Genomic DNA, 91,243 nt, shown 5'->3' on the forward strand with positions numbered 1-91,243 from the left:
TCTGCTAGCAGCGCCCGCGCCCGTGCCAGTTCGCCCAGACGCATGTGCAGATACGCGAGCCCCTTCAGCGTGAACAGATAGAAACGCACGGCGGCGTCGTAGCGCACGGCATCGCGCGACGGCGGCTCGCGCCCGAAATCCGCGCCGAGCACGGATCGCGCAATCGACAGCGCATCCTCGCCCACCGCGCGCGCGTCGGCCAACCGATGGCCATAGAAGTGAAACCGGTAGAGCGCGATCAGAGGCGCCGGGTGAGCCGGGGCAACGGCGCGCGCCCGCTCCAGCAGCCCGAGCGCTTCGGCCGGCCGCTCGCGCACGCGGCCCGCTTCGGCCAGGAGTTGCGCCGCCTCGGACGCAAGGCCGCCGCCGAGCGCCGACTGCGCGAAGCGGGCGAGCGCGTCGTCCATGGCGTCGGCGGCGGGCGTCAGCGTCTGCATCGTCGCACCGGCCGGTTTCACGATGCCTGCGGCGGCAACGGTGGACGCCCGCGTCCGATCGCGCCCACGTCGATGCGCGCGACGCCCGGCTCGCTCGCGCCCGCGCTGCTGCACGCACACGGCGCCTGGTTCGGGCTCGCGAAGGTGAGGCCCGACTGGGTCGCCGTCTCGACGAAATCGATCGTCATGCCATCGAGCAACAGGCGGCTCTGCGCCGCAAGGAAAAGGTGCAGTCCATTGATTTCCAGCACCTGCTCGCCCGCCTGCGGCGCGGCCTCCGCGCTGAACGCGGCGTTGTAGCCCGAGCAGCCGCCGGGGCTCACGAACAAACGAAAGCCTGCGCCAGCAGGCAGGCCGGAAAAGCGCACGATCCGGCGCATGAACTTCTCGGCGGCCGGCGTAACGGTAAGGTTGGGCAGCATGATGCGAATCTTCTCCAGTTATGCTGTCGGGCTCGCGCCGCGTCGTTCGATACGCGGCGCGCACCGTGGATCAGGCGTGAACGATGCAGCCGTCCACCGGGCAAACGGCGATGCACTGCGGGCTATCAAAATGCCCTTCGCATTCCGTACATTTCTTCGGGTCGATCGCGAAGACGCCGCCCTTCTCGTTGATGGCGACGTTCGGGCATTCCGGCTCGCACGCCGAGCAGCCGGTGCAGGTGGACGCAATGATTTTCAGGCTCATGGGGATACTCCTCGCAATGAATGATCGTGGGGGGCGTTCAGCGCAGTCTTCAGGCCGCCGCGCCCGTGAACGCGCCCTGCCGGATCGCGGCGTCGCCGCGGTCCGCGTGCGTGATCGCACCGCTCGCGACCCGGCTGCGGTAATCGTTGAACCATGCGAGCGCGGCCTTCTCGATGAACTCGCCAACGTACTGGTCCACCGGCTCGATGCCCGCCTGCGCAAGTTCGTCGCGCGGGCACGCGCCGATCTTCGCGACCAGCACCGCATGACAGTCGTTGATCGCGCGCACGACGGACGGCAACTGCTCGTCGTCGCCATAGCCGCCCTGGCAGTACAGATCCACGCGACGATGGCCGACGAACAGCGCCTCGGTTGCACTCACCTCGAAAATCTGGAACTCCGTGACATGGCCGAAGTGCTCGTTCACGCGTCCCCCGCCCTTCGTCGCGACAGCGACCAGCACCTTCAGATCGTCGGCCATGTCGATCGCCTGCGCGGCGGCCAGCGCTTCCTGCTTCGCCGCGTGCTGCGCCTCGCGTTCGGCCTCGACGCGGCTCTGGTATTCGCGCCGGCGCTCGAGGTCGTAGACCACTTCCATCTGCTCGATTTTGTCGAGCGTGAATTCCTCGCTGCGATCCTCGCCGAGCAGCCCCACCGCATCCGCGCGGCACTGGCGGCAGTGGCGCATCAGGTTCGCGCCGCCCATGCACGCGTCCTGCACGGTTTTGAGTTCCTGCGCGCTCGGCCCGCGCTGGCCGGTCAGCCCGAAGTGCGTGCCGTGCTCCGCCTCCGAGATGAGCGGCATGATGTTGTGCAGAAACGCGCCGCGCTTTTTCACTTCGCGGTTCACCTCGATCAGGTGGTCGTCGTTGATGCCCGGAATCAGCACCGAATTGATCTTCGTGAGCACGCCGCGCGCGGTCAGCATCTCGAGGCCCTTCATCTGCCGTTCGTGCAGAATCCGCGCGGCTTCGTAGCCGGTTATGCGCCGGTGGTCCCAGAAAATCCACGGGTAGATTTTTTCGCCGACGGCCGGATCGACCATGTTGATCGTGATCGTCACGTGGTCGATGTTGTACTGGCAGATTTCGTCGACGAGATCCGGCAGCGCGAGCCCGTTGGTGGACAGGCACAGCTTGATGTCGGGCGCCTGCTCCTGAAGCATGCGGAAGGTGTCGAAGGTTTTCTTCGGATTGGCCAGCGAATCGCCAGGGCCGGCGATGCCGAGCACGGTCATCTGCGGGATCTCGCTCGCGACGGCGACCACCTTCTTCACGGCCTGCTCGGGCGTGAGCTTTTGCGACACCACGCCGGGGCGCGACTCGTTCGAGCAGTCGTACTTGCGGTTGCAGTAGTTGCACTGGATGTTGCAGGCAGGCGCGACGGCCACATGCATGCGTGCGTAATGGTGATGCGCCTCTTCCGAATAGCAGGGATGGTTCTTGACCTTCTCCCAAACCTCGGGAGGCATGTCGTCGGGACCGCCCGACGAACCGCAACTGGCCTTGCCGTCGCCGCCTTGCGAACCACAACCGCCTCCGGCAGCCGGCGCGTCGACGGCCGTCCCCAGAGGCTTGATCTGGCCGATGCCGATATAGGCAGCGGCGGCCAGCATGCTGGCACTCGCGTTATCTTGCATGGATATCTCCTCGCAACCGGACGTGACTACGTGCAGGAGATAAAAGCCAGATTCATGCCATTAGTGCAAAGCCCGTCTGGACGCGGGTTTGGGCGAATCGCGCGTGCGCTTTGTTGCGCGAGCAGACACGCAAACTCAACGAGGCCGCCGGTTTCTGTCGCGGTTGCGACAAAGCCAACATTATTTCGTCATGCTATGGAATTTGCGTAAAGACACGGACCATCGCGGCGTAGCCGGCCGCCGGTGGAGCGTGAAGGGCCGCCGAAGGAGAAGCGGCGAAAGCGACGAGCTAGAAGCGCCGAACCTCGATACCGTATTTGTGCAGCGCGTAGCCGATCTGCCGCGGCGTAATCCTGAGCAGGCGCGCGGCCTTGGCCTGAACCCAGCCGCAGCGCTCCATTGCCCAGATGAGCCGCTCGCGCTCGCCCTCCGGCTTGCCTTCGTCCCCATCGCCGGGATGAAAGCCGTCGGCGACGCTGTCGTCGGCCAGATCGTCCGGCAACGCGAACGGCAAATCGTCTTCGTGCGGCCCACCGCCCGGTATGCCCGGTATGCCAGGAATCTCGCGAATCGGAATCTCGGCGAGACGCGCCGGCCGCACGGCGTCCTCCCGCTCGATGTGATGCAGCACCCGCGTCAGGCACTGATCTTCCTGACACAGAAAGGCGAGACGGTCGATGAGGTCGCCATGCGTCATCGTTGCCGTGCGCTCGACGCAGTTCTCCAGCTCGCGCACGTTGCCGGGCCAGTAGCAGCTCGTCAACACGCGCATCGCGTCCGTGCTGAAGTGCAGCGCACGGCCATTGTCGCGGTTGAAGCGATCGAGAAAATACTCCGCCATTGCCGGAATGTCCTCGCGCCGCTCGCGAAGCGGCGGCAACTGGATGCTCACCACGTTGATGCGGTAATAGAGGTCGGCGCGGAATTCGCCTTCTTTCACCATGCGTTCGAGATTGCGATTCGTGGCGAGAATCAGCCGCACGTCGACTTTCACCGCCGACGCGCCGCCGACCCGCTCGAACTCGCGCTCCTGTAGCACGCGCAGCAGCTTCGCCTGGAACGAGGGCGAGATGTCGCCAATCTCGTCAAGAAAGAGCGTGCCGCCGTGAGCCAGTTCGAAGCGGCCCTTGCGCTGGCCCTGCGCGCCGGTGAAAGCGCCTTTTTCGTGACCGAACAGTTCGCTTTCGAGCAGCGACTCCGTCAAGGCCGCGCAGTTGACCGACACAAACGCCTGCTCGCTGCGCGGCGAAAGGCGGTGAATCGCCCGCGCGATCACTTCCTTGCCCGTGCCGCTTTCTCCGCGCAGCAGCACGGTGGTGCGCGCGGGCGCCACCTGATGAACCTGCTCGAAGATGCGCTGCATGGGCTCGGACACGCCAACCACGTGATCGAGCGGCGGCGCCGGGCGAATCGCCTTCTGCATGCGCCGGACCTCTTCCTGCATGCGATCGTGCGCGGCGCTCACGCTGCGATGAAGCAGCAGCGCCTGCGCCATCAAGGTCGAGACGATCTTCATCAGATCGAGGTCGCCCGCGAACATGCGCGTGCCGCCCGGATTGATGCAGAACACCGCGAGCACGCCGAGCGTATTGCGCTCCACCCGGATCGGCGTCGCGAGCAGCGCGACGCGTGCGTCGCCGAACTCGCCGGGCTCGCCCGCACTGCCGGTGCGGTCGAGAAACACGGGCTCGTCGCGCACGTCCGGCACGACCGCGGGCATGCCGCTCTTGAACACGCGTCCGACGATGCCCTCTCCCGGATGAAACCGGATGCGCCGATGCTCGTCGCTCGACAGGCCGGCGCTGCACATGCCCTGCAACTCGCCGTCGGATTCCGCTACCACGACGAAGGCACGCCGCCAGTCGAGCGCGTTCAGGAGATACTGCAGCGACGTGCGGAACGTCTGTGCGACATCCAGCGACGACACGAGCGTCTTGCTGACTTCATAGACCGCGTCGAGCTCACGACGGGCCTCGCCTGCACCTGACTTCTGCATGAATCCCTCCGCTCGTGCTGTGGCCCGGTCGAGGCACCACGGCGCAACAGCAGCACAAATCCCGATAAAGCAAGATTCAGCCCATACCGGGCAAGCGCCTCGTCAGATTGCAGGGCGAGCCGACAAAGCCGACAAACGCAACAAACCTGAACTGCAATCCGGTGCCGGTTACGTACAAAAAAATACACCCCGCGCCAGAAGACAACGATAGCCGGCTAAAAAAAGCCGTGGCATGGATGTTGCGAATTTTCGCCTGCCTGTTCCATCCACCGCTGCCAGGGAGCCCGCCATGCCGGATGCCACCCGTGATCCCGAATCCCGCGTTCAGCCCGTCTATCTGGACTACGCCGCCACCACGCCGGTGGACCCGCGCGTCGCGCGGCGCATGCTGCCCTATATGACACAGATCTTCGGCAACCCGGCGAGCCGCTCGCATGCGTTCGGCTGGGCCGCCGACGAAGCCGTGGAACTCGCCCGCGAGCAGGTGGCCAGCCTCGTGAACGCCGACCCGCGCGAAATCGTCTGGACTTCGGGCGCGACCGAGTCGGACAACCTCGCGCTGAAGGGCGCCGCACACTTCCACCGCTCGCGCGGCAAGCACCTCGTGACGCTCGCGACCGAACACAAGGCCGTGCTCGACACGATGCGCGAGCTCGAACGCGAAGGCTTCGAGGTGACCGTGCTGCCGGTGCTGCCGGACGGCCTCGTCGACCCGGCTGTGTTCGAGGCCGCGCTGCGGCCCGACACCGTGCTCGCGTCGGTGATGCTGGTCAACAACGAAACGGGCGCCGTGCAGGACATCGCCACGCTGGGTGCGCTGTGCCGCGCGCGCGGCGTGCTGTTGCACGTCGATGCTGCGCAGGCGGCCGGCAAAGTGCCGATCGACCTCGACGCGCTGCCGGTCGACCTGATGTCGTTCTCCGCGCACAAGATCTACGGCCCGAAAGGCATCGGCGCGCTTTACGTGCGCCGCCGCCCGCGCGTGCGCATCGACGCGCAGATGCACGGCGGCGGGCATGAGCGCGGCATGCGTTCAGGCACGCTGCCGACGCACCAGATCGTCGGCATGGGCGAGGCATTCTGGCTCGCCCGCAAGAGCATGCGCGCCGACAACGAGCGCATCCGCATGCTGCGCGACCGGCTGTGGGCGGGATTGCAGGCCATCGACGCAATCGAGGTCAACGGCGACCTCGCGCGCGGTGCACCGCATTACCTCAATGTCAGTTTCCGCTACGTCGAAGGCGAATCGCTGCTGATGGGCATGAAGGACATCGCGGTGTCTTCCGGTTCGGCCTGCACGTCCGCGAGCCTCGAACCCAGCTACGTGCTGCGCGCGATGGGACGCGACGACGCGCTCGCGCACAGTTCGATCCGTTTCTCGCCCGGGCGCTTCACGACGGCGGAGGAGATCGATTTCGCCATTGCGCAGGTGACACGCGTGGTCGAACGGCTGCGCGGCATGAGTCCGTTGTGGGACATGGCGCAGGCCGGCGTCGATCTTCATTCTGTCCAGTGGGCCGGGCACTGATGCCCAGCCCCGTCCGGCACGCTACCAGGGAGCACATCATGGCTTACAGCGACAAGGTTCTCGATCACTATGAAAATCCGCGCAACGTGGGCTCGTTCGGCAAGGACGACGACGCGGTGGGCACCGGCATGGTCGGCGCGCCCGCCTGTGGCGACGTGATGCGGTTGCAGATTCGCGTGAACGGCCTGGGCGTGATCGAGGACGCGAGGTTCAAGACCTATGGCTGCGGCTCGGCGATCGCGTCCAGTTCGCTGGTCACCGAATGGGTCAAGGGCAAGACGCTCGACGAGGCGATGACGATCCGCAATACGCAGATCGCCGAAGCTCTCGCACTGCCGCCGGTGAAAATCCATTGCTCGATCCTCGCCGAGGATGCCATCAAGGCCGCCGTGGCCGATTTCCGCGCGCGGCGCCGCGCGGCCGAGCCTGACGAAATGGCGGCGCGAGACAGCGTCGAATTCACGACCGAACAGCCGGCCTGCACGTCCGGCACGAACTGAACGCACTCACCCGAACGAGGACAAGCACGATGGAAACACTCCAGCAAGCGGCCACGGCCGCTCCCGAATCCCCGCCGTCCTTCCTGGACTTCACCGCGCGCGCGGCCGCCAAGGTCGCGTCGCTGATCGAGGAAGAAGGCAATCCCCGGCTCAAGCTCCGACTCTATGTGTCCGGCGGCGGCTGCTCGGGCTTTCAGTACGGATTCTCGTTCGACGACCAGGTCGCCGAAGACGACATGCAGATTGTCACCGACGGCGTCACGCTGCTGATCGATGCGATGAGCCAGCAGTATCTGCTGGGCGCGCGCGTCGACTACGAAGACAGCCTCGAAGGCTCGCGTTTCGTCATCCAGAACCCGAACGCCCAGAGCACCTGCGGCTGCGGCAGCTCCTTCTCCGTGTGAGGCCCGCCATGACCGTCTCTCTCACCCCGGCTGCGGCGCGGCACGTCGCGAGGTCGCTGCAAAAGCGCGGCAGCGGCGTCGGACTGCGCGTCGCGGTCAAGACGAGCGGCTGCTCGGGTTTCGCGTATGCGCTCGAATTCGTGGATACACCGAACGTCGAGGACCAGTGCTTCGAGGCGTATGGCGTGACGATCGTGGTCGATCCACGCAGCCTGCCGATACTCGACGGCACCGAACTCGATTTCGTGCGCGAAGGCCTGAATGAAGGCTTCAAGTTCCACAACCCGAACGCGAAGGCAAACTGCGGATGCGGAGAAAGCTTCGCGGTCTGAGCCTTCCGGTCCATCTGCCGGGAAGATATCGACATGGCCCTGCTACAGATCGCTGAACCCGGCCGCGCCGCCGCCCCGCATCAGCACCGGCTCGCGGCAGGCATCGACCTCGGGACGACGAACTCGCTCGTCGCCACGGTCCAGAGCGCCGTGGCGCGCGTGTTGCCGGACACGGAAGGCTCGCCGCTCGTTCCTTCCGTCGTGCGCTATCTGGCGTCAGGCGAAGCGCGCGTGGGACGCGAGGCGCAAATGCAGCAAGCCGACGATCCGGCCAACACCATCGTCTCGGTGAAGCGTTTCATGGGGCGGCGTCTTGCCGATCTGCCCGATGCCGACGCGCTGCCTTATCGCTTCGTCGACCGGCCCGGCATGGTGCACGTCGCGACGGCCGCGGGTGAGCGCTCGCCGGTGGAGGTCTCGGCCGAAATCCTGCGCGCGCTGCGCACGCGAGCCGAAGCCGCGCTCGGCGGCGAACTCGCGGGCGTGGTGATCACCGTGCCCGCCTACTTCGACGATGCGCAACGCCAGGCGACCAGGGACGCAGCGAGACTCGCCGGACTCACCGTGCTGCGGCTGATGAACGAGCCGACCGCCGCCGCCGTGGCCTACGGGCTCGACCGCGCGGCCGAAGGCACATTCGCGGTCTACGACCTGGGCGGCGGCACGTTCGACATCTCGATCCTGCGGCTCTCGAAGGGCGTCTTCGAAGTGCTCGCCACGGGTGGCGACGCGGCGCTCGGCGGAGACGATTTCGATCACGCGGTGGCGCACTGGCTGTGCAACGCACACGGCGTCGCCAGCGTTGCCGCACTCGCGCCGCGCGAGCAGCGCACACTGCTGATGGCGGCGCGCACCGCGAAGGAGGCACTGTCGCAATCGGACACGGTCGAGGTCGCGCTGACGCAGCCCGACGGCGCCACCTGGCAGCGCACGCTGTCGCGCGCGGTATTCGGCGCGCTCTGCCAGCCGCTGATCGACCGGACCATCGCTGCCACACGCCGCGCACTGCGCGACGCCAGGTTGCACAGCGCCGATATCGACGGCGTGGTGCTGGTCGGCGGTTCAACCCGCATGCCGCTCGCGCGCGACGCGGTGCGCGGCTTGTTCGGCTGCGAGCCGCTCGCGGACATCGATCCCGACCAGGTCGTCGCACTCGGCGCGGCCAGGCAGGCGGACGTCCTCGCGGGAAACGGCAACGGCGACGGCTGGCTGCTGCTCGATGTCTGTCCGCTGTCGCTCGGGCTCGAAACGATGGGCGGTCTCGTCGAGAAGATCATTCCGCGCAACTCGACGCTGCCCGTCGCCCGCGCGCAGGAATTCACGACGTACAAGGACGGACAGACCGCAATGTCGATCCACGTCGTTCAGGGCGAGCGCGAATCGGTCGCGGACTGTCGCTCGCTCGCGCGTTTCGAATTGCGCGGCATTCCCGCCGCGGTCGCGGGCGCCGCGCGCGTTCGGGTGACGTTCCAGATCGACGCCGACGGCCTGCTCGCCGTGACCGCCCGGGAGCAGACGACCGGAACCGAAGCGCACGTCGAGGTCAAGCCCTCGTACGGCCTGAGCGACGCGCAGGTCGCCGCGATGCTGAAAGCGGCCTTCGACACCTCGCTCGACGACATGCAATTGCGCGCGCTGCGCGAAGCGCAAGTCGACGCCAGGCGCCTGCTGGATGCGACCGAAACGGCGCTGGCCGCCGACGCCGCGTTGCTCCCGGAAACGGAGCTCGCCGCGATCCGGCAAAGCCTGTTCGGCGTGGCGGAGGCGCTCGAAGTCGGTGTACCGCTCGATGCGCTGCGCGCGGCAGCCGAAACGCTCTCACACGCTACCGCTGAATTCGCCGCACGCCGGATGAATGCATCAATTCGTCAGGCGCTCGCGGGCCGCACACTCGACAGTCTCGCCTGAACGGATCCCATCATGCCACGCGTACACGTGCTTCCTCATGCCGAGTTGTGCCCCGAAGGACGCGTAATCGAGGTCAAACGCGGCGCATCGCTGTGCGACGGCCTGCTCGAATCGGGCATTGCCATCGAACATGCCTGCGAAATGGTGGCCGCCTGTGCGACCTGCCACGTCTACGTGCGCGCGGGCGGCGCTTCGCTGACCGCGCCCGATGATGAGGAGTGCGACCAGCTAGACCACGCGTGGGGCCTGGACGCGCAATCGCGCCTTGCGTGCTGCGTGAAGCTGCGCGATGCAGACCTGACCATCGCATTGCCGAAGCACACGCGCAACTTCGCGCGCGAGCGCTGACACCGCCATCCGGTCGAGAACGCCTGTTCACGCTGTCCGGAACAGCACATTCGCGACACGCGCAACCCCACAACACGCCCTTCATACGCGACATCCGCGTCGTCTAATCGCGGCCACAAGCCTGCGTCCAGCCGCAAAGCGCTGCTGGCACAACCCTTGCAAATCTCATGGCGACAACTTGAGAGACCACACACATGTCCGTCCCGATCATCAACGACACCACCCTGCGCGACGGCGAACAGACCGCCGGCGTCGCGTTCACGCGCGAGGAGAAATGCGCGATCGCGACGGCGCTATCGAAAGCCGGCGTCGCCGAACTCGAAATCGGCATTCCGGCCATGGGCGAAGACGAGATTGCCAGCATCCGCGCGATCGTCGACCTGAACCTCGATGCCGGTCTGATGGTCTGGGGACGCCTGACCGACGGCGATCTCGCCGCTGCGCTGCGCTGCAATCCCGACATCGTGCATCTGTCGATTCCGGTCTCGGACATCCATCTGCAATACAAGCTGCGTCAGCCGCGCAATTGGGTGTTCGGGCAGATCGCGCGCGTGATCGCCGCAGCGGCGAAAAGCGACCGCAAGATCTCGCTCGGGATGGAAGACGCGTCCCGCGCGGACCCCGCCTTCCTCGCCGACGTCGCACGTTGCGCGCAGCAGCACGGCGCGCAACGCGTGCGTTTCGCCGATACGCTCGGCGTACTCGATCCGTTCTCGACCTACGACGCCATCGCAAGACTGCGCGACGCCGTCGACATCGAGATCGAGATCCACGCACACGACGACCTCGGGCTCGCCACGGCCAACACGCTCGCCGCGCTGCGCGCGGGCGCGACCCACGCGAACACGACCGTCAACGGCCTCGGCGAGCGCGCCGGGAACGCCGCGCTCGAAGAGATCGTCATGGGCGCGCGGCATCTGCTGGGACGCGACACTGGCGTGGACACGACCGCGCTGCTCGGCATCTCGCGGCTCGTCGAAAGCGCGTCGGGCAGGACGGTCTCGTTCAATAAGAGCATCGTCGGCAGCGCCGTGTTTACACACGAGTCAGGCATTCACGCCGACGGCATCGCGAAGCATCCCGCGACCTACGAAAGCTTCGACCCGGCCGAACTCGGCCGGCAGCGTTCTGTCGTGCTCGGCAAGCATTCAGGATCCCAAAGCGTTCGACAAGCCTACGGCGCCCTCGGTGTACACGTAGCCGAGCGCATCCTGCCAATGCTGCTCGCGCGGATCCGCCAGTACGCCACGCAGTACAAACAGGCGCCAAGCACAAGCGACCTCTACCGTTTTCTGTCCGAAGCCAGCGAAACGTTCGGGGAGGTCTCGTGAGCGACTATCGCCGCTTCATGCCGGAACCTGCACCCACGGACACGGCCAGGTCGAACACCTCATGGTGGCCGCGGTTGCCTCGCGACGTGCACTGCGTCGCTCAGCGCGACCCGGCCGCCCGTAGCCGGTTCGAGGCGTGGACGATCTATCCCGGCGTGCACGCCATGGCGGCCTGCCGTATCGCCCATGCGTTGTGGTCGCGCGGCTGGCACTACGCGCCACGCCGGCTGTCGTGCGTCGCACGCATGTCCGGTGCCGGAAGGGGCGACCGTGGCCGGCATCCCGGGGCGCGTCGTGGCCCCTCGCGCAAGAGCGGCTCCTTACGGCTTCGACCTCAATCACCATCTGATTCCGGACCCGTCGGCAAGGCGCTCGCCTGCCTGCTGGAGCGCGTGGCGCATCTCGAACAGGCCGCGCAAGCGGGTCCCGCAGCGGTTGCTGCCCCGTGCCGCGTCGGCTGCGACGACCGCTGCACGCCAAGCGCGCATTTTTCATCACCGCCCGACATGTCCAGTGGGGAGTAACGACATGCAAGGATTCATCGAGCAACTGAAACGCCTCTCGTCGGCCGAGGACTTCCTGCACTTCTTCGGCATTCCGTTCGACGAGAAAGTGGTGAACGTCAGCCGTCTGCACATTCTCAAGCGCTTCTTCCAGTACATCCGGCAACAGGAAGCGATGCCGCAGAACAACGAAACAGCCATGTTCAAGGTCTATCACGGTCTGCTGCTGAAGGCGTACAGCGACTTCGTCTCGTCCACGCCCGCCGACGAGAAGGTGTTCAAGGTGTTCCAGGACGTGGACGGCCGCCAGCATGTCTCTCTCGACAACCTGCGCGCGTCGTTGCCGACGCGCGACGCCGCCTGACCTGGAGCGCCATCATGCACATCGTCGTCTGCATCAAGCAGGTTCCGGATTCCGCGCAGATCCGGGTTCATCCCGTCACCAACACCATCATGCGCCAGGGCGTGCCGGCGATCGTCAACCCCTACGACCTGTTCTCGCTCGAAGAGGCACTGCGGCTGAAGGACCGCTTCGGCGGCAAGGTCACGATGCTCTGCATGGGACCGCCGCAAGCCGAGGACGCGCTGCGCAAATGCATCGGCTATGGCGCGGACGACGCCGTGCTCGTCACCGACCGCGCATTCGCGGGCGCCGACACGCTCGCTACCTCGTATGCGCTCGCCGCCGCGATCCGCCAGATCGGGAAGGAACAGGCGGTGGATGTCGTGTTCACCGGCAAGCAGACCATCGACGGCGATACGGCCCAGGTCGGCCCCGGCATCGCCAAACGCATGGGGCTGCAGCTACTCACCTACGTGTCGAAAATCGTCGAGACCGACCTCGATGCCCGCACGATCGTCGTCGAGCGCCGCGCGGAAGGCGGCGTACAGGTGCTGAAAACCGCGCTGCCCTGTCTCGTGACGATGCTGGAGAACACCAACGAGCTGCGCTTCGCGACACTGCCCGCGATGATCCATGCCGCCGGTTTTCCCGTGCGCAAATGGAACCGCGAACAGGCGGGCATCGAGGACGTCAGCAAGATCGGACTGAAAGGCTCGCCGACCGTGGTCAGCAAGGTCTTCGGACCGACGCCGCGCAGCGAAAAGGCGGAGATGCTGGAACTGGACATTTCGAGCCTGCGCGATGTGTCGCTGAACCTGTTGCAGAAGATATTCACCCGCCATCCGACACTGGAGGCGGACTTGCTGATGAAGGGGACCTCATGAACTCGCCTGCCGCCGCCGACGCCAAGCCGGCCGCGCCCGCCAAACGAGCGGGCGGCCGCAATCTCGAACTGCCCGAACACCTCAAGGTCTACAAGGGCGTCTGGGTCTTTCTGGAACATGACCGCGGCCATGTGCACAGCGTCTCGTGGGAACTGCTCGGTGAAGCGCGCAAGCTCGCCGACAAGCTGGGCAGCGACGTCGCCGTGGTGGCGCTCGGCGGCCCGGACGAGCCGCTCGAACAGTTCGCCGCCGAGGCCTTCGGCTTCGGCGCGGACAAGGCCTATCTGATCCACGATCCGGTGCTGCTCGGCTATCGCAACGAGCCTTTCACGAAAGGACTCACCGACCTCGTCAACCAGTACCAGCCCGAGATCCTGCTGCTCGGCGCGACCTCGATGGGCCGCGATCTCGCCGGTTCGGTCGCCACGACGCTCGCGACCGGCCTCACCGCCGACTGCACGGAACTCAACATCGACCCGGTTTCGCGCGCGCTCGCCGCGACGAGGCCGACCTTCGGCGGCTCGCTGCTATGCACGATCATGACGCTTGCGTACCGCCCGCAGATGGCGACCGTGCGCCCGCGCGTGATGGCGATGCCGCACGCGCAGAGCGGCCGCAGCGGAGCAATCGTGCAGGCAACGCTCGGCATGGCGGAGTCCGGCATCGTGACGAAGTTGCTCGATTTCATCGCCGACGCAAACAGCAACCGCATCAACCTGCCCTACGCCGATGTGATCGTCAGCGGCGGCAAAGGGCTCAAGAACCCGGAGAACTTCCGGCTCGTCTTCGAACTGGCGCGCGTGCTGGGCGGCGAAGTCGGCGCGACGCGCCCCTGTGTGCAGGCCGGTTGGGTCGAGGCCGATCGCCAGGTCGGACAGACCGGCAAGACCGTGCGGCCGAAGCTCTATATCGCAGCCGGAATTTCCGGCGCGATCCAGCATCGCGTCGGCATGGAAAGTTCGGACGTGATCGTCGCGATCAACACCGACCCGAACGCACCGATCTTCGACTTTGCGCACTATGGCATCGTCGGCAATGCCCTGCAGGTGCTCCCGGCGCTGACGCAGGCGTTCGCGGACCACCTGGCGCTGCGCGGCAAGGCAGCCGCGTGAGGAGAACACGATGAAAAAACCCTCGCAATTCGATGCGATCGTCGTCGGCGCCGGACCGTCCGGCAACGCAGCGGCGTACGTGATGGCCAAGGCCGGACTGAAAGTGCTGCAGATCGAGCGCGGCGAATATCCGGGCAGCAAGAACGTCCAGGGGGCGATCCTGTACGCCAGGTCGCTCGAGGAGATCATCCCCGACTTTCGCGACGACGCGCCGCTCGAGCGCCATATCATCGAGCAGCGCATGTGGATGCTCGACGACACGTCGTTCGTCGGCACGCACGTGCGCAGCGACGATTACAACCAGCCGCCGTACAACCGCTACACGATCATCCGCGCGCAGTTCGACAAGTGGTTTTCGTCGAAAGTGCGCGAAGCCGGTGCGCTGCTGATCTGCGAAACCACCGTCAATCACCTGATCATGGACGGCGACCAGGTCGTCGGGGTGCAGTGCGACCGCGAACAAGGCGATGTCTACGCGGACGTCGTCATCCTCGCGGACGGCGTGAATTCGACGCTCGCGCGCAAGGCCGGTTTTCACGGCGAAATCGAGGCGCGCAACGTTGCCCTGGCGGTCAAGGAAATTCTCTTCATGCCTGAGGAGACAATCCGCCAGCGCTTCAACATCGGCGAAGAGGAAGGCGTGGTGATCGAAATGATCGGCCGCATCACGGACGGCATGATGGGCACCGGCTTCCTGTACACGAACAAGGAGTCGCTGACCATCGGCGTGGGCTGCATGCTCAGCGACTTCAAGAGGAATCCGAACCAAACGAGTCCGTATGTACTGCTCGAACAGATGAAACGGCACCCGTCGATCGCACCGCTGATCGCCGGAGGGGAAATGAAGGAATACTGCGCGCACCTGATACCCGAGGGCGGATTCAATGCCATTCCGCGCGTGTACGGCAATGGCTGGATGATCGTCGGCGACTCGGGCGGCTTCGTCAATGCCGCGCACCGCGAAGGATCGAATCTCGCCATGACGACGGGACGCCTCGCCGCCGAAACCGTCATCGCCGCCAGGGTGAGCGGCCGCGGCTACCGGGCGAACGCGCTCTCGGCGTACAAGGCCGCGCTCGATAACAGCTTCGTGATGAAGGATCTGCACAAGTACCGCGACATGCCGGGCATCCTGCACGACAATCCGCAGTTTTTCACGACGTATCCGGACCTCGTCGCGAATGCCGCCCGCACGATGATCACCGTCGACGGCGTCGACAAGACCAGCAAGAAGCGCGAGGTGATGGCAAGTTTCCGCAAGCACCGCTCGCTCGGCGGGCTCGTTGGCGACGCCTACAAACTTTGGAGGGCCTTCCGATGAACACCGTCACTGTCAACGTCGAAGAAAAGCTGTTCCAGAACCGCTACCGCGTCGACGCGGGACGACCGCATATCCGCATCAAGAATACGGATATCTGCACGAACGACTGCGGCTCGAAGAGCTGCACGTTCGTGTGCCCTGCATCGTGCTACAAGGCCGAGGGCAATGGCGAGGTCACGCTGATCACCGATGGCTGCCTGGAGTGCGGCAGTTGCCGCATTCTTTGCACGGACCACAACAACATCGAATGGGAGTACCCGCGCGGCGGGCACGGCATCCTGTTCAAGTTCGGTTAGGAGAGCACAGCGATGAGCAAACCTCAACGGCATGTTTTCGTGTGTACCCAGAATCGCCCGCCTCAGCACCCGCGCGGCTCGTGCGCGGGCGGCAAGGGATCGACCGCCCTCCTTCAGGCGCTCTGGGCCGAACAGCAAAAGCGCAACGCGTATGACACGGTGGCGATCACCTACTCGGGATGCCTCGGTCCGTGCGACCATGGCGCGAATGTGCTCGTCTATCCGGAAGCCGTGCTGTATCGAGGTGTGACGGCCGCCGACGCCGAGGAGATTTTCGCCTCGCATCTCGAACGCGGCGAGCCCGTGGCGCGACTCGTTGCACCGGAGACAGTGTGGTGAACCTCTTCACCGGTATCGAGTCCACCGAACTGTTCGGCGGCGAGGTGCCGCCCGCCGCGCGTCGGCTGATCGACGTAGCGCGCGGCGCCGCTCACGACGAAGGGGGTGCCGCGCTGTGGACCACGGTGCTTGCATTCCCGCAATGCCTGCCGCCGTATTACCTGCTGTACAAATTCCACGCTAGCCGAGGCGAGCTGGAACCGGCCGAAGAGGTAGCGTGCAAGGCGCTCGCCGTGGCCGCGCAGCAGGCGTCGCTCGCGCGGGACTGGCGCACGGTGCAGCCCGACGACGCCGACTTCTCAAAACCGGGACCGGCCCGCTTCTGGTTATTCACACTGAAGGCGCTGGCGTTCATCAACGTGCGCCGCGGCGAACATGCTGCCGCAGCAGCGCTTGTCGGCAAGCTGCGCGCGCTCGACCCGGAAGACAGGCTCGGCTTTGGCGTAGTCGAGGCGCTACTTGAGCATTCCCGATCCCGGTAACGATATGCGGGCTCAATCATGTTAGGGGGCGGCCAACCGATGACGCCAACGGCAGACAAACCGGGAAAGGTCGGCGTTGCCGCCGTTGATCGAGCACTGAGCGTGCTTTCGGCACTCGCCGATGGCAAAGGCAACCTGTCGTTAAGTGAACTCGCTGAAGGTACCGGTCTTTATAAAAGTACCCTGCTGCGTCTGCTCACCTCGCTGACTCATGCCCGGCTCGTCGCCCGTCAACCAGACGGGTGTTACGTCCTTGGACCAACCGTGGCGAAACTTCACGCGGCCTATATGCGGTCTTTCTCCTGCTCGGATTGGACCGTCGCTGCATTGCATGAATTGGTCAAGACGACACGGGAGAGCGCCGCGTTCTTCGTGCAACGTGGTGAGTTCCAACTCTGCCTCTATCGTGTTGCCTCTCCCCACCCCGTCAGGGACACGATCGAAACAGGCAGGTTGCTACCATCGGGAATAGGTGCCGCAGGTCGCGTATTGGACGCCTACGCGCACATCGGTGACGAAGCCTCGGGACAGCGGATCCGCCAGGCACAGGTTCTTCTGCTCAAGGGCGATCGCGACGCCGAATTGGCGGAGATCGCGGCACCGGTCTTCGGCGCACTCGGCGACGTGCTGGGTGCGATCGCATTGATCATTCCGTCCGAACGCGTGCAGAGCGCATGGACAGTGAGGGTTCGGGAGGCGGCAGAGGCATTGAGCCTGCAAATGGGCGGCGGGTTTCCCGATCAAAGCACCGATCATGGTTCAGTTGGCGTAACCGCGGGTTAGGGTCGGCGAACGGCGGCAGCCGACTGCGCGGGGCAACCGTAGGCCAACGCGCCATTGCTGCGTGAGCAACCTGACCCGCATGGCCCGAATAATGACGGCGGTGCCGCAAGGAGCCATGCGATGAGCCGCGCTGGTACGGCTCTCGCGAAGCGAGCTATCCGCCGCTCGGCTCGACAGCCGGGCAAGCGGGACAATCCGTCGGCAATTCGGCAACCAGCCGCATGCAAAATCCGTTTAACCGATACCCTGGTCATCAAAACGGAGCGCTTTTCAACAGCCTGCTAGACCGTGTTAGGCACTTTGTCTGCTGATAGACCAGCTCCCACGGCAGGAACTCATGTGGCAGAAGACGCCACGGTGCGCCCGCTCTCACGATCCAGCGCAACGCGTTGAACATCTCACGCAATTCGTATCGGCGCTGCGACGCGTCTTCGTTCACCAAGACCAGGTATGGAGCGGCAAAGCTCAATTCCTCGTCCGAAACGTCCGTGGGGTAGGCTTGCGTGCTGGCATTCCGCCAGGTCTACCAGGTGCGAAGAAAAGTGCCTAACACGGTCTCTAGCTTCGTGATCTAATGTACTTCCCAGGCAGCGGTGCGGCCAGAAACCGTCACGCCCCGCTCCATACGTGGCCAATGGCGGCCGGATTGAGACCCCCTGCGAAAACGGCGGAACTGCCATCGGCAACCTGACGTGTGCGCGCCAGCTCTCGACCCTGCAGTATTAGAAGTAGAAGTTCACGCCCGCTGAAATAAACCAGTCACCCAAATCGGATGCGTTCGATTTTGCGCCGTGCCACTGATAGCGCGTGTCCATGCGAAAATCGATATTTTTCGTGATGTTCGTGGTAAAACCAAGTCCTCCGCGCAACATCAGGCGTTCATAGCTGCCATTGCGGTGAGTTGGTAAGGATCCCTCATAAACATAGCCCAACCCCAGTGTCGCAAAGGGAGAAAATAGAGGGTTTCGTTGAAAGAAATAGAGGGAATCGATGCCGATATCCGCCTGATTGTCGTGCGCCCCAAACATCGAGTATTGACCACCTAACTCGATGTTCCAGTTGTCGGTCAAGACTTTGCCGAGAGCAACTCCGCCCGCCGTACCTACACGATCTTCACGATGGGGACTGTTGATAACAGTACTTACCGTTGGAGTCACATACCAGTTTGAGGCGACCGTTTGAGCAGATGCTGCGGTGGCGATCGTACTGAATGCAATCGTAGCGAATACAACGTTAGTTGTTTTCATAAGTTAAGTTTAGGGAAACACCAATCAATGAACTCATCGTCGACTAGTCCGACGGATTCGGCTCGCAATTTCTAAAACGGGAAGGCCTTCGAGCAGACTGTGGGCACCTTCGCGACCGACTTCCTGTTTTTTTGCACTCCAGGCGGACTGCTCCCATGGCATGACGCACAGCGCGCCTGCGCACGATCACCAGATTCGCCAGCGGGAACAGGGTGAACAGTTGTACCGTGTTCCTGGCCCACCCCGGTAGCGCATCTTGCGACGTGGACCTATCCGTGAGCTCGATACTTGATACTCAACCGTCAACTCAGCATGATTCCTGCATCTGCTAGCCACTACTGTCCTGCAGACTAACCACAGCCTTGCGGGCGGCCTGAATTGCCGCCCGCCCCTTTCCGCTCCCGAAGTCAACCGTGTTACGCCACGGCTGCAGTGCGCTGCGAAAGATCACCGCAATGTATTGCAACCCTCACAAGAAGGTGGGTTCCCCAAGCCGTCTGGTCAGTGCTGTGATTTGTTCCGTCGAAATCCCGAATAGCCCATTCCATTTCGCGTCGATTCGTGAAAAACACGCTCCAATCGGACAGCATGAGTTTACGCAAGCTCGCTGACCAACGAACTTGTTCGGTCAGTTAACGTCAGCACTTGTCTGAAATTGGCGAGTATGGAAATGGAAGCCCTATCGTGAAACAGCATCAGAGATGGGAGCGGGCTCACTGACATTTCAGGCTACGACCTTGCTCAGGACGACCTGGAGGATCAGGCGTCGCCCGCTACGGTGGACTCATCTGGCTGCACTTCGATGCCCTGGCAGCCACGCAGGATGGTACCGGTGCAAAAGTTACGGTCATCCGACCATAAATTGCACGCGCCGAAATTTTCCGTCACCGGCGCCATCGTCAACAGTGCAGCCTGGATAACAGACTCCTGGTGCAGGCACGGTGATTCTGCGGGAAGACTGTGCAGCGCACTTGCCCGGCAACCAATTCCAACAAATCCTGACGGAAGAAGCTTCCGGCCAGTTGCCAACCCTATACTTCATGGATCGGCGAACTGACTCGTCTAAACACCAGCAGGACATATCATCGGAACCCGGACATATCCGCAGCCTCATTCATTCCATGCAGTTGCCGCAGTCCTGTGATCCTCCCCTTTGACTTAAAGACATGGCCACTTCTTTGAGCAACGCCAGCATCGTCGATTTCGTCAGCGTAACCGTGGCGCTCGCGTGGTCTGGTTGGCTGGTTCGGCGCGACCGTTTTAGCGGCTTCTTTGCATTGATCGCCACGTATTACACTTTTCTGATCCTGGTGTTCCATCTGGGCGGCACCTTCATGCATCAGGAGGGTTTCACCGGCAAGATCTATCAGATCGACGAGACGACGTTTCTGCACGTCAGCCTGTACGCCGCCACATTCAATCTGATTTTCTTCACGATGCTGTCGATAGGCAGCACACCGTTCGAACTGAGGCGGCAGGACATCGGCATGGATGCGGGTCTCATCCGCAATCTCTACTTCGGAGTGTTCGTGCTCGGCGCGGTCGTCTACTTCTTCGAGTCTGGCTCGATCGATTATGCGGGCTATGTGTCCTATCGCGGCGTCGCGTACGGTTGGGTGTTGATGATCGTCGGCACGTCGACGCTCGTGATGGCGTATCTGATGCGCAGTTACGCTTTCATGGCTGTCGTCATGCTGATCTACACCTACTTCTGCCTGAAGACCGGCGTACGCTCGTTCCTGCTGATGCCGATGATGCCGCTCGTACTCCTGCTGCTCGCCAATTCGGATCGCAACCTCGGCAAGAAGCTGGCGATCTACGGCAGCGCCATGCTCGCGGTGGCCCTTGCGCTGCTACTGCTGCGTCCGGCCAGCGAGACCGCGCTGCCCGAGATGTTCCTCACGCACGGACTGCATGTGGTGTTCTACAAGTATACGGGCGCGTCGGATCTGTCGACCGCTACGCCAATCGCGGGTTTCCTGACCGGGGCCTTCAACTACTTCCTGAAGATCGATCCAGACTCGTTCGATCCCGCGATCCAGTTCGCTCAGGACTTCTACGGATTCATCACGCCGGACGGCTTCTATCACATGCCCTTCACATGGTATGCGGATTCGTTCGCGGCTCATGGTTACGCCGGTGTAATCTACGGCGCGATCTGGGCCTTGCTGATCCGCGCGCTGAAATGGCTCACATCGCGCGATCCGCTCACGCTCGCCGCGTTCCTTCCGCAAGCATGCTGGATTGCCTTCTTCGTGATTCGCGGAGCCGCCGCCAACGCAACCAACTCCGTGACCACGCCAATGTGGTTGTCGGTCGCCCTGTTCGTCTTTCTGAGGCTTGCCTCCCTCGCTCCTGTGCGGGGGAGCATTCGCTGACCAGGTAGCCCATGCCCGCTGAACACCACGCGCTTCACAAGCTGAAGTCCATTCAGGTGCTGCGCGCGGTTGCCGCGCTGCTCGTCGTCGTTTTCCACGCGAGCGCGAACATCGTCAGGCACGGATGGACGATTCCGGTTGCGCAACTGATCGCGAGTTACGGCGAGATCGGCGTCGACATCTTCTTCGTCGTGTCCGGCTTCGTCATGTCGGTCACGACCAGCAACATGCCGCGATCGGCGCAGGCCGCGCGCGCCTTCATCGTTTCCCGCCTCACGCGCATCATTCCACTCTATTGGGCCACAACCAGTTTTTTCGTCGCGCTGCTGATCGTTGCACCGCGCGTGTTCGGTGCGGCAACATTCAGCCTCTCGCATGCGATCGCATCCTATGCGTTCGTACCGTGGCGCAATCCGCTCGGCGAGCCCGCGCCAGTGCTCAACGTCGGCTGGACGCTCAACTACGAGATGTGGTTCTACCTGGTGTATGCAGCGGCGATCTGGATCGCCCGGCGGCGCGTCGCGATGATCAGCGCGTTCTTTTGCGCGACGTCGCTGCTCGGGCTCATCGGCGTCACGAATGTCGTGCTGCGGACCTATACGAGCCCTATCGTGCTCGAGTTCGTGTTCGGCGTCATCATCGGCACGCTGTACGCGCGGCGTGTGCGCGTTTCCGTATCCGCCGCATTCGTGATGCTTGCCGTTGCCCTTGCGGCGCTGTGGGTACTCGGCCCGAGGATGGAAGACGCAAACCGGTTCGTCTCGTTCGGCATGCCGGCCGCGCTCGTGGTTACCGCCGCCGTCGCGCTGGAGGAACGCATCCGCTGGCCGGCATGGCTGAATCAGGTAGGCAATGCGTCCTACTCGCTGTATCTAACCCACGTCTTTACCGTGCCGGTCGCGGTGAAGATGCTGGATATGCTCGACACGCATCGCCGGCTGCCGGGCAGCGTCATATGCGCCGTGAGCGTGCTGCTATCAGTATGCGTCGCCCTCCTTTGCTATCACGGCATCGAGAAGCCTCTCGGACGTACATTCAGAACGTTCTCGCCATCGCGCGGCAGCCGCGCGTTGTCAGCAGATTGAACTCATCGGGTTTCAGTTCAGGACGATGGATTTTCTCTACCTGACTATCGCCTTCTGCTCGTGCAGCGCCACGATTCCGGGTTGCCACGCGTTCAGCTCATCAGTCTCGCACTGTTGATTCCGTGCCGTTCGGTTTGTGCGGCCAAGTGGCCTGGTGCAATTTGCGTAGACAAAAAAAAGCCAGCTCATCCAGGCCGGCGGAAAAAGTTCTGGCAACTCCGAGGGCCAAGCCAGAACTCGTCAATTAAATTATCCCGTGCTACTCATTCAGTTGCTGTGATGCGCATCACAGGAAAGACGCGAAAGATCCGGGCGACACGTTCTTCACTTCGCTAAAGTTGCCCACGCGAACTTCGTCGGGCCAGATTGCATTGATGGATGCGCGCCAGTTCCGCCAGTTACAGATTGCTGTTCATGCCAGGCGTTTCCCACTCATGGTCAGATAGGACTCGCCTTGCACGTCACGTCCTTCAGCGCGCCGAGCCGTCCCGCGAGTCGCTCGGTCGGCGAGACGATGATGCCAGTGTTGATCTCGGCGATCTGCTGCTGCCTGGGCGTCGCATCCTTCTGCATCGACGATGCGCACCATCCGGCCATAACCAGTCGGATCGTCAGGTGTGACGGTCAGCACGCCATAACCGTCGGGGCCGTGCGTTCAGTCAACCGCGTGAGCGGCACCATGTCCAACCACGACCACACGCCGCATGGGCGCAAACGTCCGGCCGGCCAGAGGATGGAGTCCTGGGGGCAACGCGGAACGCATCTACTCGCCCGTGCCCGCCGTCGGAATCACGTTGTTCGTCCTGCAGGATGCCAATATGCGATCATTCGACGGTGACGGATTTGGCGAGATTGCGCGGCTTGTCGACATCGGTACCACGGGCACACGCAGTGTGATATGCGAGCAGTTGCAACGGCACCACGTGCAGAATCGGCGACAACGCTCCGTAGTGCTCAGGCATGCGGATCACATGTAGTCCTTCGTCATTGACGATGTGCGCATCCGCATCCGCGAACACGTACAGTTGACCGCCACGCGCCCGCACTTCCTGGATATTCGACTTCAATTTTTCGAGCAGCGTGTCGTTCGGTGCGACCGTCACCACTGGCATCGCCTCCGTGACCAGCGCGAGCGGCCCATGCTTCAGCTCACCCGCCGGATACGCCTCGGCGTGAATGTACGAGATCTCCTTCAGCTTCAGCGCCCCTTCCAGCGCGATCGGGTAATGCAGCCCGCGCCCAAGGAACAGCGCATGCTCCTTGCGCGAAAATTCCTCCGCCCACGCGATGATCTGCGGCTCCAGCACCAGTACGCTATTGAGCGCCGCCGGCAGGTGCCGCAGCTGACGGATGTAATCCGCTTCCTGTGCCGCGCTCATACGGCCGCGCAGCTTGCCTAGCGTCACCGCCAGCGTGAACAGCCCCACCAACTGCGTCGTGAACGCCTTCGTCGACGCCACCCCGATCTCCGTGCCCGCATGCGTGAGGAACGACAGCGCCGTCTGCCGCACAATCGCGCTCGTCGCCACATTGCACACCGCCAGCGTATGTACATGACCCAGCGATTGCGCGTGCTTCAGCGCTGCGAGCGTATCGGCCGTCTCGCCCGACTGCGAGATCACCACGACCAGCGCCTTCGAATCCGGCACCGACTCGCGATAACGGTACTCGCTGGCAATCTCGACCTGCGTCGGAATCTTCGCGACCGATTCGAGCCAGTACTTCGCCGTGAGCGCCGAGTAATAGCTCGTGCCGCATGCGAGGACCAGCAGGCTTTCGATATCCGCGAACACCCTGCCCGCATCTGCGCCGAACAGCGACGCATCGAAGCGATCGATCTGCGAGATCGTATCGGTGATCGCGCGCGGCTGCTCGAAGATCTCCTTCTGCATGAAGTGACGATACGGCCCAAGTTCCACCGCGCCGCCGTACACCGCGACATGACGGATCTCGCGCGTCACGAACGCGCCCGAACGGTCCACGATGCGCACCCCGCCGAGCGTCAGCTCACACACGTCTCCTTCCTCGAGGAAGATGAAGTGTTCGGTGCTGCCCGCGAGCGCCAGCGCATCCGAGGCCAGAAAGTTCTCCCCCTCGCCCAGCCCTGCGACCAGCGGCGAGCCCTGCCGCGCGCCAACCACCGTGTCGGGCTGGTCCTTGTGCAGCACCGCGATCGCATACGCGCCGTGCAACTGCGTGACCGCCTCGCGCACCGCCGCGAACAGGTCACCGCGATAGACGCTATGAATCAGGTGCACAATTACCTCGGTGTCGGTCTGCGAGACGAACGTATAGCCGCTGCCACGCAACATCTCGCGCAGCGGTTCGTAGTTCTCGATGATGCCGTTGTGCACGATCGCCAACGCGTCGCGGGAAAAGATCGGGTGTGCGTTGTCGGTGACGGGCGCGCCGTGCGTGGCCCAGCGTGTATGCGCAATGCCGGTCACGCCTTCGAGGCGGATCTCGCGCACCTGCGCATCCAGATCGGCAACACGCGCCACGCTGCGCGCGCGGTGCGGCTCGCCACCCGCGAGTACCGCCACACCGCACGAGTCGTAACCACGATATTCGAGCCGCCGCAATCCTTCGATTAGAACGGGGACAATGTTACGTTGCGCAATTGCGCCGACAATGCCGCACATGAGTTGCCAATCCTCCAGAGTCTGAATCAGTGAGACGGTGTAACGGCTCATCGGCAACGCTATCGGTCATTCGCGTCGACTTCAGGTACCACGGCAGGCCCGTGTCTTGACGTTAGCCATCAGGTGCCGGAGCACGAAATGATCGACATCAGAAAGCGCAACTGGAATGTTGCCCAAGTAGCTCGCGAGACCGCCGGCCTGGCCGGGCGCATTCAGCGCGGGCCTGGAAGCATGCGCGTGCGCAGCGAATACGGAGAGCATTGCGATTGGGTTCGCCCTAAATGAATGGACGGGTGCATGCACGCTTCAATGCTCTCCTGGCTGCGGCGCTGCCAGTGTAGGTGCGGGTTCCCGACGTCCGATGCGATGTGTCGGAAATAATCGATAAACGTCAGAACAGCTTGCTTTCGCCGTGCACGCGATAGCAGAAAAACACGGCTTCTTCTGGTGTCATCTTCATTCTGTAGCAAACCTGAATGTTCGAGACCATCGCGTCGTCGATCATATAAGGCCACTTTACGAACCCCAGCTTCAGCGCGCCTTCGAACCACGCATCGGTCCACCGCTGGATCTGCTCTATCTCCTCGTCGGACAGCACGTCGTGCAGTGTTGATGTCGTGAACGACGAAGAGATCAGTCCGTCCCGTTCCCGTTTGATGCTTGCAGCAGGTTTTGTTTTCATTTTTTAAACCTTGATTGATGTCGCAACGAAACTCCTTGCGAAAATCGTACGGCGCCGCTTTGCCGCGCGCAGTGGCACCAGTCACAATCCAGGCGCGACGCGAATCATCGTTTGTTACGCCGAGATCGTGCCCCATTCAGCGAAGACAGGCGGTTGCAGATACACCCGTCCGCTCGCTGCGCGGGAAACGGCCGTATCGAGCGTGCAAAACTCATCGTCGATTGCGACGATCTGCACGGTGTCCGGACATCCCTCGATACGCACGTAGCAACCCACGGCGGGAACCGCGCCGCGCTCAATGCGCAGCAACCGCGAGCCTGCTTCCACGTGGCCGGTTACGAAGCCTGTTTCGCCGAGTGAACCACTTTCGATGCAGACCCAGCCAATACCCGTTCTGGGTGCAGGGCGGGCGCGCCAGATCAACTGGCCCGCGGCAAAATTGCCGCTTTGCGGCAGCGTGTCCGCCACCATCCGCTCGCCTGCTTCCCGCCACGACCCGACTGCCGAGCCCGCTGTCGCAGCTGCGACAGCGATAAAGAAGCGTTGATGAGCACTATCGAACAGCACCTGGCCGCTGCGTTGCGGCTCGAGCCGCCCTTGCGGCGGCAACGGCGAAATCAGCGTGGCGTCGTGACCCTGCACGATGCCCGCCAGACGCACATGGTTCGTGGCGGTGTCATCATCGACCGCGCGCACATCGACCCGATCCGCCTGCCCTGTGACAATAAAGAATTCATTGTGGAACAGCGTCGCGTGCGTCGCGTTAGCGAGGTGCGTGAAACGCCAGAAGCGCGGCGTGTTCCACACGTAGTTCTGTGACGCGCGATAGTCCTGCACCGGCGCGCGCGCATCGATGATGGACGTGCGTGGAAAGAACACGTTGTCCTCCAGCGCCATGCCACGCAGCGTGCGCGTACCGTCGACCACGATGCAGGCGGCGGCCGCATCCGTGTCGCCGCGCGCAAACGATTCGTCGGTACAACCGACGATCCGTACGCTTCCGACGATGTCCGTGAAGCGGAAGGTGGCCTGCGCATGGCCGCGCGCAACCACATAGCAATGCTCGATTGCGATCTGCTGCACCGTCGAATCGATCGTCGAACCCGGGTCCTGTTCGAACCAGATCGCCGCGCCGTTTGGCGACGTGTGATAAACGTTCAGATTGCTAATCGTCGTCACGGTCAGCGGACGAACATGTGCATCGGTGGCGCGGAATTTCGATGCAAGACCGAGCGAGTTGCGCGTCGTGAAGTAAAGCGTGGCCGCGCCCGCGTCGTTGCGGAAATCCCCTTGCCGGAAGCTCCACACTTCACCCGCGTAGTTATAGACCGCCGCGCTCGTATAGCGGCCGTAGCAGCGCACATTCTCCAGCGAGTGGCCGTAGCTTTCGATCGATCCGGCGATACGCGATGCGAAAATCGCGCAGCACGGCGGATCGGACGGCAAGCCGGCGAAAGTCAGGTTGCGCAGCACGAGCCCCGACGTGCCCGAGATGTCGAGCCCTTGAGAAGTGCTGCCGCACACGATGAAGTTCGCATGGTTTGGCGCTGGCTGATGCGTCGCGTTCGTCCCTTCGAGGATGAGGCCGACGTAATAGAGCCGCGTCAGGTCCAGATCGGTGATCACATGGTCCGCGCCGATCATGACGCGCCGGCACCGCGCGCGCGCCGCATAGGCTAGACAGCGCTGGATGGCCTGCGTGTCATCGGTGACGCCATCGCCAACCGCGCCGAAGTCGTACACCGATACACTGTCACGCCTCGCGGAATCCAGCTTCGCAGTCTGCGCGCTCGCGGAGATGGCCGACGCGCCGGCCGCGAGAGAACCTGCGAGGAAACGGCGGCGAACAAGTCCCATGTGATGTCCCTCAGAAGTGGAAATCGTGCGGCATCGCCTACATGCCGAGGCTCTTGATATCCGCGAGGCCGCCGGCGAACGGCAGCATCTGCGACACGACACGGGAGAAACGCGTGATGCTCGCCGTATCGACGTAAATGATGTCGCGCGGCGCCAGCACCACCTGATCGGCCAGCGCGAGCGCAACCGGCGACGAGCAATCCAGATGGAACACGGTCGTCATATTCGGGCCGCTCGCCCGCACGAGGTAGAGCTGCCGCGCATTCGACGTCAGCGGATTCAGGCCGCCCGCGTCGTTGAGCGCTTCGGCGAGCGTGTACGGGCCGTCCGTAGGCATCGGAATGGAAGCGGGTTTGGAAATTTCGCCCATCACGAACACTTTCTTGATACGCCGGTTCGGAATGTCGACGATGTCTCCATTGACGAGCCGGATGTTGTTGCGCATGTCGCCGAGATACAGCAAGCGATAAAGATCGACCGAAATCTGCTTCTTGCCGCGCGTGAGCGTTGCGCCCGACAGGTCGGCATCGGGCGTGATGCCGCCCGCAAGACCGACCGCATCCGCAATCGTCATCGGCACATCGGTGATCGGCACGACTTCGGGCTGCTTCACTTCGCCCGTCACGTATACTTTCTGGCTGCGGAAATTCACCACGCTAACATCGAGCTGAGGCGAGCGCACATAGCGCGAAATGCCTGCCGTCAGCGCCGCGCGAATCTCCGGTACCGTCTTGCCCGCAACGTGCAACGCGCCAATGTATGGGTAATAGATCGTGCCGTCCGCCTGCACGACGCGGCCCAGCGCGTCACCGCCGTTGGACGATGCCACCGCCTGCGCGGCGAGCGTCTGTGCGCTGCCTAGCTGGCTTGTACTATTTGATTGCGCACCGATACCGGGATTGTTCAACTCCGGGTGATCCCACACGATCACATGCAGCACGTCGCCCACGCCGATCCTGTATTGATAGCCGCCTGGCTGCACCAGGTTCTCGGCCAATTCGTCCGCTGCCGGACGCACCGCCACGGAAGCCGTCGCGTTTACACCCGCCACCGTCAGTGGCAGCAGCATGTAGTGCTGGCCGTTCACGTCGACCCTGCCGCTGTCCTGCGTCTGATTCTGCGCGGCAGGATTGGCGTCGAAATGCATGCCAGGCGCCGCGGCGCAGCCGGAAAGAACAATGCAGATCGAAGAAGCAAAGGTGACAGCGATATATCTCATGAAAGCGAAGATCCTTCGGGTGAATAGGGCGAGCCCCGCAGCGAGGCTGCGTCAGCGGAGGTGCGGCGTCTTGCAGGACGTCGTGATGCTGGCGAAACCGGTGGAAATCACGAGGGTCGCTCCTCGTGCTGCGCAGATGCGGTCTCACGCAGATGGAGGCGCAAAAAAGCGAGGTGAATCAGCGTATGCACCACATAGGCGAGCACGAGTCCCTGTGCAAGCCCCAAGGCGCCGGTACGCGGCACCTGATACCACGCAAAGCTCAGATAGATCCCACCCCACAATACATTGACAAGCAGTCCGAACCACAGGCGATTGGTCGCCGTCATGATCTGCCCGATCGCCGCATTCAGTCCGTTTGCCGCCGCGGCAAACGCAAGCCATCGCAACAGCGGCGCGGCACCGTGGTATGCGGGGCCGTATAACCACATCATCCAGCCGGCCATCAGCCACACCGCCAGCGACGATGCGCACGCGATGAGCGCATTCGCGAGAATGCTGTGGCGCGTCAGCATCGCGAAGCCGCGTCCGTCCCCAGAGGCACGCAACCGCGACAACGCGGGCAGCACCGTGCCGGCGATCACCGTCGGAATGAACGTCAGGCCCACGTACCACTGGTAAGCCGCGTTGTACTGCCCGATCTGCGCAAAACCCGCCGGGGTGCGCGCAAGCAGCGACAGCGCAAGCCAGTTCACCGGCGCCATCGTGAGCGCGCTCAATACAATCGGCGTGCTGACGGCGAGAAAGCGCCGCGCCTCCGGCCCCCGCCACGTCGCATGCCACGCATCACGCCAGCCGATGCCGGCGCACGCCACCCACGCGCCATAGCATGCCCACGCACCCGTCACGGCGAGCAGCGCTTCCAGGGCTCCCGTCACACCACCCAGCCACGCGGATAGCGGCACCGTGCAGGCGAGCGAGATCGCACCGGCACTCGAAATCCACGCGTTGGTGCGAAAACGTTCGAGCCCATATAGCGTGCCCTGAACCACGCCCTGGACAACCGCAGGCAAGATGGCCAATGCGCCGAGTTCGAGCGCGCCGACAAGCGTCTCATTCTCATCACGGAAATGCTCCCTTGCAAACGACGGCGCTGCGATCGCGAAAAGGCCACCGGCAAGCACTGCGTACAAGAGCGCCGCAAGCATCACGATGAGCACGCCGCAGTCACGACGCGGCGCCCTCGTGCCATAAAAGTCGCCGAGATACTTGCTGGCCGCCACGCCCAGGCCGCTCGTCGACAGACTCGCGATCGAAGTCACCGTGGCGAGCACCAGCACGTACTCGCCGTAGCGCGCAGGTCCGAGCACGCGCGCGAGCAGCACCGCGGAGACGAGGGCCGCGGCGCGCCCGGCCAGCGCACCGGCGACGCTCCAGCCGGCCACACGGCCAAACCTCGCGAGCGGCATGCTGCGCGTCATGACGCCGCGCGCGACAGCAGGGACACGAAAACCGCGCACGTTATTGCCACAGCCCCTTGGTGTCGACGATCGTCTTGCCATGCAGCGCGGCGAGATCGAGTGCATGGAACACGCGGTGCTTGACGAGCACGACCACGAGATCCGCCACGGCAAGCGCTGCATCGGCATCGATCAGATACGCATTCGGCACCTGAAGCCCGGCGGGCAGCGTATCGATATGCGGCTCCGCGATCAGCAATTCGCAGCCACTCTCGCGGGTCAGCGCATCGGCAATCGTCACGGCCGGGCTCTCGCGCAGATCGTCGACATCCGGCTTGAACGCGAGGCCCAGCAAGGCGATGCGCACCGGCTCGTCACCCTGCTTCGCACGATGGGTGGCGATGGCGCGGCGCACCTTTTCAAGCACCCACTGAGGCTTGTAGTCGTTGACTTCGCGCGCGGTGCGTATAAGCCGCGCCTCGTCGGGTGCGCCGCTGACGATGAACCACGGATCGACAGCGATGCAGTGGCCGCCCACGCCCGGTCCCGGCTCGAGGATATTCACGCGCGGATGCCGGTTCGCGAGGCGGATCAGCGACCACACGTCGACCTCGAAACGCGCGGCCACGAGCGACAGCTCATTGGCGAACGCGATGTTGACGTCGCGGAAGCTGTTTTCCGACAGCTTGCACAGCTCGGCTGTGCGCGCATCCGTGATCGCGCAATCACCTTCGACAAAACGGCGGTAGAACTCGACGGCACGACGGGCACACGCCGGCGTGATGCCGCCGATTACGCGATCGTTCTTCACCAGCTCGATGCAGGTACGGCCAGGCAGCACCCGTTCCGGGCAGTACGCGACGAAAACGTCGGGCGTCGCGCCATCGTCTTTGTGAGGGAACTTGAGATCGGGGCGCGCTTCTGCGAGCCATTCGCACATCTGCTCGGTGGCGCCGACCGGGCTGGTCGATTCCAGCACGACGAGATCGCCCTGCCTGAGCACGGGTGCCACGGACAATGCCGCGCTACGCACGTACTTAAGATCCGGCGAATGATCGTCTTCGAACGGTGTCGGCACCGCGATGAGAAACACGGAGGCCTGCTGCGGTGCTCGCGCGACGCTCAGCAGCTTGTGCCGGACCGCATGCGCGACTTGCTCCGCAAGGCCGGGCTCCTCGATATGGATGGTACCGCGCGACACCGCATCGGTCACCCGAGGGTCTACATCGACACCCAGCACGCGCATAAGACGTTGCGCGACGATGGCTGCCGTCGGCAGACCGATATAGCCGAGACCGACGACGCAGACGTCGTAGTCCCCCGTTACGGAATCGGAGTGGGTGTTGGCTGAAGGTCCGGAAACGAGATCGAGCGTGGTCATTTGTCTTCCCCGTAGGTGTAATAGCCGACATAGCGTCGCCGGCCAGATCCGTATTGGCCACGCCGCATGTCCATATCGTTGTAGACAATGCCGCGCGATCTGACGCCGCCTTGTTTGAGCGTGGCGATGGAATTTTCCAACTCGTCGATTGAGGTCACGCTTTCACGCACCACCATCAGTGCCAGATCCGCATGGCCACCGACGATCGCGGTATCCGCGACCGCGAGCACCGGTGGCGTATCGACGATCACGTAGCGATAGCGCGATCTCAGCAACGCGAGCAGTTCCGCGAAGCGAGGCGACATCAGCAGATAGGCCGGCGCGTCGGGATAGTCTCCGCACGCGATGAAGTCGGAGTGGTCGCTCCCGCCCTTGCGGATCACCGCGTCGAGTGAAACCTTTTCGCGCAGGTATTCGGACAGCCCAGGCGTGCGCTCCACCCCTAGCGCCTTGTGCAAACGCCCACGGCGCAGATCCCCGTCGATCAGCACGACCGTTTCACCCGAGTTGGCGAGGAGCGTCGCGAGATTCACCGAGACGAACGATTTGCCAACTTTCGGGCTTGGCCCCGCAATCAGAATCACGCCCTTGCCCGCTTCCACCGACATGAGCTGCAATGCAATCTGGAGACTGCGCACGCTTTCAATCGCTGGCTCGTTCGGGTAACGAGCGGCCAGCACTGTGCTGCCCTCCTGCGCACGGTCGAGCATCCGCTGCCGCGCGGAGCGCGGAATCTGGGCGAGCACCGGCAAGCCGACCGACTCCTCGAGCGAACCTGGGTCGCGCACGCCTTCGAACACGGCCCACTTGAGAAACGCGAGTGTCATACCGATGCCCAGCCCCCCGATCAGCGCGAATACCATGACCAGAGCTTTCTTCGGCTTCATCGGATGTTCAGCCGCCACCGCGTAGTCGACCACGCGAACGTTGCCGACCTTACCCGCGTGCGCAATCGCGAGTTCCTGCGATGCGTTGAGCAGGTTCATGTACAGGTCCGTGTCAACCTGCAGGTTGCGCACCAGCGTCAGCTGTTGCTGCTCCAGCGCGGGAAGATCGGCGATCCGTTGCTGATAGCTCGCGAGCTGCTTGTCGAGCGTACCGATCTGCTGATCAAGCGCGCCGACCGCGGGGTTTAGATCCGTAAAGCGTTCATTCATTTCGCTGCGCTTCTGGCGCAACTCCAGCAGCTTCGTCTGGGCATCCACCGACTGCTCGAGCAGCAGCTTGGTCTGCTCGGCGAGATCGATCGTGCCGTAGCGATTGCGGTACGCGTTGAACGCGGTTTCGGATCGCTCCAGCTGCGCCTTCAGGCGCGGCAACTGTCCTTTCAGGAAGTCGATCGTCTTGCGCGTGTCGAGTGCGTGGTACTCGAGGTTTTGCGCGAGGTATTCCGCTGCGATCGCGTTCAACAACCCGGCAGTACGTCGCCGGTCCCGCCCGGTGAGCGTCACGCCGATCACGTCGGATTCGCGGCCCAGCTCCTGCACCGTCAGGTTACGCTGCAACCCGTCGATCACGTCGAGCCGTGAATGGCGCCGCAACTCGAAGCGCTCGCCCGCGCGGGCGACGAGCTTCGAGACACGCAGCTCGAGCGTGCCGGGATCGGTCGTCAGCACGAGCGGCACGCCGACCTGTCCCGTCGTATCGATGTTGCCCTCGCTGTTGACCAACCGGAAGCGTCCGCCGCCCAGATCCGTCAGTGTGAAACGTTTATCTTCCAGTTCGGCCGGCACATCGAAGCGGTCGACCTCGATGATTTCACCGCCCCATGCGTATCCGTCGAAGCCGAAACGCGGCGGATTCAACGCGCCGCTCGCGGGCGGCCGACCTTGCAGGTAGCGTCCGACGACCGGCATCATGACCGGATGCGCATCGATGTAGAGCCGCAACTTCTCGACCGCCGCCGAGACCACCAGCCGCGACTTGATGATCTCCATTTCAGCAGGCGCGCCGGCCTTCAGTTGCAGCGCCGACGAAAGATCACCGAGCAGGTTGCTGGAACCTCCGGATTGGTCCTCCACCTGAATGACGAGATCCGACTCATAGGTCGGAGGAGCAACCAGCAGGTAGATCGCGCCGAGCACCACCACGACGGCCGTCGTGACCAGTATCAGCGCCTTGTTGGAGAGCACGAGCTCAAGGTAGTACGAGAGCTTGCGTTCCTGTTCCTGGGCACCGCGCAGGAAAAAGCGTTCGGTAGTCGATTCAGCCATGCTCGCGCGCTCCGTTGAGCGCGTCGACGCGCTGAACCCATCCCGGTACACAGGCACGGATCTGCTCGAAGCAGCGTTCGATCACCTCGGCGTCGCCGCCATGCGGATCTTCGATGTCGCCGCCCACTGACGCGCCATAGAGAAACGTCTTGCCGGCAGCGGCCGGAAACCGCTTCTCGAGCTCGCGCTTCTGCGCCATCTCCATCACCAGCAGCAGATCGGCGCGCGACACGTCGGCACTGCCGATCTGCCACGGCGCCCAATGCGGGCGCGTCAGGCCATGGGCAGCGAAGATTTCCCTTAACGCCGTCGGCGCAAGCGCGCCGAGCGCGGCATGCAGTCCGGCGGAACGTACTTCGCAATCGGGTAGCATCGCTTGCAGCAGTGCCTCGGCAATCGGGCTGCGATACAGATTGCCCATGCATACGACCAAAATATTCCTTATCATCAGACCAATCCGGGAGGTTGAACATTGAGGGTTGCTCCGAGAACTTGTCCGTGCGCCGCCCAGCGAGATACCGTAGCCTTCAATCACGTCCTGGTGCGAATGACCCGCGCAGGATTGCCCGCGACGATGGCGTTGGGGGCCACGTCCTTCGTAACCACGCTGCCGGCGGCGATCACCGCGCCCGCGCCGACCGTCACACCCGGCAGGAGAATGCAGTTCGCGCCCACCCATACATCCGAGCCGATCTTCACGGGTCGGCCTGCATGTCCACTCGAAAACACCTTGCCGGGCAGTGGCGGAATCACATGGTTGGTGGACAGAATCTGGGCCCGATAGCCGATCAGCACGCGATCGCCGATCTGCACGCCCCCTCCTGTCGTGACCACCACGCCAGGCGCGAAATCCACGTCATCGCCGACGACCAGATGGCGTCCCGGCACGATCCAGACGCCTGGATAGAACACCGGGCGCTTGCCGATGCGCGCACCGAGCGAGCGCAAGGCCAGCGCCTTGACCGCGTTGCAGCTGCGCAGCCGCGGCATCGCGAAAAACATCGCGAGCATCGTCTCCACCCACACCACCAGGGCGTATCGCACAGCACGCCTGTTCAGCACGGCACGCCCTCACCGGCTACGCACGAAAGCAGCATCGCGTGGATCCGGTCCATACGTGTGTCCTGATTGCCGAGGTGGCGCAAACGCGCAACCCCGTTCGCCACCAGCCGCGCGACGTCGACCTGTCCGTGCACGAACGCGAGCATGCGCTCCGCGATCTGCCCGACGTTGTGGGGTTCGCAGTAGATCGCGCTTTCTCCGCAGATTTCCCGGGCGAAGTCGCGATCGCTGACGAGCAGCGGCACGTTCGCTTTCCACGCTTCCATGTAGTTGTTGCTAAAGCTCTCGAGATCGCTGAGATTCACCAGCACATGCGCCTCGTCATACAGCGACTGGATATCCCGTGATGCGACCGCGCCGCGAAAATCGAAATGCCCAGCGGCGGCGGCGTCGCCCTTCAGTTCGTTCGCGAGCGCATCCGCGTTGCAACTGATGAGGAAGCGGAAGCGCCCCGCCGCGCCCGACGCGAGCATGCGCCTCGCAACCGCCGGCAGACGCCACAGGTTCTTGTGCGGCGACGGTCCGCTCAGGAACAGGAAAGTGACCGGGCGCACATCGGCTGCGGCGTGCGACGCCGTGTTCAGGTAATCCGACGGCGCGGGCGGCAGCACGTAGACCTTGTTGAGCGGGAGTCCGCAACATGCAGCGATCCGCCGCTGCATCACCGGCGTCTCGACGATCACGCGATCCGCCGCCAGCAAACGCCTGCGGCGTGCCGCGTTCTTGATGCGCTGACGCAGCGCCGCGCGCCACGGCAGGTGGCGCCAGTACGGCGACTCCGGGTAGCAGATGATCGGGTACGCGATCCCGACCACGCTCGTCACGTCGCGGCCATGCGGCAGGCCCGCGCCAAACAGTGTCTTGATGACCACGATGCCGTTGTCGCGGATGAACGACTGCAGCGTGGTGCGCTCGAACCATGCACGCCGCAACACCTGCGACGGACAGCGCAACTGGTGCGAAGCCGGCACCTTCAGCGGATAGCGCGCCAACTCGCCTGAGTCGGGCAGCAGTACGAATAATTTCACGCCCATCCATTCGCGGGAGAACACGCTATCGAGAAAATTGAGCGCCAGCTGCACGCCGCCGCCCGTGCGGATGCCCGAGAAGTCGAACAGGATGCCCGGAACGGAAGCGGCACCGGTCCTTGCCGGGGTGACGCGCGCCGTCACAGCTCGATCCACGGACGTTGCACGAAGCCCGAGCCGAGCGAGCCGACGCGATACAACGCGCAATACAGCGCGCCGTAGCACAGCACGAAGCCGCACAGCCACGCGATCGTGCCCAGCTCGTCGTCGCGCAGATAGACGGCCGGCACGACAGCCGCCGCATTCAGGAGCCACAGTGCGACAGTCGTGAGCGGGTTGCGCAGATCGCCAAGACGCGTGTCGGCCGACCACGGCTGCAGCGCGATCCAGCGATACACGAGGTGATGCAGGTGCTGCGCATCGGGTTCGGCGGCAGGCGCGCGCGTCACGAGACGGCGGCGCGCGATCGAAAAGAGCGTCTCCGTGACCGGATAGCCGATCAGCAGCAGGACCGACCAGGGGCTCACCGCGTGATCGCGAGCGACGAGCAGCAATGCCAGCTCGGCCACGATGAAACCGGCGAAATAGGCACCGCCGTCGCCCAGAAATAGCCGCCCAAGCGGGAAGTTCCACATCATGAAGCCCGCCAGCGCCGCCACGCACACGAGCGTTACCTGAAGCAACACCGTGTCGCCGCTCGCGTAGCCGAGCGCGCCGATACCCAGCAGCACGCTGCAGCTCACGCCGGACGCGAGACCGTTGCAGCCGTCGATCAGGTTGATGGAGTTCGATACGCCGGAGACCGCCACGAGCGTCACGGGCACCGCCACCACGGCGAATTGCAGCACGTGATCGAGCATCGGAACGCCGGTTCGCGTGAGGCTCGCCGTGAGCACGAAGTAACCAAGAAGCGCCGAGACCATTGTCATCAACAGCCGCATGGCCGGCGATACCTTCTTCGTCATATCCTCGACAAGGCCCGCGCCGAACGCCGGCAACGCGCACACCAACGTCAGAGAAAGCAGCTCGATCAAGGTGCTCCGTTCGCCCCATTGGCGTGCCAGCAGAACATAAAGCACCAGACTTCCGAACACCGCGACACCGCCGATGCGCGGTACCGACACGCCATGCATTTTTTGCACGCCGGCAAGGTTACTGTCACCAGTAAGAGCCAGATGCCAGCCGCGGGTTTGAAACAGCACTGCGGAAAGAAAGAATGCGAGCGCGAATATCAGTACTGGTTCCATGTTTCAGCCCGAATCAAAAACGTCGTGTATGCGGGCGGCCGAACGCGTCAATCACGATTCAGCCGCGATCCCTTCAGGTTTTCCGCCACTATAAATACCGGTTTTAATAATCGGGCCGATGTGTCAGCAATGGTTGGTTTTCGTCAGAACCGGTGCGCGGGGAGTTTTCCGGGCGCCCGCCCCCGGAAGCCAGCCGTTTAGTCGCGAAACAACCTTCTGCAAGCGCATTCGGCAGCAAGGAGCCGCGAATCCGTGGGGGGGAGCGCGGCGAATGCCTGCAAGCATGCAGGAAACAACCTGCACCAGGATGTGACAGATGTCGCAGCCTTTTCCTCCGAAGGAGTGCAGAATAAGGTCTGCAGATGGCATATGCCGTTATGCAGTCGTCCGAGCGCTGAATCGGACGCAATAGAAAACGCCTTGGACCGGGCTATTTCCGATTTCGGCACTGCAACCGAAACCGGAATATTTAACTACACGAAAATATATTAGAAGGAAACGGGGCATGTTCATCGCCATTGTTGAATCCGATCCCGCGACACGGGCGCAACTGGCGAGTGCGCTGCAACGAGCAGGGCATCGCGTTACCGACATGGCCTATGTCGCCGCGCTGACGCGCCACCTGGCCGCGTATCCGTGCGACATCATCGTCGTGGGCAGTTGCGAAAAACCGGGAGAAGTCGAGGCAACCATTGCGCGGCTGCGCGCCCACCGGCGGCTCGGCATCGTTGCCCTGATCGACGGACAGGATCACGAAACGCGCGTCGCGGCGTTGGAAAACGGCGCAGACTCCTGCGTGACCCGCCCGTACGACTCACGCGAGATCACGGCCTGCGTCGAAAGTCTTGCACGCCGCATGCGCGACAGCCCGGACCGTCTCGCCGTCCGGTCCGAGCCTGCGGAAAGCGTCAAGCCGCTGGACGCGTGGCTGCTCGTATCGCGCAAATGGCTACTGCTTTCTCCAGACGGAAAACAGGTGAAACTGACCGCGACGGAATGCTCGCTGCTGTCGCTGCTGCTCGCGCATGCGGGCAAGCCGGTATCGCGCCGCGATATCGTCACGGCACTCGGCTACGACTACCTGCACTACGACGAGCGGCGCTTGCAAGCGCTGGTGAGCCGGCTGCGTCGCAAGCTCGGCGACCATCCAGAAGGCACCCCCATTCGCGTCGCGCATGGCTTCGGCTATGCCTTCACAGCGTCTGGGCTGGTTTCCTGATAATTCGCTTTCCGAAATATATTCCACTGCAATTCCGTCAATCACGCGTATCAGGCGCCGCGTGCGCCGCGCTTTTCCACATCGAGCCGTCATGACCCAGCCTACCATTCTCGCTGTCGTTGGCACCCGGCCGGAAGCCATCAAGATGGCGCCGGTGATCCACCGGCTGCGGCGCGATCCTCATGTGCGCGCCGTCGTCTGCGCTACCGCCCAGCATCGCCAGATGCTCGATCAGGTGTTCGCCAACTTTGAGATCAAAGCGGACATCGACCTCGATCTGATGCGCGCGAACCAGAACCTCACCAGCCTGACGGCGAACGTGCTGACGCGCGTCGGCGAGGTGCTTGCCGAGGTCAAGCCCGCCTGCGTGCTGGTGCATGGCGATACAACGACGGCCATGGCGGCGTCGATCGCGGCGTTCTATGCGAACGTGGACATCGGCCATGTGGAGGCAGGCCTGCGCACCGGCGATCTGCTGCAGCCGTGGCCGGAGGAGTTCAACCGGCGCGTGGTGGACCTGGTCGGCACGCACTACTTTGCACCGACGAGACAGGCACAGCACAACCTGGTGGCAGAAGGCGTGCCAGGCCCGTCGATTCTCGTGACGGGCAACACCGTGATCGACGCGCTACTGATGACGCTCGACCATACGCGCCGCCACGGCGGCGTGGCGGCCTCGCTGCATGCGCGCTACCCATTCCTGCAAGGCGAGGAACGCGTGGTGCTCGTGACCGGGCATCGCCGCGAAAATCACGAGCACGGTCTGGCGTCGCTATGCCGCGCACTGAAGCGCATCGCGACAGACGCCGGCGTGCGGGTCGTGTATCCGGTTCATCCGAATCCGAACGTGCAGCGCATCGCGTCATCGGTGCTGGCGGACGTCGACAACGTGCACCTCATCGCGCCGCTCGACTACCCCGAGTTCGTGTGGCTGATGCGGCGCTCGGCAATCATCCTCACCGACTCGGGCGGCATCCAGGAAGAAGCGCCGTCGCTCGGCAAGCCGGTGCTGGTGCTGCGCGATGTCACCGAGCGCCCCGAGGCGCTCGAGGCAGGCACGGTCACGCTGGTCGGCACGAACGAAGACCGCATCGTCGGCGAATGCACGCGCCTGCTCACGGACGCAGCCTATTACCGCGACCGCTCGACCCGCAAGAATCCGTTCGGCGATGGCCGCGCGAGCGAGCGCATCGTGTCGTTCCTGCGCGAGCGTTATGCGCCCGGGCAGCGCAGCCCGTCGGTCAGCGTGCCGGCGCTGTCATGAAAGTGACGACGGACCTCCAGGGCCCGAACGGCCGCCTCGTGCTGATCACCTGCTTCAACGCGGACGCGCCGACTTCCGGCTACGCCACGCGCGTACTGCAAATGGTGGAAAGCTATGCGGCCCGCGGATTCACGGTCTGCGTGCTGCGCTTCGTGCCGATCGCGCACCGCGCGCGGAGCTGGCGCGAGATCTTGCTCAAGCGCGGCGCGAGCCGGGTGTTCGAATGGATCGCGCCGCCGGTCTCGCGCTACGAACTCGGCCGGCGCCTCGCGGTCTGGTGGGGTCGCCCGCTCGCGTTCGCGCTGCGGCTGCGGCTGCGGCCAGCCGTCGTGCAGGCGGAGGGCCACGAAGCCGCGGCCGTCACGCTGTTGCGTACAGCGCACGCGTTGCAGGTCGCGGATCTGCACGGAGCGGTGCCGGAAGAAACCGAATACCGGCGCCGCGAGCAAGGACTCGCCGCGGCACAGGCGACGCGCTGGTTTCATCGGCAGGAAGCGCGGGCGCTGGGGGTCTGTGATGCCTATCTGGTCGTGTCGGACGACATGATCAGCCATTTGCGCAGCAAGCTCGGTTCGCTCGCGTTCCATCACAAGGCGTTCGTTCTCGATGTCAAGTCTTCGCCAAGCTTCACGCATGCCGCGGTACGCGTAAACCGGCAGGACTACGGCATCGCCGATGACGAGACGGTCATCGTGTATTCCGGCGGCGTGCAGGCCTATCAGCGGATCCCCGCCATCGCCAGCTTCGTGGCAACGCTCGCGAAGCACGTGAAGCAGGTCCGCTTCGTCGTCTTCACCGCTGACCCCGGCGCCGCGCGCCAGCAACTCGGCGCGCTCGCCAGCGCGGCGGGCACCATCATCGCAAGCGTGCCGCCGGCCGAGTTGCATGCGCATCTGCGAATCGCCGACTTCGGCATCATCTTCCGTGACGATCACGTGATCAACCGGGTCGCATCACCCACGAAGATCTGGGAGTACCTGCTGTCGGGACTGCATGTGATCTGCAATCGCGCGGCGGGCAACGCCGCCGAATCGGCTGGCGCGCTCGATGCTGCGATCGTCGTGGACCCGCATCCCGCGCCGGCGGATTGGCCGCACATCGCCAGGGCCGTCGAAGCTGTCATGCGCGAGCGGCGCAGCGGGCCGGATACCGTCGCTACTGCCGCACGCCGCTATCTGCAACAGGAAGGCGGCTGGGACAGCCGCTTCGACGCGTGGCTCACGCACGTGCACCGCGCGCTCGCCGACCGGCACGGCGCGAGCCCGGAGACATCGTCATGAAAGTGCTCCAGGTCGTACCGACCTTGTCGGCGGGCGGTGCCGAAACGCTCGTGGCCGAACTCGCGCTCGCACTCGGCCGGCGCGGCCATGAAGTCGGCGTCGCGCTGCTCGCGGGCGCGCGCGGGCCGCGCGGCGCGGAACTCGCCGACCGTCTCGAAGCCAGCGGCATCGCCGTCAGCGGCCGCGCATTGCACTCGATGCGACGGCCGGACGGCGCGGTCTCCCTGATGCGCGTGGTTCGCGCGTTCCGGCCCGAGGTCATGCACTCGCATCTGTACGCGGCCGATTTCATACTCGCCGGCGTCAATGCATTGACCGTGCGTCAGCGTCTGATCCGCACGATCCACAACACGGCGATCCAGGGCACACGTTCGCGCGCCGGCACGTGGCTGCTCGACCGCCTGTTCGCGACCTCGGTCGCATGCGGCGAGCGGGTGGCAGAGGCGTACGCAAGCTATTTCGGCGATGTGCGGAAGTCGGCCGTCGTCACGGTACGCAACGGCGTCGCGCGTATGGACCGCACCGGCACACAGCGCGACGATGCCGCGCTGCGCGCATCTCTCGGAATCGCCGCCGATGCGTTCCTGTACGTGCACGTCGGCGCGTTTCGCGGCCAGACGCTGGCAAGCTCGCAGAAAGCGCATGACGTGCTGCTCGAGGCGTTCGCGCAGCTTCGCGCACACCCAGCCGCGGCGCGCGCGAAGCTGCTGCTGATCGGCGATGGAGAACTGCGGGTGGCCGCTCAGCAGCTTGCGCGGCTCCTGCGCATCGACGATCGCGTGACGTTCGCGGGCGTGCTCGAGAACGTGCCGCGCTACCTCGATGCATCGGACGCATTCGTTTTTCCGTCACGCTACGAGGGTCTGCCCGTCGCGCTGATCGAAGCCTGTCTCACAGGCATTCCGGTCATCGCGACCGCCCTGCCGGAAATCGCTGAAGTGTTCGGCACGGCAACCTATGCATCCGCGCCGGTCGGAAACGCGGCGGGTTTCGCCGCCGCGATGCTCGATTGCCTGCTCGCACCAGAGCCAGCGCAAGCGCGTGCGGCTCAAGCCGCGGCACACGTGGCACGCGAGTTCTCCATCGATCTTTGCGCGGCCCGCTATGAAGCGCAGTACGGCGCGCTCATTGGGCGTCCCGACGTGACAGCCGCGCCTCAGGCTCCAGCGTCTGCGCCCCTTACCGTTTCGAAGCGATCCCATCAGGAAACCACGTGAAACAAGTCTTGCAAAACCTCAAGGACGGCCGTACCACGCTGTGGGATGTACCGATGCCCGCGATGTCGCGCGGCAGCGTACTGATCGAAACAACGACCACGCTGTTGTCATCGGGCACCGAACGCATGCTGGTGGACTTTGGCCGCGCGAGTCTGCTCGGCAAGGCGATGCAGCAGCCCGACCGCGTACGCGACGCATTGCAGAAGGTACGCACCGACGGCCTGGTCGCCACACTGTCGGCGATCACCGACAAGCTCGATCAGCCACTGCCGCTCGGATACTGCAATGCGGGCGTCGTCACGGCGGCAGGCGCCGACGTGGGCGGCATCCGGGTGGGTGATCGCGTCGTCTCGAACGGCAAGCATGCCGAGTACGTCACCGTGGGAGAAAACCTGTGCGTGCGCATTCCCGACAACGTTCCAGACGAAGACGCGACCTTCGCGATTCCCGCCGCGATCGGCCTGCAAGGCGTGCGGCTCGCCGCGCCGACGCTCGGCGAGACGTTCGTCGTGATCGGTCTCGGTCTGATCGGACTGCTAACCGTGCAGATCCTGATCGCGAACGGCTGCCGCGTGATCGGCATCGACCGCGATCCTTCGCGCGCGGCGCTGGCGGCGACCTTTGGCGCGACGACGGTACCCGCGGACGCCGACGTGGTAATGGACATCATCGCGCGCACCGGCGGCATCGGCGTGGATGGTGTGCTGATCTGCGCTTCGACGAGCAGCGACGAACCCGTTGCGCAGGCCGCGAAGATGTCGCGCCCGCGCGGCCGCATCGTGCTCGTCGGCGTGGCGGGCCTCGCGCTATCGCGCGCCGACTTCTATGAAAAGGAGCTGAGTTTTCAGGTATCCTGCTCTTACGGCCCCGGCCGTTATGATCCTCGCTACGAGGAAAAGGGCTTCGACTATCCGATCGGTCATGTGCGCTGGACCGAAAACCGCAATATCGCTGCCGCCTTGCGGCTGATGGCCGATGGGCGCCTGACACCGCAAGCGCTGATCACGCACCGCTTCAAACTCGACGAAGCAGAGCGTGCGTACGCGCTGCTGGTCGAGAAAACGCCGTCGCTCGGCATCGTGATCGGCTATCCGCAGCAGGCACCGGAGCGCAACGATGCACGCCTGAAGTCCGCTGATGCGAGCGAGCGCACCGTGCCGCTGACGCTCGCCGGCAAGGCGGTACCCGTAGCGCCCTCCGCCGTGCGGGTCAACGTGATCGGCGCGGGCAACTATGCGGGGCGCGTGCTGATTCCGGCGTTCCGCCGCGCCGGCGCGGCGCTCAACGGCATCGCGTCGCGCAATGGCGTGACTGCGGCGCATTACGGGCGCAAGCATGCCGCGGCATTTGCGTCGACTGACGCGGCTGCGCTGTGCGCGTCGCCCGACGCGCAAGCAGTCGTCATCGCGACGCGCCACGACACGCATGCCGAATACGTGTTGCAGGCGCTCCAGCAAGGCAAGCATGTATTCGTCGAAAAGCCGCTTTGCCTCACGCGCGCGCAACTGGAGCGCATCACCGAGGCGATGGCGGCGGCCACCAGGAGCGCGCGGCTCGCGAAACGGCCGGAGCCGATCCTGATGGCGGGCTTCAACCGCCGCTTCGCGCCGCAAGTGACGCGCATCAAGAATCTGCTCGCGCCGCTCGCGGCGCCGAAGGCGCTGGTGCTCACCGTCAATGCCGGCATGATTGCGCCCGACCACTGGACCCAGGACCGCGACAGCGGCGGCGGGCGCATCATCGGCGAGGCGTGCCATTTCGTCGATCTGCTGCGGTATCTCGCCGGCAGCCCGATCGCGTCGTTCGAGGCGACGGGCTTTGAAGCCATCAAACCGGCCTCTTGCGATACCGCGAGCATCACGCTGCGCTTCGAATCGGGCTCGGTAGGCACGATCCATTACTTCGCGAACGGGCACCGCTCACTGCCGAAGGAACGGCTCGAAGTGTTTTGCGGCGGCAAGGCGCTGGTGCTCGACAACTTCCTGAAGCTGCGCTGCTATGGCTGGCCGCAGTTCACCAGGCAGAACCTGTGGCGGCAAAACAAGGGGCAGGAAGCGTGCGTGGCGGCGTTCGTCGACGCGATCGCGAACAGCGGCCCCGCGCCGATCCCGCTTGCCGAAGTGCTCGAAGTGAGCGGCGTGACGATCGACATCGCGCAGGAGCTGGGATGACGCCATCGCAAGCCGTACGGCTGTTCCACACGGTTCGGCACCTGCACCCGGCGCAGGTGCTGTATCGCGCCAAATACGGGCTGTTGCCGCGTGCGCGCATCAACCAACACGTCGACGTCCCGGTGCGGGCGAATTCGCGCGAAGCGGTGCCCGTGCCGTTCGCCGCGGCGCCAGACGAATATCTCGGCGACGGACGCTTCCGCTTCCTGAATCAGGAAGGCGATCTGGCGGACGGCTGGAATGCGCCGCATCATGCGCGGCTATGGCTATACAACCTGCACTACTTCAATTACCTGAATCAGGCGACGCGCGAGCAGCACGCACGTGCGCTCGTGTTGCTGATCGACCGGTGGATCGAAGCCAATCCAGTGGGTGTTGGCACGGGCTGGGAGCCCTATCCGCTGTCGCTGCGCATCGTGAACTGGATCAAATGGGCGAGCTCGGGCCGGTGGCTTGCCGACCACGCGCTGGCGAGCCTCTATGTACAGGTACGCTATCTCGCGCAACGGCTTGAATATCACCTGCTGGGCAATCATCTGTTCGCCAACGCGAAGGCGCTGGTTTGCGCGGGCCTTTTCTTCGATACGCCTGAAGCATCGGCCTGGCTCGCGACGGGGCTCGCCATCCTGCGCCGCGAACTGCCCCGCCAGGCACTGGACGATGGCGGGCATTTCGAATTGAGCCCGATGTATCACTCGATCTTCGTCGAGGATCTGCTCGACATCGTCAACCTGGCAATGGGCGTCGGCGTACAGCGGCGCAGTCCCGATGCAACCGCCTGTCTCGCGCTCGCACGCAAGCCGTTGCCCACCGCGCTCGCATGGCTGCATGCGATGACGCATCCCGACGGCGAGATCGCGCAGTTCAACGATGCGGCGTTCGGCATCGCGCGAACCTATGCGGAACTCGCCGGATACGCGGAGCAACTCGGCATAGCGCTCGAACCCGCCTCCGGCACACGGACGCTGACTTCGCTGGAAACATCGGGGTACGTGCGGGTGGAATGCGGCGACTATGTCGCGCTGCTCGACGTCGCGCGCATCGGCCCCGACTATCTGCCGGGCCACGCGCACGCGGACACGTTGACCTTCGAGCTGTCACTGGCCGGGCGACGGCTGATCGTCGACGCGGGAACGAGCACGTATGCAATCGGCGCCCAGCGCATGAGCGAGCGCAGCACTGCCGCCCATAACACGGTCACCTACCAGTCACACAATTCATCCGACGTCTGGAGCGCATTCCGTGTCGGACGCCGCGCCTATCCGGTTGATTGCGACATGCGCGGGACGGCGGGGCGCTCGGACCGTGTGCGCTCCAGCGGCAGCAGTCCGGTGGCGGTCGCGCTGCCGGACGGCCCGCTGCACGACAGTGCCGAGTGGAGCGTCAGCGCGTCGCACACCGGTTACGCGCATCTGCCTGGGCGCGTCATCCATCGGCGCACCTGGCATGGCGACGACGACACGCTCGTGATTGTCGACCGGCTGGAAAGCGCGGAAGGCCGCACACTGACGGAACTGGACGAAACGTTCGCGACCTTGCGCTTCGCCACGCATCTGGATGTCGTGCACGGTGCCGACGGAGAGATCATCGTGCGCGACGGCGGCGACACGGTGTGCAGGATCACGCATACCGGTGCGGCTGCACGCATCGTCGACGACTTTCATCATCCGGGCTTCGGCGTGAAGCTGCCTTGCAAACTGCTGCGCCTGCCGTTCCTGCACGCGACGCTCGTCACGCGGTTTTCGTTCGGGAATGCGGCATGAAAATACTTTTCGTTACCGACAATTTTTATCCCGAGACCAACGCGCCCGCTTCGCGCACGTACGAGCATGCGCGCGTATGGGTTGAAGCGGGGCATTCGGTGACGGTAGTCACCACTGCACCGAATTTTCCCGAAGGCAAACTGTTTGCCGGGTATCACAACCGCTGGTGGCAGCGTGAAACCATTTCGGGCATCGACGTGGTGCGCGTGAAAACCTACATCACGGCGAACGAAGGCTTCATCAAGCGCACGCTCGATTACGTTTCGTTCATGCTGGCGGCCATCGTCGCGTCGCCGCTGCTGCCACGCTGCGACGTGGTGATCGGCACCTCGCCCCAGTTCTTCGCGGCGCTCGGCGCCCGCATCATCGCCATGATGCGGCGCCGTCCGTTCGTTTTCGAGCTGCGTGACCTGTGGCCGCAATCAATCGTCGAAGTGGGCGCGCTGCGTTCGGGATTCGTGATCCGGATGCTCGAAGCGCTGGAGATGTACCTGTACCGCAGCGCCTGTGCCGTGATCTCCGTCACGCATTCGTTCAAGCGCGAACTCGCGGAGCGAGGCATCGACGCGCGCAAAATCGAAGTCGTGCAGAACGGCGTCGATCTCACGCGTTTCACGCCAGGACCGCGCGACGCGCAACTCGTCGATGAGCTCGGCCTGACCGGGCGCTTCGTGGTTGGCTATCTCGGCACGCACGGGATGGCGCACGGCCTCGACAAGGTGCTCGAAGCGGCCGCGCTGCTCAGGCATCGCAGCGACATCGCGTTCATCATGGTGGGAGCCGGCGCCGAGAAGCGCGCGCTGGAACGGCGCGCGCAGGAACTCGCGCTCACGAATCTGTCGTTCGTCGCGCGGCAGCCCAGGGAGCGCATGCCGGCACTGCTCGGGCTATGTGATCTATGCCTCGTGCCGCTGCGCGACCTCGCGCTGTTCAGGAGCGTGCTGCCTTCGAAGATCTTCGAAGCGATGGCGATGGGCACGCCGATTCTGGCCTCGCTGCCACGCGGGGAAGCAACGGGGCTGCTGGAAAAGCTCGGCACGGGCGAGATCGTCGCACCGGAGGATCCGGCCGCGCTCGCCGCGGCTATCGTGCGCCTGGCTGCCGATCCGGCCAGCCTTGAGCGCTTCCGGACCAATGCGGTGCGAGTCGCGGGCGATTTCGACCGCAGCCGCCTCGCGCGCAAAATGATCGACGCGATCGCGCGGCAGATCGGACAACCGGAATCATGATGAGACTCGACAATTCATCCGCATTCACGGTACCCGCAACACTCGCGCTCGCGGTGGCGCTTGCACTGACGTTGCCGCTGCCGGCGCACGCGCAGAACTCGGACGTGATGATGCGCTCGCCGTCCGCCTCGCAGGACGCGTCCCCCACGCGGCAGCGGACGCCTGAAAGTTCGTGGCTACGGCCGCAGTTCGGCGGCCGCGATGCGAATCTGCATGGGCGCGCGCGCGGCGCGCTGGGCGGCGGCAACGGCGCAGCCGCGCGTGCCCAGTCACAGCAGGCACCGCGACAATCGACGCACGACGTGCTGGTTGGCAGCGATCCCGATCTCGCGATGCCGCTCGTTCCCTGCGATGCGCTTGGCAGTTCGACGCGCAGGGCGGGCCCGGCGCTCGGCGCGTATGCGCCGGGCAGCGGGCCGGGTAACGGCACCGACAGCGCGGCTGGCATCGGATACGATCCGGCGACCGGGTTGAGCGAGCCGCTGCCCTCCATTCCCAGCTGCACGAGCGTGGTGTCGACGAACCGCAATGCGGGTGCGGGTGACCGCAGCACGAGCATCTACGAACAGCTCGCGCCCGACGTGGATCGCACGAGCATCGGCGGGCGGCCGGGCACGTTGACGGTGCTGCGGCCTTTTGCCGACGACTGACGACTGACGGCCGACCGCCGGTTCATCGATTGACCGATGGCCGGCCGATGCGCGCGGCGTGCCGTGCCTCGATCCAGCCGCGCTCCGTGCGCTCAGCAATAATGGCCTCGGCGGCGGACGCCTCGCCGCCTGTCTCGCTGACGGCCACATCGCCGGCACGCATCTCGTTGAACTCGAGCTCGCCACGCGCCGCGCGATGCAGGGCGTGTTCGTCGAGCACCAGATAGCGGCCGTGGTCCTTGCGGATGATCCGGTTCTCGACCAGCAGGTTAAGCGCGCGCGAAACCGTTTCGCGGCTGACCGTGGCGGTGATGGCGATCGCACGCTGGTTAGGTGGCTTTTCGATCGTCGCGATACCGTCGCAGCCTACTGTGACCAGGCTTGCCATCACAGCGTACACCCGTGCACGCGCGCTCGTGACACCCAGTTTCGAACGGTCGTCGAAACTCTGCCGGATCGACTCGCAGAGCTGGCAGAGCAGCAGATATGTCACCTCGACCGAACGCAGCAGAAAGCGTTCCGCCTGCTCACGATCGAGAAAACCAACGAGCGCGTCGTTCACCGCAATGATTGATACCGTCTGTGGATGTCCGTCAATGATCGATAGCAAGCCAAAGTACTCGCCGGGTTCGATGAATCCAAGCCCGACTTCGCGGCCGTCCTCGCTGACCGAAACCTGCTGCAGACGGCCAGATAGCACAAACATCAATGCCGCGCCAGGCGCACCACGGCTGATCACGATATCGCCCCGCTTGAACCGGCGCGTGCGCACATGCGCGGCGATGCTGCTCAATGCACTGTCATCGAGACTCGACAACAGACGCTGACGACGCAGGATTTCGATTGAAACCCGCCCAACTCCCCCTCGGTCGCGGCATGAATCGCTCATGGTGCGTTTCCTTGCAACGCTGACAAAACGATTGCTGAAACGGGCAGAAGGCCGAATGCTGCACGCAGCGTTCCTCGCAGGTATCCCCGTTCGCTCTTGACTGGACGACTGCCCAGCGGAAAGACCGAAAGACGCGCATGCCTGCTGGACGGCGTCACTCTCCGTCCCCGGATACCTGCATTGCCCTGAACCACCGTGATCGATGGACGCCCTCTGAATCTATTACGACCCGACGGGTCATACGGGATTGCTTCGTGCACACCCCACTGCATACGGTCCATAGTTTTGTTCACGTGATATTTTTGTCCGGGAACTTATAGCTCGTCTGACACTTTGACTCTTTGCGTCGTGCCTGGATGGCCGCGCCTCAATGCTCGTCGGTGTCCGGCGTCCACCAGGGCGGACGCTTGTAGACAGGCTCGTCGTCCCGTCCGCCATGCGGCACGGGGCCGTAAGCCTTCAACCGGATCAGGCGGCCGTGTCCCTGGCCGAGCTGCCGCATCCGCTGCAGTTGGTTTTCGCTCCAGTCCGAGCCGGGCGCCGGCTCCAGCGGATCGACACGGTGGTAGCGTTCGAAGCCGTAAAACGCCACGGCCAGCGCGTTCTCGTAGGTGTCGATGGCCTGCCGGTCGCCCGGCCTGACGATGCCAAGGCAGCCGCGTCTCCGGACCACGGTTTCCGCTTGGGTAAGGCAACGCTGGGCCCACTGCACGGCGTCGATATGCGCGATGTCCTGCGGGAGCATCCGCTGGAGCCGGCACAGGCAATCCTCCGGTGTAGGATCGACCAAGCGCCGGATGTGGGCGATCACGGATGTCATGAAAGGCCGTACCGTGCTCATGCGTCCGCCTCCGGCACCACGTCCAGCAGGGTCACGGGCGGGCTGCACGGTACCGGCGGTGCCAGTGCCACGCCTTGTAGCCAGTCCACGCCGGCCTCGAAGGCAATCCGCACGTCGTCGGTCTGCTCAACGCCTTCAGCCACCACGTGGGTGGCCAGCGTCTGACATAACGCGACCAGATGCCTAAAGGTACGCAGCCCAGCATCGCGATCCCGTGCGTCGCGCAGGCAATACGCGTCGAGCTTGATGATCTGCGGCCGGGTCGCACGGGCAAACGCAAGGCTGCTGTGGCCGGACCCGAAGTCGTCCAGCGCGATCTGGCAGCCCAGTGTCTTGAGGCGTTCGACAAAGGCAACCGCAATATCGAAATCCGGGATTGGAGCGGTCTCGGTGATCTCGATCGTGAGCCGGGCCGCGACCTCCGGTCGAGCCGCGAGGCGGTCGAACGTCGAGGCCCACCAGACATCGGCCACCAGGCTGCAGGCCGAGACGTTGCAGCCCAGGCGCCACTCGTCATGGCGTTCCAGTTGATCCAGCACGGCGAGCACGACCAGGCGATCGAGCGCACGGATCAATCCGAGGCGCTCCAGCACAGGCGTGACTTGCCCGGCGCCCTCCCCACCGGGCAACCCAAAGACACGTAGCAGACCCTCGGAGTACAGCGCGACCTGTGGCTGGTCGTAGCGCACCACCGGCTGAAAGGCCAAATTCACCCGCTCCTGAACCAGCGCTTTGCCGAAGGCGACCGCCAGCGCCATGTCGCGCTCGTAATCCATGCGCCACCGCCAGCCGAACTGCGGCGCGCTAAGCGTTGGCACTGAAGCGTCGCTGCGTTCAAGTTGCTCCGGGTAGTGGTAGCCGCTACCGATGCCGCCCAGGCCGCCGTAACGCACCGGGTCAACCGTGACCACCGGGCGTGCGTCGTGCGTATCGGAGACGAGCGGCGTGGCGGCCATCTCGACCTGCCAGCGCTCAATGCGCGAGGCCGAATCGTGCGGGGGCATCACAGGTTTCGCCGCCACATCGGGCGGCAGCGTCACCAGAAAGCGCGACGGCCCCAACTCGGTAACCGAGCCGCCCCAAAGATGCGCACGCCATTGCAGCATGCGCATCGCATCAGCAGTGAAGTCGTGGCCATGCAACACAGCCAGATGCGCGTGGTTATGCAGTTCGACCAGCAGGCCGGCGATGGGTGACTGGGCGGGGCTCACTGCATCCCCTTGTCTGTCTGCGACGGCCTGCGCAAATCGGCTGATCCACTGCGTGTTCCCGCATCGGCAGGCGGCTGCGTCTCATCAACTCTCTCGAAGAGGTGCACAATGGGTCCTTTGTGTAACCCTTTGTAAATAAGCCGATCAGATCGCAGAAACCCCACTGCCATCTAGTTTCGCATCGCGCAAGAACGCGTGACAAAAAGGACCATTTCTGTCAATCCGGGGCGCAGCCAAGGGTAGGTTGTTGTCAGCCTGGCGCGCTTCGTCGGTCCACGCGGCGCCGCCCGTGGGAATGCCCCATGTCTTTGGGGGTTACCACTCATGATGATCGGCTATGCACGTGTGTCCACCGATGACCAGAACCTGGATCTACAGATCCAGGCGCTTGACCGGCTTGGTTGCGACAAGGTGTTCACCGACCGGGGTATTTCCGGCAGCGCAACTTCCCGGCCGGGGCTGGATCGGGCCTTGAGCCGCCTCAAGCCCGGCGATAAGCTGGTGGTGTGGCGGCTGGATCGCCTTGGCCGCTCGCTGGCGCACCTGGTGCGGCTGCTCGAATCGCTGGGCCAGCGCAACGTGCGCTTCCAATCGATCACAGAGCATATCGACACCAGTTCGTCCGGCGGACGACTGGTCTTCCACATGATGGCGGCGCTCGCGGAGTTCGAGCGTGCATTGATCAGCGAACGCACCCTGGCGGGCATGGCGGCGGCGCGCGCCAACGGCAAGCGTCTGGGCCGACGGCCGTTGCTGTCCTCGGCGCAAGTGCAGCAGGCGCGTCAATTGCTGGAGGAGGCGTGGGAGGCGCGCGACGTGGCCGCGCACCTGGGCGTTCATCCCCGCACCCTGTCACGCATGCTGGCGAAGGAAGCGGTAGCGCACCCTTCCAACGCCGACCGGGACGTGTGAATCCTGGTCGGTCGCGCCCAGGGCCGGCACATGGAACGTGATAAGTCTGATGACCGGCGGAGGCGCGAAACGTCGCAGCCCAATCGACGGGCCGCCCCTGATTTGGGAAATGAGACATGACATGTGGTGTGATCTCCCTACCTACAAAGGTACGGAGAACCACACAATGATCATTGGCTACGCACGTGTTTCAACTGACGAACAAAACTTAACCCTGCAGATCCAGGCGCTTGAGAAGGCGGGGTGCGTCAGGATTTACTCGGACCATGGCATCTCGGGCAGTCTGATGTCGCGGCCAGGGCTCGACCGGGCGCTACGTCGCATCAAACCAGGCGGCAAGCTCGTCGTCTGGCGGCTGGACCGGTTGGGACGTTCGCTGCCGCATCTGGTACGGTTGCTGGACCAACTGGGCCGGCGCGACGTGCTGTTCCAGTCCATCACCGAACATATCGACACCAACTCCAGCGGCGGCCGCCTGATCTTTCACGTGATGGCGGCACTCGCGGAGTTCGAGCGCGCCTTGATCAGCGAACGCACGCGTGCCGGCATGGCGGCCGCGCGGGCGGAGGGCAGGCGTCTCGGGCGACGCCCTTCGCTGGACACCGGGCAATGCCAGGAAGCCAGTCGCCTGCTCGACGCTGAGGGATGGACTACCCGACAGGTAGCAGATCATTTTCACGTTCACCCGCGGACCTTGCGCCGACTCGTGGCCCGGACTAGCTGCAATGCGCCCGTCGGTGCAGGCACGGATCGGCCGACGGCCCCGCCTCCCCGTGCAAAACACGCCGCAAGGCATTGAGGCCGTATCGCGTTCGCCCTAGTCTGACTGTGTCATATAACTAGTTGCGCGCTCTGTGGCCGTGCAGGAAGAGAGCCATCGTTGCATGAGCCTTTGTCCAAGCAGGATGCGCAACGTAGTGATGGAATCAGGAACGTGGCGTTGAGCGCGCTGGACTGCCCCGGGGGATGTAATCCGGGGGAAGGGCAGGCAGCGCGCGTTCAAGGAAGTTTTTTTATCGCGTCCATCGGGTTGCATCCTGAGCCGCTGAGCCATCAGAAATTCATACGCAGTGGTACTCAGTGTGGCGTGGTGGTGAAAGCCACGCCAACCTCTTCCTTCATAATGACCGAGCCCGAACGTTGGCGGCTTGCCGCGCCCGCTCCAGGGCTTGGGCGGAAGTGGCACCGTACCGGGTGCCCACACAGAGGTGCCCGGCCGGATCCCTACCGCGTACAACAAACCCAGTTCAGTTACGCCATCCCGAAAAGCGGTTTCGTCGCCGTACCCGGCATCGGCCAGCAGGATGCCCGGCGCAACGCCGGATGCTATAGCCTCGCGAAGCTGGGCCAGCGCAATCTGTGGCCTGGGCTCGAAAACCAGATCGTCGGGAATGCCCGCACGACGCGCTCGTTCCCGGTCGTCAATCCATTCCTTGGGGACATACAGTTGCCAGGCAATCGGCAAACTGCCGCGTTGTGTCGCGATCGACAGGCTCACGGCGACCTGACAGTTGTCCTGCTTTCCGAGCTGCCCGCAGTACTGATGCGCCGCCCCGACCGAATGACGTCCCTTCTATGGAAAACCGGTGTCGTCAATAATCCAGTAATAGCCGGCTTCTTCAGCAGCGTGCATGCCTAACGCGGGCATTACCCATTCGCGTACCGGATGCAAGACCGCACGGTCAGACCAGTCTGCCTTCGCTACAAAGTGGCGAAGTGACTGGTGCTTCGCGCTCGCGTAAAGGGGGTCAATGTGCGCGGCCATCGGCTCGACGCTCTTGCGCGACAGTGGTAACACCAGGCCCGAACAGTAGCCCTTGAGGCCGGCATGGCGATCGGCATGCCCTAACGCCCGCCCCAGATGATTCAGATATGCGTCAAATTCGTCGACATCTTCTCTCATCGCGATCGCCCGACTTCTGTATTATTCAATACTACCAGGTATCGCTTCACCGCAAATGATTTTGTGACATAGTAAGACTAGAACCTACTGCAGTGGGAGTAGCTACCGCTTGTCCAGCGGCCGGCGTGGTACATCATCGTCACGCCCATCGCGGTGGGCTTCATCATGAAGGAAACCGGCAACTTCGCGTGGGCGCTCGCGTTGCTCAGCGCCATCGCCGTGGTCGGCGCGCTGTGCTATGTGGTGCTCCTCGGCACGGTGCAGCGCATCGAACTGCCGGGTCGTCCGCCAGCACTCCCGACAGACAGAAAGCGCCGGCTGACGCGAAAAGCGCTACGCGCCCCGCACCCGCACTACTGCGAGCGAACGCGGCAACGCTCGACCGCATCGAAAAACGACGCGATCAGCATGCTATCGCGTCGTTCGCGCAGGCAGCACACCTGGATGTGCGTCCACACCACGTTCCCCTCGATACGTACCGGCCGCAGGCGAGGGTCAGGCACGTACTCCGATTGCGAAACCGTGCCGACGCCGAGTCCGCGCGCGACGGCCTCGCGCAGCGCCTCGCGGCTCCCTATTTCCATCGCGACCTGAACGATCACGTTGTGCTCGAGTAGTGCGTCTTCGAGCGCACGGCGCGTCGTCGACCCCGGCTCGCGCATCAACAGCCGTTCGCCCGCCAGTTCGCTCAGGGCGACCGAAGAGCGCGTCGCGAACCGGTGGCTCGCATTCACGAACACGATCACCGGATAGCTCGCGTACGACTGCATGTAATAGCGTTCGTCCGGATGCCTGCTGGCGACAATGCCCACATCGCAGGTGTAATCGTCCAGATCGTTCAATACGACTTCGGAATTGCCGAGCGTCACGTTCAGGCGGATCAAGGGATGGACAGCGTAATACGCCTCGATCATGTCAGTGATGTGATACTGCCCGACCGCGCCGATTTTCAACACCCCGCGGCGTAGCGCGCCGCTGTCGCACAGCAGGGTGTGCGTATCGCTTTCGAGCGCGGCCATTTGCCTGGCAAGCGGCAACAGTTCCATCCCAATCGACGAAAGATCGACCCGCTTGCCGCGCCGGCGGAACAACTCGACGCCGTATTCCTGCTCAAGTTGCTGAATCTGCGACGAGATCGTGCTCTGACTGACCCCGAGCGCCCGCGACGCCGCAGTGAAACCGTTGTGTTGGGCAACAGAGACGAATGCCCGGAGTTGGGCGAGGGTGACTGACATATGCACGAATTCCGCTGGGTAACCGCTCGTTGCTATCGAAAATCCAGATAGTACGCGCCGTCGATGTCGCAAATATTTAGCGCCCCGCCCAGCTTGAAACGGCGACCGTCCCTCGGCATGCCGATGCGGTCTCAACGATTTCTTCCTCCCGGCCATTCATGCCGACAAACGAAAAATCGTTGAAGTCATCGAAAATCACCGACAAACCATAATGCGGTTGCCATACAAGAAACTTAACTTTTCATTTCAGTCACAGCCAGGGGATCTTGTGACGAACGCGCCGAACCCGGAAGCCCCGGATAGCCGGGATGACGACTCAACTATCGCCCCCGGCGGCGTGCACAACTAACAAACATCACTAGCGAACACACACACAGCCATGGGCATCAAACAAGCAGTCCTTTTCGCGACCGTGGCCGTGGCCATGGGTGCCGGCCTGAGCGCCTGCGGCGGCAGCAACAGCGGCAGCGGCAGCAACGGCTCACCCGCGTCGACCTCGACCCCGGCATCCACGCCGACTGCATCCGTCCCAGGCGCCACGCGCGTGCTGCTCGTGAGCCTTGACGGCGTCAGCTACGATGCCATCGAGGCCGGCGTGAAGAGTGGCGCGTTGCCCAACCTCGCCAAACTCAACGTGTCGCTGGCCTACAGCGGCGGCGTGTCGGGTTCGCCCACAGTGCAGGCCAATACGCTCATGCCAGGCTGGGCCACGCTGCTGACCGGCACGTGGGTCAACCGTCACGGCGTGACCGGCGACAGCACCGGCCAGACCATCAACGTCGGGACGGTGTTCGACGCGACCAAGGCCGCGAAGAGCAGCAACCTCAATGGTGCAGCCGTGGCCTCGTCCGGGCTCGTCGATCTGCTGGCGCCGTACAAGACGTCCGGCTCCCTTGACGCAGTGACCGACTGCTCGTCCAACCTCGTCGCCGACGATTGCGTGACCCAGCAGGCCGGCGCGCTCATCGACAACCACTACTCGCTGGTGGTGGCCCAATTCCACGGCGCTACCGACGCGGCGCAAATCTACGGCGTGGGCTCGACGCAGTATGCGGGCGCGGTCAAGCTGCTCGATTCGGACGTGGGCACGCTACTGCAAAAGGCTGCCGCCAACAGCAACGACAAATGGCTGGTCGTGGTGACGTCCGCTTACGGCTTGAGCGCGTCGGGCGTCATGGACGGCCTGACGCAGCTGCCGGAAGCCGCGACCTTCGTCGGCGTGAATCAACCGCTGAACGCAACGGCGGGTGTCGGAGCGGCCGTGCCGGCCACGCTGGGGGAGATCTACGCGTACCCGGGCATCGCCGACGTGACGCCGACCGTGCTGTCGTATCTGGGCCTGTTGCCCGGCACGGAGGACTACGCGATGGACGGCGGACAGCTGATCGCCGATGAAACCGTACAGGACTTCAACGTCGCGCTGAACTCGACCAACGCCAACGTCCCCGGCACCCAGGCCGTCTTGAGCTGGGTGCCGCCGGCCACAGGCGCGATTACCGTGCTGCGCGACGGCGTGGCGATCGCCACCCTCGATCAGGGCACCACCACCTATACCGACGATCTCGTTGCGGCCATGAACGCGCTCGACCCGTCGGGCGCCGCGCAAACGCACCAGTTCAACTACGCGGTGCAGACCGGCACGGGCACGGCGCTGGTGTCCAGCCTGACGCCGCAGGTGACGTTCGCGCCGCTGCTTTCGTCGTTGAGCAATGGCCTTTATGTGTATTACCCGTTCACGACCACGTCGGCGCTCGGCGCTTCGTTCCCGGCTCCGTCCGATCACTTCGGCAACAGCACGATGGGGCCGCCGAGCGGCAGTCTGAATCCGCTGGCGGGCACGGTGGTGCAAGGTCCGTTCGGTACCGGCAGCCAGGCGTTGATGGTCGACGACCAGTACTCGGCGACGCCCTGGGAGGACTATCAGCTGAAATTCAACGCCGCGAACCTGGACCCGACCAACGGCCTGAACAACACCGCCACGTCGAGTTCGTTCACGATCGGTTTCTGGTTCAAGAATCCGCAGGCGTCGTGCGTCACCTCGGGCGATTACCCGTTGCTCGCGAACAAAAACTACGACTCGGGCGCGTTCCCCGGCATTGCCCTCGCGGAGTATTCCGCGTCGACCGGCGTAGGCTGCATGCTGGACGGCAACGTCGCCGACGGCACCAACCGCACCAGCGATCCCAAACTGACCTTCTCCAATCAGCAGTGGGTGTATGTGGCGATGGTCTACAACGGCCCGGCCAAGTCGTACACCTGGTACGTGATGGACCCGGTGCTGGGCGCGCGCGACACCGTGGTCAGTGCCAGCGCCGTGGATCAAACGTTGCTCTATACCGGCCCGGGCACCAACGTTACTCAGAAAGGCACGAGCGGTACGTCCAATGGACTGAACCTCGCGCAGAGCGCCACGGCCGACTACACGGCGTGGGGCGTGGGCACCGACGGCACCCGTCAATACCAGTATGCGAGAAACGGCAACGGCAACGCCGCCAAACCGGCCAACTACCAGACGGTTATCGCCGATCTGGCCATCTGGAACCGTGCGCTCACCGCCAACGAAATCAACTCGCTCTACGGGTCACAGTTGCCGCTTTCGTCGCTGGTCGGCAATTGATCCAGAAAAAAGGACATATCGATGAACGCGCAATCTTTTAATGACGTTTTGACCCGCGCGCGCTCGCGCCTGGGATGGGGAATCGGGCCGGCGGCCGGCATCGCCTGCGCCGCGCTGCTGCTGGCCGGTTGCGGCGGCGGCAACGGCGATTCGCCCGCAGCAGCAGCAGCGGCCGCGTCGACCCCGCAACAGACGCCGATCGTCACGCCGCCGTCCACGCCCGCCTCGGCGGTAGCCGCGGCCTCGGGCGCCGACGCCAGCGCCTGCGCGTGCACGCCGAGCGGCGGCTCGCTGTCCAGCGTGACTTCGGCCTCGGCGGCGCTCGACTGCGCGCCTTGATCCCTCATCGTCATTAACACTCGAATAACCATGACCACCATTTCTCGACGCAATTTTCTGCGCGCCGCGGTCGGCGTGACCACGCTGGGCGCGATTCCGGCCTCGATCCAGCGCGCGCTGGCGATTCCGGCCAACAACGCCACGGGCACCATCCAGGACGTCGGACACGTCATCCTCTTCATGCAGGAAAACCGGTCGTTCGACCATTACTTCGGCATGTTGCCCGGCGTGCGCGGGTATAGCGACCGCTTCACCATCCCGGCGGTCAATGGAAGCATCTGGTATCAAAACGCCACCGGCGGGCGGCAGCTTCAACCTTACTACCTGAACCCCAGCCTGCCGCAGAGCAAGGGCGCCATCATCGGCGGCGCGCACTCGTGGAGCGATCAGCACGCCGGCTGGGACCACGGCCGCATGGCCGGCTGGCCGCTCGCGAAGAGCCTGGACGCATCGGTGGGGTATCTGGTCGAAGATGACCTGCCCTATCACTGGGCGCTGGCCAACACGTTCACGCTGTGCGATGCGTATTTCACCTCGCAGCACTGCGGCACCTTTCCGAACCGCACGTTCATGTGGAGCGGCACTAACGGCGCCAACGTCAGTTCGTATAACTTCATCAACAACGACGGCATCGGCTACACCATCGACGGGTCCGGTGCGCTGGGCGACCCGAGCATCGGCATGACGTGGGCCACCATTCCCGAGTTGCTGCAAAAAGCCGGCATCAGCTGGAAGCTTTACCAGCGCGCCAACGACAACAGCAACAACAACCAGCTGTTTCCGTTCCGCGTCTATCGCCAGGCCGCGCAGAACCTGCTCACGCAAGGGCTCACGGTCAATTCGAGCTACTCGGATAACTCGGCGATCATGGAAAACGTGTCGCCGTTCCTCAAGGGCGTGGTCAACACGCTACCGTCCACGGGCGCCGGCGGCCAGGGCGACTACCTGGAAACCTTCGCCAACGACGTGCTGTCCGGCAACCTGGCCCAGGTCACCTGGCTCGTCGCGCCAGCCATGCAGAGCGAACACCCCGGCTCGTCGATTCCCGACGAGGGCGCCTACTGGATCGACACCATCCTGAACGCGCTGACGGCAAACCCGGACGTGTGGAGCAAGACGGTGCTCTTCATCCCCTACGACGAGAACGACGGCTTCTTCGACCACCTGCCGCCGCCCAACCCGCCGTCACCGAACGGCGACGGCACCTACGCCGGCAAGTCCACCGTGGACGTGAGCAACGAGTATTACAACAAGCCGGTGCCGCCGATCAACGCGGGCGCCCCCGCGCAGGACGGCCTGCCTTACGGCCCCTGCGTGCGCGTGCCGATGATGGTGATCTCGCCGTGGAGCGTAGGCGGTTGGGTCAATTCGCAGGCCTTCGACCACACATCGATGCTGCAATTTCTGGGGCAGCGCTTCGGCATTCCAGTGGACAACGTCAGCCCGTGGCGCCGCACGGTGTTCGGCGACCTGACCGGCTGCTTCGACTTCACGAGCCCGAACAGCACGGTGCCCGCCGATCTGTCAGGCAAAGCGCCGAGCCTGACCCAGGCCAATGCGACCTACACCACGCAGAACGCCAATTCGGGCGCGGTCCCCCCCGCCGACCCGGCCGGCAGCGTGCCGTTGCCGCAGCAGCCGCTGGTGCTGCGCCCGTCGCGCGCGCTGCCGTACCACCTGCACGCCAGTTCCACCGTCGATCCCGTTACCGGCCTCGTCTATCTAACCTTGATGAACACCGGCACGCAGGGCGCGGTGCTGCATGTGTACGACCAGCACAACCTGGCCGCGATCCCTCGCCGCTACACGGTGGGTGCGGGCAAGATGATTTCCGACTCGTGGACCCCCAACGGCAACGCTGCGCCCAACGCCGGCTTGTACAGCCTGTGGGTACTCGGCCCCAACGGTTTTCACCGCCTGTTCGAGGGCGATGTGTCGAAGGCTGCGGCAGGCGACGTGGTCGACGTGCGCGTCTGCTACAACCAGGGCAGCAACTCGGTGTCCCTCACGGTGATGAACACCGGCAGCACGTCGGCCACGGTCACGATCAACGCCAACGCCTACGTCACCTTCAGCCAGACCTACACCGTCGACCCCGGCAATCAGGTCGAGCCGAGCTGGAACCTGGACGCTTCGCAGAGCTGGTACGACTTCACGCTGACCATCGACGGCGACACCAGCTACACGCGGCGCTTCGCCGGCCGGCTGGAAACTGGCAAGGACGGCGTCAGCGACCCCGCCATGGGCGTCGCGACAGCGTGAACGACAACGAAACATAACTAGCGACGACACACAGCCATGCGCATCAAACAAGCACTCCTTTTCGCGGCCCTGGCTCTCGCCATGGGTGCCGGCCTGAGCGCCTGCGGTGGCAGCAACGGCACAACCGCGGCGGGGGCGTCGGCACCCTCGGGCGCCAGTCAGCCGGCCGGCACGACCGCCCCCGGGCCGACCGTGCACCGCACCCTGATCATCGGTCTGGACGGCGTGATCTACGGCACCATCCAGGCGGGCCTGGCCAACGGTTCGCTGCCCAACCTGGCCAAACTGCAAGTGTCGCTGGCTTACGGCGGCGGCAGCGACGACCCGCTCACCCTGCAGGCCAACCAGGCCGATCCGGGCTGGGCGACCATCCTGTCCGGCACGTGGGTCAACCGCCACCAGGTCACCTCCGATGACGACACCCAGGCTGCCATTCACGACGCCAGCCTGTTCGACATGGTCAAGGCCGGCAGCAGCGGCCTGAACGGCGTGGCCACCGCCAACCCGGTCATCTCCCAGTTGATGGCGAGCCAGCGTACCTCCGGCTCGCTGGACGCGCTGGACGACTGCTCGACCGACGCCAGCCCCGACGACTGCGTGACACAGCAGGCCAGTTCGCTGATCGACAACCACTACACCACCGTGGTCGCGCAGTACACTGGTGCCGACAACGTCGCGCTCGAGAACGGGGGCACCTCTTCGGCCGCGTACGTCAACGCCGTCAAACTGCTCGACGGCGCGGTGGGCACGCTGCTGGCCGAAACCGCGAAGAACCCCGGCGATTCCTGGCAAGTGATCGTGACCTCGGCGTACGGCCTGAGCAACTTCGGCAGTGCCGACGGGCTGCCCCTGCTGCCGGAGTCGACCACCTTCATCGCGATCAACCAGCCGCTGAACAACACTGCGGGCGTCGGTGCGGCCCAGCCGGCGGATCTGGCCGCACTCCATGCGTACCCGAGCCTCGCTGACATCACGCCGACGGTGCTGGCTTATCTAAACCTGCTGCCCAACGCAGCCAATTATGCGATGGACGGCGCCGAACTGACCGGCGATCAGGCGGTGTCGCAACTCGCGCTGACGCAGACGCGCACGGCCGTCTCGCTGAACTGGGCGCCGCCGGCCTCGGGCGAACCCGTGACCATCCTGCGTGACGGTCAGGTGCTCGCCACGCTGGCCGATGGAAGCACCAGCTACACCGACAACAGTCTGGTTCAGTATCTGACCTCGAAAGATGCGTCGGGCGGCCTCGTGCAGGCGCAGATCAACTACGCGGTGCAGGCCGGCACGGGCGACGGGTTGCGCTCCAACCTGACGTCGCTGGTGTCGTTCGCGCCGCTGGCGCCGACGCTGACCAGCACGGGCGATCTGCTGGCTTACTACCCGTTCGGCTCTGCGCTGCCGGCAACCGACATGGAAAACCACAGCATTCTGGGGCCGTCGGCAAGCGACCTGCCCGCAGCGGCCGGCACGGTCCTGACGCCGGGGCCTTTCGGTACGGGCAGCTATGGCCTCGACGTAAATTCGAGCCAGCGCGACGCCAATCTGTTCGAAGGCTACAGGCTCAATTTCGGCACGGACACCCAGGGCAACACGCTCGACCCCACCAACCAGCAGACGCCCGCGTTCACCATCGGCTTCTGGTTCAAGGTCGACATGCCGACGTGTCTTGCGTCCAATGACGCAGCGGTGTTCTCGAACAAGAACTACGTCTCCGGCGGTGACTACGGCCTCGCCATCGGCTTGTTCTCGGGCACGACTACCTGCGGCATCGCGTTCAACCTCGGGTCGAACGCGGACCCGCTGGTGCCGGGATCGGTGGCCAGCGGAAAGAGCAGCTACCGAATCGACGGCCCGAGCAGCCCGTACACGCCGGTCACCGTCGGGCAGTGGGCCTACATCGCAATGGCGGTCGACGCGCCCAACAACAAGTTCACCTGGTACGTCTGGGACCCGGTGCTGGGCCTGCGCTCCGGCACGGTCGTGAACAGCAGCAATCTGCTCGACTGGAGCAAGCTCTATACGGGCACCACGCTCGGCTGGACCGGCAACGGTGGCACGTCCACCGCGAGCCTGGGTCGTGGGGGTTGGGGCGTTGGCACCGACGGGACGACGCAATACATCAAGAACAAGAACGTCCCCACCACCAACCTCTTTACCAAACAGGCCTTCAGCGACATAGCGATCTGGAAGCGCCCGCTGACCACCGCCGAGGTCGCCTCGATCTACCAGTCGAAGTTGCCGCTTTCGACCTTGTCCGGTAATTGATTTCGTGTACTAATGAGTTGACGGGTCCGCACGGATGCGTCAACTCCAATCGTCCATGTCGTGCTTGATAGTATGCCGGTTCGCGATGAGCGCACCGACGGTCGGCTCGTTGTTCATCGCACGCTGAATGGCCGTACGCGTCCGAACGAGGCCGTAGACCAGGTAGTTGATGAACGCAGTGAGAACGACTAGCGGATGGGCGTGGCTTTCGCGGCGGCGGCCAGATGCGGCGCGACGTTCCACGGCAGAAACTCGTCGATACGGGTGATCGGGTGATCGGCAATGCGCTCAATGACGTAGGCAAGATACGCTTCGGGGTCCAGACCGTTCAGGCGCGCGGTTCCAATGAACGAGTACATTGCGGCCGCCCGCTCGCCTCCGCTGTCGGAGCCTGCGACAGGTATTCCGCCTTCCAATGGCCACTCCGCGTAACGCGCGCTCGGCGATGAGGTTGTCGATCTCCGCGCGGCCGTCGTTGCGGTAGCGCTCAAGCGCCGCCCAGCGATTGAGCGCGTACTGGACCGCTTTGGTCGTGTCGGATTTTGCCGAGAGCGTGGTGAGCGTTGCCTCGAACCAGCGTTTCAGTGACCCTGCCTCGTTTCCGCGTACAGCAGATCATGCAGCGATCAACGCGGCCTCGAAGTCGACGGGAGTAAGAAACCCTATTGAGGTGTGCAGGCGCTCTCGATTGTAATAGCCCTCGATCCAGTCGACGATATCCAGACGAGCCTGTGCTCGCGTTTCGTAGTGAACCTGATAGATTCTCTCGACTTTCAGGGTCTTGAAGAAGCTTTCCATAGGGGCGTTGTCCCACGCATTGGCACGACGGCTCATGGAGATCGTTGCCTTGAATCCGGCGGCCAGCTTCCGGTACGCCCAGCTTGCATATTGCGCTCCTCTGTCGGAGTGTAATAGCAGTCCCGGTGCCGGTTTGCGTTGCCAGCACGCGCTGCGCAGTGCCTGGCAAACCAGCTCGGCGTCGATGCGTTCGGACATCAACTACCCCACTATGCGTCGACTCCCCAGATCGAGAATCGCCGCGAGATACAGCCAGCCTTCGCCGGTCCTGACAAACGTGATGTCGCTGACCCACGCGCGATCAGGCTGCCAGCAATCGAAACGACGATCGAGCAGGTTCGGCGCTACGGGAAGGCTGTGCGTAGAGTCGGTCGTGATCCGCCAGGCACGCCTGTAGACCGGGCGCAAGCCTTGGCGCTGCAAGCTACGCCGCACGCGCTCTTCGCTCGCCGGTCGACCTTGGGCTCGCAATTGCCGCACGATACGCGGATGGCCGTAGGCGCCACGATGCGCGCGATGGATGGCGGCTACCTCCGCATCCAGGGCCGCGTTCGCTTGCGTCCTTGCGCTGGGCGGACGAACGCGCCACTGGCAATATCCGCTGCGTGAGACGCCCAGAATCTGGCATAGCCGGGTGATGCTGTACTGGTCGCGGTAACCGTCGATCCAGGCGTACCTCACCGCGACCCCTTCGCGAGGTGAGTAGACCCGGGGAGTTGCGCCCCGAGCCTCTCCCAGAACCGTACGTGAGGCTCCCACCTCATACGGCTCCCGTTATCCAGCCATTACCCCCGATTAAACGCCAGTGAGTGAACAACCTTGGCTCGACTTCTTGCATCTTGCGTAGCCACTGTACGCTGCGCAGCTCGTGCCGCGCTAGCGTCTTGTACTTGCGCCGGGCCCATTGCAACAGCTTGCTATCGATGTACCGAAACAAACTGCGTATTGCCCGTTGATAGAATGCGCCGTAGTAGTTCCACCACCCTCGTATTATCAGGTTGCATTGCTTCGCGAGGTCTGCCAGCGTGGCTGATGTGCGCCGATGCAGCCGCCATTCCCGCACCTCCTTCCTCATCCGTTTAAACGCCTCGTTACTCACCGCCGGCAGAAAGCTGGTGAATCGCCGGTTATGTTGAGTATTAAGCGCTTCCCGTGGCCGAAACGTAAACCCCAGGAACGTAAACTGCACGTTCAGATAAGTGCTGGGGTCTGGTTGCTATCCCTGCAGTACACAATCTTCGACTTCTCCGGATGCATCGTCAGGCCACACGCCTCCAGTCGTGATGCAATGGAGCGCATCACTTCTTCCGCTTGCGCCTGAGTACGGCAGTGAACCACCGCATCGTCGGCGTAGCGCGCAAAGGGGCACTTTGACCAGATCCGATCCATCCAGCTGTCGAACGCGTAGTGCATGAACAGGTTCATCAAGATCGGACTGACCACACCGCCCTCGGGTGTACCTCGCGTGCGGGGCAAACTATCTCCGCACGCGGTTTCGAACGGCGCAGTCAGCCACCGCTCAATGTACAGCAGGAGCCAGTCTTCCTTGATGTGGTTTCGCACCGCCTTCATCAACAACGCATGGTCGATCTGGTCGAATGCCGCCTTGATGTCAAACTCAACAACCCAGTCGTTCTTCCAGCAACGCTTGCGCGTCACCGACATTGCCAGTTTCGTCGATTTTCCGGGGGCGATACCCATAGGAATCCTCATGGAATATCGGATCGAGAATCGGTTCGATCATGAGCTTGGCAACAGTCTGAGCGATTCAGTCAGATACGGTGGGCACGCTCAACTTTCTGGTACCACCCTTGGCCTTGGGTATCTCCACTTGCCTGACCGGCGGCGGGAAGTACGACCCCGACGACATCCGGTTCCACAGCTTGTACAGATTCCCCAACAGGTTCTGCTCGAACATGGCGATGGTTTCATCATCCACGCCCGCAGCACCACGGTTAGCCCTCACCAGCTGATACGCTTCCCACACCATACGCTTCGCAACGCAATATGACTTTGCTGATGTCATGTCACTCATCCCCGCTATGCAGGTTGGCGACCTTCGTCAGCCGGATAACTCCGCCCCTTCGCTCCACCTTCATTACAAAGGCTTCAGCACTACTACGGGCGACTCCGCCCCTCATCCCGGCATCGGTATTCTTCCTCATGGTGTCAGCCATTTGTCATTTCCCTTCGCATCCGGGACAAGGTTCTCACGTTCCGTACCAAAGCCTGTGTCGAGTTCATGCCGCCTTTACACCGACTGCCATCGGGTCCGTAAGCAGGTTTCGCCCCGACTGTTCGCGCAGAGCGTACTCGGCCGCGCTTTTAACAGTTCCTTGTAGCACTAACGATGCGTCATCGGACGGTTCGCTTTCGCTCATCTACTCAACCCACACTTGCCGTCCTTTTCGGACGACGTTTCCACGGTCGCTCACCACCACGCCTTTTGGAACGCAGCAGCACCGGGCGGTTTGAAGCCTGCCCCTGCAGGCCGACTTCGGGAGGCCGTCTCCCATCTTTGGTACAGCATCGCAGGCTCACGCCCGCGTTCGTGACACACAGTACGTCGTCGCTTTTCGAAGTATCTCGATATCCAGTTTCGCACTGGCGAGTTCCTTGCGCAGCCGGCTGTTCTCTGCCTCCAGTTCGCTGATCGGGCGCGTCACACGTGCAGCGGTCACATCACGACCACTCGTCTCGACACCGTCTTCGGAACCACGACTACGCCGGCTCCAGTTCCCTAACGTCGCCACTGGCACCCCGAGCCTGCGCGCTGCTTCATGTTGGCCGACTGTTTCAGCGGGCCTGATGGCCTCAACCTTGAATTCGCCCGTATATCGCCGTTTCGGCACTGACTTCTCTGACATGCAATCCTCCGTACAGCAGGAAACTAACAAATTTCCTGCTGTACGCGAAATCGAGGCATGGTCAACCTGCGGTTGTGTCGAATCAGTGCACAAACAACTCGGCGAACGCTTTGCCGTTGGCAAAGCGTCACTGAATTCACGCAAATAAGCCTTCGACTGGTTTCTGAGCGATTGCCATCCTGAAGTTCGTCTGAATACGGAAATTTGACAAAGCCCTGATCCGCACTTCATTGAAAAGCAAACTCATATTGGTTCTCAAACATTGAAAATGGCGACTGTCTGCGAGAGCCGAGCCGATTCGTCTCGCAGTTGTTGCGCCGCAGCCGATGCCTGTTCAACCATTGCTGCGTTGCTCTGCACCTGCTGATCCATCTGGGTCACGGCCTGACTGATTTGCTCGATGCCCTGAGCCTGCTCCTGACTCGCAGAACTGATTTCCCCCATGATGTCCGCTACTCGGGTGATGCTTTTCACCACCTCCTTCATGGTTGTCCCTGCTTCATCAACCAGACGAGTACCCGCACCGACTTTGGCAACCGAATCGTCGATCAGGTCTTTGATCTCCTTTGCAGCACCGGCCGAACGTTGAGCCAGCGAACGAACCTCACCTGCCACCACCGCAAATCCACGCCCTTCTTCGCCAGCTCGCGCAGCCTCGACCGCTGCGTTCAGTGCCAGGATATTGGTCTGGAAAGCGATACCTTCAATCGTGCCGATGATGTCTGAAATCGAATTAGCGCTGCGATTGATGTCCTGCATGGTCTCGACAACACGGGTCACAGCCTGGCCGCCGCGGGCCGCCACTTCGGAAGCGTTCCGCGCCAGCGCATCCGCCTGGATCGCGTTTTCGGCATTAAGACGCACTGTGGAACTCAGTTGTTCAACTGATGCAGCCGTTTCTTCCAGCGATGCCGCCTGCGACTCCGTGCGGGAACTCAACTCCTGATTACCGTGCGCAATTTGAGCCGATGCGCTGTTTATCGACTCCGAAGAATTTCGCACATTGCTCACGATGCGACCCAGACTCTGACTCATGTCGGCCAGAGCCTCCAGAACGCGTCCCGTCTCATCCGTAGAACGCGTGTCGATTCGTTGGGTCAGATTCCCGTTCTTCACATTCTGAGCAACCTGCACCGCCGTATTGAGCGGAGTGGAAATTGCACGGATCAACCAGACGGAAAATCCGAATGCAATCAGTCCACCAGTAAGCACGCCGACAATACACAGTACTCGCACGATTTGGTAGTTTTTCTGCGAGCGCTCGTATTCGCGTCTCGCCAGTTCGCCCTCCAGATTCACCATCCGGTCCAGTTCGTCTTGCACCGGCTTATAAAGGATTTCTAGCTGCCCTCGTGAGATATCGCCAATAGTCGATATGTCATGGGCTGCCATAGCCGACATAGCCGGCTGTACCACTCCGGCAACGAATTTTTGGAATACCGGCACGAAAGCATCGGTTTCCACTTTTTCTTCTGGAGTCAGGTTCTTCGTGTATTCCGCCCACGCTTGATCCCCGATCTTCATATCGCTTTTGAATTTCTGAAGCTTCGCGTCGATATACTCTTGATTAATCTCCAGTGCCGAGGAGGAAATAGTGAATCTCAGACGATTCAGCGCTTTGGTCATTAAATCAATACGTTGAATGGAACCCAGCCTCGCTTCGTAAACTTCACGCAGGGAATCGTTGACTCTACTTATGCTCCAGAGCCCTATCAGCCCCCCGGCTAGCAGCAATACACTCAATGCAGTCATAACAGCGATCAGTCGCGCCTTGATAGTGATGCCTTTCAAAATCCAGCTCCCCGGTTAATAGAATAAAAACAAGCAGATTGATCCAGGTTGTTGGATCGTATCGGCCTTGTTGCGTTATTCGGGTGTAGCGACAACATGATCTCTGTGCTTTCAAGCTCAGGCGATACGGACGGACTGCGGGCGAGCATCTTGAGTCGGTACGTCAAGGTCTCGGCCAGCGAGCGCCGGCGGTAACCAGTCGCGCGCTTCCATTCGCGCCCGTTGCCGCTCCCAATAGCGTCGATAGCCGCATCGCGCCAGGTCGCGCCGCCCGTGCTATCCGGCAACGGCCTCGCTCTCTCGCGCGGCGGGATCGATGGGCTCGCGCCACGCGCGGCGATCTGCCCGTGGCAACGCCGGGGGTCGTAGATGCCATCGCCACCGATGGTATCGATCACTACATCAGCTTGAATCTGGTCGAGCAGATCGGGCAACACTTCGCCATCGCCCTCGTCCTGATGGGTCATCGGCTCGGCGCAGATCGGGCCGGTGTTCGCGTCCATCGCCAGATGTACCTTGCGCCATGTCCGGCGCTTCGAATAGCCGTGCTTGCGCACCTCCCACTCACCTTCGCCGCATACCTTCCGTACCGTGCTATCGATCACCTGGTGCAAGGGGGCATGGGGGCGCTGCGTTGGCATTACAAGCTTCAGGGTCTGTGCGCGACGGGCCAAAATCGTGTAGTTACGCACCGGCAAGCCCGGGTAGGCGAGTCGGCGCAGGCTGGGTGCGAAGCCCTGCACAGCGCGCAGCGGCAGATGAAAAACCTGCTTGAGGCCGGGCGGCATCTGGATCGCCGCATCGCTATAGATGCGCGGCCGGCCACGCCCGCCGGGGCTCGCCCCCGATAACTGCGTCAGTACCGTTTCCTCAATCCACATGGTCACATCGCCTCTCGCGATCAAGCCCGTGTTGTATTCCCGCCAGTACCTGGCGCGGTGAAACCCCTTTGGGCACGCTTGCCCTGCGTTCGCCCCAGCGCATCTTCTCAAGAAAAAATCGTGCATCTACGCAGTTCGAAGCTATGTAATTCGGTGTCTCGGTGGCACCCGGACACAAATCATTGACGCGACTGTTCTGAACTGCGTGTTCGTTGCCGACTGCGAGGGTCGCGCCCGCTACCGCGTGTTTGACCACCACGTAGTGAGCAATGCCATCCATACCTCGCAATCCAAAGATGGAGGCCTTATTTGACGACGGGGCTCCAGCCGAACGCAGCGTAACTTCGAGCTGATACTTGACACCGCAGTACACGCCATTGTCGTTCAGATAGATCACCCATTCCGCTTCATCGATCGGCGTTTCGTGAATGGGTTTGAATCACCGGGCTCGAAATTCCCGACTAGCGCGTGCTCGGCCACATGGAAGTGTAGGGCTACGCCAAGCGTTCGTGCGCATCACGCCGCAAGGCAAAAAGCTCGTGTCCGAGCTCGTCAGGCAGGCCAGAGCGCACGATGATCGCGTGTTGGCGCCGCTCGCCAAGACGAAAGCCGAAGAACTCGAGACCACCTTGCGTCTGCTCATCGAGCTGCATCGGCCCACGGCCTGATCGGGCACCGCTAGTTCGCCTTCGGCTTCACCCTCGCGCCGCTTTCGGCCTGCGCATCAGAAACTTCGCCGCCTCGCCGATTTCGAAATAGTCGGCCGGACCGCCGCCACGCATGATCGGCCGCGCGGCCGCCGTCGCATACCCATCCTCGCTGAGCAACGCACGGGCAATGTGCACGCCGACCACCTCGCCGGTCACCATCCAGGTGTCGAGCGCGCTGCCGTCGGCCCGGCGCAGTTGCGTCACGTCGCACACCTTGCACTCGAATGACACCGGGCTTTGTGCAACACGCGGCGCCGACACGAGACGCGAGGGTGCCGCTTCGAGACCTGCGAGCGCGAATTCGTCAATATCGGCCGACACCTCGGCGCTCGTCATGTTCATGGGCTCCGCCAGCTCGCGCGTGACGAGGTTCCAGACGAATTCGCCACAATGCTTCGCGTTGCGCACGGTGTCCTTGAAGCCCACGCTCGAGAACGCGAGGATGGGCGGCGAATAGTTGAATACGCTGAAAAAGCTGTATGGCGCGAGGTTGAGCGCGCCATCCGGGCCGCGGGTGGAGATCCAGCCGATCGGACGCGGTCCCACGATCGCGCCGAGCGGATCGTGCGCGAGACCGTGGCCGCGCGTGGGCTCGTAGAAGTGCTGATCCCCGCACTGCTCCCCGGATACGGCGAGCGGCGCGGCGTTGCTTGCGGACGCGTTCATGCTCAGTATTTGCCCGAGAGCAGCTCGCCGCAATCGGCCACTTCGGTGCGCAGCTCAAGACGCCGCAGCATCTGCCAGGTCGTCGCGACCGCGGCGGACACGGTCGGAATTCCGGATTCTTCCTGCACACGCTGGATCGAGGGCAGCGACTGCATCTGCACGCACGCGGAAAGCACGAGCGCGTCGATGTTGCTGCGATTCAGGCGTTTGTAGATTTCCATCAGCCGCGCCGGGTCCTGTGCGGCCACCTGCAGATTGTCGGGAATTTCGAGCGCGACATAGTCCTGCACTTCGATGCCCTCGCTCTCGACATATTCGACGACCATCTTCGTCAACGGCTTCATGTAGGGGCACACCACCGAGACCCGTTTAGCGCCCATCGCGTGCAATCCGTCCACGAGCGCGCCGGCGCTCGTCACCACCGGCGCGGGCGCGCCGTTCTCGGCCGTGCGCTCGAACAGACGCTTCTCCGACACGCGATGATAGCCCTGGCCCATGCTCATGATCGCGACGAGGCAGGCATAGCCCAGCACGTCGACGCGCGCATCGGAAAGCTCGATCGCACAGCGGTCGCTATCGCGGTCCATGGCTTCGAGTTCTTCCTTCACGACCTTCTTCATCCGCATGCGGCTGGAATGGAACGTGAAGCGCTCCGCGAAGCTGCCTTCGCGCGCCCGGAACATGGCCGGAATTTCGGTTTCCATCGTCGTGTTGGACGAAGGCACGATCTGCCCGATACGCACTGCACGCTGCTGTGTCATGACTTGCTCTCTGTAAGCTCGAAGGAGTTGAGTTCCGCCAGTTCGGCGTCGAAATCGAAGGCGTCATTGCCCGCGTCGAAAAACTGCGCGGGAGCGAGCGGCCGGCGATTCACGCGCAGGTCGAACACGTCGAAGCGGTTGTAGTGTCCCGTGATGTCGTGCATCTGACGCGGCTGGATACAGCGCGAAAGATCGATGTCCGCGTAGACGATGCCCTCCTCGTCGATCAGCGGCTCGCCGATCACGCGGCCGTCCGGCCCGAGGATGCCGGAGAACGCGCTATTGCGCCGCGTGAGCAGTTCACGCGCCTGGGGATGCGTCGCGCTCATCGCATCGACGATCTGCGGCGAAATGGTCGAGCACGATACGACCGTGAACAGCTTGCCTTCGAAGCAATGCGCGGCGGCACGCACGCGGATCGCTTCGGCCATGTCGTATTCGGGCGGCGCTACCGGCAGCGCGATGTAGCTCGCCACGTGCACGAGTTCGCCCTGAGCAAGCAGGCTGAAGCGCGCGAGCGTGTTGGTGTTTTCCCCGCAGGCAAGCGAACCGAGCGGCCCGACGCTGGTTTCGTGCACGCGCAGCGCGGAGCCGTCGCCATTCGCCCAGGTGAGCTTCTCGGCCCACGTCGGCACGAGCTTGCGATGCCGGCCCAGAATGCGGCCTTCGTCGCTGATCGTCAGGAGCGTGTTGTAGAGCGTGCCGATCCCCGTGCGGCTGCGCTCGTTCACGCCCACCACCACGTTGATCCGATGCGCTTTTGCGGCGCCGGCAATTCGACGAACCTCGGGACCGGGAATCTCGATTGCCGACTTGCAGAGCTTCTCGAACCACGGGCTGCCCTCCACCGGATTCATTACCCAACTCCAGTACGGATAGCCGGCAACGAATACCTCGGGAAACGCAACGAGGCGCGCGCCGTTGCCGGCTGCTTCGCGAATCAGCGTGCAGACCTTGTCGACGGTGGCCTCGGTATCGAGAAACACCGGGGCGGCTTGCACGGCCGCCGCCTTGAATTTCGGAAGATTAAGCATGGATGCGATCTCGATCGTTCAAGAGTTAAGCGGAACGCCCCGGCTTCAAACGGCCACGACCGGATGGCGCAGCTCGCCGATGCCTTCCACCTGCGCGTGCACCACGTCGCCGGGCCACAGCCATTCCTGCGGCGAACGGCCCGCGCCCACGCCTTCGGGGGTGCCGGTCGCGATGATGTCGCCCGGTTCCAGCGCCATGGCACGGCTGATGTCGGCGATCAGCGTGGGCACCTTGAATAGCATGTAACGCGTGTTGGAACTCTGCTTGGTCACGCCGTTGACCCTGAGGCTCAGGTTCAGTGTGTGCGGGTCGGGAATCTCATCGGCGGTGACGATGCACGGTCCGAACGGCGCATAGGTATCCTGACCTTTGGAATAGATCCACTGACCCGCGCGGCGGCAGTCGCGGGCGCTCATATCGATCAGGACGCTGTAGCCGAACACGTGCTTCAGTGCGTCCGACTCGCTCACCCCCTTGGCACGCGTGCCCATGATGACGGCCAGCTCGACTTCCCAGTCCAGTTGCTGGGTGATCTCCCGATTGTGCTCGATCGCGTCGCCGGGACCGATCACCGAGGTCGGCGGCTTCGAAAAGATCACCGGTTCTTTGGGCAGATCCTTCGACGTATCGAGCGTCCGGCTCGACTCGGCCACGTGCTCGACGTAGTTGAGCCCGATGCCGAAAATGTTCTTGCGCGGGCGCGGAATCGGGGCGAGCAGTTTGACGTTGTCCACCGGTACGGCCGCACCGACCGGCCACTTGCCGCGGTGTTCGTCAAGCAGCGCGCCCGTGAAGCGCACTGCTTGCGGGCCGAGGTCGATGAACTCCAGCATGCCGGCTGGCAACGGATGGCCCGTGGCGGCGCCGAGGCGAGCGATATCGACGACGGCGCCCTCGACGATCGCGCCCAGACGGGCGGCAGCGGTAACCTCGGAACGATAGGTGACGAGACGCATGGCATGACTCCATAAACGCCGCCTGCATGAGAGGCGGCTACGAACAGGATTGAATAGGGGTAGGGCTCGACTGTTCAGACGGCCACGATCTGATGACCGCCGTTTTCGGCGAGCGCTTCTTCGCGATAGAGATTGAGCGCGTGCATGACCGGCAGGTCGTTGAAACAGAAGAGGCAGGCATCGTCCGAAGCCGAAGCGTTGGCATGTTCATGAAACGCCCACGACGGAACACAGAAAATGTCGCGCTCATTCCAGTCGAAACGCTTTCCGTTGATGATCGAATAGCCGCTGCCCTTCGCCACCTGGTAGACGAAGCTGCCCGTGTGACGATGAGCGCGCGTGCGCTCGCCCGGACGCAGCAGTTGCATGCTCGCACCGATCGTCGACATCACCGGGCCGCCTGTCGCCGGGTTCACGTAGTTCATCAGCACGCCGTCGAATGGCGAGCCGTCCGTGACGCGGGCCTGGCGCGTCAACGCCTCGTAGGTGGGTTCCCACTCGTACTTGAAAAGCGGCGAGTAGCGCCTGTTCCATTCGCCGTTTTGCGGGCGCAGGCCGGGCGCGCCCCACGTCGCCGTGGAATCGTCGACCGGATGCGTGACGGCCTGCCGCAGATTGGGATGAACGGCATAGAAGCCGGCTTCGAGCGCGTTGACGAGCGGAATGTCGAGACCGTCCTGCCAGATGCAGGGCGACCCTTCGGCGGCCACGCCGTGCTCATGCCAGGTGCCGTTGGGCGTGAGCACGAAGTCGTTGCGGCCGAGCGTCATCTTGTGGCCATCGACGATGGTGTACGCCCCCGTGCCTTCCATGATGAAACGCAAGGCGGACGACGAATGCGCGTGCGCCGACGCCACCTCGCCCGGATGCATGACCTGAAGGCCGGAATACAGCCAGCCGACCGCCGCCGACACGTCGCGACGGCCCGGGTTGTTCAGATAGATCACGCGACGGCCCGCTTTCTCGGGGGTCACGAGATCGACCGAGCGCAGCACGTGTTCGCGCAACTCGCGATAGCGCCACAGCACCGGCACCGACTCCGATTTGGGCTGCCACGGCTCGATCTTGTTCGCGACGGTCCACAGCGCGCCCGTCTCCAGCGCTTCGAGAGACTTGTAGTAAGCGATGAGTTCCGGCGTGTCTTGCACGTCGGCGCGACCCGCTACGCTCTCGCGATAGGCGTCATAGTTTTGTTCAGCCATGTCGTTGTTCTCCATTGCTTCAATTCAGGGAAGTCGCGCATTCGCGCTCTCAGGAAGGCGCGCGTTGGAACGCGCGTTCCATCTGCTCCTTCGCGAGCAGATACTGGCGCGGCCATTCCACCCGACCGTAGCCGAGCTTCGCGCTCTCGCGCAGGACCCAGGCCGGATCGGCGAGATGCGGGCGCGACAGCGCGCACAGGTCTGCGCGGCCCGAAGCGATGATGCTGTTCACGTGATCGGCCTCGGTGATGGCGCCCACGGCGATGGTCGGCACGTTGGCTTCGTTGCGCACGCGGTCGGCGAACGGCGTCTGATACATACGGCCGTACACGGGCTTCTGCCGGGGCGTCACTTCGCCCGAGGAGCAATCGATCATGTCCGCGCCCGCGGCCTTGAAAAGGCGCCCGATCTGCACCGCGTCTTCGCCGCTAATGCCGCCCTCCGCCCAGTCCGAAGCCGAGATACGCACCGACAGCGGCTTACCGGGCGGCCACGCCTCACGCACCGCGCGAAGCACCTCAAGAGGAAACGCCATGCGGTTTGCGAGCGAGCCGCCGTATTCGTCGTCGCGCTCGTTGGCGAGCGGCGAGATGAAACACGACAGCAGATAACCGTGGCCTGCCTGGAGCTCCAGCCAGTCTAAACCCGCTGCATCGGCACGGCGCGCGGCGGCGACGAAATCGTCGCGTACGCGATCCATATCCTCTCGCGTCATCGCGCGCGGCGTATGCGACACGCCCGGTAGATACGGCAGCGCCGACGCGGAGATCACGGGCCAGTTGCCGGCTTCGAGCGGATGGTCCATCTTGTCCCAGCCCAGTTGCGTCGACGCGCGACGCCCCGCATGGCCGAGCTGAATGCCGATGCGCGCGCTCGTATTGCCGTGCACGAACCTGACGATGCGCGCGAACGCGGCCACCTGTTCGTCGTTCCAGAGGCCAGGACAGCCCGGCGTCGTACGCGCCTCGGGCGATACGGCCGTCATTTCGACCATCACGAGTCCTGCGCCGCCGAGCGCGCGACTGCCCAGATGCACGACGTGAAAGTCGCCCGGTACGCCGTCTTCGCAGGAATACATCGCAGTGGGCGAAACCACGATGCGGTTCTTGAGCTCCACGTCGCGAATGCGGTAAGGCGTAAGCATGGGCGGCACGGCCTTGTCCCCTCGCGTCGCGCCGGCCTGATCCGCCAGCCAGCTTTCGTAGCCCTCCAGCCAGTCGCGATCGCGCATGCGCAGATTCTCGTGCGAGATACGTTGCGAGCGCGTGAGCAGCGAGTATGCGAACTGCTCGGGCTCGAGGCTCGCATAGCGCTCGACGTTTTCGAACCACTCGGTCGAATTGCGCGCGGCGTTCTGGATCTTGAGCACTTCGACGCTGCGCACCGCTTCATAGTGCGCGAGCTGCGCTTCGAGCGGACCGTCCACGGTCTTCAGACTGCGCGCCAGTTCGATCGCGTCTTCGAGCGCGAGCTTCGTGCCCGAGCCGATCGAAAAGTGCGCGGTATGCGCCGCGTCGCCCATCAGCACGACCGGCACCTTCCTGCCGTCGTCCTGCATGTTCCAGTGCACCCACTTTTCGCAAATGACGCGCGGGAAGCGGATCCAGATCGCCGAGCCGCGCAGATGCGTCGCATTGCTGATGAGCGGGTTGCCGTCGAGATACGGGGCGAAGAGCTTTTCGCAATAGGCGATGCCTTCTTCCTGGCTCATGCTGCCGATACCGGCCGCCTCCCACGTCTCTTCGGGCGTTTCGACAATGAACGTGGAAAGACCGTCCTCGAAGCGATAGGCGTGCGCCTGGAACCAGCCATGCTCGGTTTGCACGAAGATGAAATTGAATGCGTCGAACACCTTCTTCGTGCCGAGCCAGACAAAACGGCAGCGGCGCTGGTCGATATCGGGCTTGAACGTCTGCTGATACCTGGTGCGCACGAGACTGTTGATACCGTCAGAGGCGATCACGAGGTCCGCAGCGTATTTGCGGGCGACCGCTTCGTCGTCCTGCACGTACTCCTCGAACACCAGTTGCACGCCAACTTCTTCGCAACGCGCCTGCAGGATGTTCAGCAGCTTCTTGCGGCCGATGCCGATGAAGCCGTGCCCCCCGCTGCGAATCGCGCGGCCCTTGAAGTGGATTTCGATATCGTCCCAACGGTTGAACGCGTCGCCGATCGTCTCGGCCGAAACGGGATCCGCGTCGCGCAGGTTGTCCATGGTCGCGTCCGAGAACACTACGCCCCAGCCGAACGTGTCGTATGGACGATTGCGCTCGATCACCACGATCTCGTTGTCCGGATTCTGCAGCTTCATAAGCAGACCGAAATACAGGCCCGCCGGGCCACCTCCAATGCAGACAATCTTCATTTCGAATTACTCCAATAATCCAGTAGTGCGTGAGCCGGCTGAGCCGCGCGGCTCGTGCTCCATCAATCGTTGCGCGGCGACGATGCGCGCTCGATGGCCGCGCGCAGATCCTCGGGAATTGCAATCGATTCGTGCGTGTCGAGCGAAGTCGTCACGATAGTCTGCCGCGCCGCCATGCGCACCACGCCATCCTCGCCTGTGCACGCCCATCCAAGCGTGAGCGACTTCCGTCCGACGCGCTCGACGTCGAGCGACAGCGAAACGACTTCGCCCATCTTGCTGATCGCCTTGAAATCGACGTCGAGATGCACGGTCGGCATGCCCACCCGCCGCGCTGCGATCACGCTGTGATAGCCCTCGGGCAAAAGCTCGTCGATCCACGACTCGATCAAGTCGTTGAAAAGCACGAAATATTGCGGATAAAACACGATGCCGGCGGGATCGCACTCGGAAAATTGAATTTTGTGTTTGCGTTCGAACATGTGATCTGTCATTACCGTGACTCCTTTGCTGCTGCTTCGCTGTTTCAGGCCAGTGCGTGACGCACGAGCGCCGCCTTCAATTTGTGGCCGTGCTCGTCGGCGAGCGCCGCGTCGCGCAACTCACGCAAGGTCGCCGGCGCCAGCCGCGCGCCGGCCTTGCACACCGCGGCCATCAGCGTCTGGTAATTCTTCAGGCCGCGTGCATGGGTATCGCTATAGCCCTTCACGAGGCGCTGGCATTGCGCGACTTCCGTCGCGAGCGTGGGGTTGTGTTTTGCGGTCTCGACGATCTGCGCGAGCCACGCCTCGATACGCGCGTTTTCCAGCTCATAGCGCAACGTACGCCGGCGCATGCCGCGCAGACTCGCGACGATGTAGAGCATCAGATAGCCGCGCAGCGAACTGGTCTGGACGACGCGTCCCGATTGCGTGCAACGCGCCACGAACCGATGAGCCCAGTGCGGCCGTGCCAGCCAGCGGCCAAGACCGGCCGGCAGCGTCTCACAGATTTCCTCGATACGTGGATGCATGAATTCGTTGATCGCGAGCAGTTGGTCCGTCTGCGCCTGTACTTCGCCGCGCACGCGCTCGAAGCGCGCTCCGCGTGTTTTCAGGTCGGCGACGCGGATCGTGTCCTCATACGACATCCAGAGCGCAAGGTGACGCGCGCTCTCGCGCAACAGGACGACCTCGGCCCCGGGCACCGCGTTGCGCAAAGCGGCGAGACGGTCCAGATACAGGTTTGCGTAAGCGGGATCCTGATAGTCGATCAGGCGGCGCACGCCTTCGAGCGCGATCGGCAGCACTTCGGCCGGCAATTCCGCGCTTACGCGCTCGACGAGTCGCACCACCGCGGCATCGCGCGGCGCGGGTGCCGGGTGATCCGCCGCGCCAGCGCTCGCGTTCTCGGGCGTCGCGTCGGCGCCCGAGCGTTCGAAGGCGAGACCGAATGCGCGCAGGCTCGGCTTCACGCCCACGCCGCCACGCTCGATCGTCATCTCGAACTGACGGCGGCTGAACGGCAACACCCCCGTGCCCGCCAACGCCCCAAACAGCACCGCGCTGATGACGCTGCCGCTCGCCTGCGCGGCCTGCGCCATGTCGAAGCGTACGTAGCGCTTCGCGGCCCGGGCGGCATGCGCGATCAGCGCGTCGTCATTCACGCGGCCATCGCCCATCGCGGCTTTTTCCGCGATCGAATAGACGCGATGCGTCGACGATACGAGCGTCGTGCGCTCCGGCGTCACGAGGCCGCGCTGCACCGCGCGTCCCGCCTCCATCAACTCCGAGGCGAGCACCACGTCGACGTCACCCGGCAACGGCATCAGCGCGAGTACGGGTGTGCGCGTCTCGCCCGCTTCGACCGGTAACAGCTCGACGTAATAAATCGTCGCGCCGGTGCGCTGTGCGACGCCGGGGACCGAGGTGGTCTGCGCGTGGTAGCCGTTGTGCTCGCCAAGGTCCACGATCCAGTCGGCGAGGACGCCGCCGCCCTCGCCGCCCATCGCGAGAATCGCGATCTTGATCGGTTGTGCTTTCATCGTGTGTCCCCTGAATCAGAAGGCGTAGCGCGCGCGGCTCTGCGCAGCACGGCGTTGCAGCCAGCCGATAATCGCGTCGCGCACACGCTGCCGAAGCTTGTCCATACGCGTCGGATTGGTGATGATCTGCGCGCGATAGAACGACGGACACAGGACCGCCGCATGCGAGACCTCGCCGCACAGACCGCAGCCAACGCAACTGTCGAGCACGCTCGCCACCGGATCGGTGCGCAGCGGGTCGGGGTTGGGTTTGATCGACAGCGACGGGCAGCCCGACAGACGGATACACGAATGATCGCCGGTGCAGGTATCGGAATCGACGCCGAAGCGCTCGCGCACCACCCGCTCGCCCGCGGCGATCGCTTTGCGCTGCTTCGGCTTCTCGCGACGCTGCTTGTTGAGCATGCATTCGCTTTGCGCGATCAGCACTTTCGGGCCCTTCGTGGCCGTCGTGAGCGCCTCCCTGAGCGTGGCCTTCATGGTTTTCAGGTCATAGGTGCGCCGCACCGTCTTGACCCATGTCACGCCGACGCCGCGCACGGCGTCTTCGATCTCGTGCCCGGTACTGCGCGTCGGATTGAGCGCCGTCGACGAGAGGATGTCCTGGCCACCGGTCGCCGACGTGTAGCTGTTGTCGACCACGACGGTGAGGTTGTCGCTGCGATTGAATACCGCGTTGGCGATACCGCTCGTGAGCCCGTTGTGCCAGAAGCCGCCGTCGCCCATCACCGAAATCGCGCGCTTGCCCGCGGGAGCGTTCAGCGCGGCGGCGCTGGCCGCGCCGAGGCCATAGCCCATCGTAGTCGCGCCGAGGTTGAACGGCGGCAGGATCGAGAACAGATGGCAACCGATATCGGCGCTCACGTGGTGCGGCCCGATCTCGCGCTCGAGCAGTTTCATCGCCGTGAAGATCGGCCGCTCGGGACAGCCGGTGCAGAACCCGGGCGGCCTTGCATGCACGTTGTCATCGAGCGCCGGCAATGCGTCGGCCACGATCGGGTGCGCGGCTTGCGCCGTGCCTGGCGCCGCGGGAGTGGCGGGCACGGCCAGCAGAGGGATCACCTTGCGCGGCACCGGCTGTGGCGCGAGCACGCCATATTGCTCGAAGAATGCGCGCAGGCCTTTCATCACGGTCGTGGTGTTGTACTCGCCGGCGAGCGGTAGCATGTCCTTGCCGTGCAGCGCGGCGCTCATGCCACGCTGGCGAAGAATCGCGGCCGCGTTCTGCTCGACGAAGTTGGGCTGGCCCTCTTCGATCACGAGCACCGCGCGCTTGCCCTCGCAAAAGCGCTCCCATTCGGAGTCGATGAGCGGGTAGGCCACGTTCATCACGTAGAGCGGAATCTGCGACTCGCCATAAACGTCGGCCAGGCCGAGCCGCTCGAGCGCGCGCAGCACGGTGTTGTAGCTGCCGCCCTGCACCGCGATACCGATATCGTGTGTACCGGACGCGAAGAATTCGTTCAGCCCGCGCGATTCGATGAATTCCACCGCAGCCGGCCAACGCTCGTGGATCTTTTCGCGCTCGTGCAGGAAGCTCGCGGGCGGAAGCACGATCCGGTCGACGTCGCGTGCCGGGTTTTCGAGCGCATCCTTGATCGAGAAGGCCGACCTTCTGTTATCCGAGGCAATGAACTGACCGTGCACGTGGCATGCGCGAATGCGCAATTGCAGCATGACGGGCGTGTTGCTTGCCTCGGACAGATCGAAGCCATCCTTCACGGCCTGCACGATGCAAGGCAGATTCGGACGCGGGTCGAGCAGCCAGATCTGCGACTTCATCGCGAACGCGTGACTGCGCTCCTGCATGATCGACGAGCCTTCGCCATAGTCCTCGCCGACGATGATCAGCGCGCCACCGGTCACGCCCCCCGACGCCAGATTGGCCAGCGCGTCGGACGCCACGTTGGTGCCCACCGTCGCCTTGAACGTGACCGCGCCGCGCAGTGGATAGTTGACCGAGGCGGCCAGCGACGCGGCTGCCGTCGCTTCGCTCGCGCTGTTTTCGAAGCGGATGCCGTGATCGTCCAGGATGTCCTGGGCATCGGCCAGTACGTCCATGAGGTGCGAAATGGGCGCACCCTGATAGCCGGCCACATAAGCCACGCCCGATTCCAGCAGCGCTTTGGTCACCGCGAGAATGCCTTCGCCGCTGAACAGCTCGCCTGCGCCCAGGCGCAGTTTCTTTACTTCCTCGACAAACGACCGCTCTGCCATGAACATCCCTTACGTAGTGTTTCAGTCGCACATGACGTGTGATCGTCATGCATGAGTTCTCCGATCCTGCTTGCCAACGCCGTGACGAAGATCGCTTGCTTTTCTAGCAGCCGAGGTAGGAGGCGGCGATCGACGGATCGTCCCGAATCTCGCGGCTCGGCCCATGCCGGACGATCTCGCCGTTCTCCATCACATACGCGTAATCGGCAATCGATAGCGCCGCATAGACGTTCTGCTCGACGATACCGATCGTGACCCCCGACGCTCGCACCTTCAGCAGAGAATCGAACACTTCGTCGGCCATTGCCGGCGCTAGACCAAGACTCGGCTCGTCGAGCAGCAGCAGGCGAGGCTTCGACATGAGGCCACGCGCCAACGCCAGCATCTGCTGCTCCCCGCCAGACAGCGAACCCGCCGGGGTGCGGCGTCGCTCCTTGAGCCGCGGAAACATCTCGTACATCGCGTTGGCCCGCTCCTCCATCCCTTCGCGCGCCCGCACGGCATAGGCCCCGACACGGAGCGTTTCCGCCACGGTGAATTCTGGAAACACGAGCCGGCCCTCGGGCACAAGCGAAATACCGAGCGCCAGACGGGCGCTCGCATCGAGGTCGGCCAGCGATGAGCCACCAAATGCAATCGTCCCGCCCTGCGCCTTCACGAGGCCCGCCAGAGTCCGCATCAAAGTGGTCTTACCCGCCCCGTTGCTGCCGATCACGGCTGTGATGGAGTCCGTGCAGATGCCGAAATCGATGCCCTGCAGAACCTTGATCGGACCGTAGCCGGCCGAAACGCCCGAGGCCTCAAGCAGCTTTGCCATAACGGTTGTCTCCCAGATAAGCCTTAATAACGCGCGGATCGCTCGTGACCTCTTCGGCGGTTCCTTCCATGAGCTTGCGCCCCTCGTGCAATACGACGATGCGCTTGCTGACTCTCATCAACGCCTTCATGACGTGTTCCACGATGACGATGCTCAATGCACGACGCTGCTTGATTTCGATGATGAGTTCGAGCGCCTGCGTCACTTCGCTGCCGTTCAGTCCCGCCAGAACTTCGTCAAGCAATAACAGGCGTGGCTCGGTCGCCAACGCGCGCGCGATCTCCAGACGCTTACGACCGGCGAGGTTCAGCATGCCGGCGGGGAGAGCGGCGCGTGCATCGAGCCCTACCTCCGCGAGCAGTGCATGCGCCTGCTCGCGCGCACCGGCCAACGTCCGCTGCCGCCCTTTCCCGAACAGTGCGCCCACCGCGACGTTGTCGAGCACGGTCATGTTCATGAACGGGCGCACGATCTGGAACGTACGCGCCACGCCAAGACTACTCACCTGATCGGGCGTCAGCCCGCTAATCCGTTTGCCATCCAGCCGGATGTTTCCGGATGAAGGCTTGAGATTACCGGCGATCATCGAGAACAGCGTTGTCTTGCCGGCGCCATTTGCGCCCATCAGACCGACGATCTCGCCTTCTTCAACCTCGAACGAAATCTGGTCGAGCGCCACGACACCGCCGAACCGGCGCCCGATCTGTTCAACCGCCAGCAAACTCATTTCCGCCTCCGTATCCATTTTTCGCCAAACCCAGCCAGGCCGCCCGGCACCAGCAGCACGAAGACGACAAGCAAAAGACCGATGATGATCATGTAGAGTTGCGGCGCGTGCGACCACAACAGTTCCGAAAGCAGCGTAATGAAACAGGCGCCCAGCAGCGGCCCGATCGGACGTTGACTGCCTCCGATGATCGCCATCGAGACCACGGTGAATGAGGTGATCGGATTGAAGAGCTGCATGGGCTCGAAATAGGTGCTGCGCAACGCCGCGAACACACCGACCATAGCCGGAATGACCGAGGACAGAGCAAACGCGGTGAGCTTGTAGCGCAGCGTCGGTACGCCGATCGTCGCGGCCGCGGTTTCGTCCTCGCTGATCGCTTTCAACCCATATCCGAATCGAGAGCGTGCCAGCCAGATGTTGATCGCCGTCGCGATCGCCGCCAGCGCAAACAACGGATAGAACATCTGCTCAGGGGCGGGCGTGCCGATTAGCAAGCGGCCGCTGGATCCCAGTGCCGCTTCGATAGCGACCACCACGTACTTGACGAGTTCGGATATCCCGAAACTCAGGATCACGAAGTAGGGCCCTCGCACGCGCAGCGCTGGAAACCCGACAAGCAACGCCAGTACCGCGGCCGCCGCACCCGCCGCCAGCACGATCACAAGAAGCGGCGCACCCTGCCATAGCAGCGCGGCGAGATACGCGCCCAGACCATAAAAGACTGCCTGCCCGAGCGATACATAGCCCGTCATGCCAGAGAATGCCGCCCACGCGCCGGTTAACGCGATCCACGAGAACAGCTCGAGGCACACGTTGAGGCCGTAAGCATCTAATATCCGCGGCAGATATGCGATGACGGCCAACCCGGCGAGCCACATGCCGTTACCACGCCACGCCGATTTTCCGACTGATACGTCAACCATGCGCTCGACTTTATCGACCTGACTCATACGCCCCTCTTCCCAAACAGTCCTTGCGGACGTAACAACAACACAGTAACGAACAGGCCATACACCAGGATCGAACGGTAAGCCGGTGAGGTCAGGGCCGAGCCGAACACCTCGACGAGCGCCAGCGCCAGCGCGCCCAGCACGCCACCACCTAAAGAACCCAAGCCGCCGAGAATGATCACGACGAATGCGGAGATCGTGTAGGGAAATCCGCTGAACGGCGTGATGTTGTCCGACATGCTGATGAGACCGCCGGCAAGCGCGGCAACCGCGAAACCCAGCGAGAACACGAACCTGTTGAGCTTTTGGGCATTGATGCCAACCAGGGCGGCCGCATCGCGCTGCTGGATCAGCGCGCGGACCGCGAGACCCGCCATGCTGAAGCGGAAGAAGCACATCAGCGACAACGTGGCTATCGCCCCCACCAGCAGGATCACCAGACGATTCAACAGGAACGGCGTGCCACCAACGGAGACGACCTGATCAAGGTACGAATAGCTGCGAGGGTCGGACGTGAATGCCAGGGCAATCACGTTTTGCAATACCGTAGACAGGCCAAAAAACACCAGCAGGGAATTAGACTCGAGACGCTTCGCCAGCTCGGGCGAGCGCAACTGCCAGCTAAACAAGCCGTAATAGCACAGCACGCCGAGGCCTGCGGAAAACACCATCGCGAGCGGAATCGACACAATCGGCGATAGATGCAGGCGCGTAAAGCAAGCGAACGTGAAATAGCCGCCCAGCGTCATGATTTCGCCATGCGCCACGTTCAGCAGGCGCATCGTGCCGTAAATCAGGTTCAAACCTAATGCGACGAGCGCGTAGATAGATGCGAGCGTCAGCGTGGCTAGCGCGAGCTGAGGAAAGTCGATGCTCATATGCAATCCATAACGTTGGGTATGGCCCGGCGGTCCGGCGGACCGCCGGGACCCCATCGGTCCGTCTCTTAGTTATCCCAGGAAGTCTTGGGCACGAATTTCGCGGTCGCAGTCGAAGCCGGATAAACGATCTGCGCCTCGCCCTTCTGAAATTGCAGGAACATCGTCGGCGTGCTCACGTTCTGAACGCCATCGAACCTGACCGGTCCGTCGATCGTATCGAAGGTCGTGCTGGAGATTGCCTGGCGCAGTTTGTCGTGTGACAGACCGGCCGTTGTCACCGCCTGCTGCAGAATTTCCGTAGACATCCACGCGAGCGCCACGTCCAGATAGTCCGGTGGCTCGCCGTAGCGCTTTACGTACGCGTCGAAGAACGGCTTTGCCTTGGGCCACGCAGCTTGATGCGGCGACCAGTGGCCAATCGTCACGATGTCGTCGAGACTCTTGCCGAACATCTTGTGGAAAAACGGCGCCGTCGGACCCACCAGCACGAACTGGAACGGCGCCTTGATGCCCTGCTCCCGCGCCGTTCGCATATACAAAATCGAATCCGACGGATACGACAGTGAAATCACGGCGTCCGGCGCAGCCGACTTGATTGCGCCAACCATCGCTGTCATGTCCTGAATGCCGGGCGAATACTGCCGATCGACGGCCACCTTGATGCCCGACGACGCAAGCGCCGTCAACAACTGGGTGCGAACCTCCTGCGGGAACGGCAGTTGAATCGATTGGATCGCTATAGTCTTCACGTGCTGCTCGCGCATCAAATCCACGAGCGCCGTCGCCATCTTGTCCGGTACCGCCGAAGTCGGGAACCAGATGTTCCTGGCCTTGATCGCACGAATCTGCAGCGACGCCGCCGAGCTGCCCACCATGGGAAAGCCGTAGCGCTCGAGCACGCCGACTACCGCGAAGTGCGCGGGCGTGCCCCACGGCGACAACAGCAGATCGACCTTGTCGTTCGTGATTAGCTTCTCGTAGATCGACGCGTCCTTGCCGAAATCCGACTGGTCGTCGTACACCACGAGTTGGACCGGGCGATGCACCCCGGCCACGTCCAGTCCGCCTCCGGCATTTACCTGGTCGGCCCACATCTGATAAGCGTTTAATTGGCCCTGCGCTGCAGGGGCGTAATCGCCAGTTCGCGCGATCGCGAGACCGACCTTGACGGGTTCGACCGCGTGCGCTGCGCTCACCAGCGCCAAGGCGGGCAAAGCGCTTGCCAGCAGGCGCCGGAACATCGTTTTCATCTGATGCATAGTTCGACAAACTCCTTGCAAGGAAATGTCATTACTTTCCGCGGCCCCTCCACGTAAGCTGCTGCAGGACCGTCCGATATCGATGTCTGTCCTCATGGGTGGGCATCGTTGCGTCTAAATTAAGGGTGTCGATTAAATCGGTCAAATATGTACAAAACCGATATGTCATAAATAAATAATATGACCTAGCCATTTCGGTCGCCGGCGCGCCCACCTTTCGTCGCTATCCTCGCCAGCGCTGCTCGCGACGTGCCCCGCCCAGCGCGCGCGGGATGTCGTCGGCGTCAGCCAGCACGCCAATCAGGTGGGAAATCGGGGCCGCCCCTGCTAGCCGTCCTTCGTATGACATGCCGGACCGCAGCAGCGCTTTGGCTATCGCGGGGATCCGTCCCCACAGAATGCTTCTGCGTCCCTGCGCAGCAGTTTCTGCACGTCTTTCTTGAATGGCCGCGCCGCCGTGGCCGTTCGCACGCGGAAGAAGTCGCTGGAAGAAAGTTTGGAAAGCGCCTAAGATATCTGCCAAATGCATCAACTTGCAAAAGGTCATAAAAATGGCGGATGACTATCGTATCGATCTTAATTTGTTGCGCATCTTCCACGCGATACTGGAGGAAGGCAGTCTCACGCTGGCTGGCAATCGGCTCGGGCTGTCGCAGCCCGCCGTCAGTTATGCGCTCGGAAGACTGCGCGGTATCTTCAACGACCCATTGTTCGTGCGAACCGGCAACGAGATGCATCCCACCTCGGCCTCGCTCGCGATGAGGGAGCCGTTACAGCGCGCCATTACCGCGACCAATAACGTCTTGCACTTCACTCAGCCCTTCGAGCCCGGGCAGACCACGCGCACCTTCCTGCTCGCGATGTCCGACATCGGAGCACTGGTGTTTCTCCCGAAGCTCTGCGACCGGCTCTCGTCCGAGGCGCCGGGCATCAGGCTCGATATCCTGTCGATGCCGCTGGACCATGTCGCCGAAGCGTTACGCAACGGCGAGATCGACCTCGCAGTGGGCAATATGCCAAACCTGAAGCGCAGCACGCGTTTCGTTCCGCTCTTCCATGAGGAATATGTGTGCATGACCCGCAAACGCGAGAACCTGCCCGAACGGCACCTGTCGAGGGAACAGTTCCTGGCGATGTCCCACATCCTCGTCAAGTCGGCGGAAAATGCCCACGAGCAGATCGAAGAGCATTTCCTCGAACGCGGGATCCAGCGCAAGATCGCATTGCGCATTCCGCATTTCACCGCGGTGCCCGAGATCCTGCGCCGCTCGGATTGGATCGTGACCGTGCCGCGCCGCGTCGCGCCGGTACTCTCCCAGAACGACGAGTTCGTCGTGTACAAACTGCCCGTGACGCCGCCCCAGGTCACCGTCACGGCACACTGGCACGAGAACTTCGAATTCAACGAGGCCCATCGCTGGCTTCGCCAGCTCGTGATCGACACGCTGCGCGAAGACGACGAACACGAGTAAGCCCCCGGTCGTCGCGAGGCGCAGGGGACTGGTCGGATGGAGAACGTGTGGGAAGGCGGCCGGGCCGCCACGCGGGAAAGGAAAGTCCGGCCGGGCTCAGCCGGAGATTTTCAACAGCGTAAAAAGGGCATGCGTGAGCGCGGAAGATGGATCGCACAGATCCAGCACCACGTCGAAATGGTGACGTCCCGGCACCTCGAACGCGCTGACTGCAACGTCCGCTTCCTCGCCCCATTGCGCACGGCAGCGCGACTCGTAGCGCTTAGCCTGCTCTTTAAAACCCGTGGGCTCGTGCTCGCCCCATACAATCGCCAATGGAACCGGCTTGCGAGGCAGCATACCGATTGGACTGACCGCTTCGGCGCGCGAGTCGTCAAGCCCAAGCCACTCATTGACGAAGCTCTCGCGGATCGGCTGCATGTCGTACAAGCCGCTCACCAGCAACGCGCCGCAGGGCACTTCGGCGGGCAGCGCCGTCGCGACGCGATAGGCGTCGTCCAGCAGCGTGGCCGCCAGATGGCCGCCTGCCGAACTCCCCGACACCACGATCCGCCGGGCATCCAGCCCGTAGTGCGACGCATTGCGCGCAAGCCAGACCAACGCTTGCCGTACCTGGCCGATGATCTCCTCAAGCGTAACCGCCGGCGCCAGCGCATAGTTGATCGTTACCGTTGCGATGCCGGATCGAGCTAGTGCGTCGGCCATGAATGCCGACTCTTCCTTGGACAGCATGCGCCAATAGCCGCCATGAATGAACAGTAAGACCGGCTGGTCGCGCAACCCGGGAGATGCGAGGATGTCGAGCGTCTGGCCGGATGCCTCGTCATAGCAGATGTCCAGATGACATCGCAGCGCTGCGCGGCTTTGCGCCGAGCGCTGAGTGTATTGCTGCATCGCGTCGGCAAACGCCTCAGCGCTCACGGAATGGCGAGCGTCGTAGGCCTTGTCGATGAGAGTGGTCGCAGCAGTCTGCTGCAGAACGGTCGGAGTCATGCGTGATCCACACAGATAACGAGCCGGCACGCGACGACCGGCTCGACGAGGGAGAAAGTCAAACGGCGACGCGCGCGCGCTCGCTCCACGGCAATAGGTGCTCGGTGCCGGTGGGAAGGGAATTGGCTGCCCGAAAAACCTGCGCGGAAACCCAGGGATCGCTCATCGCCGCACGTATGGTCCTCGTGCGCACCTCATCTGGCAGGAACGCCACTTCGCCGTACAGGCAGGACCATTTCTGGCAATGCTCGACCAGCGGACGTTCAGCCGCCTCCCACGCTTCGAGCGCAGCCGGAATATCGCGCGCGTCCCGGACATCGGCAAGGGCGACCGACAGTGCAAGTCCCATCTGCATTGCCATTCCGCCACCCTGGCCGAGATTGGGGGGTTGCGCATGCGCCGCGTCACCAAGAATCGCCGCATGCCCGGAGGACCACGTACGGGCTTTGGTCACGCTATAAACACCCCAACTCACCTCCGCGCCGATCCGTTCGATCAGATGACGCCAGGCCGGAAAATCCGCGCTCCACAATGCCTTGTCCACGGTCGTGGCGCGGGCGGCCTCGTCGTTACCCGGACAGGTCAGGGCCAAATAGATCTCGTCGTCATTGATCGGCGTAATGAGGAAACGGCGTTTCCCGTTCCAGTTCTCGATGTATTTACCCCCATCCTGCTCCGGGATATCGCCCGGCTGGGCTGGAATTACGGTTCGCAATGCACCTTCGACCGTCTGTTCATGCAGGATCTCAAGTCCGAGCGATAGCCGGACTCTCGACCAGATACCGTCCACGCCAATGGCGAGATCCGCGCGCACACGCTGCCCGTTCGCAAAGAGCAACTCCCCGCGCGGCGTTGCGCCAATGACTTCCATCGACGTTTCGACTCGCACGCCATGCTTGCGCGCCGCCTCCGCAAGCGCAGCCAGAAGTTGGCTGCGTTTGACGGTAATCAACCGCTTGTCCGCAGGAATCGGGGCGGATTCGATAATTTCGCCGCGATTATCGCGTTGCTCGAAGTAGTGCCCGTGGAAGGCGCCCTCCACCGCAGCGTCGTAAGCGCCGAGGGCTTCCAGCACGCGCAGCCCGTTTTCCCAGATATAAATGCCCGATCCCGCCGCACGCAACGCATTCTGACGCTCGTACACCGTCACGTCCCAACCGCGCATGCCGAGCGCGACCGCCGTCGCCATCCCGCCAAGGCCGCCGCCCGCAATGACCGCCTTCAGTTTCTTAGCCATGCCTATCACCTGTTCACCTGTTACACCGCAAATGCCAGCGGAACGTCGCCCCTTTCGGCCACGTCCGGAAGCTCACCCCTTCGCACATACCACTCGCTCAATTGGCCATCCGGGTCTATCAGGAAAAACGAGTGTTTCCATGGGAGGTCGACGACGCGCTCAGGGACCAGTCCTTTAGCCGCCAGCCGATCGAGGCAACGCTGAAGCGTCTCCTCGTCCTTTAGTTCGAACCCGACATGGTGGTAGCACGGCGCCGCAGCCGGCACCAGGATCAGGCTGTACCGGTAGGCGTCGAGTGTGCCGGCCAGATAGATCGCCCCCTCCAGACGCTTCACGATGTGCAGGCCACCCACCGTCGAATAGAAACGCAGCATCTCGTCGATGCGCGCAGTCTCCAGCACCGCATGCGTCACGCGATACGGCTCGACAGGTGCACCCTCCACGCGGCGCAGTTCGGGATGCTCGTCGTATCGGCCGTCGGTAAACGGCTCCGCCACGTCGGGATCCCATTTGCTCGTCAGCAACTCCATCGGCCCCGAGAGAAGAGAACGCCAGTCCTTCAAGGTATCGCAATAGAACTCGTTGTAGTTCCCGTCCGGATCGAACATATAGATACTGTGTGCGACCTGATGGTCGACCGTGATATCCGTTTCGATCTTGTCGGCCTGCAGGCGCCGCCACCCGGCGACGAGTTCCGCCTCGTTCTCCAGTTCCCACGCGAGGTGGTTGAGCCCCGGCTTCAAACCGATCGTTCCCGGCAGTTGGAGCAAACCGTCGCGCCCGTAACGATTCACGCCCTTGGTCGTCTCCATCATGCCCAGGTCGTGCGGCGTATGACCCGTACCGAGAAAACTCGCAATCAAATCCGGCTCGGTGAACTCGACATTCAGCCCGCACGTCTGGTTATAGAACCGTTCGGAGATATCCACATCCTCGACCCACAGGTTGACGTGCCCCAGACGGCGCGGCTGAAAATAGACTTTTTGGTCGCCGTCGGGCCAGGTCGATGAAGCGCCAATACTCATGTCAAATCCTCCTTAATGGGTCATGGCGTTCAGAAGTCGCCATGACTTCGGTGCAATAGTAGGCCGCCGAGGCTGGCCGAAAGCGGAAAAGAGCAATCTTGCACACGTCAAAATGAATGCGTAATCCCGATCTGAACACCCGTTTGACTCATGCCACCGGCGCTCACCCCGCCGAGGGCCGCAAGATCGTAAGTATTGAGCGTGAAATCCTTGCCGCCGCGATTGTCCAGATAAGCGAGGAAGCCGTACAAGAACGTTCGCTTGGAGAGGAAGTATTCACTGCCGAGAATGAACCACATCGGCCGGCCGTCGCTGCCGCCACGCGTGTCGTAGCGAACGGCTTCGCCGATCAGATTAACCTGCGGCGTGGCGAGCCAGGTGGCGCCCCCCCAGTATAGATTGCCCGCGGGGGACAACTGCAGATCGCCGGAGACATTCGCGTAGCCTGCATACAATGTGGCCGGCCCCATCGAATATCGGGCCGCGACACTAGCCCGGCGATCGACGAGACTCGACATCGACGTGCCGGCCGCGACGTCAGCCTGCCCACGCGTGCTTTCGTAGACGCCACGGATCGAGAACGGTCCATTGTGGTAAGCGAGCGCCAGACCAAGGTAGGTTCCCGCGCGGAAATCGCCAGGCAGTTGCTGTCCCAGGCTATACATCGCGACACCCGAAAAGCCGCCTATTTCCGGCGAGATGTACTTGATCGAGTTGTTCGGATTGATAGTTTCGATCGGGATCAGATTCGCTGACATCACCGAGAATTGGGCCAGATAGGTCGGATCATAAAGCAGCGTCTGTTCGAACATCACGCTGTACTGGCGGCCGAACTGTAGCGAACCATATGGGCTCGACAGGCCGGCGAACGCGTAGCGGCTAAACAATACATTGGGCACCGTCGTCGAGCCGTTCGCTATGTTGATGCCCTCTTCGAGCCTGAAATACGCGCTATATCCACCGCCCAGATCTTCTGTCCCCTTGAGGCCGAAGTAGGACGGGACGACGTTGCCTGACTGCATGTTAACCACGTTGCTTCCGTTCTGACCGGCGTGCGACAAAAACTGCACGCCGACGTCCAGAGAGCCGTAAAGCAAGACCGATGACTGCGCATGCGCTGTCGCGCAGACCCCGAGCAATGTTGCCATTGCCACTGCGATTGCCTTCTTCACTGTCCAATCCCCTTCCAGTTGAATGCTGAGAGCGATCATCGGCACTGAGCCAGTCCGACGCTGCGCTGGCAAAGCACCTGATTGAGCCGAAATGAAACTGGGTCATAAGTTACTGACAGAAAAGGTCAATCACAAATCAATCATTAATATGCATGACATAAAAAAATATTCGCGCAAGCGCAAGCAGAGATACGGGCATGGCGTGCGCGACCCGGGAAGTTATTGCTCGCGCGCGGGCAGTGCTCAGAAACAGGATGAGCCGGTGCCAGTGCGGCAGGTTCGACGCAGGATTCTTCGGTGCTGTCACTGACCGGCGTTATGGAGCCATTTCGGGATCGGCGTATTGGCGCCACCGGCGCCGAGTGTTGAACGCGATTCGAACTTTCCAGATGGGTACGCTCCGTTCTTTCTGAACGGATCTGATCAAGAAACTGCATGCAGCCCGCGCCACGGGCCTCTACGAGCGCAAGTTCCAGCAGTTCGTGCGCGTGCCGCTGCTGATCGTTGACGACTTCCCGATGCTGCTGCCGAACTGCTGCAGACCCTGGTCCACC

At 63.3% G+C, this 91,243-nt stretch carries 78 protein-coding genes and 9 pseudogenes (1 of these 87 cut by a window edge); 33 read left to right on the plus strand and 54 right to left on the minus strand.

All coding sequences use genetic code 11. From position 1 onward, the window contains the following. The 5 genes from BFE01S_RS16320 to nifA form a co-directional block, all read right to left on the minus strand. Nucleotides 1-437, minus strand: the 5' portion of a protein-coding gene (locus tag BFE01S_RS16320; protein ID WP_042337758.1) for a tetratricopeptide repeat protein. 142 nt of this gene lie to the left of the window's left edge; only the first 437 of its 579 coding nucleotides appear in the window; it begins with the start codon at nt 435-437; its stop codon lies beyond the left edge, outside the window. A gap of 17 nt (nt 438-454) precedes the next feature. After that, entirely contained in the window at nt 455-859 is a 405-nt protein-coding gene (locus tag BFE01S_RS16325; protein ID WP_028226444.1) for a HesB/IscA family protein, read from the minus strand. Nucleotides 860-929: 70 nt separating this feature from the next. Then, on the minus strand, nt 930-1,124 hold the full coding sequence (locus tag BFE01S_RS16330) for a 4Fe-4S binding protein (protein WP_028226445.1): 195 nt from the start codon (nt 1,122-1,124) through the stop codon (nt 930-932). Nucleotides 1,125-1,173: 49 nt separating this feature from the next. Then, nucleotides 1,174-2,763 (minus strand): nitrogenase cofactor biosynthesis protein NifB, encoded by a 1,590-nt coding sequence (gene nifB / locus BFE01S_RS16335; RefSeq protein WP_028226446.1) that lies wholly within the window; start codon nt 2,761-2,763, stop codon nt 1,174-1,176. 289 nt (nt 2,764-3,052) lie between these two features. Beyond that, nucleotides 3,053-4,759, minus strand: coding sequence for a nif-specific transcriptional activator NifA (gene nifA, locus BFE01S_RS16340; RefSeq protein ID WP_028226447.1), 1,707 nt, complete (start codon nt 4,757-4,759; stop codon nt 3,053-3,055). A 289-nt stretch (nt 4,760-5,048) separates the two neighbouring features. Here nifA and BFE01S_RS16345 point away from each other — a divergent pair, with 289 nt between their 5' ends. The 15 genes from BFE01S_RS16345 to BFE01S_RS16415 all read left to right on the plus strand — a co-directional run bounded on the left by BFE01S_RS16345 (nt 5,049) and on the right by BFE01S_RS16415 (nt 17,173). Then, nucleotides 5,049-6,287, plus strand: a complete 1,239-nt coding sequence (locus BFE01S_RS16345) for an IscS subfamily cysteine desulfurase (protein ID WP_028226448.1) — start codon at nt 5,049-5,051, stop codon at nt 6,285-6,287. Between the two features lie 38 nt (nt 6,288-6,325). After that, a complete protein-coding gene (iscU, locus tag BFE01S_RS38885) occupies nt 6,326-6,787 on the plus strand; it encodes a Fe-S cluster assembly scaffold IscU (protein ID WP_042337759.1) in 462 nt (153 codons plus the stop codon). Nucleotides 6,788-6,816: 29 nt separating this feature from the next. Further along, the gene (gene erpA, locus BFE01S_RS16355) at nt 6,817-7,191 is read left to right on the plus strand and encodes an iron-sulfur cluster insertion protein ErpA (protein WP_028226449.1); all 375 of its coding nucleotides are present in this window, start codon (nt 6,817-6,819) and stop codon (nt 7,189-7,191) included. A gap of 8 nt (nt 7,192-7,199) precedes the next feature. Then, nucleotides 7,200-7,523 carry an iron-sulfur cluster assembly protein IscA gene (iscA, locus tag BFE01S_RS16360; protein ID WP_028226450.1) on the plus strand — a complete coding sequence of 108 codons (324 nt, stop codon included), beginning with the start codon at nt 7,200-7,202 and terminating at the stop codon, nt 7,521-7,523. 33 nt (nt 7,524-7,556) lie between these two features. Then, nucleotides 7,557-9,431: a Fe-S protein assembly chaperone HscA gene (gene hscA / locus BFE01S_RS16365; RefSeq protein ID WP_028226451.1), complete on the plus strand. Its 1,875-nt coding sequence runs from the start codon at nt 7,557-7,559 to the stop codon at nt 9,429-9,431. Nucleotides 9,432-9,443: 12 nt separating this feature from the next. Further along, nucleotides 9,444-9,779, plus strand: a complete 336-nt coding sequence (locus tag BFE01S_RS16370; protein WP_028226452.1) for a 2Fe-2S iron-sulfur cluster-binding protein — start codon at nt 9,444-9,446, stop codon at nt 9,777-9,779. A 194-nt stretch (nt 9,780-9,973) separates the two neighbouring features. Then, nucleotides 9,974-11,110 (plus strand): homocitrate synthase, encoded by a 1,137-nt coding sequence (gene nifV / locus BFE01S_RS16375; RefSeq protein WP_028226453.1) that lies wholly within the window; start codon nt 9,974-9,976, stop codon nt 11,108-11,110. A 528-nt stretch (nt 11,111-11,638) separates the two neighbouring features. Further along, nucleotides 11,639-11,977 (plus strand): nitrogenase stabilizing/protective protein NifW, encoded by a 339-nt coding sequence (nifW, locus tag BFE01S_RS16380; RefSeq protein ID WP_028226454.1) that lies wholly within the window; start codon nt 11,639-11,641, stop codon nt 11,975-11,977. Between the two features lie 14 nt (nt 11,978-11,991). Further along, nucleotides 11,992-12,840 carry an electron transfer flavoprotein subunit beta/FixA family protein gene (locus BFE01S_RS16385; RefSeq protein WP_028226455.1) on the plus strand — a complete coding sequence of 283 codons (849 nt, stop codon included), beginning with the start codon at nt 11,992-11,994 and terminating at the stop codon, nt 12,838-12,840. Further along, entirely contained in the window at nt 12,837-13,952 is a 1,116-nt protein-coding gene (locus BFE01S_RS16390; protein WP_028226456.1) for an electron transfer flavoprotein subunit alpha/FixB family protein, read from the plus strand. Before BFE01S_RS16385 ends, BFE01S_RS16390 begins: the two co-directional genes overlap by 4 nt. A 10-nt stretch (nt 13,953-13,962) precedes the next feature. Continuing rightward, nucleotides 13,963-15,273 (plus strand): FAD-dependent monooxygenase, encoded by a 1,311-nt coding sequence (locus tag BFE01S_RS16395; RefSeq protein WP_028226457.1) that lies wholly within the window; start codon nt 13,963-13,965, stop codon nt 15,271-15,273. Next, nucleotides 15,270-15,569: a ferredoxin family protein gene (locus tag BFE01S_RS16400; RefSeq protein WP_028226458.1), complete on the plus strand. Its 300-nt coding sequence runs from the start codon at nt 15,270-15,272 to the stop codon at nt 15,567-15,569. The genes BFE01S_RS16395 and BFE01S_RS16400 overlap by 4 nt, the downstream gene beginning before the upstream one ends. A gap of 12 nt (nt 15,570-15,581) precedes the next feature. After that, a complete protein-coding gene (locus BFE01S_RS16405; protein ID WP_028226459.1) occupies nt 15,582-15,908 on the plus strand; it encodes a (2Fe-2S) ferredoxin domain-containing protein in 327 nt (108 codons plus the stop codon). Continuing rightward, nucleotides 15,905-16,390, plus strand: coding sequence for a hypothetical protein (locus BFE01S_RS16410; RefSeq protein ID WP_028226460.1), 486 nt, complete (start codon nt 15,905-15,907; stop codon nt 16,388-16,390). Before BFE01S_RS16405 ends, BFE01S_RS16410 begins: the two co-directional genes overlap by 4 nt. Before the next feature lie 39 nt (nt 16,391-16,429). Beyond that, the gene (locus BFE01S_RS16415; protein WP_028226461.1) at nt 16,430-17,173 is read left to right on the plus strand and encodes an IclR family transcriptional regulator; all 744 of its coding nucleotides are present in this window, start codon (nt 16,430-16,432) and stop codon (nt 17,171-17,173) included. 298 nt (nt 17,174-17,471) lie between these two features. On the opposite strand, the pseudogene BFE01S_RS43115 reads toward BFE01S_RS16415, so the two are convergent. The 3 genes and pseudogenes from BFE01S_RS43115 to BFE01S_RS46565 form a co-directional block, all read right to left on the minus strand. After that, nucleotides 17,472-17,642, minus strand: a pseudogene (locus BFE01S_RS43115) (transposase); the annotation flags it as partial. A 253-nt stretch (nt 17,643-17,895) separates the two neighbouring features. Continuing rightward, nucleotides 17,896-18,420: an outer membrane beta-barrel protein gene (locus BFE01S_RS43120; RefSeq protein WP_084169949.1), complete on the minus strand. Its 525-nt coding sequence runs from the start codon at nt 18,418-18,420 to the stop codon at nt 17,896-17,898. A 143-nt stretch (nt 18,421-18,563) separates the two neighbouring features. Then, nucleotides 18,564-18,681, minus strand: a pseudogene (locus tag BFE01S_RS46565) (IS5/IS1182 family transposase); the annotation flags it as partial. Between the two features lie 905 nt (nt 18,682-19,586). Here BFE01S_RS46565 and BFE01S_RS16425 point away from each other — a divergent pair. Both BFE01S_RS16425 and BFE01S_RS38890 read left to right on the plus strand, forming a co-directional pair. Further along, nucleotides 19,587-20,798 carry a hypothetical protein gene (locus tag BFE01S_RS16425; protein ID WP_156967036.1) on the plus strand — a complete coding sequence of 404 codons (1,212 nt, stop codon included), beginning with the start codon at nt 19,587-19,589 and terminating at the stop codon, nt 20,796-20,798. A gap of 11 nt (nt 20,799-20,809) precedes the next feature. Next, on the plus strand, nt 20,810-21,883 hold the full coding sequence (locus BFE01S_RS38890) for an acyltransferase family protein (RefSeq protein ID WP_042337760.1): 1,074 nt from the start codon (nt 20,810-20,812) through the stop codon (nt 21,881-21,883). Between the two features lie 401 nt (nt 21,884-22,284). Here BFE01S_RS38890 and glmU read toward each other — a convergent pair. Next, nucleotides 22,285-22,646, minus strand: a pseudogene (glmU, locus tag BFE01S_RS45850) (bifunctional UDP-N-acetylglucosamine diphosphorylase/glucosamine-1-phosphate N-acetyltransferase GlmU); the annotation flags it as partial. A gap of 61 nt (nt 22,647-22,707) precedes the next feature. After that, on the minus strand, nt 22,708-24,525 hold the full coding sequence (gene glmS, locus BFE01S_RS16440) for a glutamine--fructose-6-phosphate transaminase (isomerizing) (protein WP_028226463.1): 1,818 nt from the start codon (nt 24,523-24,525) through the stop codon (nt 22,708-22,710). 138 nt (nt 24,526-24,663) lie between these two features. On the opposite strand from glmS, the gene BFE01S_RS44350 reads away from it, so the two are divergent. Beyond that, entirely contained in the window at nt 24,664-24,810 is a 147-nt protein-coding gene (locus BFE01S_RS44350; RefSeq protein ID WP_156967037.1) for a hypothetical protein, read from the plus strand. A 106-nt stretch (nt 24,811-24,916) separates the two neighbouring features. Here the strand turns inward: BFE01S_RS44350 and BFE01S_RS38900 are convergent, their stop codons facing one another. The 10 genes from BFE01S_RS38900 to BFE01S_RS38915 all read right to left on the minus strand — a co-directional run bounded on the left by BFE01S_RS38900 (nt 24,917) and on the right by BFE01S_RS38915 (nt 36,614). Next, nucleotides 24,917-25,207 carry a hypothetical protein gene (locus BFE01S_RS38900; protein ID WP_042337761.1) on the minus strand — a complete coding sequence of 97 codons (291 nt, stop codon included), beginning with the start codon at nt 25,205-25,207 and terminating at the stop codon, nt 24,917-24,919. A gap of 114 nt (nt 25,208-25,321) precedes the next feature. Continuing rightward, entirely contained in the window at nt 25,322-27,064 is a 1,743-nt protein-coding gene (locus BFE01S_RS16450) for a hypothetical protein (RefSeq protein WP_028226464.1), read from the minus strand. A 37-nt stretch (nt 27,065-27,101) separates the two neighbouring features. Beyond that, on the minus strand, nt 27,102-28,283 hold the full coding sequence (locus BFE01S_RS38905) for a polysaccharide biosynthesis/export family protein (protein ID WP_042337762.1): 1,182 nt from the start codon (nt 28,281-28,283) through the stop codon (nt 27,102-27,104). A 107-nt stretch (nt 28,284-28,390) separates the two neighbouring features. Beyond that, nucleotides 28,391-29,704: an oligosaccharide flippase family protein gene (locus tag BFE01S_RS16460; RefSeq protein WP_028226465.1), complete on the minus strand. Its 1,314-nt coding sequence runs from the start codon at nt 29,702-29,704 to the stop codon at nt 28,391-28,393. A 40-nt stretch (nt 29,705-29,744) separates the two neighbouring features. After that, entirely contained in the window at nt 29,745-31,064 is a 1,320-nt protein-coding gene (gene wecC, locus BFE01S_RS38910) for a UDP-N-acetyl-D-mannosamine dehydrogenase (RefSeq protein WP_084169954.1), read from the minus strand. Next, on the minus strand, nt 31,061-33,277 hold the full coding sequence (locus BFE01S_RS16470; protein WP_028226466.1) for a polysaccharide biosynthesis tyrosine autokinase: 2,217 nt from the start codon (nt 33,275-33,277) through the stop codon (nt 31,061-31,063). Before BFE01S_RS16470 ends, wecC begins: the two co-directional genes overlap by 4 nt. After that, nucleotides 33,270-33,812, minus strand: a complete 543-nt coding sequence (locus BFE01S_RS16475) for an arsenate reductase/protein-tyrosine-phosphatase family protein (protein ID WP_156967038.1) — start codon at nt 33,810-33,812, stop codon at nt 33,270-33,272. The genes BFE01S_RS16470 and BFE01S_RS16475 overlap by 8 nt, the downstream gene beginning before the upstream one ends. Then, entirely contained in the window at nt 33,809-34,321 is a 513-nt protein-coding gene (locus BFE01S_RS16480; RefSeq protein ID WP_028226468.1) for an acyltransferase, read from the minus strand. The genes BFE01S_RS16475 and BFE01S_RS16480 overlap by 4 nt, the downstream gene beginning before the upstream one ends. A gap of 11 nt (nt 34,322-34,332) precedes the next feature. Then, the gene (locus BFE01S_RS16485) at nt 34,333-35,511 is read right to left on the minus strand and encodes a glycosyltransferase family 4 protein (protein ID WP_028226469.1); all 1,179 of its coding nucleotides are present in this window, start codon (nt 35,509-35,511) and stop codon (nt 34,333-34,335) included. Further along, nucleotides 35,508-36,614, minus strand: coding sequence for an MraY family glycosyltransferase (locus tag BFE01S_RS38915; RefSeq protein WP_042337764.1), 1,107 nt, complete (start codon nt 36,612-36,614; stop codon nt 35,508-35,510). The genes BFE01S_RS16485 and BFE01S_RS38915 overlap by 4 nt, the downstream gene beginning before the upstream one ends. Nucleotides 36,615-37,119: 505 nt before the next feature. Between BFE01S_RS38915 and BFE01S_RS16495 the strand changes: the two genes are divergently transcribed. The 8 genes from BFE01S_RS16495 to BFE01S_RS16530 all read left to right on the plus strand — a co-directional run bounded on the left by BFE01S_RS16495 (nt 37,120) and on the right by BFE01S_RS16530 (nt 47,407). Beyond that, the gene (locus tag BFE01S_RS16495) at nt 37,120-37,833 is read left to right on the plus strand and encodes a response regulator transcription factor (RefSeq protein WP_028226470.1); all 714 of its coding nucleotides are present in this window, start codon (nt 37,120-37,122) and stop codon (nt 37,831-37,833) included. Between the two features lie 91 nt (nt 37,834-37,924). After that, nucleotides 37,925-39,097 carry a non-hydrolyzing UDP-N-acetylglucosamine 2-epimerase gene (gene wecB, locus BFE01S_RS16500; RefSeq protein ID WP_028226471.1) on the plus strand — a complete coding sequence of 391 codons (1,173 nt, stop codon included), beginning with the start codon at nt 37,925-37,927 and terminating at the stop codon, nt 39,095-39,097. After that, the gene (locus BFE01S_RS16505; RefSeq protein ID WP_028226472.1) at nt 39,094-40,377 is read left to right on the plus strand and encodes a glycosyltransferase family protein; all 1,284 of its coding nucleotides are present in this window, start codon (nt 39,094-39,096) and stop codon (nt 40,375-40,377) included. The genes wecB and BFE01S_RS16505 overlap by 4 nt, the downstream gene beginning before the upstream one ends. Continuing rightward, entirely contained in the window at nt 40,374-41,594 is a 1,221-nt protein-coding gene (locus BFE01S_RS16510; protein ID WP_028226473.1) for a glycosyltransferase, read from the plus strand. Before BFE01S_RS16505 ends, BFE01S_RS16510 begins: the two co-directional genes overlap by 4 nt. Then, nucleotides 41,591-43,765 (plus strand): bi-domain-containing oxidoreductase, encoded by a 2,175-nt coding sequence (locus BFE01S_RS16515; RefSeq protein ID WP_028226474.1) that lies wholly within the window; start codon nt 41,591-41,593, stop codon nt 43,763-43,765. Before BFE01S_RS16510 ends, BFE01S_RS16515 begins: the two co-directional genes overlap by 4 nt. Beyond that, nucleotides 43,762-45,528: a heparinase II/III family protein gene (locus tag BFE01S_RS38920; protein ID WP_042337765.1), complete on the plus strand. Its 1,767-nt coding sequence runs from the start codon at nt 43,762-43,764 to the stop codon at nt 45,526-45,528. Before BFE01S_RS16515 ends, BFE01S_RS38920 begins: the two co-directional genes overlap by 4 nt. After that, nucleotides 45,525-46,757, plus strand: a complete 1,233-nt coding sequence (locus BFE01S_RS16525) for a glycosyltransferase family 4 protein (protein ID WP_028226475.1) — start codon at nt 45,525-45,527, stop codon at nt 46,755-46,757. Before BFE01S_RS38920 ends, BFE01S_RS16525 begins: the two co-directional genes overlap by 4 nt. Beyond that, nucleotides 46,754-47,407: a hypothetical protein gene (locus BFE01S_RS16530; protein ID WP_156967039.1), complete on the plus strand. Its 654-nt coding sequence runs from the start codon at nt 46,754-46,756 to the stop codon at nt 47,405-47,407. The genes BFE01S_RS16525 and BFE01S_RS16530 overlap by 4 nt, the downstream gene beginning before the upstream one ends. A 22-nt stretch (nt 47,408-47,429) precedes the next feature. Here BFE01S_RS16530 and BFE01S_RS38925 read toward each other — a convergent pair whose 3' ends face one another. The 3 genes from BFE01S_RS38925 to BFE01S_RS41935 all read right to left on the minus strand — a co-directional run bounded on the left by BFE01S_RS38925 (nt 47,430) and on the right by BFE01S_RS41935 (nt 50,348). Then, nucleotides 47,430-48,296 carry a Crp/Fnr family transcriptional regulator gene (locus BFE01S_RS38925; protein ID WP_084169956.1) on the minus strand — a complete coding sequence of 289 codons (867 nt, stop codon included), beginning with the start codon at nt 48,294-48,296 and terminating at the stop codon, nt 47,430-47,432. A gap of 367 nt (nt 48,297-48,663) precedes the next feature. After that, entirely contained in the window at nt 48,664-49,137 is a 474-nt protein-coding gene (locus tag BFE01S_RS16540; RefSeq protein ID WP_156967040.1) for a hypothetical protein, read from the minus strand. After that, nucleotides 49,134-50,348 carry an EAL domain-containing protein gene (locus BFE01S_RS41935; RefSeq protein WP_052420908.1) on the minus strand — a complete coding sequence of 405 codons (1,215 nt, stop codon included), beginning with the start codon at nt 50,346-50,348 and terminating at the stop codon, nt 49,134-49,136. The genes BFE01S_RS16540 and BFE01S_RS41935 overlap by 4 nt, the downstream gene beginning before the upstream one ends. Before the next feature lie 324 nt (nt 50,349-50,672). Here BFE01S_RS41935 and BFE01S_RS38935 point away from each other — a divergent pair, with 324 nt between their 5' ends. Further along, nucleotides 50,673-51,260: a recombinase family protein gene (locus BFE01S_RS38935; protein WP_042337766.1), complete on the plus strand. Its 588-nt coding sequence runs from the start codon at nt 50,673-50,675 to the stop codon at nt 51,258-51,260. Between the two features lie 166 nt (nt 51,261-51,426). Further along, nucleotides 51,427-52,059 (plus strand): recombinase family protein, encoded by a 633-nt coding sequence (locus BFE01S_RS38940; RefSeq protein ID WP_084169979.1) that lies wholly within the window; start codon nt 51,427-51,429, stop codon nt 52,057-52,059. Between the two features lie 127 nt (nt 52,060-52,186). Here the strand turns inward: BFE01S_RS38940 and BFE01S_RS38945 are convergent. Together BFE01S_RS38945 and BFE01S_RS16570 are read right to left on the minus strand one after the other, a co-directional pair. Continuing rightward, a pseudogene (locus BFE01S_RS38945) lies at nt 52,187-53,163 on the minus strand (IS701 family transposase). Between the two features lie 353 nt (nt 53,164-53,516). After that, nucleotides 53,517-54,398, minus strand: coding sequence for a LysR substrate-binding domain-containing protein (locus BFE01S_RS16570; RefSeq protein WP_042337767.1), 882 nt, complete (start codon nt 54,396-54,398; stop codon nt 53,517-53,519). A gap of 379 nt (nt 54,399-54,777) precedes the next feature. Between BFE01S_RS16570 and BFE01S_RS16575 the strand changes: the two genes are divergently transcribed. Beyond that, the gene (locus BFE01S_RS16575) at nt 54,778-57,015 is read left to right on the plus strand and encodes an alkaline phosphatase family protein (RefSeq protein WP_028226480.1); all 2,238 of its coding nucleotides are present in this window, start codon (nt 54,778-54,780) and stop codon (nt 57,013-57,015) included. Here BFE01S_RS16575 and BFE01S_RS16580 read toward each other — a convergent pair. After that, complete coding sequence (locus tag BFE01S_RS16580) at nt 56,973-57,395, minus strand: hypothetical protein (protein WP_156967041.1); 423 nt, start codon at nt 57,393-57,395, stop codon at nt 56,973-56,975. The genes BFE01S_RS16575 and BFE01S_RS16580 overlap by 43 nt on opposite strands. Here BFE01S_RS16580 and BFE01S_RS16585 point away from each other — a divergent pair. Together BFE01S_RS16585 and BFE01S_RS16590 are read left to right on the plus strand one after the other, a co-directional pair. Further along, nucleotides 57,385-59,616, plus strand: coding sequence for a phosphocholine-specific phospholipase C (locus BFE01S_RS16585; protein WP_028226482.1), 2,232 nt, complete (start codon nt 57,385-57,387; stop codon nt 59,614-59,616). The genes BFE01S_RS16580 and BFE01S_RS16585 overlap by 11 nt on opposite strands. 36 nt (nt 59,617-59,652) lie before the next feature. Then, complete coding sequence (locus tag BFE01S_RS16590) at nt 59,653-61,881, plus strand: hypothetical protein (RefSeq protein WP_042337768.1); 2,229 nt, start codon at nt 59,653-59,655, stop codon at nt 61,879-61,881. A 39-nt stretch (nt 61,882-61,920) separates the two neighbouring features. Here BFE01S_RS16590 and BFE01S_RS43130 read toward each other — a convergent pair. The 10 genes and pseudogenes from BFE01S_RS43130 to BFE01S_RS43145 all read right to left on the minus strand — a co-directional run. Then, nucleotides 61,921-62,022: pseudogene (locus tag BFE01S_RS43130) on the minus strand (formaldehyde-activating enzyme); the annotation flags it as partial. A 47-nt stretch (nt 62,023-62,069) separates the two neighbouring features. Next, nucleotides 62,070-62,466 (minus strand): annotated as a pseudogene (locus BFE01S_RS43135) (IS66 family transposase); the annotation flags it as partial. A 30-nt stretch (nt 62,467-62,496) separates the two neighbouring features. Next, nucleotides 62,497-63,375, minus strand: a pseudogene (locus BFE01S_RS38950) (IS3 family transposase); the annotation flags it as partial. Nucleotides 63,376-63,439: 64 nt separating this feature from the next. Continuing rightward, on the minus strand, nt 63,440-63,754 hold the full coding sequence (locus BFE01S_RS45855) for a group II intron maturase-specific domain-containing protein (RefSeq protein WP_245621122.1): 315 nt from the start codon (nt 63,752-63,754) through the stop codon (nt 63,440-63,442). Between the two features lie 116 nt (nt 63,755-63,870). Further along, nucleotides 63,871-64,380: a reverse transcriptase domain-containing protein gene (locus BFE01S_RS45860; RefSeq protein WP_245621114.1), complete on the minus strand. Its 510-nt coding sequence runs from the start codon at nt 64,378-64,380 to the stop codon at nt 63,871-63,873. Between the two features lie 67 nt (nt 64,381-64,447). Further along, a complete protein-coding gene (locus BFE01S_RS45865; protein ID WP_245621115.1) occupies nt 64,448-64,705 on the minus strand; it encodes an RNA-dependent RNA polymerase family protein in 258 nt (85 codons plus the stop codon). Between the two features lie 547 nt (nt 64,706-65,252). Next, nucleotides 65,253-65,546 (minus strand): annotated as a pseudogene (locus BFE01S_RS45335) (transposase); the annotation flags it as partial. 255 nt (nt 65,547-65,801) lie between these two features. Further along, the gene (locus BFE01S_RS16615) at nt 65,802-67,337 is read right to left on the minus strand and encodes a methyl-accepting chemotaxis protein (protein WP_245621116.1); all 1,536 of its coding nucleotides are present in this window, start codon (nt 67,335-67,337) and stop codon (nt 65,802-65,804) included. Between the two features lie 15 nt (nt 67,338-67,352). Next, nucleotides 67,353-68,299 (minus strand): annotated as a pseudogene (locus BFE01S_RS38960) (IS5 family transposase); the annotation flags it as partial. Then, on the minus strand, nt 68,208-68,648 hold the full coding sequence (locus BFE01S_RS43145; protein ID WP_156967044.1) for an SDR family oxidoreductase: 441 nt from the start codon (nt 68,646-68,648) through the stop codon (nt 68,208-68,210). The gene BFE01S_RS43145 and the pseudogene BFE01S_RS38960, both read right to left, overlap by 92 nt. 79 nt (nt 68,649-68,727) lie before the next feature. On the opposite strand from BFE01S_RS43145, the gene BFE01S_RS43150 reads away from it, so the two are divergent. Next, nucleotides 68,728-68,886: a hypothetical protein gene (locus BFE01S_RS43150; protein WP_174464456.1), complete on the plus strand. Its 159-nt coding sequence runs from the start codon at nt 68,728-68,730 to the stop codon at nt 68,884-68,886. A gap of 27 nt (nt 68,887-68,913) precedes the next feature. On the opposite strand, the gene BFE01S_RS38970 is transcribed toward BFE01S_RS43150, so the two are convergent. The 14 genes from BFE01S_RS38970 to BFE01S_RS16695 form a co-directional block, all read right to left on the minus strand. Then, on the minus strand, nt 68,914-69,594 hold the full coding sequence (locus BFE01S_RS38970; protein WP_042337774.1) for a flavin reductase family protein: 681 nt from the start codon (nt 69,592-69,594) through the stop codon (nt 68,914-68,916). A 2-nt stretch (nt 69,595-69,596) separates the two neighbouring features. Further along, a complete protein-coding gene (locus BFE01S_RS16635; protein ID WP_028226485.1) occupies nt 69,597-70,355 on the minus strand; it encodes a maleate cis-trans isomerase family protein in 759 nt (252 codons plus the stop codon). Further along, nucleotides 70,352-71,389 carry a carbon-nitrogen hydrolase family protein gene (locus tag BFE01S_RS16640; protein WP_028226486.1) on the minus strand — a complete coding sequence of 346 codons (1,038 nt, stop codon included), beginning with the start codon at nt 71,387-71,389 and terminating at the stop codon, nt 70,352-70,354. Before BFE01S_RS16640 ends, BFE01S_RS16635 begins: the two co-directional genes overlap by 4 nt. A 45-nt stretch (nt 71,390-71,434) precedes the next feature. After that, nucleotides 71,435-72,346, minus strand: a complete 912-nt coding sequence (locus BFE01S_RS16645) for a fumarylacetoacetate hydrolase family protein (protein WP_028226487.1) — start codon at nt 72,344-72,346, stop codon at nt 71,435-71,437. A gap of 74 nt (nt 72,347-72,420) precedes the next feature. After that, entirely contained in the window at nt 72,421-73,548 is a 1,128-nt protein-coding gene (locus BFE01S_RS16650) for a cupin domain-containing protein (RefSeq protein ID WP_028226488.1), read from the minus strand. 49 nt (nt 73,549-73,597) lie between these two features. Beyond that, nucleotides 73,598-75,913, minus strand: a complete 2,316-nt coding sequence (locus tag BFE01S_RS16655) for a bifunctional salicylyl-CoA 5-hydroxylase/oxidoreductase (RefSeq protein WP_028226489.1) — start codon at nt 75,911-75,913, stop codon at nt 73,598-73,600. 62 nt (nt 75,914-75,975) lie between these two features. Next, a complete protein-coding gene (locus BFE01S_RS16660; RefSeq protein ID WP_028226490.1) occupies nt 75,976-76,407 on the minus strand; it encodes an acyl-CoA thioesterase in 432 nt (143 codons plus the stop codon). Nucleotides 76,408-76,439: 32 nt separating this feature from the next. Further along, nucleotides 76,440-77,936 carry an indolepyruvate oxidoreductase subunit beta family protein gene (locus tag BFE01S_RS16665; RefSeq protein ID WP_028226491.1) on the minus strand — a complete coding sequence of 499 codons (1,497 nt, stop codon included), beginning with the start codon at nt 77,934-77,936 and terminating at the stop codon, nt 76,440-76,442. A 15-nt stretch (nt 77,937-77,951) separates the two neighbouring features. Further along, nucleotides 77,952-80,153 (minus strand): thiamine pyrophosphate-dependent enzyme, encoded by a 2,202-nt coding sequence (locus BFE01S_RS16670; protein WP_028226492.1) that lies wholly within the window; start codon nt 80,151-80,153, stop codon nt 77,952-77,954. Nucleotides 80,154-80,256: 103 nt separating this feature from the next. Then, the gene (locus BFE01S_RS16675) at nt 80,257-80,970 is read right to left on the minus strand and encodes an ABC transporter ATP-binding protein (RefSeq protein ID WP_028226493.1); all 714 of its coding nucleotides are present in this window, start codon (nt 80,968-80,970) and stop codon (nt 80,257-80,259) included. After that, the gene (locus BFE01S_RS16680; protein ID WP_028226494.1) at nt 80,954-81,697 is read right to left on the minus strand and encodes an ABC transporter ATP-binding protein; all 744 of its coding nucleotides are present in this window, start codon (nt 81,695-81,697) and stop codon (nt 80,954-80,956) included. Before BFE01S_RS16680 ends, BFE01S_RS16675 begins: the two co-directional genes overlap by 17 nt. Then, nucleotides 81,694-82,650, minus strand: coding sequence for a branched-chain amino acid ABC transporter permease (locus BFE01S_RS16685; RefSeq protein ID WP_084169959.1), 957 nt, complete (start codon nt 82,648-82,650; stop codon nt 81,694-81,696). Before BFE01S_RS16685 ends, BFE01S_RS16680 begins: the two co-directional genes overlap by 4 nt. Beyond that, the gene (locus BFE01S_RS16690; RefSeq protein ID WP_028226496.1) at nt 82,647-83,528 is read right to left on the minus strand and encodes a branched-chain amino acid ABC transporter permease; all 882 of its coding nucleotides are present in this window, start codon (nt 83,526-83,528) and stop codon (nt 82,647-82,649) included. Before BFE01S_RS16690 ends, BFE01S_RS16685 begins: the two co-directional genes overlap by 4 nt. Before the next feature lie 68 nt (nt 83,529-83,596). Continuing rightward, complete coding sequence (locus BFE01S_RS16695) at nt 83,597-84,886, minus strand: amino acid ABC transporter substrate-binding protein (RefSeq protein ID WP_084169964.1); 1,290 nt, start codon at nt 84,884-84,886, stop codon at nt 83,597-83,599. Between the two features lie 347 nt (nt 84,887-85,233). On the opposite strand from BFE01S_RS16695, the gene BFE01S_RS16700 reads away from it, so the two are divergent. Then, nucleotides 85,234-86,262: a LysR family transcriptional regulator gene (locus BFE01S_RS16700; RefSeq protein WP_245621117.1), complete on the plus strand. Its 1,029-nt coding sequence runs from the start codon at nt 85,234-85,236 to the stop codon at nt 86,260-86,262. A gap of 96 nt (nt 86,263-86,358) precedes the next feature. Here the strand turns inward: BFE01S_RS16700 and BFE01S_RS16705 are convergent, their stop codons facing one another. The 4 genes from BFE01S_RS16705 to BFE01S_RS38980 form a co-directional block, all read right to left on the minus strand. Further along, nucleotides 86,359-87,255 carry an alpha/beta hydrolase gene (locus BFE01S_RS16705; RefSeq protein ID WP_042337776.1) on the minus strand — a complete coding sequence of 299 codons (897 nt, stop codon included), beginning with the start codon at nt 87,253-87,255 and terminating at the stop codon, nt 86,359-86,361. A 58-nt stretch (nt 87,256-87,313) separates the two neighbouring features. Next, complete coding sequence (locus tag BFE01S_RS16710; RefSeq protein WP_028226500.1) at nt 87,314-88,492, minus strand: FAD-dependent oxidoreductase; 1,179 nt, start codon at nt 88,490-88,492, stop codon at nt 87,314-87,316. Nucleotides 88,493-88,512: 20 nt separating this feature from the next. Continuing rightward, a complete protein-coding gene (locus tag BFE01S_RS38975; protein WP_042337778.1) occupies nt 88,513-89,517 on the minus strand; it encodes a VOC family protein in 1,005 nt (334 codons plus the stop codon). Between the two features lie 107 nt (nt 89,518-89,624). Further along, nucleotides 89,625-90,728, minus strand: a complete 1,104-nt coding sequence (locus tag BFE01S_RS38980) for a porin (RefSeq protein WP_084169967.1) — start codon at nt 90,726-90,728, stop codon at nt 89,625-89,627. Nucleotides 90,729-91,243: the final 515 nt, after the last annotated feature.

The sequence above is a fragment of the Paraburkholderia ferrariae NBRC 106233 genome, from assembly GCF_000685035.1.
Taxonomy (GTDB): domain Bacteria; phylum Pseudomonadota; class Gammaproteobacteria; order Burkholderiales; family Burkholderiaceae; genus Paraburkholderia; species Paraburkholderia ferrariae.

Excerpts from the sequence above, each read along its gene's own strand:
- BFE01S_RS16325 (WP_028226444.1), bottom strand. The coding sequence starts at position 859 with ATGCTGCCCAACCTTACCGTTACGCCGGCCGCCGAGAAGTTCATGCGC.
- BFE01S_RS16330 (WP_028226445.1), bottom strand. The coding sequence starts at position 1,124 with ATGAGCCTGAAAATCATTGCGTCCACCTGCACCGGCTGCTCGGCGTGC.
- nifB (WP_028226446.1), bottom strand. The coding sequence starts at position 2,763 with ATGCAAGATAACGCGAGTGCCAGCATGCTGGCCGCCGCTGCCTATATC.
- nifA (WP_028226447.1), bottom strand. The coding sequence starts at position 4,759 with ATGCAGAAGTCAGGTGCAGGCGAGGCCCGTCGTGAGCTCGACGCGGTC.
- BFE01S_RS16345 (WP_028226448.1), top strand. The coding sequence starts at position 5,049 with ATGCCGGATGCCACCCGTGATCCCGAATCCCGCGTTCAGCCCGTCTAT.
- iscU (WP_042337759.1), top strand. The coding sequence starts at position 6,326 with ATGGCTTACAGCGACAAGGTTCTCGATCACTATGAAAATCCGCGCAAC.
- erpA (WP_028226449.1), top strand. The coding sequence starts at position 6,817 with ATGGAAACACTCCAGCAAGCGGCCACGGCCGCTCCCGAATCCCCGCCG.
- iscA (WP_028226450.1), top strand. The coding sequence starts at position 7,200 with ATGACCGTCTCTCTCACCCCGGCTGCGGCGCGGCACGTCGCGAGGTCG.
- hscA (WP_028226451.1), top strand. The coding sequence starts at position 7,557 with ATGGCCCTGCTACAGATCGCTGAACCCGGCCGCGCCGCCGCCCCGCAT.
- BFE01S_RS16370 (WP_028226452.1), top strand. The coding sequence starts at position 9,444 with ATGCCACGCGTACACGTGCTTCCTCATGCCGAGTTGTGCCCCGAAGGA.
- nifV (WP_028226453.1), top strand. The coding sequence starts at position 9,974 with ATGTCCGTCCCGATCATCAACGACACCACCCTGCGCGACGGCGAACAG.
- nifW (WP_028226454.1), top strand. The coding sequence starts at position 11,639 with ATGCAAGGATTCATCGAGCAACTGAAACGCCTCTCGTCGGCCGAGGAC.
- BFE01S_RS16385 (WP_028226455.1), top strand. The coding sequence starts at position 11,992 with ATGCACATCGTCGTCTGCATCAAGCAGGTTCCGGATTCCGCGCAGATC.
- BFE01S_RS16390 (WP_028226456.1), top strand. The coding sequence starts at position 12,837 with ATGAACTCGCCTGCCGCCGCCGACGCCAAGCCGGCCGCGCCCGCCAAA.
- BFE01S_RS16395 (WP_028226457.1), top strand. The coding sequence starts at position 13,963 with ATGAAAAAACCCTCGCAATTCGATGCGATCGTCGTCGGCGCCGGACCG.
- BFE01S_RS16400 (WP_028226458.1), top strand. The coding sequence starts at position 15,270 with ATGAACACCGTCACTGTCAACGTCGAAGAAAAGCTGTTCCAGAACCGC.
- BFE01S_RS16405 (WP_028226459.1), top strand. The coding sequence starts at position 15,582 with ATGAGCAAACCTCAACGGCATGTTTTCGTGTGTACCCAGAATCGCCCG.
- BFE01S_RS16415 (WP_028226461.1), top strand. The coding sequence starts at position 16,430 with ATGACGCCAACGGCAGACAAACCGGGAAAGGTCGGCGTTGCCGCCGTT.
- BFE01S_RS43120 (WP_084169949.1), bottom strand. The coding sequence starts at position 18,420 with ATGAAAACAACTAACGTTGTATTCGCTACGATTGCATTCAGTACGATC.
- BFE01S_RS16425 (WP_156967036.1), top strand. The coding sequence starts at position 19,587 with ATGGCCACTTCTTTGAGCAACGCCAGCATCGTCGATTTCGTCAGCGTA.
- BFE01S_RS38890 (WP_042337760.1), top strand. The coding sequence starts at position 20,810 with ATGCCCGCTGAACACCACGCGCTTCACAAGCTGAAGTCCATTCAGGTG.
- glmS (WP_028226463.1), bottom strand. The coding sequence starts at position 24,525 with ATGTGCGGCATTGTCGGCGCAATTGCGCAACGTAACATTGTCCCCGTT.
- BFE01S_RS44350 (WP_156967037.1), top strand. The coding sequence starts at position 24,664 with ATGATCGACATCAGAAAGCGCAACTGGAATGTTGCCCAAGTAGCTCGC.
- BFE01S_RS38900 (WP_042337761.1), bottom strand. The coding sequence starts at position 25,207 with ATGAAAACAAAACCTGCTGCAAGCATCAAACGGGAACGGGACGGACTG.
- BFE01S_RS16450 (WP_028226464.1), bottom strand. The coding sequence starts at position 27,064 with ATGGGACTTGTTCGCCGCCGTTTCCTCGCAGGTTCTCTCGCGGCCGGC.
- BFE01S_RS38905 (WP_042337762.1), bottom strand. The coding sequence starts at position 28,283 with ATGAGATATATCGCTGTCACCTTTGCTTCTTCGATCTGCATTGTTCTT.
- BFE01S_RS16460 (WP_028226465.1), bottom strand. The coding sequence starts at position 29,704 with ATGACGCGCAGCATGCCGCTCGCGAGGTTTGGCCGTGTGGCCGGCTGG.
- wecC (WP_084169954.1), bottom strand. The coding sequence starts at position 31,064 with ATGACCACGCTCGATCTCGTTTCCGGACCTTCAGCCAACACCCACTCC.
- BFE01S_RS16470 (WP_028226466.1), bottom strand. The coding sequence starts at position 33,277 with ATGGCTGAATCGACTACCGAACGCTTTTTCCTGCGCGGTGCCCAGGAA.
- BFE01S_RS38915 (WP_042337764.1), bottom strand. The coding sequence starts at position 36,614 with ATGGAACCAGTACTGATATTCGCGCTCGCATTCTTTCTTTCCGCAGTG.
- BFE01S_RS16495 (WP_028226470.1), top strand. The coding sequence starts at position 37,120 with ATGTTCATCGCCATTGTTGAATCCGATCCCGCGACACGGGCGCAACTG.
- wecB (WP_028226471.1), top strand. The coding sequence starts at position 37,925 with ATGACCCAGCCTACCATTCTCGCTGTCGTTGGCACCCGGCCGGAAGCC.
- BFE01S_RS16505 (WP_028226472.1), top strand. The coding sequence starts at position 39,094 with ATGAAAGTGACGACGGACCTCCAGGGCCCGAACGGCCGCCTCGTGCTG.
- BFE01S_RS16510 (WP_028226473.1), top strand. The coding sequence starts at position 40,374 with ATGAAAGTGCTCCAGGTCGTACCGACCTTGTCGGCGGGCGGTGCCGAA.
- BFE01S_RS38920 (WP_042337765.1), top strand. The coding sequence starts at position 43,762 with ATGACGCCATCGCAAGCCGTACGGCTGTTCCACACGGTTCGGCACCTG.
- BFE01S_RS16525 (WP_028226475.1), top strand. The coding sequence starts at position 45,525 with ATGAAAATACTTTTCGTTACCGACAATTTTTATCCCGAGACCAACGCG.
- BFE01S_RS16530 (WP_156967039.1), top strand. The coding sequence starts at position 46,754 with ATGATGAGACTCGACAATTCATCCGCATTCACGGTACCCGCAACACTC.
- BFE01S_RS38925 (WP_084169956.1), bottom strand. The coding sequence starts at position 48,296 with ATGAGCGATTCATGCCGCGACCGAGGGGGAGTTGGGCGGGTTTCAATC.
- BFE01S_RS16540 (WP_156967040.1), bottom strand. The coding sequence starts at position 49,137 with ATGAGCACGGTACGGCCTTTCATGACATCCGTGATCGCCCACATCCGG.
- BFE01S_RS38935 (WP_042337766.1), top strand. The coding sequence starts at position 50,673 with ATGATGATCGGCTATGCACGTGTGTCCACCGATGACCAGAACCTGGAT.
- BFE01S_RS38940 (WP_084169979.1), top strand. The coding sequence starts at position 51,427 with ATGATCATTGGCTACGCACGTGTTTCAACTGACGAACAAAACTTAACC.
- BFE01S_RS16570 (WP_042337767.1), bottom strand. The coding sequence starts at position 54,398 with ATGTCAGTCACCCTCGCCCAACTCCGGGCATTCGTCTCTGTTGCCCAA.
- BFE01S_RS16575 (WP_028226480.1), top strand. The coding sequence starts at position 54,778 with ATGGGCATCAAACAAGCAGTCCTTTTCGCGACCGTGGCCGTGGCCATG.
- BFE01S_RS16585 (WP_028226482.1), top strand. The coding sequence starts at position 57,385 with ATGACCACCATTTCTCGACGCAATTTTCTGCGCGCCGCGGTCGGCGTG.
- BFE01S_RS16580 (WP_156967041.1), bottom strand. The coding sequence starts at position 57,395 with ATGGTGGTCATGGTTATTCGAGTGTTAATGACGATGAGGGATCAAGGC.
- BFE01S_RS16590 (WP_042337768.1), top strand. The coding sequence starts at position 59,653 with ATGCGCATCAAACAAGCACTCCTTTTCGCGGCCCTGGCTCTCGCCATG.
- BFE01S_RS45855 (WP_245621122.1), bottom strand. The coding sequence starts at position 63,754 with ATGAGGAAGGAGGTGCGGGAATGGCGGCTGCATCGGCGCACATCAGCC.
- BFE01S_RS45860 (WP_245621114.1), bottom strand. The coding sequence starts at position 64,380 with ATGGGTATCGCCCCCGGAAAATCGACGAAACTGGCAATGTCGGTGACG.
- BFE01S_RS45865 (WP_245621115.1), bottom strand. The coding sequence starts at position 64,705 with ATGACATCAGCAAAGTCATATTGCGTTGCGAAGCGTATGGTGTGGGAA.
- BFE01S_RS38970 (WP_042337774.1), bottom strand. The coding sequence starts at position 69,594 with ATGAACGCGTCCGCAAGCAACGCCGCGCCGCTCGCCGTATCCGGGGAG.
- BFE01S_RS16635 (WP_028226485.1), bottom strand. The coding sequence starts at position 70,355 with ATGACACAGCAGCGTGCAGTGCGTATCGGGCAGATCGTGCCTTCGTCC.
- BFE01S_RS16640 (WP_028226486.1), bottom strand. The coding sequence starts at position 71,389 with ATGCTTAATCTTCCGAAATTCAAGGCGGCGGCCGTGCAAGCCGCCCCG.
- BFE01S_RS16645 (WP_028226487.1), bottom strand. The coding sequence starts at position 72,346 with ATGCGTCTCGTCACCTATCGTTCCGAGGTTACCGCTGCCGCCCGTCTG.
- BFE01S_RS16650 (WP_028226488.1), bottom strand. The coding sequence starts at position 73,548 with ATGGCTGAACAAAACTATGACGCCTATCGCGAGAGCGTAGCGGGTCGC.
- BFE01S_RS16655 (WP_028226489.1), bottom strand. The coding sequence starts at position 75,913 with ATGAAGATTGTCTGCATTGGAGGTGGCCCGGCGGGCCTGTATTTCGGT.
- BFE01S_RS16660 (WP_028226490.1), bottom strand. The coding sequence starts at position 76,407 with ATGACAGATCACATGTTCGAACGCAAACACAAAATTCAATTTTCCGAG.
- BFE01S_RS16665 (WP_028226491.1), bottom strand. The coding sequence starts at position 77,936 with ATGAAAGCACAACCGATCAAGATCGCGATTCTCGCGATGGGCGGCGAG.
- BFE01S_RS16670 (WP_028226492.1), bottom strand. The coding sequence starts at position 80,153 with ATGGCAGAGCGGTCGTTTGTCGAGGAAGTAAAGAAACTGCGCCTGGGC.
- BFE01S_RS16675 (WP_028226493.1), bottom strand. The coding sequence starts at position 80,970 with ATGGCAAAGCTGCTTGAGGCCTCGGGCGTTTCGGCCGGCTACGGTCCG.
- BFE01S_RS16680 (WP_028226494.1), bottom strand. The coding sequence starts at position 81,697 with ATGAGTTTGCTGGCGGTTGAACAGATCGGGCGCCGGTTCGGCGGTGTC.
- BFE01S_RS16685 (WP_084169959.1), bottom strand. The coding sequence starts at position 82,650 with ATGAGTCAGGTCGATAAAGTCGAGCGCATGGTTGACGTATCAGTCGGA.
- BFE01S_RS16690 (WP_028226496.1), bottom strand. The coding sequence starts at position 83,528 with ATGAGCATCGACTTTCCTCAGCTCGCGCTAGCCACGCTGACGCTCGCA.
- BFE01S_RS16695 (WP_084169964.1), bottom strand. The coding sequence starts at position 84,886 with ATGAGGACAGACATCGATATCGGACGGTCCTGCAGCAGCTTACGTGGA.
- BFE01S_RS16700 (WP_245621117.1), top strand. The coding sequence starts at position 85,234 with ATGGCCGCGCCGCCGTGGCCGTTCGCACGCGGAAGAAGTCGCTGGAAG.
- BFE01S_RS16705 (WP_042337776.1), bottom strand. The coding sequence starts at position 87,255 with ATGACTCCGACCGTTCTGCAGCAGACTGCTGCGACCACTCTCATCGAC.
- BFE01S_RS16710 (WP_028226500.1), bottom strand. The coding sequence starts at position 88,492 with ATGGCTAAGAAACTGAAGGCGGTCATTGCGGGCGGCGGCCTTGGCGGG.
- BFE01S_RS38975 (WP_042337778.1), bottom strand. The coding sequence starts at position 89,517 with ATGAGTATTGGCGCTTCATCGACCTGGCCCGACGGCGACCAAAAAGTC.
- BFE01S_RS38980 (WP_084169967.1), bottom strand. The coding sequence starts at position 90,728 with ATGATCGCTCTCAGCATTCAACTGGAAGGGGATTGGACAGTGAAGAAG.